The organism is Enterobacter vonholyi (genome assembly GCF_008364555.1).
Classification (GTDB): Bacteria; Pseudomonadota; Gammaproteobacteria; order Enterobacterales; family Enterobacteriaceae; genus Enterobacter; species Enterobacter vonholyi.
This window is the reverse complement of the sequence record NZ_VTUC01000003.1, coordinates 287,966-403,308: the sequence shown is the minus strand read 5'-3', so window position 1 is coordinate 403,308 and position 115,343 is coordinate 287,966. Positions and strand designations below refer to the sequence as shown.

At 55.9% G+C, this 115,343-nt stretch carries 98 protein-coding genes, 1 tRNA gene, 1 pseudogene and 1 riboswitch (2 of these 101 running past the window's edge); of the genes and pseudogenes, 45 read left to right on the top strand and 55 right to left on the bottom strand.

Annotated elements, in window-relative coordinates; all coding sequences use genetic code 11:
- Both F0319_RS06310 and F0319_RS06305 read left to right on the top strand, forming a co-directional pair.
- Nucleotides 1–716, top strand: partial view of an ADP-ribosylglycohydrolase family protein gene (locus F0319_RS06310; protein ID WP_149366505.1) — the 3' portion only. Its footprint begins 289 nt before the window's first position; the window shows 716 of its 1,005 coding nt (coding positions 290–1,005); its start codon lies beyond the left edge, outside the window; it ends in the stop codon at nt 714–716.
- Nucleotides 713–1,666: a PfkB family carbohydrate kinase gene (locus F0319_RS06305; protein WP_149366504.1), complete on the top strand. Its 954-nt coding sequence runs from the start codon at nt 713–715 to the stop codon at nt 1,664–1,666. Before F0319_RS06310 ends, F0319_RS06305 begins: the two co-directional genes overlap by 4 nt.
- Here the strand turns inward: F0319_RS06305 and F0319_RS06300 are convergent.
- From F0319_RS06300 to thiM, 3 genes are read right to left on the bottom strand one after another with little or no spacing between them, the layout of a single operon-like run.
- Nucleotides 1,640–2,386, bottom strand: coding sequence for a GntR family transcriptional regulator (locus F0319_RS06300; RefSeq protein WP_032646519.1), 747 nt, complete (start codon nt 2,384–2,386; stop codon nt 1,640–1,642). The genes F0319_RS06305 and F0319_RS06300 overlap by 27 nt on opposite strands.
- Nucleotides 2,387–2,428: 42 nt before the next feature.
- Complete coding sequence (gene thiD / locus F0319_RS06295; RefSeq protein WP_149366503.1) at nt 2,429–3,229, bottom strand: bifunctional hydroxymethylpyrimidine kinase/phosphomethylpyrimidine kinase; 801 nt, start codon at nt 3,227–3,229, stop codon at nt 2,429–2,431.
- The gene (gene thiM, locus F0319_RS06290) at nt 3,226–3,996 is read right to left on the bottom strand and encodes a hydroxyethylthiazole kinase (protein WP_149366502.1); all 771 of its coding nucleotides are present in this window, start codon (nt 3,994–3,996) and stop codon (nt 3,226–3,228) included. The genes thiD and thiM overlap by 4 nt, the downstream gene beginning before the upstream one ends.
- Before the next feature lie 35 nt (nt 3,997–4,031).
- Nucleotides 4,032–4,129, bottom strand: a riboswitch (TPP riboswitch).
- 615 nt (nt 4,130–4,744) lie between these two features.
- Here thiM and F0319_RS06285 point away from each other — a divergent pair.
- Together F0319_RS06285 and F0319_RS06280 are read left to right on the top strand one after the other, a co-directional pair.
- The gene (locus tag F0319_RS06285; RefSeq protein WP_149366501.1) at nt 4,745–5,818 is read left to right on the top strand and encodes a YadA C-terminal domain-containing protein; all 1,074 of its coding nucleotides are present in this window, start codon (nt 4,745–4,747) and stop codon (nt 5,816–5,818) included.
- A 213-nt stretch (nt 5,819–6,031) separates the two neighbouring features.
- Nucleotides 6,032–6,493, top strand: a complete 462-nt coding sequence (locus F0319_RS06280) for a hypothetical protein (RefSeq protein ID WP_149366500.1) — start codon at nt 6,032–6,034, stop codon at nt 6,491–6,493.
- Nucleotides 6,494–6,577: 84 nt separating this feature from the next.
- Here F0319_RS06280 and F0319_RS06275 read toward each other — a convergent pair whose 3' ends face one another.
- Complete coding sequence (locus tag F0319_RS06275; protein WP_149366499.1) at nt 6,578–8,011, bottom strand: glycoside hydrolase family 32 protein; 1,434 nt, start codon at nt 8,009–8,011, stop codon at nt 6,578–6,580.
- A 15-nt stretch (nt 8,012–8,026) separates the two neighbouring features.
- Nucleotides 8,027–9,268 carry an MFS transporter gene (locus F0319_RS06270; protein WP_149366498.1) on the bottom strand — a complete coding sequence of 414 codons (1,242 nt, stop codon included), beginning with the start codon at nt 9,266–9,268 and terminating at the stop codon, nt 8,027–8,029.
- Between the two features lie 238 nt (nt 9,269–9,506).
- On the opposite strand from F0319_RS06270, the gene F0319_RS06265 reads away from it, so the two are divergent.
- The 3 genes from F0319_RS06265 to F0319_RS06255 all read left to right on the top strand — a co-directional run bounded on the left by F0319_RS06265 (nt 9,507) and on the right by F0319_RS06255 (nt 13,708).
- Nucleotides 9,507–10,514 (top strand): LacI family DNA-binding transcriptional regulator, encoded by a 1,008-nt coding sequence (locus F0319_RS06265; RefSeq protein WP_149366497.1) that lies wholly within the window; start codon nt 9,507–9,509, stop codon nt 10,512–10,514.
- 332 nt (nt 10,515–10,846) lie between these two features.
- A complete protein-coding gene (locus tag F0319_RS06260) occupies nt 10,847–12,223 on the top strand; it encodes a diaminobutyrate--2-oxoglutarate transaminase (RefSeq protein ID WP_047624397.1) in 1,377 nt (458 codons plus the stop codon).
- A gap of 18 nt (nt 12,224–12,241) precedes the next feature.
- The gene (locus F0319_RS06255) at nt 12,242–13,708 is read left to right on the top strand and encodes a pyridoxal phosphate-dependent decarboxylase family protein (protein WP_149366496.1); all 1,467 of its coding nucleotides are present in this window, start codon (nt 12,242–12,244) and stop codon (nt 13,706–13,708) included.
- Between the two features lie 36 nt (nt 13,709–13,744).
- On the opposite strand, the gene F0319_RS06250 is transcribed toward F0319_RS06255, so the two are convergent.
- Entirely contained in the window at nt 13,745–14,260 is a 516-nt protein-coding gene (locus F0319_RS06250; RefSeq protein WP_149366495.1) for a protein disulfide oxidoreductase, read from the bottom strand.
- Nucleotides 14,261–14,511: 251 nt separating this feature from the next.
- Between F0319_RS06250 and F0319_RS06245 the strand changes: the two genes are divergently transcribed.
- Nucleotides 14,512–14,835, top strand: coding sequence for an RcnB family protein (locus tag F0319_RS06245; RefSeq protein ID WP_149366494.1), 324 nt, complete (start codon nt 14,512–14,514; stop codon nt 14,833–14,835).
- Entirely contained in the window at nt 14,786–15,265 is a 480-nt protein-coding gene (locus F0319_RS06240) for a GNAT family N-acetyltransferase (RefSeq protein WP_149366493.1), read from the top strand. Before F0319_RS06245 ends, F0319_RS06240 begins: the two co-directional genes overlap by 50 nt.
- Before the next feature lie 91 nt (nt 15,266–15,356).
- On the opposite strand, the gene apbC is transcribed toward F0319_RS06240, so the two are convergent.
- Nucleotides 15,357–16,466, bottom strand: a complete 1,110-nt coding sequence (gene apbC / locus F0319_RS06235; RefSeq protein WP_149366492.1) for an iron-sulfur cluster carrier protein ApbC — start codon at nt 16,464–16,466, stop codon at nt 15,357–15,359.
- Between the two features lie 137 nt (nt 16,467–16,603).
- On the opposite strand from apbC, the gene metG reads away from it, so the two are divergent.
- Nucleotides 16,604–18,637: a methionine--tRNA ligase gene (gene metG / locus F0319_RS06230; protein WP_149366491.1), complete on the top strand. Its 2,034-nt coding sequence runs from the start codon at nt 16,604–16,606 to the stop codon at nt 18,635–18,637.
- Nucleotides 18,638–18,742: 105 nt separating this feature from the next.
- Here the strand turns inward: metG and F0319_RS06225 are convergent, their stop codons facing one another.
- The 3 genes from F0319_RS06225 to F0319_RS06215 are packed head-to-tail and all read right to left on the bottom strand — an operon-like array spanning nt 18,743 to nt 21,658.
- Nucleotides 18,743–19,213, bottom strand: a complete 471-nt coding sequence (locus F0319_RS06225) for a YehS family protein (protein ID WP_149366490.1) — start codon at nt 19,211–19,213, stop codon at nt 18,743–18,745.
- A gap of 46 nt (nt 19,214–19,259) precedes the next feature.
- Nucleotides 19,260–19,979 carry a two-component system response regulator BtsR gene (btsR, locus tag F0319_RS06220; protein ID WP_045908659.1) on the bottom strand — a complete coding sequence of 240 codons (720 nt, stop codon included), beginning with the start codon at nt 19,977–19,979 and terminating at the stop codon, nt 19,260–19,262.
- On the bottom strand, nt 19,973–21,658 hold the full coding sequence (locus F0319_RS06215) for a sensor histidine kinase (RefSeq protein WP_063143803.1): 1,686 nt from the start codon (nt 21,656–21,658) through the stop codon (nt 19,973–19,975). The genes btsR and F0319_RS06215 overlap by 7 nt, the downstream gene beginning before the upstream one ends.
- 217 nt (nt 21,659–21,875) lie before the next feature.
- Here F0319_RS06215 and mlrA point away from each other — a divergent pair, with 217 nt between their 5' ends.
- Nucleotides 21,876–22,616, top strand: coding sequence for an HTH-type transcriptional regulator MlrA (gene mlrA, locus F0319_RS06210; protein WP_115875827.1), 741 nt, complete (start codon nt 21,876–21,878; stop codon nt 22,614–22,616).
- 69 nt (nt 22,617–22,685) lie between these two features.
- Entirely contained in the window at nt 22,686–22,799 is a 114-nt protein-coding gene (locus F0319_RS06205) for a protein YohO (protein ID WP_008500895.1), read from the top strand.
- Here F0319_RS06205 and F0319_RS06200 read toward each other — a convergent pair.
- The 5 genes from F0319_RS06200 to bglX form a co-directional block, all read right to left on the bottom strand.
- Nucleotides 22,774–23,511, bottom strand: a complete 738-nt coding sequence (locus F0319_RS06200; RefSeq protein WP_111965984.1) for an ABC transporter permease — start codon at nt 23,509–23,511, stop codon at nt 22,774–22,776. The two genes, F0319_RS06205 and F0319_RS06200, sit on opposite strands and share 26 nt — an antisense overlap.
- On the bottom strand, nt 23,495–24,445 hold the full coding sequence (locus F0319_RS06195; RefSeq protein WP_149366489.1) for an ABC transporter ATP-binding protein: 951 nt from the start codon (nt 24,443–24,445) through the stop codon (nt 23,495–23,497). Before F0319_RS06195 ends, F0319_RS06200 begins: the two co-directional genes overlap by 17 nt.
- Nucleotides 24,438–25,595, bottom strand: coding sequence for an ABC transporter permease (locus F0319_RS06190; protein WP_149366488.1), 1,158 nt, complete (start codon nt 25,593–25,595; stop codon nt 24,438–24,440). Before F0319_RS06190 ends, F0319_RS06195 begins: the two co-directional genes overlap by 8 nt.
- 12 nt (nt 25,596–25,607) lie before the next feature.
- A complete protein-coding gene (gene osmF / locus F0319_RS06185; RefSeq protein ID WP_149366487.1) occupies nt 25,608–26,525 on the bottom strand; it encodes a glycine betaine ABC transporter substrate-binding protein OsmF in 918 nt (305 codons plus the stop codon).
- A 147-nt stretch (nt 26,526–26,672) separates the two neighbouring features.
- On the bottom strand, nt 26,673–28,970 hold the full coding sequence (gene bglX, locus F0319_RS06180; protein WP_149366486.1) for a beta-glucosidase BglX: 2,298 nt from the start codon (nt 28,968–28,970) through the stop codon (nt 26,673–26,675).
- A 189-nt stretch (nt 28,971–29,159) separates the two neighbouring features.
- Between bglX and dld the strand changes: the two genes are divergently transcribed.
- Both dld and F0319_RS06170 read left to right on the top strand, forming a co-directional pair.
- Complete coding sequence (gene dld / locus F0319_RS06175; protein WP_133294803.1) at nt 29,160–30,908, top strand: D-lactate dehydrogenase; 1,749 nt, start codon at nt 29,160–29,162, stop codon at nt 30,906–30,908.
- A 112-nt stretch (nt 30,909–31,020) separates the two neighbouring features.
- Nucleotides 31,021–31,575: a GNAT family N-acetyltransferase gene (locus F0319_RS06170; RefSeq protein ID WP_111965978.1), complete on the top strand. Its 555-nt coding sequence runs from the start codon at nt 31,021–31,023 to the stop codon at nt 31,573–31,575.
- 96 nt (nt 31,576–31,671) lie between these two features.
- On the opposite strand, the gene pbpG is transcribed toward F0319_RS06170, so the two are convergent.
- Nucleotides 31,672–32,595 (bottom strand): D-alanyl-D-alanine endopeptidase, encoded by a 924-nt coding sequence (gene pbpG, locus F0319_RS06165; RefSeq protein WP_111965977.1) that lies wholly within the window; start codon nt 32,593–32,595, stop codon nt 31,672–31,674.
- 167 nt (nt 32,596–32,762) lie between these two features.
- Complete coding sequence (locus F0319_RS06160; protein ID WP_149366485.1) at nt 32,763–33,350, bottom strand: Yip1 family protein; 588 nt, start codon at nt 33,348–33,350, stop codon at nt 32,763–32,765.
- Nucleotides 33,351–33,507: 157 nt separating this feature from the next.
- Here F0319_RS06160 and F0319_RS06155 point away from each other — a divergent pair, with 157 nt between their 5' ends.
- Nucleotides 33,508–34,080, top strand: coding sequence for a DedA family protein (locus F0319_RS06155; RefSeq protein ID WP_133294805.1), 573 nt, complete (start codon nt 33,508–33,510; stop codon nt 34,078–34,080).
- A 479-nt stretch (nt 34,081–34,559) separates the two neighbouring features.
- On the opposite strand, the gene F0319_RS06150 is transcribed toward F0319_RS06155, so the two are convergent.
- Together F0319_RS06150 and mdtQ are read right to left on the bottom strand one after the other, a co-directional pair.
- Nucleotides 34,560–35,324 carry an SDR family oxidoreductase gene (locus F0319_RS06150; protein ID WP_023615867.1) on the bottom strand — a complete coding sequence of 255 codons (765 nt, stop codon included), beginning with the start codon at nt 35,322–35,324 and terminating at the stop codon, nt 34,560–34,562.
- Between the two features lie 50 nt (nt 35,325–35,374).
- The gene (gene mdtQ / locus F0319_RS06145) at nt 35,375–36,793 is read right to left on the bottom strand and encodes a multidrug resistance outer membrane protein MdtQ (protein WP_149366484.1); all 1,419 of its coding nucleotides are present in this window, start codon (nt 36,791–36,793) and stop codon (nt 35,375–35,377) included.
- A 203-nt stretch (nt 36,794–36,996) separates the two neighbouring features.
- On the opposite strand from mdtQ, the gene yohP reads away from it, so the two are divergent.
- Entirely contained in the window at nt 36,997–37,080 is an 84-nt protein-coding gene (gene yohP, locus F0319_RS22610) for a small membrane protein YohP (protein WP_015572324.1), read from the top strand.
- Nucleotides 37,081–37,119: 39 nt separating this feature from the next.
- Here yohP and F0319_RS06135 read toward each other — a convergent pair whose 3' ends face one another.
- The 6 genes and pseudogenes from F0319_RS06135 to F0319_RS06110 form a co-directional block, all read right to left on the bottom strand.
- Complete coding sequence (locus F0319_RS06135) at nt 37,120–38,514, bottom strand: glycoside hydrolase family 1 protein (protein ID WP_149366483.1); 1,395 nt, start codon at nt 38,512–38,514, stop codon at nt 37,120–37,122.
- A gap of 12 nt (nt 38,515–38,526) precedes the next feature.
- A pseudogene (gene bglF, locus F0319_RS06130) lies at nt 38,527–40,492 on the bottom strand (PTS beta-glucoside transporter subunit IIABC).
- 24 nt (nt 40,493–40,516) lie between these two features.
- Nucleotides 40,517–41,350, bottom strand: a complete 834-nt coding sequence (gene licT / locus F0319_RS06125) for a BglG family transcription antiterminator LicT (protein ID WP_149366481.1) — start codon at nt 41,348–41,350, stop codon at nt 40,517–40,519.
- 166 nt (nt 41,351–41,516) lie between these two features.
- A complete protein-coding gene (locus F0319_RS06120) occupies nt 41,517–42,806 on the bottom strand; it encodes a carbohydrate porin (protein ID WP_420889902.1) in 1,290 nt (429 codons plus the stop codon).
- 358 nt (nt 42,807–43,164) lie between these two features.
- Nucleotides 43,165–44,097 carry a tRNA dihydrouridine(16) synthase DusC gene (gene dusC, locus F0319_RS06115; protein WP_133294811.1) on the bottom strand — a complete coding sequence of 311 codons (933 nt, stop codon included), beginning with the start codon at nt 44,095–44,097 and terminating at the stop codon, nt 43,165–43,167.
- 41 nt (nt 44,098–44,138) lie between these two features.
- Complete coding sequence (locus F0319_RS06110; RefSeq protein WP_149366479.1) at nt 44,139–44,936, bottom strand: AraC family transcriptional regulator; 798 nt, start codon at nt 44,934–44,936, stop codon at nt 44,139–44,141.
- Between the two features lie 59 nt (nt 44,937–44,995).
- Here F0319_RS06110 and F0319_RS06105 point away from each other — a divergent pair, with 59 nt between their 5' ends.
- The 6 genes from F0319_RS06105 (at nt 44,996) to F0319_RS06080 (ending at nt 50,349) form a co-directional block, all read left to right on the top strand.
- Nucleotides 44,996–45,700 (top strand): type 1 glutamine amidotransferase, encoded by a 705-nt coding sequence (locus tag F0319_RS06105; protein WP_149366478.1) that lies wholly within the window; start codon nt 44,996–44,998, stop codon nt 45,698–45,700.
- Nucleotides 45,701–45,890: 190 nt separating this feature from the next.
- Nucleotides 45,891–46,286: a CidA/LrgA family protein gene (locus tag F0319_RS06100; RefSeq protein ID WP_111965323.1), complete on the top strand. Its 396-nt coding sequence runs from the start codon at nt 45,891–45,893 to the stop codon at nt 46,284–46,286.
- On the top strand, nt 46,283–46,978 hold the full coding sequence (locus F0319_RS06095; RefSeq protein WP_111965322.1) for a CidB/LrgB family autolysis modulator: 696 nt from the start codon (nt 46,283–46,285) through the stop codon (nt 46,976–46,978). The genes F0319_RS06100 and F0319_RS06095 overlap by 4 nt, the downstream gene beginning before the upstream one ends.
- 129 nt (nt 46,979–47,107) lie before the next feature.
- Nucleotides 47,108–47,992: a cytidine deaminase gene (cdd, locus tag F0319_RS06090; RefSeq protein ID WP_149366477.1), complete on the top strand. Its 885-nt coding sequence runs from the start codon at nt 47,108–47,110 to the stop codon at nt 47,990–47,992.
- 127 nt (nt 47,993–48,119) lie between these two features.
- A complete protein-coding gene (sanA, locus tag F0319_RS06085; protein ID WP_008500918.1) occupies nt 48,120–48,836 on the top strand; it encodes an outer membrane permeability protein SanA in 717 nt (238 codons plus the stop codon).
- 124 nt (nt 48,837–48,960) lie between these two features.
- Nucleotides 48,961–50,349 carry a glutamine synthetase family protein gene (locus F0319_RS06080; protein WP_111965320.1) on the top strand — a complete coding sequence of 463 codons (1,389 nt, stop codon included), beginning with the start codon at nt 48,961–48,963 and terminating at the stop codon, nt 50,347–50,349.
- Nucleotides 50,350–50,399: 50 nt separating this feature from the next.
- Here F0319_RS06080 and mglC read toward each other — a convergent pair whose 3' ends face one another.
- The 7 genes from mglC to F0319_RS06045 all read right to left on the bottom strand — a co-directional run bounded on the left by mglC (nt 50,400) and on the right by F0319_RS06045 (nt 58,593).
- A complete protein-coding gene (gene mglC, locus F0319_RS06075) occupies nt 50,400–51,410 on the bottom strand; it encodes a galactose/methyl galactoside ABC transporter permease MglC (RefSeq protein WP_008500921.1) in 1,011 nt (336 codons plus the stop codon).
- Nucleotides 51,411–51,425: 15 nt separating this feature from the next.
- A complete protein-coding gene (mglA, locus tag F0319_RS06070) occupies nt 51,426–52,946 on the bottom strand; it encodes a galactose/methyl galactoside ABC transporter ATP-binding protein MglA (protein ID WP_047174129.1) in 1,521 nt (506 codons plus the stop codon).
- A 79-nt stretch (nt 52,947–53,025) separates the two neighbouring features.
- Nucleotides 53,026–54,024 (bottom strand): galactose/glucose ABC transporter substrate-binding protein MglB, encoded by a 999-nt coding sequence (gene mglB / locus F0319_RS06065; protein ID WP_008500923.1) that lies wholly within the window; start codon nt 54,022–54,024, stop codon nt 53,026–53,028.
- A 294-nt stretch (nt 54,025–54,318) separates the two neighbouring features.
- Nucleotides 54,319–55,341: an HTH-type transcriptional regulator GalS gene (gene galS / locus F0319_RS06060; protein WP_149366476.1), complete on the bottom strand. Its 1,023-nt coding sequence runs from the start codon at nt 55,339–55,341 to the stop codon at nt 54,319–54,321.
- Between the two features lie 155 nt (nt 55,342–55,496).
- On the bottom strand, nt 55,497–56,654 hold the full coding sequence (gene yeiB / locus F0319_RS06055) for a DUF418 domain-containing protein YeiB (RefSeq protein WP_149366475.1): 1,158 nt from the start codon (nt 56,652–56,654) through the stop codon (nt 55,497–55,499).
- 19 nt (nt 56,655–56,673) lie between these two features.
- Entirely contained in the window at nt 56,674–57,342 is a 669-nt protein-coding gene (gene folE / locus F0319_RS06050) for a GTP cyclohydrolase I FolE (protein ID WP_023312471.1), read from the bottom strand.
- Nucleotides 57,343–57,444: 102 nt separating this feature from the next.
- Entirely contained in the window at nt 57,445–58,593 is a 1,149-nt protein-coding gene (locus F0319_RS06045) for a YbfB/YjiJ family MFS transporter (RefSeq protein ID WP_149366474.1), read from the bottom strand.
- Between the two features lie 138 nt (nt 58,594–58,731).
- Between F0319_RS06045 and fghA the strand changes: the two genes are divergently transcribed.
- Complete coding sequence (fghA, locus tag F0319_RS06040; RefSeq protein ID WP_149366473.1) at nt 58,732–59,559, top strand: S-formylglutathione hydrolase; 828 nt, start codon at nt 58,732–58,734, stop codon at nt 59,557–59,559.
- 99 nt (nt 59,560–59,658) lie between these two features.
- On the opposite strand, the gene cirA is transcribed toward fghA, so the two are convergent.
- From cirA to yieE, 3 genes are all read right to left on the bottom strand, one after another.
- Nucleotides 59,659–61,629 carry a catecholate siderophore receptor CirA gene (gene cirA, locus F0319_RS06035; protein ID WP_149366472.1) on the bottom strand — a complete coding sequence of 657 codons (1,971 nt, stop codon included), beginning with the start codon at nt 61,627–61,629 and terminating at the stop codon, nt 59,659–59,661.
- A 224-nt stretch (nt 61,630–61,853) separates the two neighbouring features.
- Complete coding sequence (locus F0319_RS06030; RefSeq protein WP_111965314.1) at nt 61,854–63,323, bottom strand: amino acid permease; 1,470 nt, start codon at nt 63,321–63,323, stop codon at nt 61,854–61,856.
- A gap of 169 nt (nt 63,324–63,492) precedes the next feature.
- A complete protein-coding gene (yieE, locus tag F0319_RS06025; protein WP_047346566.1) occupies nt 63,493–64,359 on the bottom strand; it encodes a DNA-binding transcriptional regulator YeiE in 867 nt (288 codons plus the stop codon).
- A 97-nt stretch (nt 64,360–64,456) separates the two neighbouring features.
- On the opposite strand from yieE, the gene F0319_RS06020 reads away from it, so the two are divergent.
- Together F0319_RS06020 and nfo are read left to right on the top strand one after the other, a co-directional pair.
- On the top strand, nt 64,457–65,503 hold the full coding sequence (locus F0319_RS06020; RefSeq protein ID WP_143345329.1) for a YeiH family protein: 1,047 nt from the start codon (nt 64,457–64,459) through the stop codon (nt 65,501–65,503).
- Between the two features lie 64 nt (nt 65,504–65,567).
- Nucleotides 65,568–66,425, top strand: coding sequence for a deoxyribonuclease IV (gene nfo / locus F0319_RS06015; protein ID WP_127731690.1), 858 nt, complete (start codon nt 65,568–65,570; stop codon nt 66,423–66,425).
- A gap of 47 nt (nt 66,426–66,472) precedes the next feature.
- Here the strand turns inward: nfo and fruA are convergent, their stop codons facing one another.
- The 3 genes from fruA to fruB are packed head-to-tail and all read right to left on the bottom strand — an operon-like array spanning nt 66,473 to nt 70,243.
- Nucleotides 66,473–68,158: a PTS fructose transporter subunit IIBC gene (fruA, locus tag F0319_RS06010; protein ID WP_127731692.1), complete on the bottom strand. Its 1,686-nt coding sequence runs from the start codon at nt 68,156–68,158 to the stop codon at nt 66,473–66,475.
- A gap of 16 nt (nt 68,159–68,174) precedes the next feature.
- The gene (fruK, locus tag F0319_RS06005; protein ID WP_008500936.1) at nt 68,175–69,113 is read right to left on the bottom strand and encodes a 1-phosphofructokinase; all 939 of its coding nucleotides are present in this window, start codon (nt 69,111–69,113) and stop codon (nt 68,175–68,177) included.
- Nucleotides 69,113–70,243, bottom strand: coding sequence for a fused PTS fructose transporter subunit IIA/HPr protein (gene fruB / locus F0319_RS06000; RefSeq protein ID WP_149366471.1), 1,131 nt, complete (start codon nt 70,241–70,243; stop codon nt 69,113–69,115). The genes fruK and fruB overlap by 1 nt, the downstream gene beginning before the upstream one ends.
- A gap of 361 nt (nt 70,244–70,604) precedes the next feature.
- Between fruB and setB the strand changes: the two genes are divergently transcribed.
- On the top strand, nt 70,605–71,786 hold the full coding sequence (gene setB, locus F0319_RS05995; RefSeq protein WP_149366470.1) for a sugar efflux transporter SetB: 1,182 nt from the start codon (nt 70,605–70,607) through the stop codon (nt 71,784–71,786).
- On the opposite strand, the gene F0319_RS05990 is transcribed toward setB, so the two are convergent.
- Nucleotides 71,783–72,037, bottom strand: coding sequence for a YkgJ family cysteine cluster protein (locus tag F0319_RS05990; RefSeq protein ID WP_111965309.1), 255 nt, complete (start codon nt 72,035–72,037; stop codon nt 71,783–71,785). The two genes, setB and F0319_RS05990, sit on opposite strands and share 4 nt — an antisense overlap.
- Nucleotides 72,038–72,201: 164 nt before the next feature.
- Between F0319_RS05990 and yeiP the strand changes: the two genes are divergently transcribed.
- A complete protein-coding gene (gene yeiP, locus F0319_RS05985) occupies nt 72,202–72,774 on the top strand; it encodes an elongation factor P-like protein YeiP (protein ID WP_008500940.1) in 573 nt (190 codons plus the stop codon).
- Between the two features lie 117 nt (nt 72,775–72,891).
- Here the strand turns inward: yeiP and uxuA are convergent, their stop codons facing one another.
- Nucleotides 72,892–74,082 (bottom strand): mannonate dehydratase, encoded by a 1,191-nt coding sequence (uxuA, locus tag F0319_RS05980; protein WP_149366469.1) that lies wholly within the window; start codon nt 74,080–74,082, stop codon nt 72,892–72,894.
- A 205-nt stretch (nt 74,083–74,287) separates the two neighbouring features.
- Between uxuA and F0319_RS05975 the strand changes: the two genes are divergently transcribed.
- From F0319_RS05975 to yejF, 9 genes are all read left to right on the top strand, one after another.
- Entirely contained in the window at nt 74,288–75,754 is a 1,467-nt protein-coding gene (locus F0319_RS05975; RefSeq protein WP_149366468.1) for a mannitol dehydrogenase family protein, read from the top strand.
- Nucleotides 75,755–75,878: 124 nt separating this feature from the next.
- The gene (locus F0319_RS05970; protein WP_149366467.1) at nt 75,879–76,865 is read left to right on the top strand and encodes a CobW family GTP-binding protein; all 987 of its coding nucleotides are present in this window, start codon (nt 75,879–75,881) and stop codon (nt 76,863–76,865) included.
- 33 nt (nt 76,866–76,898) lie between these two features.
- A complete protein-coding gene (locus tag F0319_RS05965; protein WP_188035085.1) occupies nt 76,899–77,600 on the top strand; it encodes a phosphatase PAP2 family protein in 702 nt (233 codons plus the stop codon).
- Nucleotides 77,601–78,027: 427 nt separating this feature from the next.
- Nucleotides 78,028–78,597, top strand: coding sequence for a bifunctional murein DD-endopeptidase/murein LD-carboxypeptidase (gene mepS / locus F0319_RS05960; protein ID WP_008500946.1), 570 nt, complete (start codon nt 78,028–78,030; stop codon nt 78,595–78,597).
- A gap of 127 nt (nt 78,598–78,724) precedes the next feature.
- Entirely contained in the window at nt 78,725–80,281 is a 1,557-nt protein-coding gene (locus F0319_RS05955; protein WP_149366465.1) for a cyclic di-GMP phosphodiesterase, read from the top strand.
- A gap of 73 nt (nt 80,282–80,354) precedes the next feature.
- Nucleotides 80,355–82,160 (top strand): extracellular solute-binding protein, encoded by a 1,806-nt coding sequence (locus F0319_RS05950; RefSeq protein WP_149366464.1) that lies wholly within the window; start codon nt 80,355–80,357, stop codon nt 82,158–82,160.
- A gap of 9 nt (nt 82,161–82,169) precedes the next feature.
- Nucleotides 82,170–83,264 (top strand): microcin C ABC transporter permease YejB, encoded by a 1,095-nt coding sequence (locus F0319_RS05945; RefSeq protein WP_029740961.1) that lies wholly within the window; start codon nt 82,170–82,172, stop codon nt 83,262–83,264.
- A complete protein-coding gene (locus F0319_RS05940) occupies nt 83,264–84,289 on the top strand; it encodes an ABC transporter permease (protein ID WP_115875865.1) in 1,026 nt (341 codons plus the stop codon). Before F0319_RS05945 ends, F0319_RS05940 begins: the two co-directional genes overlap by 1 nt.
- A 1-nt stretch (nt 84,290) precedes the next feature.
- Nucleotides 84,291–85,880 carry a microcin C ABC transporter ATP-binding protein YejF gene (gene yejF, locus F0319_RS05935; RefSeq protein WP_149366463.1) on the top strand — a complete coding sequence of 530 codons (1,590 nt, stop codon included), beginning with the start codon at nt 84,291–84,293 and terminating at the stop codon, nt 85,878–85,880.
- A 3-nt stretch (nt 85,881–85,883) separates the two neighbouring features.
- On the opposite strand, the gene F0319_RS05930 is transcribed toward yejF, so the two are convergent.
- The 3 genes from F0319_RS05930 to rsuA form a co-directional block, all read right to left on the bottom strand.
- Complete coding sequence (locus F0319_RS05930) at nt 85,884–86,228, bottom strand: YejG family protein (protein WP_008500952.1); 345 nt, start codon at nt 86,226–86,228, stop codon at nt 85,884–85,886.
- 279 nt (nt 86,229–86,507) lie between these two features.
- Nucleotides 86,508–87,704 carry a Bcr/CflA family multidrug efflux MFS transporter gene (locus tag F0319_RS05925; RefSeq protein ID WP_045402783.1) on the bottom strand — a complete coding sequence of 399 codons (1,197 nt, stop codon included), beginning with the start codon at nt 87,702–87,704 and terminating at the stop codon, nt 86,508–86,510.
- Between the two features lie 15 nt (nt 87,705–87,719).
- Entirely contained in the window at nt 87,720–88,427 is a 708-nt protein-coding gene (gene rsuA / locus F0319_RS05920; RefSeq protein ID WP_021241522.1) for a 16S rRNA pseudouridine(516) synthase RsuA, read from the bottom strand.
- A 152-nt stretch (nt 88,428–88,579) separates the two neighbouring features.
- Here rsuA and radD point away from each other — a divergent pair, with 152 nt between their 5' ends.
- Complete coding sequence (gene radD, locus F0319_RS05915) at nt 88,580–90,340, top strand: DNA repair helicase RadD (RefSeq protein WP_149366462.1); 1,761 nt, start codon at nt 88,580–88,582, stop codon at nt 90,338–90,340.
- 125 nt (nt 90,341–90,465) lie between these two features.
- On the top strand, nt 90,466–90,750 hold the full coding sequence (gene rplY / locus F0319_RS05910) for a 50S ribosomal protein L25 (protein ID WP_008500956.1): 285 nt from the start codon (nt 90,466–90,468) through the stop codon (nt 90,748–90,750).
- A gap of 50 nt (nt 90,751–90,800) precedes the next feature.
- Here the strand turns inward: rplY and yejK are convergent, their stop codons facing one another.
- On the bottom strand, nt 90,801–91,808 hold the full coding sequence (gene yejK / locus F0319_RS05905) for a nucleoid-associated protein YejK (RefSeq protein ID WP_109845346.1): 1,008 nt from the start codon (nt 91,806–91,808) through the stop codon (nt 90,801–90,803).
- Between the two features lie 134 nt (nt 91,809–91,942).
- Here yejK and F0319_RS05900 point away from each other — a divergent pair, with 134 nt between their 5' ends.
- From F0319_RS05900 to F0319_RS05890, 3 genes are all read left to right on the top strand, one after another.
- Complete coding sequence (locus tag F0319_RS05900) at nt 91,943–92,170, top strand: YejL family protein (protein WP_008500958.1); 228 nt, start codon at nt 91,943–91,945, stop codon at nt 92,168–92,170.
- A 19-nt stretch (nt 92,171–92,189) separates the two neighbouring features.
- Complete coding sequence (gene yejM, locus F0319_RS05895) at nt 92,190–93,950, top strand: LPS biosynthesis-modulating metalloenzyme YejM (protein ID WP_149366461.1); 1,761 nt, start codon at nt 92,190–92,192, stop codon at nt 93,948–93,950.
- A gap of 72 nt (nt 93,951–94,022) precedes the next feature.
- Nucleotides 94,023–94,099 (top strand) — tRNA-Pro (locus F0319_RS05890).
- A gap of 36 nt (nt 94,100–94,135) precedes the next feature.
- Here the strand turns inward: F0319_RS05890 and F0319_RS05885 are convergent.
- Together F0319_RS05885 and F0319_RS05880 are read right to left on the bottom strand one after the other, a co-directional pair.
- On the bottom strand, nt 94,136–95,323 hold the full coding sequence (locus tag F0319_RS05885) for an MFS transporter (RefSeq protein ID WP_149366460.1): 1,188 nt from the start codon (nt 95,321–95,323) through the stop codon (nt 94,136–94,138).
- A gap of 125 nt (nt 95,324–95,448) precedes the next feature.
- The gene (locus tag F0319_RS05880) at nt 95,449–95,709 is read right to left on the bottom strand and encodes a DUF2534 family protein (RefSeq protein WP_010433451.1); all 261 of its coding nucleotides are present in this window, start codon (nt 95,707–95,709) and stop codon (nt 95,449–95,451) included.
- A 209-nt stretch (nt 95,710–95,918) separates the two neighbouring features.
- Here F0319_RS05880 and eco point away from each other — a divergent pair, with 209 nt between their 5' ends.
- Nucleotides 95,919–96,422: a serine protease inhibitor ecotin gene (gene eco / locus F0319_RS05875; RefSeq protein WP_049006431.1), complete on the top strand. Its 504-nt coding sequence runs from the start codon at nt 95,919–95,921 to the stop codon at nt 96,420–96,422.
- A gap of 103 nt (nt 96,423–96,525) precedes the next feature.
- Here eco and mqo read toward each other — a convergent pair whose 3' ends face one another.
- On the bottom strand, nt 96,526–98,175 hold the full coding sequence (mqo, locus tag F0319_RS05870) for a malate dehydrogenase (quinone) (RefSeq protein WP_047652540.1): 1,650 nt from the start codon (nt 98,173–98,175) through the stop codon (nt 96,526–96,528).
- 187 nt (nt 98,176–98,362) lie between these two features.
- Here mqo and F0319_RS05865 point away from each other — a divergent pair, with 187 nt between their 5' ends.
- Complete coding sequence (locus F0319_RS05865) at nt 98,363–99,652, top strand: SulP family inorganic anion transporter (RefSeq protein WP_149366459.1); 1,290 nt, start codon at nt 98,363–98,365, stop codon at nt 99,650–99,652.
- Here the strand turns inward: F0319_RS05865 and mgtE are convergent.
- The 6 genes from mgtE to F0319_RS05835 form a co-directional block, all read right to left on the bottom strand.
- On the bottom strand, nt 99,615–101,051 hold the full coding sequence (mgtE, locus tag F0319_RS05860; RefSeq protein WP_069303099.1) for a magnesium transporter: 1,437 nt from the start codon (nt 101,049–101,051) through the stop codon (nt 99,615–99,617). The genes F0319_RS05865 and mgtE overlap by 38 nt on opposite strands.
- A 148-nt stretch (nt 101,052–101,199) precedes the next feature.
- Entirely contained in the window at nt 101,200–102,843 is a 1,644-nt protein-coding gene (locus tag F0319_RS05855) for a multidrug ABC transporter permease/ATP-binding protein (RefSeq protein WP_149366458.1), read from the bottom strand.
- Between the two features lie 69 nt (nt 102,844–102,912).
- Nucleotides 102,913–103,569: a DNA oxidative demethylase AlkB gene (gene alkB / locus F0319_RS05850; RefSeq protein WP_111965294.1), complete on the bottom strand. Its 657-nt coding sequence runs from the start codon at nt 103,567–103,569 to the stop codon at nt 102,913–102,915.
- On the bottom strand, nt 103,569–104,627 hold the full coding sequence (ada, locus tag F0319_RS05845) for a bifunctional DNA-binding transcriptional regulator/O6-methylguanine-DNA methyltransferase Ada (protein ID WP_149366457.1): 1,059 nt from the start codon (nt 104,625–104,627) through the stop codon (nt 103,569–103,571). The genes alkB and ada overlap by 1 nt, the downstream gene beginning before the upstream one ends.
- Before the next feature lie 72 nt (nt 104,628–104,699).
- Nucleotides 104,700–105,755, bottom strand: coding sequence for an FAD:protein FMN transferase ApbE (apbE, locus tag F0319_RS05840; RefSeq protein ID WP_133294839.1), 1,056 nt, complete (start codon nt 105,753–105,755; stop codon nt 104,700–104,702).
- 114 nt (nt 105,756–105,869) lie between these two features.
- Nucleotides 105,870–106,982, bottom strand: a complete 1,113-nt coding sequence (locus tag F0319_RS05835) for a porin OmpC (RefSeq protein WP_033146057.1) — start codon at nt 106,980–106,982, stop codon at nt 105,870–105,872.
- 743 nt (nt 106,983–107,725) lie between these two features.
- Between F0319_RS05835 and rcsD the strand changes: the two genes are divergently transcribed.
- Nucleotides 107,726–110,398, top strand: a complete 2,673-nt coding sequence (rcsD, locus tag F0319_RS05830; RefSeq protein ID WP_149366456.1) for a phosphotransferase RcsD — start codon at nt 107,726–107,728, stop codon at nt 110,396–110,398.
- Between the two features lie 16 nt (nt 110,399–110,414).
- Nucleotides 110,415–111,065 carry a response regulator transcription factor RcsB gene (gene rcsB / locus F0319_RS05825; protein WP_003859405.1) on the top strand — a complete coding sequence of 217 codons (651 nt, stop codon included), beginning with the start codon at nt 110,415–110,417 and terminating at the stop codon, nt 111,063–111,065.
- Between the two features lie 95 nt (nt 111,066–111,160).
- Here the strand turns inward: rcsB and rcsC are convergent, their stop codons facing one another.
- Together rcsC and gyrA are read right to left on the bottom strand one after the other, a co-directional pair.
- Nucleotides 111,161–114,007, bottom strand: a complete 2,847-nt coding sequence (gene rcsC / locus F0319_RS05820) for a two-component system sensor histidine kinase RcsC (protein ID WP_149366455.1) — start codon at nt 114,005–114,007, stop codon at nt 111,161–111,163.
- Nucleotides 114,008–114,142: 135 nt separating this feature from the next.
- On the bottom strand, nt 114,143–115,343 hold the 3' portion of the coding sequence (gyrA, locus tag F0319_RS05815) for a DNA topoisomerase (ATP-hydrolyzing) subunit A (protein ID WP_111965289.1). It continues 1,436 nt past the right edge of the window; the window shows 1,201 of its 2,637 coding nt (coding positions 1,437–2,637); its start codon lies beyond the right edge, outside the window; the stop codon is at nt 114,143–114,145.

Sequence of the window (115,343 nt, the reverse complement as noted above, 5' to 3'; positions counted from 1 at the left end):
ATGCGTTTAATAAGAACGTGCTCGGCCCGACCTCCAAAATCGCGCTTAACGCAATTCGTGACGGCAAGCCGGTCAGCGAGCTGGAAAACAACGGCGTGACCAACGGGGCGGCGATGCGCGCCTCCCCGCTGGGCTGCCTGCTTCCGGCGACGCGTCTGGAACACTTTGTTGAGCAGGTGGCGCTGGCCTCCAGCCCGACCCATAAATCGGACCTCGCCATTGCCGGCGCGGTGGTGATTGCGTGGGCGGTTTCCCGTGCCGTCGACGGCGAAAGCTGGCAGAACATCGTCGATGCCCTGCCGGGTATCGCCCGCTATGCGCAGGAGGCGAAAACCACCACCTTCAGCGCGTCGCTGGCGGCGCGTATTGAGCTGGCGCTTAAGACCGTACGGGAAGCCAACGGCATCGACTCCGCCAGCGAGCAGATTTATCAGCTTGTCGGCGCAGGAACCAGCACCATTGAGTCCGTCCCGGCGGCCATTGCGATGGTCGAACTGGCGGAAACCGATCCGAACCGCTGCGCCATTTTATGCGCCAACCTGGGCGGCGATACGGACACCATTGGCGCCATGGCGACAGCCATCTGCGGCGCGCTCCACGGCGTTCAGGCGATTGACCCGGCGCTGAAGGCCGAGCTCGACGCCGTTAACCGGCTCGATTTCGGTCACTATTGCGAGAAACTGCTGCACTATCGGGAGCAAAGGGAGGGCGTATGAATGCATTTGCCCAACGTCTCGACACCCTGCACGCCACGCGCCCGGTGACGGTGCTGGGCGCAGCGGTGATAGACGTCATCGCCGACGCCTACGCCCTGCCCTGGCGCGGGTGCGATATCGAGCTTAAACAGCAGGGCGTGAATATCGGCGGCTGCGCGCTGAATATCGCCATCGCCCTGAAGCGGCTCGGCATTATGGCGCAAAACGCTCTGCCCGTCGGTCACGGCGTCTGGGCGGATATTATCCGCAACGCCATGGCGAAGCAGGATCTGCACAGCGCCGTGGAGGCCGATACGGGCGACAACGGCTGGTGCCTGGCGCTGGTTGAGCCTGACGGCGAACGTACCTTTATGTCCTTTAGCGGCGTGGAGAACCAGTGGCAGCAGCGCTGGCTGGATGCGCTTTACGTTCCGCAAAACAGTCTGGTTTATTTGTCCGGCTACCAGCTGGCATCGCCGTGCGGCGAGCTGCTGACACGCTGGCTGGAGGGATTACAGGACGTGACGGCATTGATCGATTTCGGCCCCCGCATCGCGGATATTCCCGACGCGCTGATGGAGCGGATTATGGCCTGCAGGCCAATCGTGTCGCTCAATCGTCAGGAAGCGGAACTTGCAGCTGAAAGATTAGGTGTGGAGTCTGAAAACCTGGGTGAAGTGTGGCAGCAACGCTTCGGCGCCGCGCTAATTGTGCGCCATGATAAAGACGGTGCTATGTGGTATGAGGGTGACGCCTCGGGCGTTGTTCCGGCGTTCCCGGCGACGGTTGTGGACACCATTGGTGCTGGCGACAGCCACGCGGGCGGCACGCTGGCAGGGCTGGCAGCGGGATGGTCACTGGCAGACGCCGTTTTGCTGGGGAATGCCGTGGCGTCCTGGGTGGTCAGCCACCGCGGCGGCGATTGCGCCCCGACTCGTGAGGAATTACTCCTCGCACACAAAGACGTATAGATCGCTGCGACAGTAGCTGATGCTGTACTCAATCGGACGGTGCTGCTGGTCAAGCGCAACCTGCTTGATCACCAGCACCGGTATTTTTTCATCCATCTTAATGTGCGCCTGAAACTCGCTGTCCGGCATGCGGGCGCTCACCCTTGAGCGGGTGCGCTGCGGGAAGATGTTCTGACTGCGGAAGTAGTCGTACAGCGAAATGCCAATTGCATCCGGATCGGGAATTAACCCGACCGGGACCCAGGACTCTTCAATCGACACCGCATCGTCATCCACATAGCGAATGCGCTTAAGTAAAAAAACCTCGCTGTCCGGGGAGATCGACAGGTGATTAGCCACCTCTTCCGGGCATTTCACCACCCGCTTGTTGACCCACAGCGTATTGGGCTTTTGGCCGCGCAGCACCACCTGCTGCGAGAACCCGCGCGCCTCTTTCAGCGAATATTCAAAGATGTTGTTGATTTGCGTGCCATATCCACGGGAACGCGTCACCACGCCCTCTTCCTCCAGCGCCTGCATTGCCTTTCGCACGGTGATGCGCGACACGCCGGTTAACTGGCTCAGATCGCGCTCGCCGGGCAAAATATTCCCGTGCTCCAGCACCCCGCTGCGCACCGCATTTTTTACCGTTTCGGCAAATTTCAGGTACAGCGGCGTGTTGTCCGGCGCGGCGATCCGTTCATTCAGTTGAGCGATTAACCGGGTATGCGCTTGTTCCATCTCTGTTTTCTCAGGCGTGGTGTTTCCTGCCAGTATACTGGGTTACCACCATGCATGAAAATGATGAACCGGCCCAATACCGTGACCGACTTCCAGAGTATCGGCTTTTGCCAGCGCCGCCGAGAGCCAGGCTTTCGCTTCGCTAACCGTATCGGCCCAGCCTTCATGCCGGGGACGCAGCGCCGCCAGCGCGGCGGAGAGCGTGCAGCCCGTGCCGTGGGTGTTTTTGGTCTGCACGCGCGGCGCGGTAAAACGTACTTCGCCATCGCGGGTAAAGAGCCAGTCCGGGCTTTCAGCATCGTCAAGATGACCGCCCTTCATCAGCACCGCGCCGCAGCCCATCGCCAGCAGCGCGTTTCCCTGCGCTTTCATCTCGCGTTCAGTTTGCGCATGCGATGTGCCTAACAGCGCGGCGGCTTCCGGCAGATTGGGCGTGATAAGCGCCACCTGCGGCAGCAGTTTTGTACGCAGCGTCTCCACGGCGGAGGCCGAAAGCAGCGGGTCGCCGCTTTTTGCCAGCATGACGGTATCCAGCACCACGTTTTGCACCTGATAGCGTTTAAGCCGCTCGGCCACCGCTTCCACAATATCCGTCTCGGCCAGCATGCCGATCTTGGTGGTATCGATGCGCACGTCGCTGAACACAGAATCCAGCTGCGCGGCAACAAAATCCGGCTCGATACGGTAGACCGACTGCACGCCGCGCGTGTTTTGCGCCACCAGCGCGGTAACGACCGAGCAGCCGTACGCGCCAAGGGCCGAGAATGTTTTCAGGTCAGCCTGGATACCCGCGCCGCCGCTGGGATCGGTGCCGGCAATGGTCAGGGCGTTAATCCGCTTCATGCCTGCTCCTCCAGCGTATAGAGCGCATCCAGGAACGCGCTGGCAAAACTGCCCGGGCCACGCGACTGCGCAACCGCGACCGTTCCGGCTCGTTTCATCCATCCGCAGGCGGCAGCGACGTTATCCAGCCGGTCACCCGGCAGCGAGCAGCTCGCCGCCACAACGGCAGAGAGCGCGCACCCGGTGCCCACCACGCGCGTCATCATCGGATCGCCGCCGGTAACCGTTCGGGTGCGTTGCCCGTCCGTGATGTAATCCACCTCGCCGGTGACGACCACAACGGCATTGGTCTGGCGAGCCAGCGCCTGTGCAGCGGGCACCGCGCTGGCTGCGGTATCGGTCGTATCAACGCCGCGCCCGCCCGGGCTCATCCCGGCAAGAGCAAGGATTTCAGAGGCATTGCCGCGAATGGCCGCCGGTTTCAGGGCAAGGATTTGATGGCAAAACCGGGTGCGGAACGTCAGGGCGCCCACGGCAACCGGGTCCAGCGTCCAGGGCTTGCCTGCCGCCACCGCGCTCTCAATCGCCCGGCGCATCGACTGGGCGCGCGGCGCGGTCAGCGTGCCAACGTTGACCAGCAGCGCATCGGCGATCGCGGCAAACTGCTCGGCCTCTTCGGCCTCAATCACCATCGCCGGGGATGCGCCAAGCGCCAGCAGAACGTTGGCCGTAAAGGTCTGTACGACATCATTGGTCATACAATGGGTCAGCGGAGAACGGGTGCGGAAGTGATGTAAAACGTGTAAATCGAGCAGGTCAGGCTGCATGGGTTCGCTCCTGCCTTGCGTGAAGAAGCGATGACCGGGAAGGCATCTGACTTCCCTACGCTGGCATTATCCAGATCAGGTAATACGGGTATTTCTCAGCCTTCAACGAAGAAGGGCACCCCGAGTCAAAATACTTTTAAAACAATGATTTATTGAAATCAATGTTCTCATTCAGTGTAACCGTGGCCACAGGCCAGGCGCAAGGGGTTTTGATTTATCACGGCAGCGATCGCGTTATGAATCTCCCTAAACACTTTTTCGCTAGCATCTTCAACATAAATATTTTTTCCTGGTATATCCCGGAACAAAAATGAGCTGAATTTATTTTCATTCGAAGCTGACGAAAGGTTCGATAATAAATAATCGGCAAAAAACCATAAATTTACATAAACTGTTATGTGTATTATTAACCCATTCAAATCAAAACACTTAAATATATTTAATGTATTAGTGTTTTATATCTAATTTGACTCTCATCCATTATGAATCGCTATCTTATTGTATTATAAGATTATTAAGCCGAGCTTTTATGGAACGGTTCGTTTTGCTATTCCTGCTATTTATGATTTAGATCAATAATCAAAATTACACATTCATAGATAGTTACTGCACGTTACGAAATAAGTTATCAAACCAAAATTTTCAACGTTAATAGTGAATTATTTCAGATATAACAAGGCGTTGTATCTTCCCGCCAGGATAGCGCCCTTACTTTATTTTTTCTTGTAGTGATGATGAGAGCTTTAAAATGAACTATTTAAATACAACAGCTATCGCTGTTTTTGGTTTTGTGTTTGCTGGTTCAATGAATACTGCAAATGCTGCGGAAGCAAACATAAACCTTGACGATAACGTCAACAATCCAGGTGCTCACATTCAAATTCAGGGTACCGATAAAACCGCCTATAACCTTGATAACATTGAGGGGAGTAACATTAAGCAAGACGGGCAAATCTATAACCTTCAGGGCGATATTGACAGAGCAAATACAGCTATTAATAAAGCACAAGATACAGCTAACACCGCTAAAGATGGCGTAAATGCTAACACTCAAGCTAACGCTATCCTTAACCAGAAAGTCGACGATTACAAAGCAGATCAGACAATCACTGATAACAAACAGAATATATTGATTGATAACACTAATAATAAAGCAGACGCGGCTTTACAAGGCGTTATTACTAACGGTCAAGCAATTATTGATACAAACACGAGAATAGATAAAACTGACATCACCGCGACCAATGCGAACAACAAAGCAGACGCCAACACTCAAGCGCTAGCAAGTAAGGTAGATAAAAGCATTTTCAACGCCGATCAGGATAGACAAGATCAAGCACTTCAGGATGCCTCTGGCAAAGCGACTCAGGCATTTAATACGGGCGCTTATGCGCAATCTTTAGCTGTCGATGCACAAACGGTAGCCGCAGCGAATAAAGCTGCTGTTGCTACCGTTCAGTCACGCCAGCAAACACAGGAAGCGACGATTCAGAATCACAGCGCACAATTAGCGAATCATGAATCACGTATTATTGCGTTAGAGAGTCAAAATAACGCTAAGTTCTCTTCTCTGGAGAATCAGCAGAATGAGGATCGCAAGGAATATCGTGCTGGTATCGCTGGCGCTGCTTCTCTTGCTGGTTTGCATTACGTTGATACAGATAACGCGGTTGCCGTCGGTGCTGCCAACTTCAAAGATGCGCAAGGTTATGCAATCGGCTACCGTCATAAGTTCGCTGAGAATGTAGCTGCTACCCTCTCTACATCAGGTACATCTAACGGCAATGAAATTGTTGCGGCGTCCGCATCTTACGGATGGTGATGTTACAGTATTAAAACAAAATGCCAGTGAGCTAAAAAAATCGCCCATGAGTTTTAATCAGCTGGCTATAACTCAATACATTGCTGCCCGCAAAGAAAATGACAAAGTACATTTTTATCTCCGCTGTTTTGTATCTCATTTTTATTTTATTAGGGATATGGATCGGCTTGATGTTAGGCACCTATATTTATAATTGTAATTACTGAGGCAATAATGAAAAAGTTAATGATGATAGCGGCAGTATTATCTCTTGCTGCGTGTTCCTCACCAGCGCAACGGATGGCGGATTGTCAAAGCAAGGGGGTGAGTAAAGACGCTTGTTATATTGCAGAGCAAAACCGCACATCAGCCATTAACGCTGCTGCAGAAAAACAGGCTTTGGAGAATGCTGCTCAACTTGCACAATCAGCACATAAGCCTTTTCCTGAAGGCTGCACTCAGGTTATGGATGCTGCGGGTCGTTGTGACAGCAGGCCTGCCAAAGCAAGCGGCGATGTTAAACAGTTTTCAGGTGAAGCGGATCACGTTATGAATAAGCCAATATCTGATGCTGCTGAATATCTGCTTTCGAAAGGCTGGAAGCCAAATAAGGGTTTATGGCACAAGGGTAACTATATTATGCAGCTGGTTGTCGAGAAAGAGAGAGTTGTAAACGCACAATTATCAAAAATGTGATCTTAGCACTACGCTCCCTCCTGATAAGATTTACATAGCCCCATTTGTATGGGGCTTTATTTTAGCACATGACTAAATACACATTTACTCTAACTGCCACGCCCCGCCATGAATAAGCGATGCTCCTCCCGTCCAGGCAAATAACGCCAGCTCGCGGCATTCGGCATCAGGATAAATACGGCTGCTGAGGCACGCCTCACCTTCGTTAACAAACACTTCCACCGAAGAGCAGTCAAAAAACAGGCGCAGGCTGAGCGCGTCGTTCAGGTTAAGCGCGACGCTTCGGGTACCGCACAGGCCATACTGTGGATAGTGTCGCTCCAGCACCAGGCGCTGCATCTGGGCATCAACATAGAGGCGTAAGCCGTCGCCGAGACGAATGCCGTATTGCTCCGCGCTGCTATTCGTGCAATCCCATTGCAGAATGACCTCCATCGCATCGCAGTGTTCCACCAGCGTCATCTGCTGGTTATTAAGTGTACTTATCGGCCAGGGGAACCACGCCCCGCGCAGGGCTTCAACTTCTCTGGCTGGCCGCATTTGCAGATGGTTATCCGCACTCAGCGTCAGCTCGCGCGGTAAAGAAAGCATACCCGCCCAGCCATCCTGCTGTTCCGGCAGGGGCGATTCCCACATGTCCAGCCAGCCGATAACAATGCGGCGGCCGTCAGGAGTCAGGAAACTTTGCGGCGCATAGAAATCATGCCCGCGATCCATCTCCACAAATTCCCCTTCACGCACAAAAGGTTGGCCGGGCTGCCACTCGCCTAACAGGTAGCCGCTCTGGAAAAGATTACGATTTTTGAATCCCTCTGCCGCCAGCCCCTGAGGCGAAAACATCAGCACGCGTTTACCGTTGAGGGTAAAAAAGTCCGGGCATTCCCACATATAGCCCATCTCTTTTTCAGCCACCGCAAGCACGCCCGTATCCAGCCACTCGCGCAGATCGGCAGAACGGTATACGCGCACCTGGCCCGTCTCACCGTCGCGCGCGCCGACAACCATGTACCAGCTCTCCCCTTCACGCCACACTTTCGGGTCGCGGAAGTGATGCAGCCCGGGCGGTGTATTAATGACTGTCCCGTGCCGCACAAACTGGATGCCGTCACGGCTGGTTGCCAGGCACTGAACCTGGTAGAGATTAGCCTCATCGCCAGGATCGCCGTGGAATTTATGTCCGGTATAAATCAGCGCCAGCGTATCGCCATCGACTACCGCCGAGCCGGAAAAACAGCCGTCCTTGTCGTCTGGTCCTTCCGGTGCCAGCGCAACAGGGAGGTGCTCCCAGTGAACTAAATCCTTGCTGCGCGCATGGCCCCAGTGCATCGGCCCCCACTGGGTCGAATACGGATGGTGCTGATAAAAGGCGTGATACCAGCCGTCAAACCAGACCAGGCCGTTCGGGTCGTTCATCCAGCCAGCACGCGCGGCGAGGTGGTAACGGGGGTACCAGCGCAGGTTAAGCCCTTCGCGCCTGGACTGCAGTTCCTGTTCTGCTTTCGTAATGGAATACGTCATTTCTCTACTCTTTGATCAGATGGTGGAAGGTTGCGGCATGAGCGGGTCAGAAGAGGACTTACCCGAGCGCAACAGGAAGATGGAGATAAACGTGGTGCTGAAGACCAGTAGCCCCATGATGAGATAGGACTGGGCAAAGCCGTATTTCTCGTAGCTGTAACCTGCCAGCGGTGACAGGACCGAGGCAATCACCGAGCTTGTACAGGCAAAGCCCACCAGATAGAGGGTGGAAGAGAGCCGCTTATCAAAATGCAGGCTGTTGTATTTAAAGATGGAGACCAGCAAAACGGGCAGTTCAACCGCGTGCAATAGCTTGGTAATGGAGATCAATACCGGTCCCTCAACCAGACCCGATGCCACCATACGCATCGCCATCACCATTCCGGCGAAAATCAGGCCGTTTTTCGCACCGAGGCGATTCACCAGCCACGGGGCGCAGAACATGCCCGCCGCTTCCAGGAAAACCTGGAAGGAGTTGAGATAGCCGTACATGGCGTTTCCTTCCTGCAGCGTCGGGAACTGTGAGGAGAAATAGACCGGGAACTGCTGGTCGTAGACGCCATAAATACAGGTGCCAATAACGAAAAACACCAGCGCCCAGAAGCGCGGCAGCGTCAACAGACGTAAGGCATCCTCCAGCGTGACCTTACCGCCGGATACCGCCTCCTGCATGGCGTGCGGCGCGGAAGAGACTCTTAGGCGCGCCAGCAACACAAAAAACACCAGCCCGGCGCAGCTCGCCACCGCGAAGTTCAGCTTCGGGTTAATGTTAAACAGGAGCCCGGCAAAAAAGGTTGCTGCCGCCCAGCCCAGCGATCCCCACATCCTCGCCTTGCCAAACTCAAACTGACTCTGGCGGGCCACGCGCTCGGTATAGGACTCCAGTACCCCTATCCCGCCGTTAAACGTCAGGCCGATATAAATCCCGCCGAAAATGCTGCCAAGTAACACGTGAATCTGCAGCAGATAACCAAACATCAGGAAGGCCGGGCCAGAAAGAATGAGCAGGCTGGTCAGAAACCAGAGCAGGTTTTTGCGCAGGCCAAGTTTGTCCTGAATGAAGCCGTAGCAGATTTGCGCGCACAGCGCGGAGACGGACAGCACGGCATAGATGACTCCCGTATCCCCTGCCTTTAACCCCACCTCCTGATGGAGCCAGATAGAGAGCAACGAGCCGGAAGATGACCATGTGACAAAAAAGAAAAACAGTAATGCGCTTAATAAAGGGTAGCTGTGAGAGTGATGCGTTTTCATCATGACATTCTCATGTTGGAGTAATGACATTATGGTAACGTTAACATTTATGCTTTCTCATACAGTTTGGCGGAAATTTAAGATGTTAATCACGAAAGTTAACGTTAACATTGATAGAGTGAGATCGCGATCAAATATTCATCACTGAATTAAATATGGCCTGGCCTGTGCATCAGCCTTCCTTTTACATCAGCGACTTAGTTGTATACCCTTTCCCACAGAGCATTAACGGAGTAAGAAAATGGCTTCCCTGAAGGACGTCGCAAAGCTGGCTAACGTATCGCTGATGACGGTCTCCCGCGCGCTGAATAGCCCGGAGCGCCTTAAACCTGAAACGCTGGCGCGCGTTCAGCTGGCTATCGAGCAGACCAGCTACGTTCCTGACCTGTCCGCCAAGAAAATACGCCGCGCGCATGCCTCGCCTAAAACCATAGGCGTACTGGCGCTCGATACGGTGACGACACCTTTTTCGGTGGAGATCACGCTGTCGATTGAAGAGACGGCCAGAATGCACGGCTGGAACAGCTTCGTGATGAATATGTTTACCGATGACAACCCGGACGCCATTGTCGACCTTCTTCTCTCTCATCGGCCTGACGGAATTATCTACACCACCATGGGGCTACGTCAGGTTCCTCTCCCGGCTAAACTCCTCACCCTTCCCTGCGTGCTGGCCAACTGCGAAAGTGACGGCGAAAAGGTTGCCAGCTATATTCCCGATGATGAACAGGGGCAATATACCGCCGTGCGGGCGTTACTCGCGGAGGGTTATCGACGACCTCTCTGCCTGCATTTGCCTGAGGGGCATCTGGCCACAACCCGTCGTCGTCAGGGGCTGGAGCGTGCATGCCGTGAAGCGGGGCTCGATCCGGACGGCCTGGCGCACAGCTATATGGCACCCGGCGATGAGCACTACCGCGACATTCCGTCAGTGTTGCTGGCTCACATCCAGAATGGCATTCCCCGGTTTGACGCGGTTATCTGCGGCAACGATCGTATCGCGTTTATGGTGTATCAGACGCTGCTGGGGCAAGGGCTTCGCATACCGGAAGATGTCGCCGTTATCGGCTATGACAATATGGTGGGTATTGGAGAGTTGTTCCTGCCGCCACTCACGACGGTTCAACTGCCGCACTATGAAATTGGTCGCCTGAGCGCCTTGCATATTATTAACGGTGAAGAGCATCTGGAAACCACGCGCGTAGAAAGTCCATTTTTACTGCGTGATTCCGTTGCGCATGTAACGTAAGCCTGCTTTTTTGCCCATGACGCAAAAACAGGGAGCGTTCCCCTCTTTTTTGCCGTTCGATGGCACGTTTTGTCACACTCTTTTCCGTGTGTTTACACACCGGGTAAACGGGCCATAACCCGCTGTTTTTATTTGGCATAAAATGCAATTTTCTTTTTAAAAATGGGGATATTTCCTCGCTACAGCCGCGTGTCACAAAACAGTAAACAAATTAACCATTGAGCCCCGTGGCAAAAGGCTCTATATTGGCGGCGTTTTTTTCAGGCCCCCATCTGTTTTTTAACTTTTTATTCAATCGTGGCTCATAACGAAGCGGCGGTTGTAGGAGTGATATGATGACGGATAAAGTCCGTATTGACACCGTAGATGCCCACAAAAGCAACGAAACCTATCTGGCCCGTCAGGCCGAGTTTGAATCTAACGTCAGGAGTTATCCGCGCAAACTGCCTTTAGCCATCACTAAAGCAGAAGGCGTGTGGATCACCGATGCAGATAATAAAGAATACCTTGACTGTTTAGCAGGCGCGGGGACCCTTGCGCTTGGCCATAACCATCCTGATGTGCTGAAAAGCATCCAAAATGTCATTACCAGCGGCTTGCCGTTACATACCCTGGATCTGACTACGCCTCTGAAAGACGCGTTTTCTGAATACCTGCTCTCTCTGCTGCCTGGTCAGGGCAAAGAGTACTGCCTGCAGTTCACCGGTCCCTCCGGTGCTGACGCCGTTGAAGCGGCGCTTAAGCTGGCGAAAAAAGTGACCGGTCGTAGCGGTATCATCAGCTTCTCTGGTGGTTACCACGGCATGACTCACGGCGCACTGTCCGTGACCGGCAACCTGTCTCCGAAAGAAGCGGTTGACGGTATGATGCCAGAAGTCCAGTTCATGCCTTACCCGCACGAATACCGTTGCCCGCTGGGTATCGGTGGTGAAGCGGGCGTGAAAGCGCTGACTTACTACTTCGATAACCTGATCAACGACGTTGAAAGCGGCGTGCGTAAGCCTGCAGCTGTGATCCTGGAAGCGGTTCAGGGCGAAGGCGGCGTGAACCCGGCTCCGGCTGAGTGGCTGCAGCGCATCCGTAAAGTGACTCAGGAACACGGAATTCTGCTGATCCTCGACGAAGTTCAGGCTGGCTTTGCCCGTACCGGTAAATTCTTCGCCTTCGAACACGCGGGCATCGAGCCAGACATCATCGTGATGTCTAAAGCAGTCGGTGGCGGTCTGCCGCTGGCCGTGCTCGGCATCAAAAAGCAGTTCGACGCATGGGCCCCAGGTCACCACACCGGTACCTTCCGCGGCAACCAGCTGGCGATGGCAACCGGTCTGACGACGCTGAAAATCCTGAAAGACCAGAACATCGCAGGCAAAGTGGCTGCGCAAGGCGAATGGCTGAAAAGCCAGCTGAAAGAGATGGCGAAACGTTACCCGGTTATCGGCCACGTTCGCGGTCTGGGCATGATGATCGGTATCGAGATCGTTAAGCCACACGAAGCCGCAGACCACATGGGCTGCTTCCCGGGCGACGGCGAGCTGTCTGCACTGATTCAGAAGAAGTGCTTCGAAGCCGGTCTGATTCTGGAGCGCGGTGGTCGTAACGGTATCGTTCTGCGTCTGCTGCCGTCTCTGCTGATCAGCGATGAAGAGCTGAAGATCTTCCTGGATAAATTTGAGCAGGCACTGCTTGCTGCGGGCGTTCGCCCGGCGTAACCGGAGTTGTTGATTACGATGTCTGATTCAAACCCAATTTTGTTCTCCTCTGCGCAGAGCATTGAAGCTTACCAGCAGGCGATTGAACAAAGCACTCAGGCTGTGATGCAGTGGCTGAAACAGCCTGAGATGTACCAGGGCAAAACGGTCGCGGAACTGCGCGACCGTATTAAGCTGGATTTCAACCCGAAAGGGCTGGGCAACGAAGCGGCGATTGAACGCGCCGTGGAGTTCTTCCTGAAAGACAGCCTGTCCGTTCATCACCCGCAGTGTGTGGCGCACCTGCACTGCCCAAGCCTGGTCGTAAGCCAGGCGGCGGAAGTGCTGATCAACGCCACTAACCAGAGTATGGACTCCTGGGATCAAAGCCCGTCCGCAACCATCATTGAGATCAAACTGATCGAGTGGCTGCGTACCCGCGTGGGTTATCAGGCTGGCGACGCGGGTGTCTTCACCAGCGGCGGTACCCAGAGCAACCTGATGGGCCTGATGCTGGCGCGCGATGCGTTCTTTGCGCGTCAGGGTCATTCCGTTCAGCAGGACGGCCTGGTAGGCGATCTGCGTAAGATCCGCGTACTGTGCTCCGAGAACGCGCACTTCTCCGTGCAGAAAAACATGGCGCTGATGGGCCTGGGCTACCAGTCCGTGGTGCAGGTGAAAACGGACGAATTCTCCCGCATGGATCTGACCGATCTGGCGGCGAAAATTGAACAGTGCAATGCGAACGGCGAGCAGATTCTGGCGATCGTCGCGACGGCAGGTACCACCGATGCCGGTGCTATCGACCCGCTGCGCGCGATTGCAGAACTGGCCGCGAAGCAGAACATCTGGGTACACGTTGATGCAGCCTGGGGCGGCGCGCTGCTGATGTCTGAGCAGTATCGTCAGTACCTTGACGGCATTGAGCTGGTGGATTCTGTGACCCTGGACTTCCACAAACAGTTCTTCCAGACCATCAGCTGCGGCGCGTTCCTGCTGAAAGAAGCGCGTCACTATGAGCTGATGCGCTATCAGGCGGCTTACCTGAACTCTGAGTTCGATGAAGAAGCGGGCGTGCCTAACCTGGTGTCCAAATCTCTGCAGACCACCCGTCGTTTTGACGCGCTGAAGCTGTGGATGAGCCTGGAAGCGCTGGGTCAGGAGCAATACGCGGCGATCATCGATCACGGCGTGACCCTGGCGCAGCAGGTTGCGGCCTACGTGAAAGCGCAGCCTGCTCTGGAACTGGTTATGCAGCCGCAGCTGGCAAGCGTTCTGTTCCGCTTCCGCGGTCAGGTGCAGACGGATGACGCGGGCATCGCCCTGCTGAACCAGAAAATTGGTGACGCGCTGCTGGAATCCGGCCGTGCGAACGTCGGTGTGACCGAGCATAACGGCGTGACCTGCCTGAAGCTGACGCTGCTGAACCCAACCGTGACGCTGGAAGATATCAAAATCCTGCTGTCTCTGGTTGAGCGCACCGCACAGGAAGTTCTGGCTAAGTAACACAAAACCCCTCTTCCGCCGGGAGAGGGGTTATTTTTACAGCCCTGCCCACCACATCCTAAATTTCAATCCCCAGTAGCTCGTCCAGCCCGTTGTGGTACTCACCACGTTCCCCTTCGACACAACCACCAGAGTTGGCGTGACGCTCACTTGCCATTGCTGCGACAAAGCACCGTTTGCATCGTTAATCACCGGCATTTTCAGCTGTTTCTTTTCAACCCAGCGCGCAAGCTTTGCATTGTCACCAGAACGCATGGCGATACTCACCACGTTCCCTCCCTCTTCTGCCAGTTGATTAACCGAGGGCGTCGTATAACGGCATATGCTGCACCAGGTCGCCCAGACGTAAATCAGCAGCGGACGCTCCTGGCTGAGCGCAGCGATATCGTGAATGTTGCCGTCGATGCTCTGCATCGGTGTTGCGCTAAAACTGGCGGGGAGCATCGGTTTTCGGTATTGATCCACACCCCACACTACGGCCAGCGTCAGCAGAACGAGTATTATCCCTTCCCGCGCCCAGCGGCGCAGTCGATTGATTTTGCGGTTGTCCATTGTGACCTCGTGTTTTAACGGAGGTCATCTTAGCGGGCATTACACCACTATGCTGTAAAGAAGTGTCGCGTCTGTTTGCTGGTGAAGATCATTTCATCGATGAGGCTTACCAAACGGAAAACGGTTATCAGGTAGGTTCATTTTTGTTACATTTTTTTTCGAACAAGCCATAGTCTGATATTTAAAATAGGCAGGTTGCCGTATTGTTGACAGGCAAAATCAAACTTAAAAACCGTTCAACTGGAGAAAAAATGGCTAAGTGTAAATGGCTGCTTCTGGGTGTCGTGATGTCTCTGGCAAGCGCGGCGAATGCAGCACCACAAGCGGCATCCGGCATCAAGGCCTATGAAGAAAAAGAGTTCATCGCTGACTTCACGAAATTCAAAATTGGCGACACGGCGCCGGCGCAGTATCAAACGCCGGAGTACACCATCAAACAGTACCAGCTGCGTAACCTGCCGGCTCCGGATGCCGGAACCCACTGGACCTACATGGGCGAGAACTATGTGCTGATCGGCGATGCGGATGGCAAAATCTACAAAGCCTACAATGGAGATATTTTCTATCACCGCTAATACCATCCTGATTCGCCCCTGGCAGGAAAGCGATCGCCCTTTCCTGCGCACGCTTTTCCTCCACGCCCGGCGTGAAGCCTGGCCATGGCTGGACGGTTCAGACTGGCAGCTTGAAGACTTTGACGCGGTAACGCGTGACGAAGTGATTTGGGTTGCCACGCAGAACGGCCATCGCCTGGGTTTTGCTTCCGTCTGGACGAACGATAATTTCCTGCACAACCTGTTTGTAGATCCGCAGTATCAGAGCATGGGCGTCGGGCATGAGTTGCTTGAACACGTGCAGAAAACGTTTACCAGTACGGGTTCGCTTAAGTGTCTGGTGAAGAATGCGCGGGCTATTGCGTTTTACCAGCGGCACGGCTGGCACATTGAGGCGACGGGTGATTCTCCGGACGGAGAGTACTATCTGATGCATTATCGGCTAGAGTAAGTCAGGTGGCGCTTCGCTTACCTGACCTACAAAACCGTATTTCGTAGGCCGGGTAAGGCGAAGCCGCCACCCGGCACTAAGCGAAGAGGTATTACACCGCGCGGAACGCGATTTCGCCCGGGATCACTTCGCCCTGCCAGTAGAGCTGCGCCGCAACGCGTCCCGCCAGCTGGCGATACATATCTGCAAATTCGCTGTCCGGACGGCTGACGACCGTCGGTTTTCCGCTGTCCAAATCTTCACGCAGGGTAATGTGCAGCGGCATCTGCCCAAGCAGTTGGGTGTGATACTTCGCGGCCAGTTTTTCTGCGCCACCGGTACCGAAGATAGGTTCGTGGTGACCGCAGTTGCTGCAGATGTGCATGCTCATGTTCTCAACGATACCGAGCACCGGCACTTCCACCTTCTCGAACATTACGATGCCTTTTTTGGCGTCGATCAGCGCGATATCCTGCGGCGTCGTCACCACAACGGCCCCCGTGACCGGAATGTTTTGCGCCAGCGTCAGCTGAATGTCACCGGTGCCCGGCGGCATATCCAGTACCAGATAATCCAGATCCGGCCACATCGTCTCCTGCAGCATCTGCAGCAGCGCTTTGCTGGCCATCGGGCCGCGCCAGACCATGGCGTTATCGTCAGTCACCAGATAACCGATGGAGTTGGTCGCCAGACCGTGCGCCATGATTGGCGCCATGTGGGTGCCGTCCGGTGAGGTTGGACGCTGGTTTTCCGCGCCCAGCATGTTCGGAATAGACGGGCCGTAGATATCGGCATCAAGAATACCGACCTTTGCCCCTTCCGCCGCCAGCGCCAGCGCCAGGTTGACGGCCGTGGAGGATTTACCTACCCCACCCTTGCCCGAACTGACGGCGATAATGTTTTTCACGCCGTTAATGCCCGGCTGGTTTTTCACACGCTTCAGCGTGGCAATGCTGTGGCTCAGCTTCCAGTCAATCGCCTTCGCGCCGGTAATGCGCAGCAGCTCAGAGCTGGTCTGCTCTTTCAGTGCGTCAAAGGCGCTGGTCCAGACGAACGGCATCTGCAGTTCAATGTGCAGGGTATCGTCCAGCCAGGCAACGTGGTGTAACGCTTTCAGCGTAGTGAGATTGTGCTTCAGGGTTGGATGCTGAAAGTTAGCCAGCGTCCCGGCGACCATTGCTCGTAAGGCTTCCGGTGATTTGGCCTGGGATTGAGAACTCATCCCGACTCCTTTGTTCTTGTGAATAAGACCTTAGATGAACAAGTTTACCTGAAAGGCCGTGGTTTGTGCTTACTTAATAATGCCCCTTTTGGTAAGATCGAAAACCCTTTTCACAGTTAAAAGAAGTAATGCCTACTATGACTCAAGTCGCGAAGAAAATTCTGGTAACGTGCGCACTGCCGTACGCCAACGGCTCAATCCACCTCGGCCACATGCTGGAGCATATCCAGGCTGATGTCTGGGTCCGTTACCAGCGAATGCGCGGCCACGAGGTTAATTTCATCTGTGCGGACGATGCCCACGGCACGCCGATCATGCTGAAAGCGCAGCAGCTGGGGATCTCCCCGGAGCAGATGATTGCCGAAATGAGTCAGGAGCATCAGACTGATTTTGCTGGCTTTGACATCAGCTATGACAACTATCACTCCACGCACAGCGACGAAAACCGCGAGCTGTCGGAGCTGATCTACACCCGTCTGAAAGAGAATGGTTTTATCAAAAACCGCACCATCTCTCAGCTGTACGATCCGGAAAAAGGCATGTTCCTGCCGGACCGTTTCGTCAAAGGCACCTGTCCGAAATGTAAATCCCCGGACCAGTACGGCGATAACTGCGAAGTGTGCGGCGCAACCTACAGCCCGACCGAGCTTATCGAGCCGAAATCCGTGGTTTCAGGCACCACGCCTGTCATGCGTGACTCCGAGCATTTCTTCTTCGACCTGCCGTCCTTCAGCGAAATGCTGCAGGCGTGGACCCGCAGCGGCGCGCTGCAGGAGCAGGTGGCGAACAAAATGCAGGAGTGGTTCGAATCCGGCCTGCAGCAGTGGGATATCTCCCGCGATGCGCCGTACTTCGGCTTTGAAATCCCGAACGCGCCGGGCAAATACTTCTACGTCTGGCTGGACGCGCCAATCGGCTACATGGGCTCCTTCAAGAACCTGTGCGACAAGCGTGGCGACACCGTGAGCTTCGACGAATACTGGAAGAAAGATTCCACGGCAGAGCTATACCACTTCATCGGTAAAGACATCGTTTACTTCCACAGCCTGTTCTGGCCGGCCATGCTGGAAGGCAGCAACTTCCGCAAGCCAACCAACCTGTTTGTTCACGGCTACGTGACGGTGAACGGCGCCAAGATGTCCAAGTCCCGCGGGACGTTCATCAAGGCCAGCACCTGGCTGAACCACTTCGATGCGGACAGCCTGCGCTACTACTACACCGCGAAGCTCTCTTCCCGCATCGACGATATCGACCTGAACCTGGAAGATTTCGTGCAGCGCGTGAACGCGGACATCGTCAACAAGGTGGTGAACCTGGCCTCCCGTAACGCGGGCTTTATCGCCAAACGCTTTGACGGCGTGATGGCCGCTGAACTGGCTGACCCTGCCCTGTACAAAACCTTTACCGACGCGGCAGCTACCATTGGCGACGCGTGGGAAACTCGTGAGTTCGGTAAAGCCGTGCGCGAAATCATGGCGCTGGCCGACCTGGCAAACCGCTACGTGGACGAGCAGGCACCGTGGGTTGTCGCTAAACAGGAAGGTCGCGATGCCGATCTGCAGGCGATCTGCTCTATGGGCATCAACCTGTTCCGCGTGCTGATGACGTACCTGAAGCCGGTTCTGCCACAGCTGGCGGCCCGTGCCGAAGCGTTCCTGAACACCGAACTGACCTGGGATGCCATCCAGCAGCCGCTGCTCGGCCACAAGGTGAACACCTTTAAAGCGCTGTACAACCGCATCGAGATGAAGCAGGTTGAAGCCCTGGTAGAAGCGTCTAAAGAAGAGGTTAAAGCGGCTGCGGCACCGGTCACCGGCCCGCTGGCAGACGATCCGATTCAGGAAACCATTACCTTCGACGATTTCGCTAAAGTCGACCTGCGCGTGGCGCTGATCGAAAACGCGGAATTCGTGGAAGGTTCTGACAAACTGCTGCGCCTGACGCTGGATCTGGGCGGCGAGAAGCGTAACGTCTTCTCCGGCATCCGTTCAGCCTACCCGGACCCGCAGGTGCTGATCGGTCGTCAGACCGTGATGGTGGCGAACCTGGCGCCGCGTAAAATGCGCTTCGGCATCTCTGAAGGGATGGTGATGGCCGCAGGCCCTGGCGGGAAAGATATCTTCCTGTTAAGCCCTGACGAAGGCGCGAAGCCGGGTCAGCAGGTGAAATAACAAAAAAGCCGGAGATTCTCTCCGGCTTTTTTTATGGCATTTTGTTTTCTCCCTCTCCCCGAGGGAGAGGGTCGGGGTGAGGTCATCAGGCCGCCCCTACCGCCTTTACGCCTTCGGGTGATGCACCCGATGGGTCAGCCCGCGCAGGAAATTACGCAGGAACTGGTCGCCGCACTCGCGGTAGTTTTTATGATCCGGCGCGCGCATCATGGCGGTGACTTCCGGCACGGATACGCGGAATTTTTGCTCGGTCATGATCGCCACGATATCGTCCGTTTTCAGCGAGAACGCGATACGCAGCTTTTTCAGCACCGTGTTATTGTTCACGCGACGCTCCAGCGCCAGCTCTGGCGCGGCAGGATCTTTGCCACGCTTATCGTAAATCAGGCCGTTCAGGAAACCCGACAGAATGATATCAGGGCAGCGGACAAAGCCCTCTTCGTCTTCTTTGGTCATCCACGTGTCAAAACCCGCAGACGTGGATTCCATGTCGGACAGCGCAAGAATGCGCACCATGTCGTTATTGTTCGCTTTCAGGGTGTAGCGCAGGCTACGAAGAATATCGTTACTTAGCATAGAGCCTTCGAATGTCGATGATGCAATGGCGCGCAGTGTACCAGCTTTACAGCCCAATCGCCTCTTTCAAACTCTTCAGGTAGCGGCGGCTGACGGGTACCGTTTGCCCGGCACGCAGCACCAGTTCGGCCTGGCCGTTATCTTCCAGGCGGATCTCCTTCAGGTGCGCCATGTTCACCAGATACTGGCGGTGGCAGCGGATCAGCGGCGTGCGGCTCTCGAGCGTGCGCAGTGTCAGCTCGGTAAATCCTTCGTTCCCTTCCGCGCTGGTGACAAACACCCCGCTCAGGCGGCTGCTGACGAACGCCACATCATCCATCTGCAGAAGATAGATCCGGCTGTGCCCGGTGCAGGGGATAAACTTCAGCGGCTGCTGGTTCTCCGGCAGCAGCGTGACGTCCTGTGCGGTCCTCTCCTGGCGTAAACGGGTGAGCGTTTTTTCAAGGCGCTTCTCTTCGATCGGCTTGAGCAGATAGTCAAACGCGTGCTCCTCAAAGGCCTTAACGGCATATTCGTCGAACGCCGTCAGAAACACGATGTAGGGACGATGTTCCGGGTCGAGCATGCCGACCATCTCCAGCCCGCTGATGCGGGGCATCTGAATATCAAGGAACAGCACGTCCGGGCGCAGCTTGTGCACCGCGCCGATGGCCTCAATGGCGTTGGCGCACTCCCCCACAATCTCAATATCCGGCTGCTCCTGCAGCAGAACGCGCAGGTTTTCCCGTGCCAGCGGCTCGTCATCCACAATCAGCACTCTTAACATGCGTTTTCCTCCAGCGGCAGTCGTACGGTAATACGGGTAAATCGGTCGGGCTCGCAGGCGACGGTAATGCCACAGTCATCGCCAAAATGGGCGCGCAGGCGTTTATCCACCAGGCTCATCCCTAAACCGCCGGAGGCGGAAGGCTGGTAAAGCCCGGCATTATCTTCAATATCCAGCACCAGATGGTGGTTAAAACGGCTGGCGGCAATGGTTATCTCCCCTGTACCCAGGAGCTGTGACGTGCCGTGCTTAATGGCGTTTTCGACAATAGGCTGCAGGGTAAAAGCCGGGAGGTGCTGATACGCCAGCTCGTCCGGCACGGAGAGCGTCACCTGCAGGCGCGACTGGAAACGCGCCTGCTCAATCTGCAGATAGGCGTTCACGTGCTCAATCTCGTCGGCGAGGGTCACGATCTCAGACGGCCGCTTCAGGTTCTTGCGGAAAAAGGTCGACAGAAACTGCACCAGCTGCGCGGCCTGATCGCTGTCGCGGCGGATCACCGCTTTGAGCGTGTTGAGGGCATTAAACAGGAAATGCGGGTTGACCTGGGCATGCAGCAGCTTAATTTCAGACTGCGTCAGCAGGGCTTTCTGCCGCTCATACTGTCCGGCGAGGATTTGTGCGGACAGCAGCTGGGCGATCCCCTCCCCCAGCGTGCGGTTGATCGAGCTGAAAAGACGGTTTTTTGCCTCATACAGCTTGATAGTCCCCATCACCCGCTGATTTTCCCCGCGCAGCGGAATCACCAGCGTGGAGCCCAGCTTGCACTGCGGATGCAGCGAACAGCGATAAGGCACTTCGTTACCGTCGGCATACACCACTTCGCCGGTTTCGATGGCGCGCAGCGTATAGGCTGAGGAGATCGGTTTACCCGGCAGATGGTGATCGTCCCCGGTGCCGGTAAAAGCCAGCAGCCGCTCGCGGTCGGTTATGGCCACCGCGCCGATATCCAGCTCCTTGTAGAGCACCTGCGCGACCTTCATGCTGTTTTCTTCGTTAAACCCCTGGCGCAGGATCCCTTCGGTCGAGGCGGCGACCTTCAGCGCCGTGGCGGAAAACGCCGAGGTGTACTTCTCAAACATAGCGCGCTTGTCGAGCAGAATGCGCATAAACAGCGCCGCACCCACGGTGTTAGTCACCATCATCGGGGCGGCAATGCTGCTGACCAGGTGAAGCGCATCTTCAAACGGACGGGCAATGAGCAGAATGATCGCCATCTGCGCCATTTCGGCCACAAAGGTAATGGCTCCGGCGGTGAGCGGGCTGAAGACTTTATCCGGACGGCCGCGCTTAATCATATAGCTGTGCACCAGGCCGCCGAGCAGCCCTTCCACGATCGTGGAGATCATGCAGCTCAGCGCCGTCATCCCGCCCATGGAATAGCGATGCAGCCCCCCGGTTAAACCGACAAGGCCACCGACGACGGGACCGCCCAGCAGCCCCCCCATCACCGCGCCAATCGCGCGCGTGTTGGCAATAGAGTCTTCGATATGGAGACCAAAATAAGTCCCCATGATGCAGAAAATAGAGAAGGTGACGTAGCAGAGCAACTTATGCGGCAGACGAACGGTGACCTGCATCAGCGGGATAAACAGGCGCGTTTTGCTCATCAGCCAGGCAATGACAAGAAACACGCACATCTGCTGAAGCAACAGCAGCACCAGATTAAACTCGTACATACTCAAAACCGCACACGCTAAAAACGCGTAACATACACTGATGCGGGGTTACTTTCTTTGAAGCATTCCAAAAAAGCACAAAATCGTGTCCGTTATCACACCTTTTTCTGAATATCGTGCATGCTTCGCATTGTTTGTTCAAAAATCAATCAACCCTTCCTGGTTCGCAAAAGTGGGTCTACAGTTAAGCTGGGAACGCGTAAGCCAGGGGGCGAATATGGCGTTTTACACGATAGGTGAAGTGGCACTCCTTTGTGATATCAATCCCGTTACCCTACGGGCGTGGCAGCGACGGTATGGATTGCTCAAACCGCAAAGGACCGACGGCGGGCATCGCCTTTTCAATGAGGCCGATATTGACCGCATCCGCGAGATTAAGAGCTGGATCGACAACGGGGTGCAGGTCGGCAAAGTGAAGTCTCTGCTGAGCCACGACGACCCGGACACGCAGCACCTCTGGCGCGAACAACAGGAAACCCTGCTGCGGCTCCTGCAGGCAGGCAATCTTCAGCGCCTGCGCGCATGGATAAAAGAGCAGGGCCGCGACTATCCGGCACAGACGCTGATCTCCCATCTTTTCATTCCGCTCCGTCGACGCCTGCAGTGCCAGCAGTCCACCCTGCAGGCGCTGCTCAGCATGCTCGACGGGGTGCTGATCAACTATATTGCCGTCTGCCTTGCCTCAGCGAAGAACAAAGCCGGAAAAGATGCGCTGGTAGTCGGCTGGAACGTGCACGATACCACCCGCCTGTGGCTGGAAGCGTGGATTGCCACCCAGAAGGGCTGGCGCGTGGATGTTCTGGCGCACTCGCTGGCTCAGCTTAAGCCTGAGTTTTTCGACGGCCAGACCCTGCTGGTCTGGTGTGGCGAAGTGCCGTCCGCCACGCAGCAGCAGCTTCTGATGGAATGGCGAGAAAATGGTTACCCGGTTTATTCCCTTGGGCCGGATGAGCCATAACGGCATTTAATGGTTCATTAACAGCTGCGCTTCACCGTATAATTGTTCCGTTAACAACAGGAGCACATGATGAAGGCAACCAAACTGGCCATTATTACCCTTTTTGTCCTGATGGCCGTGAGCGGTATCGGCGGCGTGATGCTGGCAGGGTACTCGTTTATTGTTCGCGGCGGTGTCGGCTGAGGTACAGCGTCAGCCGCTCAAAAAGGCGATCGACGACGATGGCCGCCAGCGCGACCAGCACCGCCCCCTGCACAATATAAGCCGTATTAAACCCGCTTAAGCCGATAATGATCGGCGTCCCCAGCGTATTGGCACCGACCGTCGACGCAATGGTCGCCGTCCCGATGTTAATGATGACCGACGTGCGGATCCCGGCAATAATAACCGGCGCCGCAAGCGGCAGTTCAACCTTGCGCAGCCGCTGGCCGCGACTCATCCCCATCCCTTCTGCCACGCTCAGCACTGACGCCGGTACCGCCGCGAGGCCCGCCAGCGTGCCCTGCAGCACCGGCAATACGCCGTATAGAATCAGCGCAATGATCGCCGGCTGCTGACCAAAGCCCATCACCGGAACCGCTATCGCCAGCACCGCCACCGGGGGGAACGTCTGACCAATGGCCGCAATCGTCTCCACCAGCGGGCGAAACTCCCGGCCCGCAGGCCGCGTGACCGCGATGCCCGCCCCCACGCCCAGCACGACCGCGATAGCGCTTGAGAGTGCCACCAGCCAGAGATGCGCCAGGGCGAGATTAATAAAGCTCTCCTGCTGATACACCGGCCGCGGCAGCCCGGGAAAAAGGCTGTTAAACAGCGCCGCGCTGTGGGGCATCAGAAACAGCAAGGCGACAAAGAGCGCTACCAGCCAGAGGAGCGGATCACGCAGTGCCTTCACGCGTCACCTCCCCGGCCAGCAGATCGCGAAAATGTAAGGTTCCGCACGGAGCCCCCCGGTCATCCGAGACGGGCAATACCTCGCACTGTCGCGCGACAAACGCGGAGAGGGCATCCCGCAGGCTCATCTGCGCCTGCAGCGGTTCGCCGCTCACCGGCACCTCTTCCCGGCGCATATAGTCGCTGACCGTCCGCAGGGAGAGAAGCCTGACGCCCAGCTCGCTGCGGCCAAAAAACTCGCGCACAAAGTCGTTCTTCGGCCAGGTTAACAGCTCAAGCGGCGAGCCCTGCTGCACCACTTCGCCATGATCCATCAGCACCAGATGGTCGGCCAGGCGCAGGGCTTCATCAATATCGTGCGTCACGAGAACGATCGTGCGTCCGAGAATGCGGTGAATGCGGGTCATCTCCGCCTGCAGCACCCCGCGCGTGACCGGGTCCAGCGCGCCGAAGGGTTCATCCATTAGCAGTACCTGCGGGTTGGCCGCCAGCGCGCGCGCCACGCCCACGCGCTGCTGCTGCCCGCCGGAAAGCTGGTGCGGATAGCGATCGCGCAGCGCGGGCTCTAAACCCAGCAGGGACATTAGTTCATCCACCCGGTCAGCGATTTTCGCCCGCGACCACTTCTCCAGCTGCAGCACGGTGGCGATGTTCTGCGCCACCGTCCAGTGGGGAAACAGGCCGATAGACTGAATGGCATAGCCCATCCGACGGCGCAGCTCCAGCACCGGCAGGCTGCGGATCTCTTCTCCGGCAAAGCGAATCAGCCCGCTGTCATGCTCAACCAGACGGTTGATCATCTTCAGCGTGGTGGATTTTCCCGAGCCCGAGGTGCCAATCAGCACGGAGAACGCCCCCTCGGCAAAGTTCAGGTTCAGATGGCTCGCCGCCGGGCGACCGGCAAAGGTTTTACTGACATCATGAAATTCAATCATTGGCTCTTCTCCCGAGCAGCGCGAGCCATAAGGCAAACAATGCGTCGACGACCACCGCCAGCGCAATCGTGGGCACCACGCCCAATAGCACCAGATCCAGAGCGCTGCTCAGCAGCCCCTGGAACACCAGCGCGCCAAAGCCACCCGCGCCAATCAGCGCCGCAATCACCGCCATGCCGACGGTTTGAACCGCCACCACACGCAGGCTGCGCAGCAGCAAGGGCAGCGCCAGCGGGAGCTGAATCTTCCAGAAACACTGACGCGCGCTCATTCCCATCGCATGGGCGCTTTCCAGCACGTCAGGTGCGACCTGACCTAAGCCCGCGACCACGCCGCGCACCAGCGGAAGCAGCGCATACAGCACCAGCGCGATAAGCGCGGGCGTTAACCCCGTCCCGGCGACACCGAGCGTTCCGAGCACCGGGAATGACTTCACCAGCCCGGCCAACGGCGCAATCAGCAGGCCAAACAGCGCAACGGAAGGAATGGTCTGGATAACGTTGAGTACGGCAAATACCCCACCCTGGCGTGAAGGATGGCGATAGCACCACATGCCAAGGGGGATCCCAACCAGAAGCGCCGGAAAGAGCGTACCGAAGAGGATCGTCAGGTGCTGCGCGAGGGCATCATCAAACACCTCCTGACGGTTGGCGTACTCTTTTAGCAGCGAGAGGTTGTTCAGCTCACCGCTGAACAGCAGGAACAATGGAATACACCATATCTGCGCATTGAGCACCCAGCGCCAGACCGCGCTGGCGATGAGTCGACGAATGGCATCGCTGCAGGCCAGCAGACACAGCGCCAGCCACAGCCACAGGCCGCTGCCGATAGTGGTTCTCGCGAGCGGACTTTCCGCCGATGCCATATGCGTCGCCGCCAGCCCGGCGCTCCAGAACAGCACGATGAAGAGCCCTTCAGAGAGGAGCAGCGTCAGCCACTGCGCCGGGCGTCCCTGCCAAAGCGACAGGATCACCCACGCGCTCAGCGACACCACAAGCCACCCCGGCGTAAACGACCAGACCTGCCAGAGCGCTTTGCCCTCCCCCGACATCAGGCGGTTTGGGGCAACGTTGACAAACGGTAACGCGACCGCCGTGATGGCCACGCAGGCCAGCAGCAGCAGGACGCGGTTATGACATTTTATTGGCACAGCCCTTTCCCGTTACTTCACAAGCCCTTGTTGTTTCAGGAAGTCGGCGGCCACTTTTTTGGCATCCAGCCCCTCGACGGCAATGCTGGCATTCAGCTGCTGCAGCGTTTTTTCATCCAGCTTTTCGAAAACCGGTTTGAGCCATTCGGCAATCTCCGGATAGGCTTTCAGTACCGTCTCACGCACGACCGGGGTCGGAGCGTAAATCGGCTGTACGCCTTTAGGATCGGTCAGGGTTTGCAGGCCGAGCGCCGCCACCGGGCCGTCGGTGCCGTAGGCCATTGCCGCGTTAACGCCGGAGGTTTGCTGCGCCGCCGCTTTGATGGTTACCGCCGTATCCCCGCCCGCCAGCGAGAGCAGCTGAGCCTGGTCGAGCTTGAAGTCGTAGGCTTTTTCGAACGCCGGAAGCGCGTCAGGACGCTCGATAAACTCCGCGGACGCAGCCAGCTTAAAGTCGCCCTTCTCTTTCAGGTAGCGGCTGAGATCCGCCAGAGAAGTCAGCTTCCCTTTCTCCGCCACGTCCTTGCGCACGGCGATAGTCCAGGTGTTGTTGGCCGGTGCCGGGGTCAGCCAGACCAGTTTGTTCTGTTCCGCGTCGAGTTTTTTGACTTTCTCATACCCGGCTTTGGCGTTTTTCCATGCCGGATCGTTTTCATCTTTGAAGAAGAATGCGCCGTTGCCGGTGTATTCCGGGTAGATATCCAGCTCGCCGGATGTAATCGCGCCGCGCACGACGGGCGTGGTGCCGAGCTGGACTTTATTGACCGTTTTCACGCCGTGACTTTCCAGTACCTGCAAAATAATATTACCGAGCAGCGCGCCTTCGGTATCGATCTTTGAGCCCACTTTTACCGGCTCCGCCGCCTGTAACGGCAGGCTCAGCGCCGCCAGTAACACCGCAGATCCCAACATCCCCTTTGCAATCGTCATTCCGCTATCCTCATTTTTTTGCTGCCTTTTTCAGAGGCTTGAGAGAAAAGCGTAGCTTAAAACGGCGGAATTAACCGTCAAAATGCCTTTTTAGCATAAGGTAAGACGCCTCCCCCGCAGGACGGGGGGAGGCAAAGGAGGGAAAGGTTACAGCAGCTCGAACTCGCCTCTATTCACGCGGGCGGAGTCCACGCCGATAAAGACGTTAAATTTGCCCGGTTCCGCATCATATTTCATCTGCTGGTTCCAGAACTTCAGCGCATCCACGTCGATCGGGAAGCTGATGGTTTTGGTTTCCCCAGGCTTGAGGTTGACCTTCTCGAAGCCGCGCAGCTGCTTCACCGGACGGCTCATCGACGCGGTAACATCCTGAACGTACATCTGAATCACCGTAGCCCCTTCGCGCTTGCCGGTGTTGGTTACCTCGACGCTGGCGGTAACGTTGCCGTCACGCTTCAGGGTCGGCGCCGACATTTTCACGTCAGAGACCTTAAAGGTGGTGTAGCTCAGGCCGTAACCAAACGGATACAGCGGGCCGTTAGCTTCGTCGAAGTAACGAGACGTGTACTTGTTCGGCTTGTCAGCATTGTACGGACGACCGGTGTTCAGGTGGCTGTAGTAAACCGGGATCTGCCCGACGGAGCGCGGGAAGGACATCGGCAGCTTGCCCGACGGGTTGTAATCCCCAAACAGCACGTCGGCGATGGCGTTACCGCCTTCGGTACCGGCGAACCACGTTTCCAGAATGGCGTCAGCCTGCTGGTCTTCTTTCACCAGCGCCAGCGGGCGACCGTTCATCAGCACCAGCACCAGCGGCTTGCCGGTCGCTTTCAGGGCTGCGATCAGATCGCGCTGGCTCTGTGGAATCGTGATATCGGTACGGCTGGAGGCTTCGTGCGCCATACCCTGCGCTTCCCCCACGACCGCGACCACGACGTCAGACTGCTTAGCGGCGTTCACCGCCTCGTCAATCATCTCCTTCGGCGTGCGCGGATCGACCTTCACCGCTTCCTCGTACTGGTTGAGGAAGGTCACGATGTCTTTATCGTTGGTAACGTTCGCCCCTTTGGCATAGACCACTTTGGCGTTTTCACCGACGGCACTCTTGATACCGGTCAGCACGGTCACGGACTGGTCAGCCACGCCCGCGGCAGACCAGCTGCCCATCACGTCGCGCTTGCTGTCGGCCAGCGGCCCCACAACGGCAATGGTGCCGGATTTTTTCAACGGCAACGTGTCGAGGCGGTTTTTCAGCAGCACCAGGCTTTCGCGCGCCACGTCACGCGCTTCTTTGCGATGCAGGCGGCTTTCAGCGTTGGTATCTGCCGGGTCAGAGTCTTTCGGGCCCAGGTGGCTGTACGGATCGTTAAACAGCCCCATGTCGTATTTCACGTTCAGCACGTGGCGCGCGGCATCGTCCAGCTCCGCCATCGTTACCTTGCCGCTCTTCACAAGCCCAGGCAGGTATTTGCTGTAGTACTCGTCGCTCATGCTCATGTTGATGCCGGACTTGAGCGCGACGCGCACCGCGTCTTCCGGATCGGAGGCGGTACCGTGTTTGATCAGCTCTTTAATCGCGCCGTGGTCGGAAACGGTGATGCCCTTAAAGCCCCACTGGTCGCGCAGCACGTCTTTCAGCAGCCAGGAATCGGACGTCGCAGGCGTGCCGTTCAGCGAGTTCAACGCTACCATCACCGCGCCGCTGCCCGCATCAAGCCCTGCCTTGTACGGCGGCATGTAGTCGTTGAACAGGCGCTGCGGGCTCATGTCGACGGTGTTGTACTCTTTCCCGCCTTCAACCGCGCCATAGGCCGCAAAGTGTTTGACACTGGTCATCACCGAGTAGCGGTCCGCCGGGCTTTTACCCTGCATCGCTTCCACCATGGTTTTACCCATCGTGGAGGTTAAGTACGTATCTTCACCAAAGCCTTCCGAGCCGCGGCCCCAGCGCGGATCGCGCGAGACGTCCACCATGGGCGCCCAGGTCATGTTCAGGCCGTCGTCCGCCGCTTCATACGCCGACACGCGCCCGACGGTTTTCACCGCGTCGAGGTTAAAGGAAGACGCTAAGCCGAGGCTAATCGGGAAGACGGTACGCTGGCCGTGCACCACGTCATAGGCGAAGAACAGCGGAATCTTCAGGCGGCTGAGATCCATCACCTGGTCCTGCATCTTGCGGATATCCTGGCGGGTGACGGTATTAAAGATGGCCCCTACCTGCCCGTCTTTGATCATCTCTCGGATGGCCTCTTTCGGGTTATCCGGGCCGACGCTGATCAGACGCAGCTGGCCGATTTTCTCATCGACCGTCATTTTCTTGAGCAATTCCGTGACAAACGCATCCCGCGCTTCAGGCGTGAGCGGGTGATTGCCAAACAAATCCTCTGCCAGCGCAGGTTGCAGCGCCAGGCTGACGGCGACACCTACAGAACATAGCCATTTCATGTCGTTTTACTCTCTCATCAATAACCGCCGGACGATCTCGGCCATACCGTGCGAAAAGCGCAGTGTGCCACAAACCCTCTGAACGTTGCAGGGTTATTCTCTGATTTTTCTCGTGAATACTCGACCGCTTAACAGTTAATCGCGCTATGCTTTACAGCGAGAAATTTGCCCCACCACAAGGAGTGGAAGATGTCTTCTGTTCGAACTGACGATAACAAAGCATTTATTAACGAACTGTCGCGCCTGGTTGGCTCCTCTCACCTGCTTACCGACCCGGCTAAAACCGCCCGCTACCGCAAGGGCTTCCGCTCCGGTCAGGGCGAGGCGCTGGCGGTGGTTTTCCCCGGCACGCTGCTGGAACTGTGGCGCGTGCTGAGCGCCTGCGTCGCGGCCGACAAGATTATTTTAATGCAGGCGGCCAACACCGGCCTGACCGAAGGCTCCACGCCGAACGGCAACGATTACGATCGTGACATCGTGATTATCAGTACCCTGCGTCTCGACAAGCTGCACCTGCTGGACAAGGGCGAGCAGGTGCTCGCGTTCCCCGGCACCACGCTTTACTCCCTCGAAAAAGCGCTCAAGCCGCTGGGCCGCGAACCGCACTCGGTGATTGGCTCCTCCTGCATTGGCGCCTCGGTGGTCGGCGGGATCTGCAATAACTCCGGCGGCTCGCTGGTGCAGCGCGGCCCGGCGTATACCGAGATGTCGCTGTTTGCCCGTATTGACGAAAACGGCAAGCTGACGCTGGTGAACCATCTGGGAATCGATCTCGGCGTGACGCCAGAACAGATCCTCAGCAAGCTTGACGACGATCGCGTGAAGGACGAAGACGTGCAGCACGACGGTCGTCATGCGCACGATCACGACTACGTGACCCGCGTACGGGATATCGACGCCGATACGCCGGCGCGCTACAACGCCGACCCGGACCGCCTGTTTGAATCCTCCGGTTGCGCCGGGAAGCTTGCCGTTTTTGCTGTGCGTCTGGATACCTTCCCGGCAGAGAAAAAGCAGCAGGTATTTTACATCGGTACCAATCAGCCTGAGGTTCTGACGGAAATCCGCCGTCATATTCTGGGCGAATTCAGCAATCTTCCGGTGGCGGGCGAGTACATGCACCGGGACATTTACGACATCGCCGAACGTTACGGCAAAGATACCTTCCTGATGATCGACAAGCTCGGCACCGACAAAATGCCGTTCTTCTTCACCATGAAGGGCCGCACCGATGCGATGCTGGAGAAAGTGTCGCTGTTTAAACCCCACTTCACCGACCGCTTTATGCAGAAGCTGGGCAACGTTTTCCCGGCGCATTTACCGGAGAGAATGAAAACCTGGCGCGACAAGTACGAACATCACCTGCTGCTGAAAATGGCCGGGGACGGGATTGCCGAAGCGCAGTCCTGGCTGACCGAATACTTCAAAACCGCCGAAGGGGATTTCTTTGCCTGTACGCCTGAAGAGGGCAGCAAAGCCTTCCTGCACCGTTTTGCCGCCGCAGGCGCAGCCATCCGTTATCAGGCGGTGCATTCCGAAGAAGTGGAAGATATTCTGGCGCTGGATATCGCCCTGCGGCGTAACGACACCGACTGGTTCGAGCATCTCCCGCCGGAAATCGACAGCAAGCTGGTGCACAAGCTCTATTACGGCCATTTTATGTGTTATGTCTTCCATCAGGATTACATTGTCAAAAAAGGGGTCGACGCACACGAACTGAAGGAGCAGATGCTCGCCCTTCTGCGTGAACGCGGCGCACAATATCCTGCGGAACATAACGTCGGACATCTTTATGAAGCCCCTGACGCACTTAAGCAGTTTTATCGCGAGAATGACCCTACAAACAGCATGAATCCCGGCATTGGTAAAACAACGCGGAAGAAATACTGGAAAGAGAGCGCAGACGCGGAGCAGCGCATAACGCAAACGTCTGATTAATTCCTACAGCCAAATTTGAGAGATTGTTAAGCGCTCCTTAATCGTAATAGAGTAACTGCTTATCGCCGGAGAAACGTTTCTCCGGCTTTCTATAACGAGGAGCAGGCACATCATGTCGGCTGTTGATGTTTTATCCGAGACCGAACTGGAAGTGCGCGACGCCCTTCCCGATGATGTGCATGCTATTGCCGCGATCTATGCATGGCATGTGCTTCACGGGCGCGCGTCGTTTGAAGAAGTCCCCCCCACCATCGACGAAATGCGACATCGCATGAAAAGCGTGGCTGAGAACGGTTTACCGTGGCTTATCGCGCTGTATCGCGGCATCGTGGTGGGCTACTGCTACGCGACGCCTTACCGTCCACGGCACGCCTACCGCTATACCCTGGAAGAGTCGATTTACGTTGATGCCAGCATCACCGGGCGCGGTTTTGGCTCGGCACTGATGGATGCGCTGATTGAACGCTGCGAGCAAGGGCCGTGGCGGCAAATGATTGCCGTGGTGGGAGATGGCAATAATAATGCCGGCTCGTTGCGGCTGCATAAAAAGCACGGCTTCGAGATTGTCGGTCAGCTGCGCAGCGTAGGCTATAAGAAAGGTGACTGGCGGGATACGGTGATTATGCAGCGTCCGCTCAACGATGGTGACTGGACGCTGCCGGAATAAACGCAGAGCGGTCTGGTGCCCTCACCCCGGCCCTCTCCCACAGGGAGAGGGAGAAAACATAAAAAACGGTAACATGCGTTACCGTTTTGCTTTTACCTAATCGTTCTGCGCCGTCGCCATCTGCTCGGCTTTCTGCTTTTTATACGTCAGTGCCGCGGCCGGTACAGGCTGCACTTTTCCGGTTTCAATCCAGGTACGCAGGCGGCTCGCGTCCGCGAAGTGGGTATATTTGCCGAAGGCATCCATCACCACCAGCGCCACTGGCTTACCGTTAAACACGGTGCGCATCACCAGACAGTGTCCTGCCGCGTTGGTAAAGCCGGTTTTCGTTAGCTGAATATTCCAGTTATCCCGGTAAACCAGATGGTTAGTATTGCGGAACGGCAGCGTATAGGCCGGGTTCGCAAAGGTCGCCATCTCTTCACGGGTGGTACTGAGCTGACCAATCAGCGGATACTGTTTGCTGGCAATCAGCAGTTTCGTCAGATCGCGCGCCGTGGAGACGTTGTTGATCGACAGCCCCGTCGGTTCAACGTAGTGCGTATTGTTCATCCCCAGCGCTTTGGCTTTTGCGTTCATCGCGCGGATAAAGGCGTCGTAGCCGCCCGGATAGTGGTGCGCCAGGCTCGCCGCCGCGCGGTTTTCAGACGACATTAGCGCCAGCAGCAGCATATTTTTACGGCTGATTTCACTGTTCAGCCGCACGCGAGAGTAGATCCCCTTCATCTCCGGCGTGTGGCTGATATCCACTTTCAGCTTTTCGTCCAGCGGCAGATGTGCATCAAGCACCACCATCGCGGTCATTAATTTGGTAATTGAGGCGATCGGGCGCACCAGGTCAGGATGGCTGGCATAGATCACCTTATTGGTGTTGAGATCGACAATCATCGCGCTGCCGGACGCAATTTGCGGTTGAGCAGCGGCGGCGCTCACCGCGGGCGTTTTGGCGACGGCCGGCACGGCAGCGGACGCGCCCAGCAGCAGCGCCAGGCTAAGTAAAGAGACTCGGAATTTCTGCATGGTGAGACTTCTGATAATTATTCACGCACGTCATGACGTACACCGCCTGTATCAACGGATAAACACAGGCTGGCTTCGGCATCATAGCGGTCACCGGGCGTTGTCGCCAGCGGATAATCGTGAACAGATGCTGCATTGCTGGCATTTACGCCAGCAATGCAGTGAACTCAGAAGAGACGGTATCCGTAACCCCAAAGAATAACCGTCAGCGCCAGTAGCGCCTCCAGCACCAGCACCCCAATGGCGAGTGTTGAACTGGAAAAACTCAGGCCTTCTTCTTTATTGATATTCAGGAAGGTTGGAACCCCCAGATACAGCAGATACCCGGTGTAAAAGAGGGCAATGGTACCGATCAGCGCGCACAGCCAGACCAGTGGATAGAGCGCAACAATACCGCTTAAGAACAGCGGGGTCGCGACATATCCGGCAAAGACCATACAGTGCGCCAGCGATGGACGCTGCGGATAGTTACGCGCCATCCAGTGTATGACGCGCCCCATAACCGCCACACCCGCCAGCATCAGGCCATAAAAAACGATGGCCAGATAAAGCCCGGTAAACCAGGAAAGCTGAACTACGGTGCCGTCACCGAAGTTCCAGCCGATTTGTGTTGTTCCGATAAAGGTGCATATTACCGGCACCGCAGCCATCAGCAGCACATGGTGCGTGTAATGATGCGAGACCGTTTCGTTCTCACTTTTAATGACATGCATTTCACGATCGGGATGGGAGAAAAGTCCCCAGACATGGTTCATAGCGCCCCCTTGTTGTCGGCCCGTCAGCGATACCTTAAGTATAATGCAGGCTTTAGATTATTTTATGTACAGTGGGAAATTTCCGTTGATTTCCCCGCTGTTGATTCATGGGGTATATGATTAAACGAGGTACGCTGAGGGAGATAACATTTACGTAATGGATATTAACGCACTCATTGAACAATATGGATATGCCGCGCTGGTCATCGGCAGCGTAGCAGAAGGTGAAACCATCACGCTGTTAGGGGGCGTCGCCGCACATCAGGGATTACTGAAGTTCCCGCTGGTCGTTGCCGCGGTCGCGCTGGGTGGAATGATTGGCGATCAGCTGCTCTACTTTCTGGGGCTGCGCTTTGGGCCAACGCTGCTTAAACGCTTCGCAAAGCATCAAAAGAAAATCCGCCGCGCTCAGCGGCTCATTCAACGTCATCCATATCTGTTCGTCATTGGCACGCGCTTTATGTATGGCTTTCGCATTATCGGGCCGATACTGATTGGTGCCAGTCATCTGCCGCCAAAAATTTTTCTGCCGCTCAATATTGTGGGCGCGGTTGCCTGGGCGCTGATCTTTACGACGCTCGGTTACGCAGGGGGCGAAGTGATTGCGCCATGGCTGCATAATCTCGACCAGCACCTGAAGCACTGGGCGTGGTTGATTCTTGTGGTTGTGGCGGTGATTGGGGTTCGACTGTGGCTGAAGCACCGGGAAAAGACGCGGGATGAGGAGTGAGTGCGGCCTGATGCCCTCACCCTCATGGCTGAGGGTTCCCCACAAAATAATGCCTGCACGGACGACCCCCTCTCCCTTGAGGGAGAGGGTTGGGGTGAGGGGGAACATACGGCTGTGGAGGTCATTCCGTTCACTTTATGTTCCTTGCTACTCTGAAACGACATGACCGGTGAACGTGCCAGGGTGGCTCAATCGCCACCACCCTGGCGACCCGGGCTCCCGGCGGTAAATCGCCGCTTCGCGGTGCCCTCAGCTTATTCCTTCAGGCTATCGGGTCGGGCATGAGCCTGCATCCCTGCAGGCCACGCCCTCTCGGCGCATCCCTGCGCCTCGCCCCGGCCTTACGGAAACGCTTCGGCGATTTACAGCCGGACCAGGGCGTCGCTGTAAGCTATTAATTTTGCTGAAGCAACGTTCATCGCTTCAGGTAAAAAAATTACTGGGGATTCCTCAACCCTGTGGGAGAGGGAGAAAGGTTACTACCCCTCCGGCTTAAACTGCGGGTTCGCCAACATAAAGCCCCCGTCGACGATAAACGATTGCCCTGTAGTATAGCTGGCGTCGCTGTCGCAAAGCCACGCCACCAGGCTGGCAATCTCTTTAGTGTGGCCCGGCCTTGCCAGCGGTATTTCCGGCATTGAGCCTTCCTTCACTTCGCTGTCGTCCATGTCATTCATCGGCGTGGCAATGGCACCCGGCGCGACGGCATTCACCAGAATATTGTGCTTAACCAGCTCCATCGCCATGGATTTGGTTAACCCGCCGAGCGCATGTTTTGCCGCCGTGTAGGCGCTCGCCTCCGGCAGCGGCGTGTGCTCATGCACCGAGGTAATGTTCACAATTCGCCCCCCTTCCCCCTGCTTCACCATCTGCCGGGCGGCAATTTGTGAACAGAGAAACGCGCCGTCCACGTCGACGGTGAAAATATTCCGCCAGTCGTCAAACGGCATTTCAAGGAATGGCGCTTTGGTCATCGCACCCGCATTATTGACCAGCACGTCCAGCCGGCCAAAACGCGCAATCAGCGTTTCAATAGCCTCTGCGCCTTCCGGCAGTGTGCTTAAGTCAAGATGGATAGCCTCTGCGCGCTGCCCCTGCGCTTCAACTTCTCGGCAGGTTTCCAGCGCCCCTTTTTCATCCGAATGCCAGGTGACGCCAATATCAAACCCGCGCTCTGCAAGCATCAGCGCCGTGGTTTTACCGATCCCGGAATCCGATGCGGTCACAATCGCTACTCTGGTCATACTCACCTCCTGAAAAACTGCAAAGAGGTAAGTATAGATAATGACCTTTTTTAGCCATGATGATAGCCACCGCCCAGCGCCGAGGTCAGCTGCAGCGTGGCGTCGACATACTGCCCCTTTAACAGTAATCCTTCGAGATGTTCTTTGAGGGCCGGTATTCTGGCTTCACTGACCCGAGAGCCCGCAACGATCCCCGCGCTGAAACGCGCCTGGGCAAGCGCCACAACGCGTGCCGCATCTTTTTCAACCTGCTGCTGGTGGCTGTTCTTCGCCGTCAGCGTTTCGACTTCACTGGCCGTGCGTGCCACCTGATTGACGGCTTCGACCACCGCTTTGTTGTAGTTCGCCACCGAGAGATTATTCTGCGCCTGAGCGATATCCAGGCTGGCGTTCAGCCTGCCGCTGTCGAAAATCGGCAGCGTCAGCCCGGCGGTCATGCCCATCTGCTGCGCGGAAGAGCGGAACAGATCGCTCAGGTGCAGGGCATCCTGCTGTAAGAATGCCATCAGGTTCACGTCAGGGTAGAAAGCCGCTCGGGCAGCCTCCACTTCGCTCATAGAGGCTTCGATATACCAGTGCGCCTCCTGAAGATCCGGACGACGTGCCAGCAGTTCATAGCCGAGCGTCGACGGTAACGAGGCTTCCACCGTCGGCAAGGCGTGCCGCGTCAGCGTCACGGAAGAGGCGTTCGTCAGCGCGACCAGGCGCGCCTCAACGGCTTTCATCTTCCCGTTTACTTCTGCCAGCTGCGCTTCGGTTTTGTTGGCGTTGATATCCGTTTCGACGCCCTCAACGGAGGAGGTGATGCCGTGTTGATACAGCTCGCGATCGGCACCGATAATATTGTCCTGCTCATGTTTGATCTGCGCGAGGACCTCCCCCACGGCGGCCTGCGTTTGCCACTCCCAGTAGAGCCGCGCCACGCTGCTGGCCAGCAGCTGACGCGTCTGCTCCAGCTCCGCTTTTTGCGCATTCACTTTGCCAATCCGGGCCTCGACCCGGGCGCGATTTTTTCCCCAAAGATCGAGATCCCAGCCTGCGGTCAGGCCAAAGGTGCCGTTGGTGTACCACGGCCCGGTGGTGCCTGCAGCCGGGTCGGTAAAGGCAAACGGCCCCATCAGCCCTTCGGCGGACATTTTCTGGCGTTCCGCATCGGCGGAAAAATTAATCTGCGGACCGTCGGCTGCCATTACGGCTTTGGCCTGGGCTTCGGCAAGCGTAATGCGCTGACGGGCAATCTGCATATCAGGCGCATCGCTCAATGCTTTAGCAATAAGGCCGTTAAGTTCGGGATTGTTATACTCTTTCCACCACTCATTTTTCGGCCAGTCGGTATGACGAAGCTGCGTATTCACCGACGCCGCAGCGGTTTGCGTTTTAATGGGAGATACCGTGGCATGTTCAGGCGCACAGGCTGCCAGAATAAAAACGAAGGGAGCACTCAGAGAAAAAATAAGAGAACGTTTCATGACGCCATAAACTCAAAAAATAAAGGCGCACGTTACGCTCAGTGTCGTTCATTTTTTTAGTAACGCGTGGCAATCCGCAAATTGTCATACATCTTAATACACGGAAATTTATTCCTAAAAATAATGATTAAATTTAATACATTCATGCCAACCATAAATACGCTGCTACACTTATTCAGGACATACATGAGCGGGAGAAGGGAATGAAAATATTACTGTGGGTTATTTTGATTATATTTCTGATAGGTCTCTTAGTGGTTACCGGTGTATTCAAGATGATTTTCTGATTCCTTTGCCCGGCGCATCGCCGGGCAACGTCCTCGATATCAGGCTTTCAGCGAAGCACCTTTCGTAGCAATAACCTCTTTATACCAGTAGAAGCTCTTTTTGCGGCTGCGCGCCAGCGTGCCTTTTCCGCTGTCATCGCGATCGACGTAAATAAAGCCGTAGCGCTTAGAGAGTTCAGCTTTAGACGCGCTCACCAGATCGATTGGCCCCCAGCTGGTATATCCCATCACCTCAACGCCGTCATCAATTGCCTCACGCACCTGTACCAGATGGTCGTTAAGGTAGCTGATGCGATAGTCATCCTGCACCACACCGTCCGCATCCGGTTTATCCTTCGCCCCGAGGCCATTTTCCACGATAAACAACGGCTTCTGATAGCGATCCCAGAGCACGTTTAACAGGGTACGCAGGCCGATGGGGTCAATCTGCCAGCCCCATTCGGAACTTGCCAGATACGGGTTTGGCACCATGCTCAGGATGTTGCCGCGCGCCTGCTGGTTGAGAGCTTCATCCGCGGTAACGCAGCCCGTCATGTAGTAGCTGAAGGAGATAAAATCGACGGTCGATTTCAGCGCTTCGCGGTCGGCGTCCGTGACCTCAAGCTGAATACCGCTGTCGCGGAAGAAGCGCTGCATATACCCCGGGTAGGCGCCGCGGCACTGCACGTCGCCAAAGAACTGCCAGGTGCGGTTTTCCTGCAGCGTCTTCAGAACATCTTCCGGCTTGCAGGTCAGCGGATACATCAGGCCGCCCAGCAGCATGTTGCCAATTCTGGCATCAGGAACGATCTCGTGGCAGGCCTTCACCGCCAGCGCGCTGGCCACCAGCTGGTGGTGGATTGCCTGATACACTTCACCTTTGCTGCTGGTTTCCGGCAGGCCCACGCCGGTCATCGGCGCGTGTAGAGACATATTGATCTCGTTGAAGGTCAGCCAAAGCTTCACCTTCTCTTTGTAGCGCACGAACACGGTACGGGCATAGCGTTCAAAGAAGCCGATAGTCTGGCGACTGCCCCACCCGCCGTACTGCTTCACCAGCCCCCACGGCATTTCGTAATGCGACAGCGTCACCAGCGGGGTAATGTTGTGCGCAGCAAGCTCGTCAAACAGCCGGTCGTAAAACGCCAGCCCCGCCTCGTTAGGCTGCTGCTCATCGCCGTTCGGAAAAATGCGGGTCCAGGCAATGGAGACGCGCAGGCAGCTAAAGCCCATCTCAGCGAACAGTTTGATGTCTTCCGGATAGCGATGATAGAAGTCGATGGCAACATCCTTGATGCCGCTGTCACCCGCCACGCGCTCAACCACCGGGCCAAAGACACCGCGCGGCTGAACGTCTGAGGTGGACAGCCCTTTTCCCTCTTCCAGATACGCGCCCTCTACCTGATTCGCGGCAACCGCGCCGCCCCATAAAAAATCGTCCGGGAAAGTATTCATCACGTTCTCCTGTTATTGATGGCTTACGCTGAGTAACGGCGCACCGGCACTGACGGACGTTGCCGCCACGGTCACCACGTCGCGATACTCATCGCTGTTACTGATAATAATCGGGGTCGCCAGGTCGTATCCGGCATCGATAATCGCCTGTCGGTCAAACTCCAGCAGCAGATCGCCGGGCTGCACCTTGTCACCGACCTTTACATGGGCGGTAAACGGCCTGCCGTCGAGCTTCACGGTGTCGATACCCACGTGGATCAACACTTCAATCCCGCTGTTGCTAAGCAGCCCAATTGCGTGTTTGGTCTGGAACAGCGAGGCCACAACGCCGGCAAACGGGGCAACCACTTTGTTATCGGAGGGAATAATCGCGGCACCGCTGCCCAGCAGGCCGCTGGCAAAGGTGGTATCCGGCACCTGGTCGAGCGCCAGCACGGTGCCGGTCATCGGTGCCAGCACATCGTTTTCACCCGCTGGCGCAACAGCCTTGGGCGCTGAGCGTGCTGGCATACCCGCCACCAGCGTCAGGCCGCAGCTCAGCACCAGCGCCACCGCGGTGCCGATCACGCCTCCCCACAGCGTGGCGTTTACCCCACCAGGCGGAATCATCTGGGCGATGGTAAAGATATTGGCGAAGCCGAAGGAGTACACGTGAGTGTCGCTGAAGCCGACAATCGCCCCGCCGATAGCCCCCGCCACGCAGCCGAAAATAAACGGACGGCGCAGCGGCAGGTTTACGCCATACACTGCGGGTTCGGTGATACCGAAAATACCTGCCGTCACGGATGAACCGGCCAGCATTTTCTGACGCGCATCGCGGGTGCGCAGGAAAATACCCAGCGCCGCCCCCACCTGACCAAACACAGCGGGCAAGAGCATGGGCAGCATGGAGTCATGCCCCAGCACCGCCAGGTTGTTAATCATCAGCGGCACCAGCCCCCAGTGCAGGCCAAAAATAACGCAGACCTGCCATAGCGCGCCCATCGCCGCACCCGCCAGCCACGGCGCCAGAACGTAAATACTCTGATAGCCGTTCGCCAGCAGCTGGCTCAGCCAGGTCGCCAGCGGCCCGATAACGAGGAAAGTCAGCGGCACGGTCACGCCCAGACAGATCAGCGGCGCGAAGAAGTTTTTCATCGAGGAAGGCAGCAGCCTGGTGCTTTGTTTTTCAAGCCAGCAGCTCACCCACGCGGCGAGAATAATCGGGATCACCGACGAGCTATAGTTGAACCAGGTGACAGGGATGCCCAAAAAGGCGTCCGACACCGCGCCCGGCTGCTGGCTGGCGTTAAACGCGGCAATCATTACCGGATGGGTGAGCGCCCCACCGATCACCATGGTAATAAACGGGTTGCCGCCGAATTTTTTCCCGGCGGTATAGCCCAGCACCATCGGGAAGAAGAAGAACAGCGCGTCGCTGGCGGCAAACCAGATTTTATACGTGCCGCTCCCGGTCGTGAGCCAGCCGCATACCACGGCCAGCGCCAGCAGCCCTTTCAGAATACCGGACGCGGCCAGAATGCCGATAAACGGGGTGAAGATCCCGGAGACGATGTCAATCAGGCGGCCCAGCAGGTTCCCCTTTTCGCCCTTCTCTTCCGCGACGGGCGCGTCGTCGGTAAGGCCTGCTTCATTGCGCACCGCCTGCCAGACGTCGTGAACGTGGTTGCCAATCACCACCTGAAACTGGCCGCCGCTTTCGACTACCATGATCACGCCCGGGTTTTTCTTGAGCCCTTCCGCATCGGCGCGTTGATTATCTTTAAGTTTGAAGCGAAGCCGGGTCGCGCAGTGCACAAGACTGACGATGTTCTCTTTTCCGCCAACGTGGCCGAGAATATCCTTCGCTAAAGCCTGGTATTCCATCTCGATTTCCTTACATCCGATGCCCGCAGGCACCTGTTGACTGAGTACAAAAATAAAAAAACCCGAGAACGGCCTTCTGACGAAGGCCGCGCTCAGGTTTTGCCTGCGTGATGCAGTAACAATCCTGTTTTGAGGCTTAACGCCCCTCTTTTCTCACCCGCTCGATATGAATGGCGAGGAACATAATTTCTTCGGTCGTCAGCTCACGCTGATAGCTTTTGTTCAGGTGCTGGGCGATTTTCTCGGCGCATTTCCACGCTTTCGCGTAGTTGTCTTTTACTGCCGTATGCAGCGAGACATCGTCATCTTCCACCACGGTGCGGGAGAGCATCCGCTGGGCAAAAAACTTCAGGTGGGTGACAAAACGCTGATAGCTGAGCGACTCTTCGTCATACTCAAGCTGCAGCTGATACTTCACCAGCTGGAGGATCTCCTGCATTACCCGCGTCACGTGCATCACCTCCGGCATTTCGCTGTTCAGCTGCGCGGTGACCAGATGCAGCGCGATAAAACCGGCCTCATCCTCCTCCAGTTCGACGTTCAGGCGTCTGGCGATAATGGCCCGCGCCTCCTGCCCTAACTCGAACTCCTTGGGATACAGCCGTTTAATATCCCACAGCAGCACGTTTTTGATGGCCAGCCCGTTCTTCTGCCGCTCAATCGCAAAGTAGCAGTGATCGGTGAGGGTGATATACAAGCTCTCCTGCAGCTTGCCCAGCCGCTGCGTCGCCAGCCCGATGATGCGGTCGCAGGTGGTCATCACCTCCAGCGGAATTTGACTCAGCAGCTCCCCAAGCCGACGCACCAGTTCATCGCTTTGTAACGCAAACACCTTTTCAACCAACGCGGTATCCAGCGCTTCACCGACGCGCTTCTGAAAGGCCAGCCCACGGCCCATCACCACCTGTTCACGCCCGCGCTCATCCTGAACAACCACCACGTTATTATTGAGTATCTTGGCGATTTTCATCGGAACCCCAGAAACAAAAAAACCTGACCTCCGGCAGATGCCAGAAAATCAGGTTTTGCCTGCCTAAGCAGTAACAATCCAGTTCTGGCACTCTATCAGTTTCATTCGTAGCCTCAATGTGTCACGCGTCAGAAACGTGACGCGGATCGAACTTGCTACGGTGATATCAGAAGGTCACCACCGTTTTCAGCTCGGTGACCCAGGCATCCTGGGTGCGGCTGACCCCGCCGGGATGATGCCAGTACTGAATGCCCGGCTGCAGCTCGAGCCATGACGCCGGACGAAAACGGTAGTAAAACTCACCGTTCAGGGAATGGCCCGGCACCGGGTGATATGCAGGATTGTTGTAATCGCTAACGCCGCTCAGGCTGTTCAGATAACGCTGGTTGCGGGCGTACTGGCTGCTCATATCAATCCAGGTTAAGCCAAAGCCAATCCAGTCTTCCGGTCGCGCATCAAACAGCCCGCGGTAGCGCAGCGAGGCGGCGTAAACCTGGTGCATGTAGTTACTGCTCTGATCCGCAAGGCTCATGCTGAACGAGGTGCTCAACCCGCGATTCGGATCGTCCTGATGCTGCGTTAGCTGCTGGTTCAGTCCGGCGTACATAAACCAGGTCCGGCTGTGGGTAGCGAATCCGTCCGGGTCCGTCGCCCCCGCCCCACCCGATTTGCCGCGATAGAGATCGGTTTGCGGCGCGTTGGTAAATACCACGCCCAGGTTGTACGCGCCCGGCAGGCCGTCAATCAGCGGACGCGCTTCGATTTCAACCGGCAGTAAGATCCCTTTGCTGCCCTTCGTCGACCAGCTCCACGCATGGCTGCGGCTGGCGGCCTGCGGATTCTGCTCCATCACGCCGCCTTTTAAGGTCAGCGTCGGCGTGAGTTTATAGGCAAGCGTGGTGCCCCAGGTGTGCACGTTCCAGTTGTTCCAGGTCAGCGAGTTGGCGGACTTTCCGCCGCACTGGGACAGCAGCTGGAAATCACAGGGGATAATTTGATCGAAGGTCTGTACCTTGTTCATCATCCCTATGCGCCAGGTCAGACGCCGGTCGTCAAAGCTGCGGGCAAAGGTCAGCCAGCCCAGACGGGTAATCGACTGCCCGCCCCAGCTCTCCTGGGTCAGATCGTTGAAGTTGACGCGCGGGTCCTGCACGCGTTTGGTGGTGAGATCGTCATTGTGGTTGCGGTTAACGATGTTTCCCTCGATACGCGCGTCCGGGATACCGGTCCAGCGCTCCAGGTCCTGGTTGAAGGTCAGCGCGAACTGGTCAATATAGGCCACGTGGGAGTCGTGGTTATAGCCACCGCCGCCGTTCCAGCCGAACTCATTCAAATAGCCGAGATTGTACGTAAAGCCGTTATCGTTGAGAATTTTACGCACACCGAGCATATTGCCGAGAAGCGGCGCCGGTGGAGCCTCAAAACCTAGTACCGTACCGTTCCAGTCTTGCGCCATCGACAGCGGGGATATCGCCAATAAGGCGAACGCATAGAGTTTATTTTTATATGCCATGATAACAACCTGTGATTGAGTATTGAGTGCGTAACCGGCCGCAGGAAGTTTTTCTATTTCCTGTCGATAATTCATTTTTTAAAATCATTAAAAAGCGCTAAGCCAAATGTCTCTCCTGCGTAAACGACAGGCAAAAAAAAACCTAAGCGCTCCACAGCGAAAATGCTGTGAAACGCTTAGGTTTTGCCTGTTAACCAGTAACAATCCTGCGTTGAAAACAGTGGCACCTTAACACCGTCGCGCCACGTTGAAAACCTGAACTGTTTTCTGTTTTAAAAAAGTGTGAGCAATTTAACGCTTATTATTTCGACTGAATTACCCGGGCAATATCAGCCGACGTCTGTAAAGTACGAATCTCCTGAAATAACCCCAGCGCTTCATCGTACTCTTTGCGTAAATAACTCAGCCACTGCTTAATTCGCGCGACGTGATACAAACCGGTATCGCCCTGCTTTTCCAGACGGCTGTATTTTTGCAGCAGCGTGACGACGTCTGCCCACGGCATTCGCGGTTCGTTATATTTCACCACCCGGCTGAGGTTAGGGACGTTCAGGGCGCCGCGACCGATCATTACCGCATCGCAGCCGGTGGCCTGCAGACAGGCCTGCGCGCTCTCGTAGTCCCAGATTTCGCCGTTAGCGATCACCGGAATAGAGAGGCGTTTGCGGATCTCGCCGATCGCATGCCAGTTTATGCGCTCGGCTTTGTAGCCGTCTTCTTTGGTGCGGCCATGCACCACCAGCTCGGTGGCTCCGGCCTGCTGCACCGCATCGGCGATTTCAAACTGCCGCGCGTCGCTGTCCCATCCCAGGCGCACCTTAACCGTCACCGGCAAATGCGCGGGCACGGCCTCACGCATGGCTTTCGCGCCGCGATAAATCAGCTCAGGATCTTTCAGCAAGGTCGCCCCGCCGCCGCTGCCGTTCACCAGCTTCGACGGACAGCCGCAGTTGAGATCCACCCCGTAAGAGCCCAGCTCAACCGCGCGGGCGGCGTTTTCCGCCAGCCATTCAGGATACTGGCCGAGCAGTTGAATACGCACCAGCGTGCCGGAAGAGGTCCGGCTCTGGTTGTGCAGCTCGGGGCATAGACGGTAGAAGGATTTTACCGGCAACAGCATATCGACCACGCGCAGAAATTCCGTCACGCAGAGATCGTAGTCGTTCACCTCGGTCAGAAGCTCGCGCACGAGGGAGTCGAGCACGCCTTCCATTGGGGCCAGTAAAACACGCATAGCAGTACCTGTGAAAAAAGACGCGCTATAGTAGCCGCTCTCTATATCGCTGGGAAGCGCTTCTGTTCAGGGAGAAAGTCAGCCGGAGTTGCCCCGACAACGGCGCGAAACGCCGCCGCAAATGCCGCCTGCCCTGAAAACCCCAGCATCCAGGCCACCTGCTTAACCGGGTATCCGTTGGCGAGCAGGTCCAGCGAGGCACAGATCCTTGCGCGCTGTCGCCAGGCCCGGAAGCTAAAGCCGGTATCTTTGATAAACGCGCGTGAGAATGTGCGTTCAGACATAGCGGCCTGTTCCGCCAGCCTTTCCATAGAAACATCCCAGAGATTGCTGGCAATGATGTCACAGGCAACGCGATGTAAGCGCTCATCCACGGGCATCGGTAATTCGGCCGAGATTTGCTGAGCTTCACTGAGAATGTCGAGCAGCAAAACGGCCATGCTGCGCTGACTGGCTGGCCGGTATTCCGCGCTGAACAGCCCGGCAATCAGCTCTTTGAACAACGCTGTTGCCATAATGACGTGAACCTCTTCTTTCCGTTTAAAAGATCCGCATTGCGATATCAGCGTGGGGCTAAACCAGACCGCGCGGAGCTCCGTTGCGGATAACACGCTATAGGTGTGTTCCTGAAAGGGAGGGATCCACAGCGCGCGCTGCGGCGGTATGACCCAACGCTTATTGCCGGTTTCGACCAGCATCACCCCTTTGATGGCAAACAAAAGTTGCCCCTGTGAATGCTGGTGAGGCGGATCCACTTCGCCGCGCGTATAGCTAATAGCCCCTCTGGACCATCCGATGTCATCGTCATGAATTGGCGTTTTATCGATAACGGTTGGCATTTCACATTCCTCCCTTCCACTTATGATGCTGCTTGTACATGTAACCGAAGAGAGACGCAATGCACATTCAATTTATCATTCATGAACATTTCGAAGCGCCGGGCGCCTATGAAATCTGGGGGAAAAGCCGCGGCCATACTCTGAGCTACACCAGAGTTTATCAGGGCGATCCTTTACCCGAGGAGCCGGGGACCACGGACCTGCTTATCATCATGGGAGGCCCGCAGTCCCCCGCTACCACGCCTGAGGAATGCCCCTGGTTCGATGCACAGGCGGAGAAGGCACTCATCAGCCGCGCGATAGAGGCAGGTAAAACGGTGATAGGCGTTTGTCTTGGCTCGCAGCTTATCGGCGAAGCGCTGGGGGCAGCGTTTAGCCATAGCCCGGAAAAAGAGATCGGCAAATTTCCCGTCAGGCTCACCGATGCAGGCAAGGCGAACCCGCTGTTTGCGGATTTTGGCCACGAATTGAACGTCGGTCACTGGCATAACGACATGCCAGGGTTGACGCCGCAGGCTAAAGTGCTGGCTTACAGCGAGGGCTGCCCCCGTCAGATCGTGGAATATGGCGAACGGGTTTACGGTTTTCAGTGCCATATGGAGCTGACGGCGGAGGTGGTAGAGTTGCTGATTGAGCATTCGCAGAATGACCTCAGCCGCGCGGATGAATTCCGTTTTGTCGAAACGGCGGAAAAACTCCGCTCGCATGATTATCGCGAAATGAACCAGGTGCTGTTTTCTTTTCTCGATAAACTGACCGCCTGACGCTGATGCCTTCTCTGGCGCGTTACTTCGCCAGTGCAATTCCTTTCCTCTAAACTATTGCCTGCACCAGTAAGATGATACCGGACGTTCCATTCCGGAATGTCTGGTATGCTCAAAATTCATGATGTGATCCGTGGCACATTTTTGGGTTTAATTGTATGATGAATGCGTTTCAGCAAGGACTATCACCATGAGCAAAACATTGAACATTATCTGGCAATATCTGCGCGCATTCGTCCTGATTTACGCCTGCCTGTATGCCGGGATTTTCATCGCGTCGCTGCTGCCCATCACCATTCCCGGCAGCATTATCGGCATGCTGATCCTCTTTGTTTTGCTGGCGCTGCAAATCCTGCCTGCAAAGTGGGTCAATCCCGGCTGCTTCGTCCTCATTCGCTATATGGCGCTGCTTTTCGTGCCTATCGGCGTCGGGGTCATGCAGTATTTTGATTTGCTCAAGGCCCAGTTCGGCCCGATTGTGGTCTCCTGCGCGGTCAGTACGCTGGTGGTTTTCCTGGTGGTGAGCTGGAGTTCGCATCTGGTGCATGGCGAACGTAACGTGATTGGGGAGAAAACAAAAAAATGATGGCCAATATCTGGTGGTCGCTGCCGCTCACCCTCGCAGTATTCTTCGCCGCACGTAAGCTTGCCGCGCGTTTCAAAATGCCGTTGCTGAACCCGCTGCTGGTGGCAATGGTGGTGATTATTCCGTTCCTGCTGCTCACCGGCATTCCTTACGAACGCTACTTTGCCGGCAGCAAAATTTTAAACGACCTGCTGCAGCCCGCCGTTGTGGCGCTCGCCTTTCCTTTATATGAGCAGCTGCACCAGATCCGCGCCCGCTGGAAATCCATCATTACCATCTGCTTTGTCGGCAGCCTGGTGGCGATGATCACCGGTACGTCGGTGGCGCTGTTGATGGGGGCCTCGCCGCAGATTGCCGCCTCTATTCTGCCTAAATCTGTGACCACGCCTATTGCGATGGCGGTTGGGGGTAGCCTCGGCGGTATTCCAGCAATTAGCGCGATGTGCGTTATTTTCGTCGGTATTCTCGGCGCGGTGTTTGGCCACAGCCTGCTGAACGGTATGCGCATTCATACTAAAGCGGCACGAGGACTGTCGATGGGGACAGCTTCCCACGCCCTGGGCACTGCCCGCTGCGCGGAGCTGGATTATCAGGAAGGGGCGTTTAGCTCGCTGGCGCTGGTGATCTGCGGGATTATCACGTCCCTGCTGGCCCCGTTCATTTTCCCGCTTATTCTGGCGGTGATGGGCTAAAATTTGCGATGCGTCGCGCAAATTTCATTTTGCTTTCATAAGTTGCATACATAATGAGAAGTGGATCACATATAAAGCCCTGGCGGCTCCGTAAACTACCGATCCATTAACCTTTATGAGGCAAACGCCATGCACCCACGTTTTCAAGCTGCTTTCGCCCAGCTTGCAGAGAATTTGCAGTCAGCCCTGGCTCCCGTTCTGGCAGATGCACACTTCCCCGCCCTGCTGAACGCGGAGCAGGTCACGATGCTGAAACAGGCAACGGGACTTGACGAAGACGCGCTGGCTTTCGCACTGCTTCCTCTGGCTGCCGCCTGCGCGCGGGCCGATCTCTCCCATTTTAACGTCGGGGCCATTGCGCGCGGCGTCAGCGGTACCTGGTACTTCGGTGGCAATATGGAGTTCCTGGGCGCGACCATGCAGCAAACGGTTCACGCCGAGCAGAGCGCCATCAGCCACGCCTGGCTGCGCGGTGAAAAAGCCCTGAGCGCCATTACCGTTAACTACACTCCGTGCGGCCACTGCCGTCAGTTTATGAACGAGCTGAACAGCGGGCTGCAGCTGCGCATCAACCTGCCGGGTCGCGCGCCGCACACGCTGGGCGATTATCTGCCTGACGCATTTGGTCCGAAAGATCTGGATATCAAAACGCTGCTGATGGACGATCAGGACCACGGTTTCGCCCTGTCCGGCGATGACCTGAGCCAGGCGGCGATTACCGCCGCCAACAAGAGCCACACGCCGTACAGCAAGTCCCCGAGCGGCGTGGCGCTGCAGTGCCGCGATGGCCGAATCTTCACCGGCAGCTATGCGGAAAACGCCGCGTTTAACCCAACGCTGCCGCCGCTGCAGGGCGCACTCAACCTGCTGAACCTGAACGGCTATGATTATCCGGACATTCAGCGCGCCATTCTGGCTGAGATTGCCGATGCGCCGCTGATCCAGTGGGATGCCACCGCCGCAACGCTCAAAGCGCTGGGCTGTACGACGATTGACCGCGTACTGCTGGCGTAATCCTTCCGGCGGGCAGAAATGCCCGCCAGTTTGCTGAAAAACCCCTCAGTTGAGTCGCTGTTTCTTGCGCTAACCAGGCGGGTAAAGTAGCCTGAGTTAAATTTCACCTTCGGTACGAGCCATCTGCATGTTAAAGCGCGTTTTTTACAGCCTGTCTGTCCTGGTCGGCATACTGCTGTTGATCGTGCTGGGTCTCGACCGCTGGATGAGCTGGAAAACCGCCCCCTACATCTTTGATGACCTGCAGGACCTGCCGTATCGTCAGGTTGGCGTGGTGCTTGGCACCGCCAAGTATTACCGCACCGGCGTAATCAATCAGTATTACCGTTACCGCATTCAGGGCGCGCTGAACGCCTACAACAGCGGCAAGGTGAACTACCTGCTGCTGAGCGGCGATAACGCCCTGCAAAGCTACAATGAACCGGTGACGATGCGTAAGGACCTGATTGCTGCGGGCGTGGATCCGGCCGATATCGTGCTCGACTACGCCGGGTTCCGCACCCTGGACTCCATCGTGCGCACGCGCAAAGTCTTCGACACCAACGACTTCATCATCATCACCCAGCGCTTCCACTGCGAGCGCGCGCTGTTTATCGCCCTGCATATGGGCATTCAGGCGCAGTGCTACGCGGTGCCGTCGCCAAAAGATATGCTGAGCGTGCGCGTGCGCGAGTTCGGCGCCCGCTTTGGTGCCCTGGCCGATCTGTATATCTTCAAACGCGAACCGCGCTTTTTAGGCCCTCTGGTGCCGATTCCGGCGATGCACGAAGTGCCGGAAGACGCGCAGGGTTACCCGGCCGTCACGCCCGAGCAGCTGCTCGATATGCAAAAAAAAGAGAAATAACGGGACCGCCTTTATACTTTCTTTACGGCCGGCCTGACGCTTTTTATCTCCCCTTTACGTCTGCTCTTTTAAGCTGAGTTCACTGCCGCTACGGCTTCATTGAAGAATGACTATGAACTCGATAATGAATGCGTTTTTCCTCAAAAGTCTCCGCCCGTACTTTAACTTTCCCGGTTTATCACTCCCTGGCGCACTTACTTCTGGTCTCTGGCTGGATGAAAAAATAGACGCCCTGCAGCACAACGTTGCCGTGGAAGTGGCCGATTATCTGGAACGTTACCCGCAAACGAAACATGTTGACGTTTATCTGAACGATATCAACGGCACGGTGCGCGGCAAGCGCCTCTCGGTAGAGAGCATGCTGAATCTGGAAAAAGGCTGTTATTTTCCGCTTTCCGTCTACTCAATGGACCAGAAGGGAAAAATCGCCGCCCCGCTTTATGATGAACCCGACCGGCTGTGCGTCCCGGTCGCCGGCTCTTTGCGCCCCTGTCCGCAGGATCCAGAGCACACGGCGCAGATCCTGCTGACGATGAAGGACAGCGACGGTAACCCCTGCCCGCTTGAGCCGCGCGCGATACTGCAGAACGTCGTGGCCCGCTTCCACCAGCACGGCCTTTTCCCGGTCATTGCCCCGGAAATCGAGTTCTATCTGACGGGACAGGGCGAACGCGATCCGCAAAATCAGGGCTGTTTTCACATGGATACCTCGTCGGCGCATGCGGCGCTGTTTGACGAGCTGGAACAGCTGGCCCACCTGCAGCGCATCCCGCTGTCAGGGGTCGTGGCGGAAGCCGAGTCCGGACAGTACGAATTAAACCTGAAGCACAGCCATCGCGTCGTTGAGGTCTGCGATAACGTGCTGGCGCTTCGTCGCCTGACCCGTTACGTTGCTGAAAAGCACGGTCTGCAGGCCAACTTTATGGCTAAGCCTTTCAGCCAGCTTGCCGGCAGCGGTTTGCACTTCCATTTCAGCCTGAACAATCGTCACGGCGAAAACGTCTTTGCTTCCCCGGTGAACGCGCTTAACAGCATGATACGTTTGTGCGTCGCGGGCCAGCTGGCGCTGATGCCCGCCTCCGTCGCCATTCTTGCGCCAGGCGTCAACGCGTTTCGTCGCCTGCGTAAAAGCCTGACGGAACCCGTCTTTAACTCCTGGGGCTATAACACCCGCTCCGCCGCCCTGCGTATTCCCTGCTCGGATGAGAGTAACCGTCGTATCGAGTACCGGCTGGCCGGGGCCGATGCGAATCCGTATCTGGTGGCGGCCACTATCCTGACCGGCATGCTGTACGGGCTGGAACATATCGACGAGGGGGATCTCCCTGAACCGCAGCACGACCAACCGGAACTGCCGCTGTTCCAGCAGGAGGCGATTGAGGCCTTTGCCCGCTGTCAGTATCTCACCGACAGCCTGGGCGATGCCTTTTCCGAACAGTGGGTCGCCTGCAAGCTCTCTGAACTCGACTGGTTTGAGCGCATTGTGACCCGAGAGGAGTCCCATCTGGCATAGAGCATAAAAAAAGCCCGCTCGGTGAGCGGGCCGGGTATGGAGAGAGACGATTACTTCTTACGGGCGTACTTCAGTGAATCCAGCGCAACCGCGAAGATAATGATGGCGCCCTTGATGATGTACTGCCAGTACGGGTTCACGCCGATATAGGTCAACCCGTAGTTGATGACGGTGAAAATGATCACACCGGTCACCACGCCCAGTACCGTACCCACACCGCCGCTGAAGGAGACGCCGCCCACCACGCAGGCTGCGATCGCATCCAGCTCATACATGAAGCCGAGGTTGTTGGTAGCAGAGCCGATACGGCCCGCTTCCAGCATCCCGCCGAAGGCGTAGAACACGCCGGACAGGGCATAGATGATGAGCAGGTTCAGGGCTACGTTAACGCCGGAGACTTTCGCCGCTTCCGGGTTACCGCCGATGGCGAAGATGTTTTTGCCGAAGCGCGTTTTGTTCCACAGGATCCAGACGAAGGCCACCGCAATCAGCGCATAGAAGGTGATGTACGACAGGCGGAAGCTGCCAAGCGCAATAAACCCTTGCGTAAAGGTCGAGAAGCCGCTGTCAAAGCCCGAGATTGGCGAAGCGCCGACGAAGTCGTAGTACAGGGAGTTGATACCGTAAACGATGATCATCGTACCCAGGGTGGTGATAAACGGCGTCACGTTCAGGTAGGCGATGATAATTCCGTTGATCAGACCAATCACCGCACCGATGGCGCAGACAATCAGGATCACCACGAAAATCGGCATGGTGGCCATTTCCGGGAAGACCTTGTTAGCGTTTTCCATCGACTGCAGCAGGGTTGCCGCGATAACCGCCGCCAGACCCACCTGGCGACCGGCAGAAAGGTCCGTCCCCTGGGTCACGATCAGGCCCGCCACGCCCAGCGCAATGATAATACGCACGGAGGACTGGGTCAGAATGTTACTCAGGTTCAGCAGGCTTAAGAACGTAGGGTCCTGGAAAATGATGATTGCCAGCAAGACTAAAAGAACAACGTAAATACCGCCTTCTTTCAGGTAAGTGAGAAAACTTTTTTTATTTAACGCACTCATGAGGAGCCCCTGATCTTAAAGGTGCAAAGACGCAAGACGCAAAATTTCGTTTTGCGTTGTCGTTTTGGTGTCAACAATACCGGCGACGAGACCATTGCTCATAACCAGAATACGATCCGTGATCCCTAACAATTCCGGCATTTCGGAAGAAATAATAATGATCCCTTTATTCTTTTTCGCCAGCTCGGCAATCAGCTGATAAATTTCAAACTTCGCGCCGACGTCAATACCGCGGGTAGGTTCATCCAGCATCAGAATTTCTGGCTGGGTTAATAACCAACGGCCGATAATCACTTTCTGCTGGTTACCGCCTGACAGCGAACCAATTTGGGTGCGATGGCCTGGCGTTTTCACACGCATGGAGTCAATCACCCATTGGGTATCGCTTTTCATGCGGGAGTTATCCAGCAGCCCGACTTTGTTTTTGTAATTGCGAATGTTAGAAATTAACGAGTTAAAGTTAATATCCAGATACGCATAAATACCGGTCGAACGACGCTCTTCCGTCACCAGCGCGAAACCATTATTAATAGCTTCGTTGGCGTTGTGGTTGTTAATTTTCTTACCGTGCAGCGTAATGGTGCCTTGAGCCTTCTCACGGATACCAAACAGGGTTTCGACGATATCGGTACGTTTTGCCCCGACCAGGCCGGCAATCCCCAGGATTTCACCTTTATGCAGGTCGAAGGAGACATCGCGGATAGACGGCTGACGTAACGAGGTCAGGTTGCGCACTTCCAGAATCACTTCACCCGGCTTGTTTTCTTTGTCAGGGAAGCGCTGGTTCAGGGAACGGCCGACCATCATGGCGATGATCTTGTCCATGTCCAGCCCTTCCAGCGGCTGCGTGGCAATCCACTGACCGTCGCGCAGGATGGTGATCTCATCGCACAGCTGGAAGATCTCTTCCATTTTGTGGGAGATGTAAACAATGCCGCAGCCGCGATCTTTTAGCTTACGAATAATGGTAAAAAGGTGGTTAACCTCTTTTTCCGTTAATGACGATGTCGGTTCATCCATGATAACGATTTTCGCATCATAGGAGAACGCTTTGGCGATTTCGATCATCTGCATCTGGGAGACGGATAATGTTCCCACGCGGGCACGCGGATCGATATCAATATCCAGCTCGTCGAAAATTGCTTTGGTGTCGCGATACATTTTGTCCTGATCGACAAAGACACCTTTGGTTGGATAACGTCCCAACCACATGTTATCCATAACTGAACGCTGCAGCACCAGGTTTAATTCCTGGTGAACCATCGAGATACCGTTTTCCAGTGCTTCTTTCGCTGAATGGAAATCGATCTCTTTCCCCTGAAAAAGAATGCTGCCAGAATCTTTTTGATAGATCCCAAAAAGACATTTTAATAATGTTGATTTACCCGCACCGTTCTCCCCCATTAAGGCATGAATAGAGTGAGGACGAACTTTTAAATTAACATTATCGAGTGCCTTAACGCCGGGAAATGACTTGTTGATACCGCTCATTTCCAACAGGTATTCACCGGATGACTGAGTTGTTGTGCTGACCATAATTATACCTTGTTGGCCTCGCATATCGCGTTATAAAAGGGCGCAACGAATTGCGCCCAGTGGAGACAGTACCGCTAACTTATTTACCGATAAACTCAGCCAGGTTGGACTGGTCTACGCCCACGTAAGGTACGCGAACAATTTTGTTGTCAATTTTCCAGTTGGTGCCATCTGCCGCGCCTTTGCCATCGGCGAGGTTTTTCGCCAGATCGAAGGTGGCTTTCGCCTGGTTGTTGGCATCGTTCAGCACGGTACCGGCCATCGCACCGGATTTAACCAGCGCCAGCGCTTCTGGCAGTGCATCCACGCCGAATACCGGGATTGAGGATTTGTTGTGTGCTTTCAGCGCTTCTACCGCACCCATTGCCATCGCATCGTTGTTGGCGATAACGACTTCGATTTTGTTGGCATTAGGGCCGGACAGCCACGCGTCCATCTTATCTTTCGCCTGAGCGGTATCCCACATCGCGGTATCTAACGCCAGCTGCTGGGTTTTCAGGCCTTTGTCGTTCAGCTCTTTGATAACGTAGGTAGTACGCGCTTCAGCATCCGGGTGGCCTGGCTCGCCTTTCAGCAGCACGAACTGAATCTGACCGTCTTTATTCAGGTCCCAGTTCGGGTTCGCCGCCCAGTGTTTCGCGATCAAATCGCCCTGAATAATACCGGACTCTTTGGAGTCAGTACCGACGTAATACGCTTTGTCGTAGCTATCCAGCGCCTTACGGGAAGGTTCTTTGTTGAAGAAGACGATCGGCACGTTCTGACCGCGCGCTTTTTCAATGACCGTGCCTGCTGCAGCCGGGTCAACCAGGTTGATGGCCAGGGCTTTCACGCCTTTCGCCAGCAGAACGTCGATCTGGTCGTTCTGTTTGGACTGGTCATTCTGGGAGTCGTTCATCAGCAGCTGAACGTCTGGCGCTGCTTTCGCATCTTTCTCAATCGCTTTACGCACAACAGACATGAAGTTGTCGTCGTATTTATAGATGGTCACACCAATACGGGTATCCGCAGCGTGCGCTGCTGCACCAAAAAGCATGCTTGCCATTACAGCAGACAGGGTCAACACCTTCTTATTCATGGTATCTCCGGTTTTTTTATGCAGGGTAGTTCTTGTGAATAACGATCGGCGGGCAGGTGTTAATAAAACGTTACTGACAGCCGAAGTTCACTTATAAAATTTCTTTCTTCCGTGTTCGGTAACGCTCCAGAAATGCGTTTTATTCGTTGTTTGCGGCACATTGGCTATAGTGAAAGTGAATAATCACTGTTACATAGCGTTTCAGCCCCTAAAACGCTGACATCATAGTCAGCGCCTTGTTAAGATACTGTGAATTTACTCACAGATTGAAAACGGTTACATCACCTGATCTAATCAGTTAGTGATCGGAACCACAATTTGCCGGGCCGCGACGGAGTGGCGACGTACTAAAGTCGGCATGAAACAGTGCGTTGCGCCCGGATCCAGCAGCCCTGCCGCTCCCTGTAATGCCAGCTCAGTTGCCAGTTTCGCCATAGAGGCAATGGGGTAGCGCACCGTTGTCAGCTGCGGGTCGGTGTAACGGGCAATCGGGATATCATCAAAACCAATGAGTGATAAATGCTGTGGCACCGCAATGCCGTTATCCTTCAGTGCCGTCAAGGCGCCAGCCGCCATGCTGTCGTTATAGGCAAACACCGCAGACAGCTGCAGGTTGCGGCCCAGCAGCTCCACCATCGCCGCTTCACCGCCCTGCATGTCCGGCGTGCCGGTCCCCACCCAGCTTTCGGATGGCGTAATGCCGTGCTCTTTCAGGGCATTTTGCCAGCCTTCGTGCCGCAGTTCGTCATCTTCAATCTGATGGCTGGAGGCCAGATAACCGATCCGCTGATGCCCGTTGTTGATGAGCATTTTCGTGGCCATCATGGCGCCGCTGACGTTATCCAGCCCGACGCAGCGGTGGGCATAGCCGGGGACAATGCGGTTGATCAGCACCATGCCCGGGATCTGCTCCATCAATCCGGTTAGCTCTTCATCGCTCAAGGCTTTTGAATGGACAATCAGGGCGTTACAGCGCTGGCGGATCAGCACTTCAATGGCATGACGCTCTTTTTCCGCTTCATGATAGCTATTACCGATCAGGACATATTTCTGATGCTGCTGTGCCACCATGTCGACCGCTTTCACCAGCGCGCCGAAAAAGGCATCCGAGACATCCATCACCACCACGCCGATGGTGTCGCTGACCTGCGTCGCAAGCGCCTGGGCATTGGCATTTGGCCGGTACCCGAGCTGGGTCACGGCTTTCATTACGGTTTCTCGGGTTTCAGGGCTGACCAGCGCGCTATTGTTGAGCACGCGTGAGACGGTAGCCACAGAAACGCCCGCCTGACGGGCGACGTCACGAATGGTGATCATATTCACCATCCTTCAAAGGATTGCAGCAACTCACAGACACCCCCTGTGTTTAGCAAGGTGGCTATTTTGGCAGCGAGAGAAAGGGGACTACGTGAAGAAGCTCACAGTCATGAAAACGCTTACATCCGTTTTGTTAATGATTGTGATCCAGATCGTTATCTGGATGTGTTTTTCAATGATACCCCTGAAGCATATGCGGTTAACTGACGCCACACCCACTCCAGCGGTCCCTGGCGGAAATAGCGTAGCCAGAGAACAGAAAACGCCAGGTTTACCACCCAGACCGGAATAACAAACGCCAGCAACGTAAGGCGGTCGAATTTCATAAACAGGCCAAAGCGATAGAAAAGCGTGGTGCATATGAGCGTTTGCAGGAGGTAATTGCTCAACGCCATTCGGCCCACGCAGGCGATAGCGCTGACAATCCACAGGCGGGAAAGCGTTGGCCAGAAGCCATAGATCAGCGCCGCGTAGCCGATGGTCTGGAACGGCGCGCTCAGTTCACGCGGCACCTGGAGCAGGAACGCGCACCAGCGGTAATCCCAGTGGATATGCCACTGCGCAATCACCGCCGGGAGGTTAATCAGCACGCCGAGCAGCACCAGACCGGCGCCGGTACGACGATAGTGACGCAGGCTGAATTCTCCTTTCAGCCACCCGGTGCGCATCAATGACGCGCCCATCAGCATCATGCCCGCCAGCTGCCAGCCGTATTGCGCGCCCAGCGCAAGGAGGTTGTCCCCCAGCATATCCGCGCGGTTGCTTATCGCTTCCGTACCACCTTTCAGCTTCCAGAACTGTTCGTACTGCAGGTTAGCGGCATCCGGGATCCATGAACGGTTTGTCGCCTCGCCGGAGATCATCCCCAGCAATAGCAGGACGCCAAGCCCCATCACATACAGCATCACGCCGGTGTTAAACAGGCTTTTTACGCTGTGCGCATCGCGAATGAGGCGCCAGCAGATGAGCCCGACTAACCCATACGCGAGAAGAATATCGCCGTCCCAGAAGAACAGGCCGTGGATAAAGCCGAGGAGAACCAGCAGCGTCAGGCGCGACTGGATCCAGCGCGTACCGCGTTTGAGGAGAAGCTGCAGGCCTGCGCCAAACAGCAGGGCAAAGAGCGTGAGGAATTTGACCTGCGCAAAGAGATCGAGGATCGCCCACGTCCAGGCATCACTGCGCGTGATGTCGCCATACCACGCAGGATTGAGATAAGCCGCCTTCGGCAAACCGAAGGCGGCGATATTAAGCAGCAGGATACCGAGAATGGCGACGCCGCGAACAAAATCGAGCGTGACGTTTCGCTCCATGGTCCCTGCCCTGTAAGACTTAATTGTGGTGACGTACGGCGCGCAGGAACTCCTGGCGGGTATTCTGGCTTGACTTAAACAGGCCGCCCAGCGAGGTGGTGGTCGTTGCACTGGTCGCATCACGCACGCCGCGCGCCTTCACGCAGTAGTGAACCGCGTCGATAGAGACGGCCACGTTATTGGTGCCCAGCAGCGTTTGCAGCGCGGTCAGGATCTGCTGCGTCAGACGCTCCTGCACCTGCGGACGCTGGGCAAAGAACTGCACGATGCGGTTGATCTTCGACAGGCCAATCACCGTATCTTTGGGGATATACGCCACGGTCGCTTTACCGTCGATGGTCACGAAATGGTGTTCGCAGGTGCTGGTCAGCGTGATATCGCGCACCGTCACCATCTCATCCACTTTCATCTTGTTTTCAATGACGGTGATTTTCGGGAAGTTGGCGTAATCCAGGCCGGAGAAAATTTCGTCGACGTACATTTTCGCGATGCGGTGCGGCGTCTCCATCAGACTGTCGTCACTCAGATCGAGATTCAGCAGCTCCATGATTTCGGTCATATGACCGGCAATCAGACGCTTGCGGGTTTCATTGTCCAAATCCTGTACGGGCGGACGCAGTGGCGTTTCAAGACCGCGCGCAACCAGGGCTTCGTGGACCAGGGCAGCTTCTTTACTGAGTGATGACATTTTGTTCTCCTGCAGGTGTGGCGTCTTTTGCCCTCGTTGTGGCAAAAGTATGCGCTCATTGTGCGTGAGGCGACGCACATAATCCAGTATTCACGACGATAATTATTGCAATTGCTGTTGCCTTTCAGCGTGACGATTCCAGACCAGGGCTCCTCCAACGAACAACGCCAAGCCCGCCAGCCCCAGCGCCGGCTCCAGCCGGTGGGTAAGCCAGGTTGATAACGCCGAGGTGACCGGCCCAATCAACTGACCAATTGCATACCCGGTGGTGAGCAGGCCTGCCATATAGCGCGTGTGGTTTGGTGCCAGCTCGCGACCATATAAAAGAGAGAGCTGCACGGCACACAAAAAGCCGCCGCCCACCAGCAGCCCCCCCGTCAGCAACCCGCCAATCCCCGGCAGCCGCCAGGCCGCCAGCACGCCCGCCCCCTGTAACCACAGGACTATAGCCAGCCTGCGGTTAGCCGTTGAGGTATGGCGTAAAAGAATACTGAGCGCTATCCCCACCACGGCGGCGATACCAAAAATCGGCCAGACGAACTGCGCAAACAAGCTGCCGGGAAAACGCACCGCCGCCATTTGCGAAAGGAAGGTCGCGGGGAGGATATATCCAAAGCCAGCCAGACTGTAGCTCCAGACCAGACGTTTTAAATCCGCCGTCAGCACCAGCGGCTCTGGTGCTGTGCCCGGTCGATGGAGCTGACCGGATCGCGGCAGGTAGCGCGCTACCAGCGCAATCAGCACCAGCGCCAGCACGCCGTAGATTTGCCATGCCGCCCCGGCCGACAGGGACTTCGCCTGGATATAGACGGCGAGCAGCCCGCTCAGGGCAATGCCCGCCCCCGGTCCGGCAAATACGGCAGCGCTCAGGCCCGGTTTACCCAACTGCCCAAGCCGTTCGTTAGTCCAGGCGGCAATCAGTACCATCGACCAGCCGCTCATGCAGCCAATCACGAAGCGCAGCAGGCCGTGTACGACGGCGTTATCCGCCGCCGCGGAGAGCAGCGTCAGCGCCACCGCGCCGGTGATGCCAAGCCAGAGGCGCGTTTCCACAAAGCGGTGCGCACGCATAGCATCCCATGCGCCCACCAGATAGCCCAGATAGTTCATCGCCGCGACCAAACCCGCGCTGGTCAGCGTAAGCTGCCCGGCAGCAATCATCAGCGGCACCTGAGGCGTAAAGGCAAAGCGCCCAATTCCCATCGCCACCACCAGAACGACAAACCCACTGAGCGCAATACGCAGCGCCATGACCGCTCCAATTGTTAAAGAAAAGTAAATTTATGATGCAGCATCTGGCCGTCAGGCGAAAGTGAAAGTTGCTCACAGGTCAATGAAAAGGCTGTATTATGGTTTTTATGAATACGCATTCTCATTAAGGAGCCCTGCATGGAACTGCTCGAAGAGCACCGTTGTTTTGAAGGTCGACAGCAGCGCTGGCGGCATGACTCCACCGTCCTGAACTGTGCGATGACGTTCAGCATTTTCCTGCCGCCGACGGAAAATCCGCCGGTTCTGTTCTGGCTTTCAGGCCTGACCTGCAACGACGAAAACTTCACCACCAAAGCGGGCGCGCAGCGTATTGCCGCCGAGCTGGGTATTGCGCTGGTGATGCCTGATACCAGCCCGCGCGGCGATGATGTGGCCGACGATGCGGGATACGATCTGGGCAGAGGCGCCGGGTTTTATGTCAATGCGACCGAGCAGCCCTGGGCGCGCCACTACCGCATGTATGATTACATTCGCGATGAACTTCCTGCGCTGGTGCAGTCGCAGTTTGCGGTTGGCGAGCGCTGCGCGATCAGCGGCCACTCGATGGGCGGACACGGGGCGCTTATCATGGCGCTGAAAAATCCGGGAAAATACGTCAGCGCGTCGGCATTTGCGCCAATTGTGAACCCAACGCAGGTGCCGTGGGGGCAGAAAGCCTTCACGAACTATCTGGGTGAAGATGAAGCGAAATGGCTGGAATGGGATAGCAGTGCGCTGATGCTGGCCAGCAGCTCAGCAAATGCGATCCCGATGCTTATCGATCAGGGCGATGCGGATCAGTTCCTCGCCGGACAGCTGCAGCCTGCGGTGCTGGCAGAAGCGGCACGCCAGAAAGACTGGCCGCTGACGCTGCGCATCCAGCCGGGATACGACCACAGCTATTATTTTATCGCGTCCTTTATTGAGGATCATCTCCGCTTCCATGCGGAGCATTTATTCGGCTAAGTGCAGCCGATTGCCGGGTGGCGGCCTCGCCTTACCCGGACTACATTCGTGGATTTTGTAGGCCCGGTAAGCGAGGCGCCACCGGGCATCCAGGCTACATCAGAACTTATAATCCACGCCGACAAAGTAGCGACGGCCATCTTCCGTGTAGCTGTAATCGTCGCGGCTCAGATCTTTGTCCAGCAGGTTCTGCACGCCTGCACGCAGCTTCACGCTTTTCGTCGCCTGCCACGCGGCGCCGGTATTCCAGATGACATAGCCACCCGGCGTTGGAGCGCTGCTGGTCAGCGCGCGTTTCTCACCTGTGTAGTTGCCCTGAACATAGAACGACCAGTCCTGCGTCGCCTTCCAGTCAACGGTACCGTTAGCCGTGTGGAACGGCAGATCGGACAGCGGCTTGTTGCCTCCGTTGCTGATATCGCGACCGTCGTTATAGGTGTAGTTCAGCGTCAGTTTCCAGTCGTCCGCCAGCGGGAGTTTCAGCTCGGTCTCCACCCCGCGGATGCGCGCCTTGTTAACGTTGTAGTAGCGGAAAATCGGTTCACCGTCCGCATTCAGGCCAACGTAGTTAGTGTAGCCCTGGGCCTGTTTCGCATTGGCCGTACGGCTGATGCTGATACGGTCATCCACATTATTCTGGAAGGTGGTGACGCTGGCCTGCACGCCCTCTAACCAGCCCTCTTCTCCACTGTAGTACAGACCGAATTCAAAGCTCTCGCTGGTTTCCGGCTTCAGGTCCGGGTTACCAACAATCTCACAGGCACCGCGGCACGAGCCGGTAACCCAGTCTGGGCTCAGCTGCAGCAGAGACGGCGCTTTAAACGCGGTAGCCCAGCCCCCTTTCACCGTTACGGTATCGGTCGCGTTGTAGACCAGATAGGCGCGCGGGCTCCAGTGGTCGCCGTAGGTATCATGGTCGTCCATACGGATGCCGGTGGTCAGTGCCAGAGGTTCAAAGAGACGCCACTCATCTTCCAGGAACAGGGCATACTGGCTTGTCGACGTACTGCTGCTCGAACCGCCCATCAGGTTGACCGGATCCTTCAGCTTATCGTGACGCCATTCGCCGCCGAAGGTCAGTAGCTGGTTGATTTCGCCCAGCGGCAGCACGTATTTCCCGTCCACCGCGTTGCTTTCGGACGTGATCGGATTGCTGTTGCCCGGGTTTTTGTTATCCACCTTTTCGCCGTAAACCTTCAGCTCGCTATTGCCGACGTCCCAACGGCCGTTGTGGCTAAGCGAGTAGTTCTGTCGCTCAAGGCGGTTTTTGTCGAGGGAATCCGAGTCACGATCCTGACGATCGAAACCGTAGCCCGCCGTAAAGTCGTGATTTTCAGACGGCGTCCAGGCGAATTCCACATTCGCATCGCGGCTGGTGAAGCCCTCAATGCGCGGTGTTTCACCGCTCGCCGTGGTAGAAGATTTCTGCTGACCGTCTTTCTCGCGCTTCGCGAGGCTACCGTAGGCTTTCAGCCCCAGCAGGCCGTCCACCAGCGGACCGCTGGTATAGAACTGACCGTTGTAGGTGTCTCCACGGTCGCGGTGTTCCTGAACCGTGGAGTCGGCGCTCAGGGTGCCCGTCCATTTCTGGCCGATTTTTTTGGTGATAATGTTCACCACGCCGCCCAGGGCATCGGAACCGTACAGAGAAGACATCGGTCCGCGCACCACTTCGATTCGTTCGATGGCGTCAACCGGCACCCAGTTGAGGTCGAAATCATTATGGCGGAACACCGCGTTACGCGAGTTGACGCGCTTGCCGTCGATCAGGATCAGCGTGTAGCTGCTGTCCAGTCCACGGATACTTACCCCTTTACGGTTGTCCCCTTCGCTCGTGAGCTGAACGCCCGGCACCTCCCGTAACACATCTTTCAGGTTCTGAACGGGTTTGCGCTGCAAATCTTCCTGGGTAATCACGCTGATGCTTGCCGGTGCGTCTTTCAGGTTTTGCTCGGTCGCGGAGGCCGTGACAACCATTGTGTCGCCGGATTCCGCTGCGATAACAGGCAGGGCCAAGGACATTGCGGACGCACAAAGTCCTCCCCTGACGAAGGGATTCAACCTAAACATTCCATATCTCCATGAGGTAAATACAACTAAATCAAATCATCATTGCTCACAGCGTCTTCCCTGCCGCCCACATCTGCGGTGGGTCGGTGACACGCTTATTTTTGATAACGATAAAGCAAACGATAATTATTATCAATTAAATTGTTAAGAAATATATCTTTGTTTCAGGATACGGGAATAAAAAAACCCGCTCGAATGAGCGGGTTAAAAGAGAGGAAGTGCGGTTATTGTTTAAATCGTTCCGGGAATTCCATTTCACTGTAGCGAACGAATTTTGTTCCTTTCGTCAGCTTGTAGCCAAACCAGATGACGAGGAACAGCGGAATACCAATGTAGGTCGCCGTGACGGCGCCCCAGTCAATGGTGTCCGCCAGGAACGCTTCATAGTTCTGTCCCAGCGTAATGATCAGGCACAGAATGAAGGCGAAAATGGGACCCAGCGGGAAGAACCCTGAGCGATACGGCAGCTGGTTAACGTCATAACCCTGTTTGACGTAGCCACGGCGGAAACGATAGTGGCTAATGGCAATCCCCAGCCAGGCAATAAAGCCCGTCATCCCGGAGGTGTTAAGCAGCCACAGGTACACCGTCTGGTTGCCAAACATAGAGGTCAGGAAGCACAGACCGGCGATCACCGTAGTGGCGTACAGCGCGTTACGCGGTACGCCGCCACGGGACAGCTTCGCGAAAATACGCGGTGCTTTACCGTCGCATGCCAGCGTGTAGAGCATACGGGTGGACGCGTACATCCCGGAGTTACCGGCTGAAAGCACAGCGGTCAGGATAACGGCGTTCATCACTGCCGCGGCTGAAAGCAGACCGGCGTGCTGGAAGACCAGCGTGAACGGACTGACGCTAATGTCTTTAACGTCATTACGCAGCAGGCTTGGATCGGTGTACGGAATGATCAGGCTGATAATCAGGATCGCGAACACATAGAACAGCAGGATACGCCAGAAGACCTGACGAACCGCGCGCGGAATATTCTTCTCCGGGTTTTCTGACTCACCGGCCGCGATGCCAATCAGCTCGGTCCCCTGGAAGGAGAAGCCGACAATCATTGCCACGCCAATCATTGCCGACAGTCCACCGGCAAACGGCGCATCGCCTATCGTCCAGTTACTCCAGCCCGCAGGTTCTGCGCCTTTGAAAATACCAACGATCATCGCCACACCGACGACGATAAAGATGATGACGGTTGCCACTTTGATCAAAGAGAACCAGTATTCCGCTTCGCCGAAACCGCGCACGGAAATGTAGTTCAGCAGGAAGATAACGGCGAGGAACAGGGCGCTCCAGATCCAGCCCGGCGTATCCGGGAACCACCAGTTCATCACCAGCTGTGCGGCAACGAGGTCAACGGCGATAGTGACCGCCCAGTTGTACCAGTAGTTCCAGCCCAGCGCGAAGCCAAAGCCTTCTTCAACGTATTTTTGACCGTAGGTCGAGAACGAACCGGATACCGGCATGTACGCGGCCAGTTCGCCAAGACTGGTCATCAGGAAGTACACCATCAGGCCAATCAGGATATAAGAGAAAAGTGCCCCACCCGGGCCTGCTGCCGAAATCGTTGCGCCAGAGGCAACGAAAAGACCTGTACCGATTGAGCCGCCAATGGCGATCATCGTCAGGTGACGCGCCTTAAGTTCACGACGTAGCGTGGGCGCTTCTGTGGTTTTAATTTCTGAAACCATATGAAAATGCTGTCCATTTAATAAATGAGGCGCGATTGTAGCAGACGATCCGCGTTCCTTCCGGCAGAAATACTCAGTTATAAGAGAGCTTCATGACTGGGCCAGGATTATAAGTAAAGCATAATTTTTCCCTCTCCTCTTTGGGGAGAGGGCCAGGTAATGGGCGATTTCACATCTCGCAATAGCGCAGAAAACGCTGCAGCGAGCTGGAAAGGTGTTTCTGACGATGATGAATGCACCACAGCGTGCGCACCAGTTTCGGGAGCGGGATGGGGATTTCAACCAGCGATCCGGTTTCCAGCTGTTCGGCAATAACGCGCCGGGAAAGACAGCTGATGCCGAGCCCGTGGCGCACCGCGTGCTTGATGGCCTCAGAGTTCCCCAGCTCCATCCCTAACTGGAAATGCGGCAAATGAGAAAGCAGCAGATAATCGACAATTTCACGCGTGCCGGAGCCCTGCTCGCGCAGGATCCACTGCGCCTGCGCCAGGCGTTCCAGCGTCACCTCGCCCTGCAATAACGACGAGGCCGGGGAGGCAAACACCACCAGCTCATCTTCCAGCCAGGGCTCGGCAATAATATCGACGTTATGGCAGGGTCCTTCGATGAGGCCGATATCCACCCGGAAGTCGATCACCGCGTTGATGACGTCCTGGCTGTTCCCCACGCTCATCTCCAGCGGCAGGGTCGGGAAATCCCGGCGGTAGCGGGCAATCACTTCCGGCAGGATGTAGTTCCCGATGGTGCTGCTGGCGTAGACGCGGATCGCGCCATTGTCTTCGCGGAACAGCTGCTCGATTTCGATAGCCTGCTCCAGCAGCGCCAGCGCGCGTGGATAAAGAAGACGACCGTGCTCGTTGACCACCAGACGCTTCCCTACCCTGTCAAAAAGCTGAACGCCAAGCTGTCCTTCAAGATCGGTTAACGCCGCGCTGACCGCAGACTGCGAGAGCGCCAGCATTTGTGACGCCTGGGTCGTCGAGCCGCTTTTCAGCACCTCGGCAAACACTTCCAGCTGACGCAGAGTAATGTGCATGGTTGCTTACCACTTATATAGATTGATTATAAGTATATAATCAATTTTATTTTTAAGCCAGAGCGCCGTAACCTTTAGCCAGACAAAGGAGAAGGTTATGTCAGAAATCACCTTACAACATCATCGTACAGTGTGGCACTTCGTGCCGGGTCTTGCGCTCAGCGCCGCAGTGACCGCCGTCGCGCTATGGGGCGGCAGCATCCCGGCCATCGCAGGCGCAGGTTTCAGCGCGCTGACGCTGGCCATTTTGCTGGGCATGGTCGTGGGTAACACCGTTTATCCACATATCTGGAAATCCTGCGACGGCGGCGTGATTTTTGCCAAACAGCACCTGCTGCGTCTTGGGATCATTCTTTACGGCTTCCGTCTCACCTTCTCGCAAATTGCGGATGTGGGCGTGAGCGGGATCGCCATAGACGTCCTGACCCTGACCAGCACCTTTTTACTGGCCTGCTTTATCGGTCAGAAAGTGTTTGGCCTGGACAGGCAAACCAGCTGGCTGATCGGTGCCGGGAGCAGTATCTGTGGGGCCGCGGCGGTGCTGGCAACGGAACCCGTCGTTAAAGCCGAAGCCAGCAAGGTGACGGTGGCGGTAGCGACGGTGGTGATCTTCGGTACGCTGGCGATTTTCCTCTACCCGGCCATGTATCCGCTGGTTGCCCACTGGTTTAGCCCGGAAACCTACGGCATCTATATCGGTTCGACCATGCACGAAGTGGCCCAGGTGGTGGCGGCAGGACATGCTATTAACCCTGAAGCCGAAAACGCAGCGGTGATTGCCAAAATGCTGCGCGTGATGATGCTGGCGCCGTTCCTGATTTTCCTTGCTGCACGGGTTAAACAGCTGGCACCGGCGGACAGTAATCAGAAAAGTAAAATCACCATTCCATGGTTTGCGATCCTGTTTATCGTGGTCGCTATCTTTAACTCCTTCCACCTGCTGCCCAAATCGGTAGTGGATATGCTGGTGACGCTGGATACCGTACTGCTGGCGATGGCCATGGCGGCCCTGGGGGTGACCACACACGTCAGCGCGCTGAAAAAAGCCGGTGCGAAACCGCTGCTGATGGCGCTGGTACTCTTCATCTGGCTGATTGTCGGCGGCGGCGCGATTAACCTCGCGGTCCATAGCCTGATGGCATAAACCACTACATCCTTCTCCTGTTAACCCGCTATCATAGGCATTTCGGGTTAACAGGAGTCCCTTTATGAAATATGTTGGAGCGCACGTCAGCGCTGCAGGTGGCCTTGCGAATGCCGCCATTCGTGCCGCCGAAATTGAGGCGACCGCTTTCGCCCTGTTCACCAAAAATCAGCGCCAGTGGCGCGCCGCCCCGCTCACCGCCGAGGTGATTGACGATTTCAAAGCTGCCTGTGAGAAGTACCACTACGGGCCAGGCCAGATCCTTCCCCACGACAGCTATCTTATTAACCTCGGGCACCCGGTTGAAGAGGCGCTGGAAAAATCCCGCGAGGCGTTTCTTGATGAAGTTCAGCGCTGTGAGCAGCTTGGGCTGACGCTGCTGAACTTCCATCCAGGCAGCCATCTGATGCAGATCGATGAAGATGCCTGCCTCGCGCGCATTGCCGAATCCATCAACATCACGCTGGACAAGACCAAAGGCGTCACCGCGGTGATTGAGAATACCGCCGGTCAGGGCAGCAACCTCGGCTTTAAGTTCGAACATCTGGCGGCGATTATCGACGGCGTGGAGGATAAATCCCGCGTCGGCGTGTGCATTGATACCTGCCACGCGTTTGCCGCCGGTTATGACCTTCGCACCACCGAGGCAACGAAAAACACGTTTGATGAGTTCGAGCGCGTTGTTGGCTTTAAGTACCTGCGCGGAATGCACTTAAACGATGCGAAAAGCGCCTTTGGCAGCCGCGTTGACCGCCACCACAGCCTGGGCGAAGGCAACATTGGCCACGATGCGTTTCGCTTTATCATGCAGGACGCCCGCTTCGACGGTATTCCGATGGTGCTTGAAACCATTAATCCGGATATCTGGGCAGAAGAGATTGCCTGGCTGAAGGCTCAGCAAACTGCTGAACAGGCGGCATAAAAAAAGCCGGGTGCATAATGCGACCCGGCTTTTTTATTATTTATCGCTTACGCTGCTTTTGCCACAACTTCCGCTTCCGGACGTTTCAGCACCGCGTAAGAGAGACCCGCCACCAGCGTACCGGCGACGATGGCCAGCAGGTAGCCCAGTACCGGCGTGATGGCGCCAGGGATCAGCAGAACAAACAGACCGCCGTGTGGTGCCATCAGCTTCGCGCCAATCGCCATGGAGATCGCCCCGGTCACTGCACCACCCGCGATACAGCACGGCAGTACACGCATTGGGTCACGGGCCGCGAACGGAATCGCGCCTTCGGTGATGAAGCACAGACCCAGCACCAGCGCGGCTTTACCGCCTTCCTGCTGCGCTTTATCGAACTTACGACGGGCAATAATCGTCGCCAGGCCGAGCGCCAGTGGTGGAACCATACCTGCCGCCATGATCGCTGCCATTGGCGCGTAGGTCTGGGTACTCAGCAGGCCAACACCAAAGGCGTATGCCGCTTTGTTTACCGGACCACCCATGTCGGTACACATCATGCCGCCGAGAATTGCCCCCAGCAGAACCGCGTTCGCGGTACCCATAGTTTGCAGCCAGTGGGTCAGACCCGCCAGGATGCCTGCAACCGGCTTACCAATCAGGTAAATCATCGCCAGACCGACCACCAGGCTGGAAATCAGCGGAATGATCAGGATCGGCTTCAGCGCTTCCATACTCTGCGGCAGCTTGAGCTTCGAGCTGATGAGCTTCGCGACGTAACCGGCCAGGAAGCCCGCGATAATACCGCCGATAAAGCCGGAACCGGTGCTTACGGCCAGCATACCGCCGATAAGACCCGGCGTGAGGCCAGGACGATCGGCGATGGAGAAAGCAATAAAGCCTGCCAGGACGGGTACCATCAGTGCGAATGCGGAACCGCCACCAATCTGCATTAACGCAGCGGCCAGCGTGCCTTGCTCTTTAAACGCGGTAATACCAAATGCGAACGAGAGCGCGATACACAGACCACCCGCAACCACCATCGGCAGCATGTAAGACACGCCGGTCAGCAGGTGACGATAGGCGCCTGCGGACTCTTTCTTACCTTCCGTCGCGGTCTGGCGCGCGCCAGTTGCCTGATACGGCTTCGCTTCCACCAGCGCTTTATCAAACTCCTGCGCGGTCTTTTTCAGCGCCAGGCCGGTAGACGTGCGGTACATTGGCTTACCGGCAAATTTCGCCAGGTCCACTTCGATATCCGCCGCCACAATCACCAGATCGGCCTCAGCCACTTCTTCAGGGGTGATAGCGTTGCCGGCACCGACGGAGCCGCGCGTTTCAACTTTAACCCACCAGCCGCGTTTTTTCGCTTCGGTTTCAATGGCTTCAGCCGCCATAAAGGTGTGAGCCACGCCCGTCGGACAGGCCGTCACCGCAACAATGCGTTTCGGGCCCGTGGCCGCAGCCGGTGCCGTCGCGACGGGCGCGCTGTAAACAGACGCGTGACCTTTCGCTTCGCTCAGGAACAGTTCCGGATGAGCCACCGCGCGATTAATATCGCCCAGCCACACTTTTTTGCCGTTCAGCGCACTGTCAGCCGGGATTTTGTCGCCCAGTACAATGGCCAGTTCGGCATCGCCAGGGTTATCAGTCATCTCGAGATGTGCTTTGTTCGCCGCCGCTCCCAGCAAGGTCTTCGCCATATAGGCGCGAGCCTGTCCGAGACCGGAGTCAATGATCAGCAGCGTTTTCATTATTCCTCTCCTGCTGTTAGTTAAAAGGTTTTAAGTCAACGCGCGCCATCATCGCGGCTAACTGGGTACGATCGGTAATACCGACATTGCTCTGGCTTACGGCCAGGGCAGCAACGGCAGTGGCAAGACGTAAAGTATGTTCACTGGATTCACGCATCAGCAGGCCGTAAATCAGGCCGCCAACCATTGAATCCCCTGCGCCAACGGTACTCACAACTTCCATTGACGGCGGTTTGGCGATCCATTCGCCAGACGCGTTAACCCACAACGCGCCTTCTGCACCAAGCGAGATAACCACGTGAGCGATACCCTGCTCGCGCAGCGCATGGGCAGCGTCAATCACATCTTTTAGTTCTGGCAGCTTACGACCCGCCCAGATTTCCAGCTCGCGGCGATTCGGCTTCACCAGCCACGGAGAGGCTTTGAGACCCGCGACCAGCGCGTCGCGGCTGCTGTCAAAAATAATGCACGGACACTGGCTGCGCAGGCGCGTCATCCAGTCGGTAAACGCTTCCGGGCTCACGCCGGACGGCAGGCTGCCGCTGACGCACACCATGTCAAACTGACCCAGCCAGGTCAGAGAATCGTTAACAAAACGCTCCCAGTCTGACGGCGTCACTTCGAAGCCAGAGAAGTTCAGATCGGTCACTTCACCGTCTTTCTCCGTCAGCTTAACGTTGATTCGGGTACGGCCCTGAACAACCTGAAAACGGTTGGCAATGCCCAGCTCGCTGAACAGCTGCTGGAAACCATCCTGGTTATCTTTCCCGAGAAATCCACCCACGGTGACATCGATACCGAGATCCTTGAGCACTTTCGCGACGTTAATCCCTTTGCCCGCAGCATGCAGGCCAGTGGTACGCACGAGGTTGACTTCGCCGCGCTCAATTTCCGGGCAAAATCCTACCAGGTCATAAGCCGGGTTCAGCGTAATAGTCGCAACACGTCTGCTCATTATGCGCCCTCCCCCAGACCCGCCGCGATGGCGTCGCCAATCGCTTTCAGCGCCTGTTCAGCATCAGCACCCTGCGCGGTGAAACGCAGACGGTGACCTTTCTTCACGCCCAGCGCGACAACTTTCATCAGACTACGGCCGTTGGCCGGTTTGCCCGTGCCGTCAAGATTCGCCACGGTGATCTCACTCTCGAATTGTTTAATGGTATTCACCAGCATGGTACCCGGACGGGCATGCAGGCCGTGTTCGTTACGCACCACGAACTCCGCAGTTTGCACGTCATCCGTCAGCACATCATCACTGGTCAGCAGTGCCAGCACGGTGGAGGCATCAGCGTTCAGCAGTTTTTCAGCTTTGTTGTTCAGCAACAGGTCGCCCAGACGCTTCAGCACGGAAACCGGCTGTTCATCAGCCATCGCTACGGTCACCAGCATGGCCGCGCGTTCGCCTTCTACGTCAAATGCATTGGCCGCGCGGCTCACGGCGATAGCGCTGCGCAGGTTGCCTTCAGCACTGTCGTTCAGCCAGATACCCTGACCCAGATTCAACGGCTTATCGTTAATCACGCGCGTCACAAAGGTGGTATCCGCCGCGCCGGCTTCTTTCAGACGACCGGCGTTCAGCGCCTGCAGCGTCACCAGATCGGAAGCAATCACATCCAGCGTCAGCGTTTCATTATCCAGTTTCAGCGCTTCGCTCTGTTTTTCTCCCATCAGCAAGGCGCGCAGCTCTTCCGCTGTGGTGGCGGACTTAAGCTGTTCAGCCACCGCATCATCACTCAGGACATGCGTCAGCTGACGCAGCAGACCTAAGTGTTCATCGCTGCTGGCCGCGATACCGATAGCCACATAGGCCACCTGACCGTCGCCCCAAAGCACGCCCTGCGGGAACTGATAAACCTTAACGCCGGTTTTCAACACCTGATCGCGGGTGTCGGTTGTGCCGTGCGGAATGGCAATACCATTGCCGAGGAAGGTTGAGGTCTGCTGCTCGCGGGCCAGCATGCCGTTGACATAGCCGTCCGCGACGTTACCCGCCTGCACAAGCGCAGCGGCAACCTGGCGAATAGCCTCTTCTTTATCCCCGGCCTGAGCGCCCGGGTGGATATCCTGAACAGATAACTGGAACATGGTTCTCCACTCCTGCTGAAATTGAATCGTTTCAGCTTTAATGAGAAAAAATGCGCTAGCCTGCTCCGTTTGTTTAAACAAGATAGCGCTGAAACGTTTCAAAAAGTCTTGCGCTTTCTGCAATGCCTTGCAAGTAAACTCGTCTTTCTGATGTCAGAATTTAGAGATACAGCACATTTCTTCTTCGTTCAGCTGAATTTTGCTGAAGTTCAGCAAGTCAGTTTCAGCTAAGGTCAGCCGATGTGGTTGTAAGATGAAATGCCATTTTGATTTTTCGTGGCATCATTGACCGCACCCACTGTTTATTTTTTAGCTGACGGCGTACACTCCGCCCCTCTCTGCTACTCGCTAATTATAAAACATGCATAACACCCCTGCGGCTGCCTCGCCGAAGCCCTTTGATTTAACCTCAGCGGCCTTCCTGATTGTTGCCTTCTTCACGGGCATTGCCGGTGCGTTACAGACGCCGACGCTGAGCTTATTTCTGACAAATGAGGTTCATGTTCGTCCGGCGCTGGTCGGCTTCTTTTTTACCGGAAGCGCCATCATCGGCATCCTGGTCAGCCAGTTTCTGGCGGGACGCTCCGACAGAAAAGGCGATCGTAAAAGCCTGATCGTTTTCTGCTGCCTGCTGGGGGTCATGGCCTGCGTTCTGTTTGCCTGGAACCGCAACTATTTCATTCTGCTCTTCGTCGGGGTATTCCTGAGCAGCTTTGGCTCAACGGCGAACCCCCAGCTGTTCGCCCTTGCTCGTGAACACGCGGACCATACCGGACGTGAAGCGGTGATGTTCAGCTCTGTCCTGCGTGCGCAGGTGTCGCTGGCATGGGTGATTGGCCCGCCGCTGGCCTACGCGCTGGCGATGGGTTTTGGCTTTACGGTGATGTACCTGAGCGCCGCTGTCGCGTTTGTGGTATGCGGCGCGCTGGTGTGGTTCTTCCTGCCGTCCATGCGCAAAGAGCCGAAAGTGACAACGGGCGTGCTGGAAGCACCGCGCCGCAACCGCCGCGATGCCCTGCTCCTGTTTGTTGTCTGCACGCTGATGTGGGGCACCAATAGCCTGTATATCATCAATATGCCGCTGTTTATTATTGATGAACTGCACCTGTCGGAGAAGCTGGCGGGAATCATGATGGGCACCGCGGCCGGGCTTGAGATCCCGACGATGCTCATTGCGGGCTATTACGCAAAGCGCTTCGGAAAGCGTTTTTTAATGCGCATTGCCGCCACCGCCGGTCTGCTGTTCTATTTCGGTATGCTGACGGTACATACGCCGGGGCTGTTGCTGGCGTTACAGCTGCTGAACGCCATCTATATTGGCATTCTCGCGGGGATAGGCATGCTCTATTTCCAGGATTTGATGCCGGGCCAGGCAGGCTCTGCCACCACCCTTTATACTAATACCACCCGCGTGGGGTGGATTATCGCGGGCTCAATGGCCGGTGTCGTGGCAGAAATCTGGAACTATCACACGGTATTCTGGATTGCGCTGGTGATGTGTACGCTGACGATTGGCTGTCTGGCGAGGATTAAAGACGTTTAAGGTGCGGTGAGCGCCTCAAGCTCAAGAAGGTACGTCATCGCCTGCTCGCGCGTGCTGCCGCACATTTCGGCCGTGGGCTGAAGCCCGGAGCAGACCTTCGGACGCAGCGGTGAGCCAAAGATCTTGCAAAGATTATTTTCAGAGAGCTGAACGCAGCGAGTATTGGCAGGCTTGCCCTCGGGCATTCCAGGAATGGGGCTTGAAATGGACGGTGCAGTACAGCACGCGCCACAATCGGGACGGCAATCCATAAATGCTCTCTTTCGCTGACGATGGCCCGCGTAGTCGGGCATCGCGCGCACAGTAACACCTTTTGCGTATTGATAGCAAAAGCCACGAATTCCACTTGCCTGAAAGGCCGCGCGCGAGTAATTTGGCGCGATATTTTTTACCTCCCGTAAACAGGATTACTGCAATGCCAAGAGCGAACGAAATTAAGAAAGGTATGGTGCTGAATTACAACGGCAAACTGCTGATTGTGAAAGATATCGACATTCAGGCACCAAGCGCCCGTGGTGCAGCAACGCTGTATAAAATGCGTTTCGCTGATGTGCGTACCGGCCTCAAAGTGGAAGAACGCTTCAAAGGTGACGATATTGTCGATACCGTGACCCTGACCCGTCGCTATGTTGATTTCTCCTACATCGACGGCAACGAATACGTGTTCATGGACAAAGAAGATTACACCCCGTACATCTTCACCAAAGATCAGATTGAAGAAGAGCTGCTGTTCATTCCTGAAGGCGGTATGCCTGACATGCAGGTTCTGACCTGGGACGGCGTGCTGCTGGCGCTGGAACTGCCTCAGACCGTCGATCTGGAAATCGTTGAAACGGCACCCGGCATCAAAGGCGCATCCGCAAGTGCCCGTAACAAACCTGCTACCCTGACGACCGGCCTGGTTGTGCAGGTGCCGGAATACCTCTCCGCTGGCGAGAAGATCCGCATCCATATCGAAGAAAAACGCTATATGGGTCGCGCCGACTGATTGCGGCGTTTGTCGGGTGGCGGCTTCGCCTTACCCGACCAACAAAAACAAAAAAACCGGCTCTCAGGCCGGTTTTTTTGTAGGCCCGGTAAGCGTAGCGCCACCGGGCAACGGGTCTTAAAGCAATTCCGGATACTTCGTCATCTTCAGCGCCAGCTCAACGCCGCGCACTTCCGCCATCCCTTTAAGACGGCCAATCGCAGAATAGCCTGGGTTGGTTTTCTTACGCAGATCGTCCAGCATCTGATGGCCGTGGTCTGGACGGAACGGAATAGGACGCACATCGCCAATCTGCTTGCGACGCGCCTCTTCGGCCAGAATGGCGTCTACCACCGCCACCATATTCACATCGCCGCCCAGGTGAGCCGCCTCGTGGAAGGTTTTTGGGTTCTCTTCACGGCAGGTCGCGCGCAGATGCGTAAAATGAATGCGGTCGCCGAAGGTTTCAATCATCCGCACCAGATCGTTATCTGCCCGCACGCCGTAGGAGCCGGTACACATGGTGAAGCCGTTATAGATGCTGTCGACCGTCTCTTTCAGCCACTGCATATCTTCAATTGTGGAAACAATGCGCGGCAGGCCAAGAATGGGACGCGGTGGATCGTCCGGGTGCACGGCCAGGCGAACCCCGACCTCTTCCGCAACCGGCACGATAGCGCGCAGGAAATACGCCATGTTTTCACGCAGCTGGTGCTTATCAATATTGCCGTATTCCGCCAGGCGGGCGCGGAACTGATCCAGCGTATACCCCTCTTCGGCACCCGGCAGGCCCGCAATAATATTACGGGTCAGCTTTTCGATGTCCGCGTCGCTGGCTGCATTGAACCATTCGAGTGCCTGCTGCTGCTCTTCCACGGTGTAATCCGCTTCGGCGCCAGGCCGTTTCAGGATGTGCAGCTCGAACGCTGCAAAGGCAATCTGATCGAAACGCAGCGCTTTTGAACCGTCCGGCATCTGATATTCGAGGTCGGTTCGCGTCCAGTCGAGGATGGGCATAAAGTTATAGCAAACCGTATCAATACCGCAGGCCGCGAGGTTACGAATGCTCTGCTGATAGTTAGCAATCCAGGTCTGATACTCCCCGGAATGGGTTTTGATATCTTCATGAACAGGAATGCTTTCCACCACAGACCAGGTTAATCCCTTCTCCGCCAGCAGCGCCTGACGCGTCTGTATTTCCTCTACCGGCCAGACCTGACCGTTAGGAATATGATGCAGCGCCGTGACGACACCCGTTGCGCCAGCCTGACGCACATCATCAAGAGAAACCGGATCGTTCGGCCCGTACCAACGCCAGGTTTGTTCCATTGCCTCACCCTCTCAAGTTGTTATACCAATATACGTTACCGCAATGACGACTACCATACATGTTTGCCGTGAAGGGTCAATATGCCGCCACAAATTGATTGATCAAACTCACATAACGGGGATATTTACGGCTCACCAATTTTATTTGCTGTCATATAACTTTACACTGGGATTGTTAATTAATGGTTAATCAGGTGTGTATCTCATGAAGACAATTGCCTCTACCGTCCTTCCTGCCGGGGTTCAGCAACCTCGCTACGATCGCCAGTCATTACGCTCCCGCATCGTTCACTTTGGCTTTGGCGCGTTTCACCGTGCGCACCAGGCTTTGTTAACAAATAGGGTGCTGAATGAAAAAGGCGGCGACTGGGGGATTTGTGAGATTAGCCTGTTCAGCGGCGACGTGCTGATGAGCCAGCTGCGCGCGCAGGAGCATCTGTTCACCGTGCTGGAGAAAGGGGCTGAAGGAAATGAGGCGATTATCGTCGGCGCCGTCCATGAGTGCCTGAACGCAAAGCTGGACTCCCTGCCCGCCATTATTGAGAAATTTTGCGAGCCTCAGGTCGCGATTGTATCGCTCACCATCACGGAAAAAGGCTATTGCATCGATCCCGCGACCGGAAAACTCGATCTGAATAACCCCCGGATCGTCCACGACCTTGAAAACCCCTCAGAGCCACATTCTGCCCCAGGGATCCTGGTCGAAGCGCTCCACCGCCGCCGCGAGCGCGGTTTGCCTGCGTTTACCGTGCTCTCCTGCGACAACATCCCGGATAACGGGCACGTGGTCAAAAACGCGGTGCTGGGCATGGCGCAAAAGCGTTCCGCGGCGCTGTCTGAATGGATTGATAGCCACGTGAGCTTCCCGGGAACGATGGTTGACAGAATTGTTCCCGCCGCGACGGAAGCATCGCTTGCGGAAATCACCGACGCGCTCGGCGTTGAAGATCCGTGCGCCATCAGCTGCGAACCGTTTATTCAGTGGGTGGTGGAAGATAATTTTGTCGCAGGCCGTCCCGAGTGGGAAGTGGCGGGTGTCCAGATGGTGCAGGATGTTCTGCCGTGGGAGCAGATGAAATTACGCATGCTCAACGGCAGCCACTCTTTCCTGGCGTATCTCGGGTATCTTGCCGGCTACGCGCATATTAATGAATGCATGGAGGACGCGGCGTTCCGTGAAGCCGCCCGTCGGCTGATGCTGAACGAGCAGGCCCCCACGTTACGGATTAAGGATGTCGATCTCACCGCCTACGCCGATAGCCTAATTGAACGCTTTGCCAACCCGGCCCTCCAGCATCGGACCTGGCAAATCGCGATGGACGGTAGCCAGAAGCTGCCCCAGAGAATGCTTGACGGGATCCGCGTTCATCTTGAGCGAAATACGCCGTGGCCGCTGCTGGCTCTGGGCGTGGCCGGCTGGATACGCTACGTCAGCGGTATCGACGACTGTGGCAATGCGATTGACGTTCGCGATCCCCTCAGCGATAAAATCCGCGCCATCGTCAACGCCAGCAGCGACGCCGACCGCGTTAACGCGCTGCTGGGGCTGAGTGAGGTCTTTGGTCACGATCTCGCACAAAACAGCGTCTTTGTGGAGACTGTCCGCCAGGCATACCAGCGCATTATCCGCAACGGCGCACGTCAGGCTGTTATCGAAACGTTAAATATTTAACGATTATTGCGCTTAACGCGAACGGATGAGGCCTCCGTTCGCCCTTCCCCTTCTCACAGGTCACGTTTTTCGCCAGGATAGAGAGAATAGTGTTATAGCATCACAATTCTGATCTGGAGCGCACGTGACCAAAACCAACCTCATCACCGGTTTTCTCGGCAGCGGTAAAACCACCTCAATTCTCCACCTGCTGGCGAATAAAGATCCGGCCGAGAAGTGGGCCGTGCTGGTCAATGAATTTGGCGAGGTGGGCATTGACGGCGCGTTGCTGTCATCCAGCGGCGCGATGATTAAAGAGATCCCCGGCGGATGCATGTGCTGCGTCAATGGCCTGCCTATGCAGGTCGGCCTCAATACCCTGCTGCGTCAGGGCAAACCTGACCGCCTGCTGATTGAACCTACCGGGCTGGGTCACCCTAAGCAAATCCTCGATTTACTGACCGCCCCGGTTTACGAGCCGTGGATCGATTTGCGCGCCACCCTGTGCCTGCTCGATCCGCGTCAGCTTCTGGATGACAAGGCGGTGGCTAATGAGAACTTCCGCGATCAGCTCGCCTCCGCTGACGTTATTGTTGCGAATAAAGCAGATCGCGCCACGGCTGAAAGCCAGGCCGCGCTGGATGCGTGGTGGCAACATTTTGGCGGCAATCGCACACGGGTGGAAACTACCCAAGGGAATATTGATAGCACCCTGCTTGACCTTCCACGTCTGAACCTCACCGCCTTGCCTGCCAGCGCGGAGCATTCGCACAGTCATCCGGTTAAGCAGGGTCTGGCAGCCCTGAATCTGCCGGAACACCAGCGCTGGCGTCGTAATCTGAATAGCGGCCAGGGATATCAGGCCTGCGGATGGATTTTTGATGCTGAAACCGTTTTTGACACCATCGGGATCCTAGAGTGGGCCCGCCTTGCGCCCGTCGATCGCGTGAAAGGGATCATGCGCACCCCGGACGGACTGGTGCGGATCAACCGCCAGGGCGACGATTTCTTTATTGAAACGCAAAACGTGGCACCGCCTGACAGCCGTATAGAGTTAATTAGTGCGGTTAACGCCGACTGGAATGCCCTCCAGTCCAGTCTGTTGAGGATTCGTTTAAGTTCGGGCGGCTAACGTTGCCCCAGTTTTCACTCTATGCAGAACGTTATGACAACTCGATTTCCCCTGATATTACTGCTTAATGTCGCCGGTCTGGCGCTTTTCTTCTCCTGGTATATCCCGGCAGATCATGGTTTCTGGTTCCCGCTGGATTCTGCCATTTTTCACTTCTTCAATCAGGAGCTGGTGAAGAGCAACGCGTTCCTGTGGCTGGTGGCAATTACCAACAACCGCGCCTTTGACGGCTTCTCGCTGCTGGCGATGGGCTGCCTGATGCTCTCTTTCTGGCTGAAAGAGGACAAAGCCGGGCGTCGGCGTATTCTGATTATCGGTCTGGTGATGCTGCTGTTTGCTGTCGTCATTAACCAGCTGGCCACCGCAATTATTCCGGTTAAGCGTTCCAGCCCAACGCTCTTTTTCACCGATATTTATCGCGTCAGTGAGCTGCTGCATATTCCAACAAAAGATGCGTCGAAGGACAGTTTCCCTGGCGATCACGGCATGATGTTGCTTATTTTTTCCGCAATTATGCTTCGCTATTTCGGCAGAAAAGCGTTTGCCATAGCCCTGATTATTTTTGTGGTTTTTGCCTTCCCGCGCGTAATGATTGGCGCTCACTGGTTCACCGATATTGCCGTCGGTTCGCTCTCCGTTGCGCTGATTGCGCTGCCGTGGTGTTTGATGACCCCACTGAGCGACAGGATAATAGCGCTGTTCGATCGCTACCTTCCCGATAAAACGCAACAATAATTGAACAAATAACTAACCTAAATTAACGTGAGCTATCAGGGATCGACATGATCCCTGATAGCGTTCTCGCCACGATCTTTTCCCAGCGTCATATTCTTGTCATCACATTCATGATAAAAATGAAGCAATTGCGCGATAAAGCCTCGGATCTGTCCGCATTTTAAGCAATTACGGATTTTTACTTTCTGTATCACATTTTCTTATAAAAAAAAGGCTTTTTTTACTCGCAATACCCCAGGCAATCGGTTAATCTCGAACTCGTTTTGCCCCATAGAGATAATTATTTCGCTGGCGAATAATTTTGTGCGCTGTACCACAAATGTGACCAGAAAGAATTGTCTCAATGTGAACAGATAATTAGTCTCGTCACGTTTGGCATTTTTATAACGATATTTGTCGTTAAGGACTTCAAGGGAAAATAAACAAAATGGTCAAATCTCAACCGTTTCTGAGATATATCTTACGGGGGATCCCGGCGATAGCAGTCGCGGTACTGTTGTCTGCATGTAGTACATCGAACACCGCAAAGAATATGCATCCTGAGACGCGTGTTGTGGGAATGGAAGATTCCTCGTCACTGCAAGCCTCTCAGGATGAATTTGAAAATATGGTACGTAATCTGGACGTGAAGTCCCGCATTATGGACCAGTATGCTGACTGGAAAGGCGTGCGCTATCGTCTTGGCGGCAGCACAAAAACAGGTATTGATTGTTCCGGTTTTGTACAGCGTACATTCCGCGAGCAATTTGGGTTAGATCTTCCGCGTTCAACCTATGAACAGCAGGAGATGGGCAAGTCGATTTCACGTACCAAACTGCGCACCGGTGATCTAGTCCTGTTCCGTGCCGGTTCTACAGGTCGACATGTTGGCATCTACATTGGTAATGACCAGTTCGTACATGCCTCAACCAGCAGCGGTGTCACCATTTCCAGCATGAATGAACCGTACTGGAAAAAGCGCTACAACGAAGCACGCCGCGTACTGACCCGCAGTTAATATGACTATCGTATCGTTGGTTATCCCTTGGCTGGCGATATGATGAAAAAAAGCACTGCTTCGGCAGTGTTTTTTTTTGCCCGTTACACTGAATACATCCAGCGGCATTTCAGGAATTACGACGTCTATGTTCACCCGCTATTTCTCCAGCAATCGCAAGATACTGATCCTCAGCATCATCACAGGCCTAATCGCCGCCCTGCTCCTGGGTTCGTTGCAATTTTTCTGGAGCTACCACAAGCGGGAAGTCAAATTCGACACCCTGATCCACGATGTGAGCATCTATATGGAGAGCTATTTCGATGAGTTAAAAAATTCTATCGATGTACTCCAGCCGCTCACGTTAAACAATTGCCACGACGTAAATCAGGAACTCACCTCGCGCGCTGCCTTTAGCGTTAACGTTCGCGCATTCCTGCTGGTCAGAGACAAAATGGCGTTCTGCTCTTCTGCTACGGGTCCGATGAATTCCCCGATGGAGGAGCTGATACCTGAGCTGCACATCGACAAACAGATTGATATGGCGTTGCTTCCCGGCACTCCGATGTTGCCCAACAAGCCCGCCATTGCCATCTGGTACCGTAACCCGCTAGTGAAGGACGGCGGCGTATTTACCTCAGTGAATCTCAACCTGACGCCTTACCTGCTCTACACGGCTCGCCAGGACGAATTTGCCGGCATCGCCATCATCATTGGCGATCATGCGCTGTCAACGCGGTCCAGCATGCTGGTCAACGCGCACGATCTTCATGAAACGCCGGCCCGTACCGCAACGCTGAAAGACGTTCCCCTGATCATAAATCTGTATGCGGACGCCTGGACCAGCGATGAAATTCTTTACGCCCTGTTCTTCGGGCTGGTATGCGGCATTTGTGCCGGCTCGCTCAACTACTATATCCTCAGCATTCGCCTCAACCCGGGTAAAGAGATTTTAAGCGCGATTAAGCGCGGCCAGTTTTATGTAGTCTATCAGCCCGTCGTCGATGCTAAATCGCTCCAGATGACCGGGCTGGAAGTACTGATGCGCTGGAAACACCCAACAATGGGGGAAATTCCGCCCGACGCGTTTATCAATTTTGCCGAAGCGCAGAAGCTCATTGTCCCGCTGACGCTGCATCTTTTTGACCTTATCATTCACGATGCTCCCGTATTACAAACGCTGTTACCTCCGGGCGCAAAGGTGGGCATCAACATCGCGCCGGGGCATCTGCATGCGGAAAGCTTCAAGGACGATATGCGCACCTTCAAAGCCCTACTGCCGCCTGATTACTTCCAGATCGTGCTGGAAATTACCGAGCGCGATATGCTTAACCATCGGGAAGCTAATAGCCTCTTCGAATGGCTCCATAACGAAGGGTTTGAAATCGCCATTGATGATTTTGGTACCGGCCACAGCGCACTGATTTACCTTGAGCATTTCACCATGGACTACCTCAAGATAGACCGCGGATTTGTTAACGCAATAGGGACTGAGACGGTGACGTCGCCGGTGCTGGATGCCGTTCTGACGCTGGCAAGACGACTGAATATGTCGACCGTCGCCGAAGGGGTAGAGACACCGGAACAGGCCGCCTGGCTGCGCGAACACGGCGTTAATTTCCTGCAGGGATACTGGATTAGCCGCCCGATGCCGCTGGCACAGTTCCGCGAATGGCGGCCTGATATTTCGGCCGAGGGTGATTAATTTCACATTGTCCGTGACGTCACTTATTATTCAGCTTAACCGAGCCGGTCTGTAAAGAGGGAGCTGCCGCGAGATGCTTATGCGCTTTATGTTGCTGATGTTGGCATTCACGAGCCTGTCCAGCCAGGCGCAAGCCATCAAAGAAAATATCGCCTTCGCGGTGATTGGCGAGCCGAAATACGCGGTCAATTTTACGCACTTCGATTACGTCAACCCTGCCGCGCCGAAGGGCGGAAAGGTCACGCTTTCCGCCACGGGAACCTTCGACAACTTCAACCGCTTCGCCCTGCGCGGCGTGGCGGCCGCGCGGACGGAATCGCTTTACGATACGCTCTTTGTCACCTCCGATGACGAGCCCGGCAGCTACTATCCGCTTATTGCCGAGAACGTGCGTTACGCCGATAACTTCGCCTGGGCGGAGATCTCCCTTAACCCTCGAGCTCGTTTTCATGATGGTACGCCGGTTAAGGCCAGCGACGTTGCGTTCACCTTTCATAAATTTATGACCGAAGGCGTTCCCCAGTTCCGCATCGTGTATAAAGGCGCGTCGGTCAGAGCCATTGCGCCGCTTACCGTGCGCATCGAGTTGAGCGAACCAAATAAAGAGAACATGCTCAGCCTGTTCTCGCTGCCGGTGATGCCGGAATCGTTCTGGAAAAGCCACAAGCTGAGCGACCCGCTTTCCACGCCTCCTCTGGCTGGCGGCCCCTACCGCATCACCGACTGGCGCATGGGGCAATATGTCGTCTATTCCCGCGTCAAAGACTACTGGGCAGCCAATCTGCCGGTAAACCGCGGACGCTGGAACTTCGACACCCTTCGCTATGATTACTACCTTGACGATAACGTGGCGTTTGAAGCGTTCAAAGCGGGGGCTTTCGATTTGCGGGTCGAGAGCAGCGCCAAAAACTGGGCGACCCGCTATATCGGCAAAAATTTCGCCAAAGGCTATATCGTCAAAGACGAGCATAAAAATGAGTCTGCGCAAGACACGCGATGGCTGGCGTTTAATATTCAGCGTCCGGTATTTAATGACCGCCGGGTGCGGGAAGCCATCTCCCTGGCCTTTGATTTTGAGTGGATGAACAAAGCGCTGTTTTACGGGGCTTACAGCCGCGCCAACAGCTATTTCCAGAACACGGAATATGCCGCGCGTGATTATCCGAAAGCCGACGAACTGGTTCTGCTGGCACCCCTTAAAGCAGAGGTACCGCCAGAGGTGTTTACAACGGTGTTTCAGCCGCCGGCTTCAAACGGTGACGGTTACGACCGCGACAACCTGCTCAAAGCCAGCAAGCTGCTGGATGACGCGGGCTGGCATCTGAAGAATCAAAAACGTGTTGATGCCAAAACGGGAAAGCCTCTCAGCTTTGAGCTGCTGCTCTCGTCCGGGGGCAACGACCAGTGGGTGCTGCCGTTTAAGCACAATCTTGAGCGGCTGGGCGTGACCATGAACATTCGCCAGGTGGATAACGCGCAGATCACCAGCCGCATGCGCAGCCGCGATTACGACATGATGCAGCGCCTGTGGCCCGCCCAACCGTGGCCCAGCACGGACCTGCAAATCTCCTGGGCCTCCAGCTACATCGACTCCTCGTACAATGCGCCGGGGGTAAAAAGCCCGGCGATTGACGCGCTGATTGCGAAAATCGTGGCGGCGCAGGGGGATAAAGAAAAGCTCCTGCCGCTCGGGCGCGCCCTCGACAGGTTCTTAACCTGGAACTACTACATGTTGCCGATGTGGTATATGGGCGAAGATCGCCTTGCGCGCTGGGACAAGTTCTCCGTGCCTGCCGTGCGCCCTGTCTACTCCCTGGGCTTTGATACCTGGTGGTATGACGTTAACAAAGCCGCCAGACTTCCCGCTGAGCGGCGATAAGGAATCATCATGGGTGCCTATCTTATCCGTCGTCTCCTGCTGGTCATCCCCACCCTGTGGGCCATCATCACGATTAACTTTTTTATCGTGCAAATTGCTCCCGGCGGCCCGGTCGATCAGGCGATTGCCGCCATTGAATTTGGCAACAGCGGCGGCATGCCCGGCGGCGGAGGTGAAGGCATGGGTGCAAGCCATGCGCGAACCGGCGTTGGAAATATCAGCGAAAGCCATTATCGCGGCGGACGCGGGCTGGATCCGGAAGTGATCGCCGAGATCACCCACCGCTACGGCTTTGACAAACCGATTCACGAGCGCTATTTCAAAATGCTCTGGGATTACATCCGCTTTGATTTTGGCGATAGCCTGTTTCGCAGTGCGTCAGTGTTAACGCTGATCAAGCAAAGCCTGCCGGTTTCGATCACGCTGGGGCTGTGGGGAACGCTGATTATCTATCTGGTCTCTATACCGCTTGGGATCCGCAAAGCGGTGTATAACGGTAGCCGTTTCGATATCTGGAGTAGCACGTTCATTATCATCGGCTATGCCATCCCGGCGTTTCTGTTTGCCGTCCTGCTGATCGTCTTTTTTGCCGGGGGAAGTTATTTTGACCTCTTCCCGCTGCGAGGGCTGGTCTCCGCCGATTTCAGTTCCCTGCCGTGGTATCAGAAAATCACGGACTACCTCTGGCATATCACACTGCCGGTTCTGGCCACGGTCATTGGCGGGTTTGCGGCCCTGACCATGTTGACCAAAAACGCCTTTCTCGATGAAATTCGTAAGCAGTACGTTGTTACTGCCCGCGCCAAGGGCGTGAGCGAGAAGCAGATCATGTGGAAACACGTGTTCCGCAACGCCATGCTGCTGGTAATCGCCGGGTTTCCGGCCACGTTCATCGGCATGTTTTTTACCGGCTCGCTGTTGATAGAGGTCATGTTCTCGCTCAACGGACTGGGGCTGCTGGGCTATGAGGCTACCGTATCGCGCGATTATCCGGTGATGTTTGGCACACTCTATATTTTCACCCTGATTGGCCTGCTGCTGAATATCATCAGTGATATCAGCTATACGCTGGTCGATCCCCGAATCGATTTTGAGGGCCGCTGATGCCGCGTTTAAGCCCCGTCAATCAGGCCCGCTGGGCCCGTTTTCGCCACAACCGCCGCGGCTACTGGTCGCTGTGGATTTTTGCCGTGCTGTTTGCCTTAAGCATGTGTTCGGAGCTGATCGCCAACGACAAGCCGCTGCTGGTGCATTTTAACGATCGCTGGTACGTGCCGGTCATCGCCAGCTACAGCGAAAGCGACTTTGGCGGCCCGTTTGCGACACGGGCGGAATATCAGGATCCGTGGCTTCGCCAGCAGATTGAGCAGCACGGCTGGGCGCTCTGGGCGCCGGTGCGCTTTGGCGCAAACAGTATAAACTTCGCTACCACGACCCCCTTCCCTTCCCCGCCCTCCGCGCAAAACTGGCTGGGAACGGATGCTAACGGCGGCGACGTGCTGGCACGCATCCTGTACGGCACGCGAATATCGCTTCTCTTTGGGCTGATGCTGACGCTCTTCTCCAGCGTGATGGGCGTTGTGGCGGGCGCCGTTCAGGGTTACTACGGCGGGAAAATTGACCTGTGGGGCCAGCGTATCATCGAAGTCTGGTCTGGTATGCCAACGCTGTTTCTGATCATCCTGCTTTCCAGCGTCGTACAGCCCAACTTCTGGTGGTTATTAGGCATCACCGTCCTGTTCGGCTGGATGGCGCTGGTCGGCGTGGTGCGGGCGGAGTTTCTGCGCACCCGCAATTTCGACTATATCCGCGCGGCGCAGGCGCTTGGCGTTAGCGACCGGAGTATCATCTTCCGCCATATGCTGCCCAACGCCGTGGTGGCAACGCTCACCTTCCTGCCGTTTATTCTGTGCAGCTCCATCACCACGCTCACCTCGCTGGATTTTCTCGGTTTCGGGCTACCGCTGGGTTCCCCGTCGCTTGGCGAACTGCTGCTGCAGGGTAAGAACAACCTCCAGGCGCCGTGGTTAGGCATCGCCGCCTTTCTTTCCGTGGCCGTGCTGCTGTCGCTGCTGATTTTTATTGGCGAAGCCGTGCGCGATGCCTTTGATCCGAACAAGGCGGTATAAGATGACCCAGCCTCTTCTGAGTATTGATAACCTGTCGATTGCTTTTTCAAAGCAGGGTGAGACGCGCACCGTGGTCAACGATTTATCGCTGCAGATCCAGCCCGGGGCAACGCTGGCTCTGGTCGGCGAATCGGGTTCAGGCAAAAGCGTTTCGGCGCTCTCCATCCTGCGGCTGCTGCCTTCTCCGCCGGTGAGCTATCCGCAAGGGGACATTCTTTTTCACGGCCGTTCGCTGCTGCATGCCGACGAACATACCCTGCGCGGCATTCGCGGCAACAAAATCGCGATGATCTTCCAGGAGCCGATGGTTTCACTTAACCCTCTGCACAGCCTCGAAAAACAGCTTTATGAAGTGCTCTCCCTGCACCGAGGGATGCGCAAAGAGGCCGCGCGGGGAGAAATTCTGGATTGTCTTGAACGCACAGGCATACGCAATGCGGCCAAACGGCTGAATGATTTTCCGCATCAGCTCTCCGGCGGCGAACGCCAGCGCGTGATGATCGCCATGGCCCTGCTGACGCGCCCCGAACTGTTGATTGCCGACGAGCCTACAACGGCGCTGGACGTGACGGTACAGGCGCAAATACTGACGCTGCTGCGGGATCTGCGTGACGAGCTGAACATGAGCCTGCTGTTTATCACGCACAACCTGAGCATTGTGAGAAAGCTGGCCGACAGCGTCGCGGTGATGCAAAACGGACGCTGTATTGAACAGGATACGGCGTCCGCGCTGCTGAGCGCACCGCAGCACCCCTATACGCAGCGCCTGCTCGACAGCGAACCCTCCGGCGACCCGGTTCCTCTCGATGCGGACAGCACGCCGCTGCTGCGCGTTGAGGATCTGTCCGTCTCGTTCCCGATCCGCAAAGGTATTCTGCGCCGCATTGTCGATCGCAATCCGGTGCTGAAAAATATCCGCTTCTCGCTGCGCCCGGGGGAATCCCTGGGGCTGGTGGGCGAATCCGGCTCGGGCAAAAGCACCACCGGTCTGGCGCTGCTGCGCTTAATTGCCTCCCAGGGCGAGATCCTCTTTGACGACATGCCGCTGCACCGCTGGAACCGCCGCCAGATGCTGCCCGTGCGTCCCCGCATGCAGGTGGTGTTTCAGGATCCCAACTCCTCGCTTAACCCACGGCTCAGCGTGTTACAGATTATCGAAGAGGGTCTGCGCGTCCATCAGCCCGGCCTGAGCGCGCAGCAACGCGAGCAGGAGGTCATGCGGGTCATGACCGAAGTGGGTCTAGATCCCGAGACGCGCCACCGCTACCCTGCGGAATATTCCGGTGGGCAGCGCCAGCGTATCGCCATTGCCCGCGCGCTGATCCTGAAACCGGAGCTGATTATTCTGGATGAACCGACGTCATCGCTGGACAGGACCGTACAGGCGCAGATCCTGGCGCTGCTGAAAGGGTTACAGGAAAAGCACCGGCTGGCCTATATCTTTATCAGCCATGATTTACAGGTGGTGCGGGCGCTATGCCATCAGGTGATTGTGTTGCGTCAGGGAGAGGTGGTCGAGCAGGGTGATTGCCAGCGCGTATTTAGCGCGCCAACGCAGCGCTACACGCGCCAGCTGTTGTCGTCAGACTAGCGCTCAGAATGGATACTGGCCGGAGAAAGGCTCTGCAATAGCAACGCCAAAATTTTTCAGGCGGCAGGTAGCAGCAAACTCGTCCTGGCTTTTCACAAACAGGCACGGCTCACCTTCGCACTCCAGTACGGAGCTGTCCACTTCGATATCCGTCAGGGCCTGACTGAGACGCTCCATCACCCGCCAGGCATTTTCGTCGCTCGGGCTCAGCAGCTTGAGCGCCACCAGGCAGTTTTCACAGCCCGCGACGTTTTGCGGAATCGGTTCAACTTTCGAACCAGCAAAACCCGCCGACCAGCGATAGCTCTGGGGCAAGCGATGGACAATAGAAAGTTGTAATGTATTCACGTTCGTTCCCCGGAAGCAAAATTTACTTCACAATTTATTTACATTTATAGTAACACATCATCGTCAGCCTGCACTATTCAGCACTTTTTTATCGGTATTCAGGCTCGCGTCGGCGCTATATGTACCCGTTTCTGCGATCTAACTCAACCTTTTTGAATACAATGATGTGACTTTTTACACAAATAGATTTTACATAAAATAAACAAACACGGAATAAACGAACGGGGGTTTGGTTGATATGCATCAACAAAAAAGGCCCTTCCGGGCCTTCTCTGCGTTTTAGTGGGCCGCTTTTCGCGGTCGACTGGCGTAAAGATAGAAGAGTATCGAGCTGGTTGCGCAAAAAGCCATCGCCCACAGCATGGGCCATGCCGTCGTAAAGGTGGCCATCGAAAGCAACGCCCCGACGATAGCGCCGATGCCGAAGCGGAACGTCCCTGCCAGAGATGATGCGGTTCCTGCCATGTGCGGAAACTCATCCAGGATCACCGCCATCGCATTGGACGACACCATCGACACGCAGCCAACAAAGGCCGCCACGCCGACCACCAGCGCCCAGAAGCCCACGCCCAGAAACGCGCTCACCACCAGCCAGATCGCCATCACAAACTGGATCCACAGCCCGGCGCGGAACATGTTCAGCGCCCCCACCCGCCGGACAAAGCGGCTGTTGATGATGGTCATGATGAACAGGAAGACGATGTTAAGCGCAAAGTAATAGCCGAAGTGCTGCGGCGAAACGTGGTTCAGCTCGATATAGACAAACGGCCCGGCGCTCAGGAAGGAGAACATTCCGGCGAAGCTGAACCCGCTCGCCAGCATATAGCTGAGCACGCGCTTGTGGCGAAACAGCGAGGCAAAGTTGCCGATGGTGGTACGGATGTGAAACTTCTGGCGGCGCTCGACGGGAAGCGTTTCATCAATAAAGAAGAAGATCATCGCGGAGGCCAGCAGCGCGGCCAGGGCCAGGATCCAGAAAATCACATGCCAGCTGAACCACACCAGCACCGCACCACCGGCCATTGGGGCCACCAGCGGCGCAATCGTCGTCACCAGCATGACAAACGACATCATGCGGGAAAACTCTTCTTTCGGGTAGATATCGCGCATCAGGGCGTTAATCACCACGCTTGCCGCTGCCGCCGCCAGACCGTGGAAGAAACGCATGACAATCAGATGATCGATAGTCTGCGCCAGCGCGCAGGCAACCGCAGCGGCCGCAAACACCAGCGTCCCGCCCAGAATGACCGGCTTGCGTCCAAGGCTGTCGGCCATCGGGCCATAAAACAGCTGGCCGAGGGCAAAGCCGAGAATATAGGTGCTGAGCGTCATCTGCGCGCTGCCCGCCGGAACGCCAAACTGCGCGGAAATGACCGGCAGCGCGGGCAGGTACATATCGATAGACAGCGGCATCAGCATGGCCAGCAGGCCAAGAATGAAGACGATTTTGAACGACGAGTGTGGCCTGGTGGTCACAGAGTTCTCCTGAAATTAGTGCGAAGGCAGACCGACGCTGGCGATCTCTTCTTCCGTTAACGGGCGATATTCGCCAGGCGCCAGGTCGGGATCGAGTTCAATCGCACCAATCCGTTCGCGATGCAGGCCAACAACGTGGTTCCCCACCGCGGCAAACATACGTTTCACCTGATGATAGCGCCCTTCGCTGATGGTCAGGCGGACCTCCGTCGGAGTGATGACTTCGAGCACCGCCGGTTTGGTCAGATCTTTTTCATTATGCAGCTGAACGCCTTTCGCGAAGTGCTCTGCCGTGTCATCCGACACCGGTGACTCCAGCGTCACGAGATAGGTTTTCTCGCAGTGGTGGCGTGGAGAGGTGATGCGGTGCGACCACTGACCGTCGTCGGTCATCAGCACCAGCCCGGTGGTGTCGATATCGAGTCGACCTGCGGCGTGCAGCTTGTGCGCCACCGGCTCGTCGAGGAAATAGAGCACCGTCGGGTGATCCGGATCGTCCGTTGAGCAGACGTAGCCTTCCGGCTTATTGAGCATGAAGTAGCGCGGACCGTGCTGCTGGGTCAGCGGATTGCCGTCATACTCCACCTGATGGTCAGGTTGCAGTTTGAACGCGCTGTCTCTCACAATGTCGCCATCCACGGTAACGCGGCTGGCGCGAATTTCGCGCCCGGCAATAGCGCGGCTTACGCCGAGTTGCTGAGCGATAAACTTATCAAGTCGCATGAAATCTTTTTAGCCTTAATGGTGCAGGAAGTCGGACAACAGGTCCGAAAAAAGAAGCAGTCTGGAACGGTTCAGTATAATGGTCTGGTTGCGCCACTCAAGGGAAAAAGTTTCGTGGCATACTATGTGCGGAATAACGAAACCGAGACCCCATGACTTTTACACTTCGTCCCTATCAGCAGGAAGCCGTTGACGCCACCCTCGCCTGGTTCCGTAAACATCGCGAGCCGGCGGCGATTGTGCTCCCGACCGGCGCAGGCAAAAGCCTGGTCATCGCCGAACTGGCGCGTCTGGCCCGCGGCCGCGTGCTGGTGCTGGCGCACGTTAAAGAGCTCGTCGCGCAAAACCATGCCAAGTATTGTGCGCTTGGGCTGGAAGCCGATATTTTCGCCGCCGGGCTAAAGCGTAAAGAGAGCCACGGCAAAGTGGTGTTTGGCAGCGTGCAGTCGGTGGCGCGCAATCTGAACCTGTTTCGCAGCGAATTTTCGCTGCTGATTGTCGACGAGTGTCACCGCATCAGCGACGACGACGACAGCCAGTATCAGCAAATCCTGTCGCACCTGAAAGAGGTGAACCCTCACCTGCGCCTGCTGGGCCTGACGGCGACCCCGTTTCGCCTGGGGAAAGGCTGGATCTATCGTTACCATTATCACGGCATGGTGCGCGGCGATGACAAGGCCCTGTTTAGCGACTGCATCTACGAGCTTCCTCTGCGCTACATGATTAAACATGGCTACCTGACGCCACCTGAGCGGTTGGATATGCCGGTGGTGCAGTACGATTTCAGCCGCCTGCAGGCGCAGAGCAACGGGTTATTCAGCGAAGCGGATCTTAACCAGGAGCTGAAAAAGCAAAAGCGCATTACGCCGCATATCATCAGCCAGATAGAGGAGTTCGCCGCGACGCGCAAAGGGGTGATGATCTTTGCCGCCACCGTTGAGCACGCGCGAGAAATCACCGGACTACTGCCCGCTGGCGACGCGGCGCTCATCACCGGCGAGACGCCCGGCCCCGAGCGCGACCGCCTGATTGAGGCCTTTAAAGCCCAGCAGTTCCGCTATCTGGTTAATGTATCGGTATTGACCACCGGCTTTGACGCCCCGCACGTCGACCTGATCGCTATTTTGCGTCCGACCGAATCGGTCAGTCTGTATCAGCAAATTGTTGGCCGCGGCCTGCGTCTGGCGCCGGAGAAAACCAACTGCCTGATTCTGGATTATGCCGGTAACCCGCACGATCTCTATACGCCTGAGGTCGGCGCGCCAAAAGGGAAAAACGACAACGTGCCCGTGCAGGTCTTTTGCCCTGCCTGCGGGTTTGCCAACACCTTCTGGGGAAAAACCACCGCCGACGGCACGCTGATCGAGCATTTTGGCCGCCGCTGTCAGGGCTGGTTTGAAGATGATGACGGGCATCGCGAGCAGTGCGATTTCCGCTTCCGGTTTAAAAACTGCCCGCAGTGCAACGCCGAAAACGACATTGCCGCTCGCCGCTGTCGGGAATGCGACACGGTGCTGGTTGACCCGGACGACATGCTGAAAGCGGCATTAAAGCTGAAAGATGCGCTGGTGCTGCGCTGTTCCGGCATGGCGTTGCAGCCCGGCGCCGATGAAAAAGGCGAATGGCTGAAAATCACCTATTACGATGAAGACGGGGCGGACGTCAGCGAGCGCTTCCGGCTCCAGACGCCTGCCCAGCGAACGGCCTTCGAACAGCTGTTTATTCGCCCGCACACCCGCACCCCGGGGGTGCCCCTGCGCTGGATCACCGTGGCGGATATCGTGCGCCAGCAGGTGCTATTGCGCCATCCGGATTTTGTCGTCGCCCGCAAAAAAGGCCAGTTCTGGCAGGTGCGCGAGAAACTCTTTGACTACGAAGGTCGCTTCCGTCGCGCCAACGAATTGCGCGGTTAGCGGGACTTTTCATTGATGTGGGGGGCATTTGAGTATAAAATGCCGCCCGCTTCACATCCGTGAGGCAGAACACTCACCTGCTGCTGGGTCGCCTGTAGTAGGGTTTTAAATACAGAGAGAAATCAATGTTTACTATCGAAGCAGAAGTACGTAACGTGCAGGGTAAGGGTGCGAGCCGCCGCCTGCGTACCGCTAACAAGTTCCCGGCTATCGTTTACGGTGGCGAAGCTGCTCCAGTTGCCATCGAACTGGATCACGACAAACTGTGGAACCTGCAGACCAAAGCTGAATTCTACAGCGAAGTTCTGACCATCGTTGTTGGCGGTAAAGAAGAAAAAGTGAAAGTTCAGGCTGTTCAGCGTCACGCGTTCAAGCCAAAACTGACTCACATCGACTTCGTTCGCGCGTAATCGCAAACCTGTCGAAAAAAACCCCGCTTCTGCGGGGTTTTTTGTGCCTGCTATTTACCGCCCGAGGTGCGGCGCTGAAGCTGATCGCGCAGATTCGGCGGCGTACCCTTAATGGTCAGCGTATCGGTGGCCGGATCCCAGAAGATACGTTCACCCAGCAGCATCGCATCAAAGTTGATGGTTAACCCACCGCCGCTGCCGGCAAACTTGGTTAACTGACGCAGCGTGCTTCGATCCGCCGGGAAGCTCTCTTCAAGCTCATAGCCCTTCTCTGCGGTAAACTCCTGGAAGCTGACTTCGCTGACGCCCGCTAGCTCTTTTGACAGCGACTCCAGCTCAATCTCTTCCCCTGCCTGCAGCTGTTCGTTGCAGTAGCTGTAAACCTGCTGACGCACCGTCTGGCGCTCAGATTTATCGAGCTGCGCTTCGGCTGTGAAATCGTCAACCGCCTGGAGCAGCCCTTTGTTCTGCGCTTTGGCGTTAAGCCCTTCACTGGCACCGAGGAAGTCCATAAAGAAATCCGCCACTTTGCGGCCCACGCGTCCCTTCAGGAAAGTCAGGTAGCGGGTCGACTCCGGGTTGGTTTCCCACTCGGTCAAATCAATACGCGCCACGATATCCGCATGGTTAATGTCCAGATAATGCGTCGAGCTGATATCCAGCTGCTCGTTCACGCGCATGCTGCTTAAGTTATTCAGCACGGTAACCAGCAGATACTCGACCGCCAGATAGCGGTAGTGGCAGAACAAGACAATCCCGCCGTCGGCGAACGGATATTTAGCCAGCTCGTCGCGCAGACGCCCGGTTGCCGCACGGCTAAACGCCAGGAAATCCTCTTCACCCTGGCGCTGCAGGCGCAGGCTATCGGCCAGTTCGCTGTCTTCGCTGAAAAGACCATAGGCTTTATTTTTGGCGCTGTAGACGCGATGCAGCTCTGCCATCATCTCCACCACGGTCGCCGTGGGTTCCAGTAACGAATCGCGCAGCACCACTTCAAGGGTTTGCTCATCACGCTTGATAAGCTGGTGCAAGGCAATCTGGTTGATTTCCAGACTCATGATAAACTCTCCTTTTAGACCGGGCGGTATTCAACCACCACCAGGACATGTGTGCAACAACAGATAAAAAAGGGGAAAAAAAGCTGTTGCTACGGTAATATGTTGCCCTTTCATCAACAAACTGATTTTGATTTATGCCACAACATTCCCGCTACAGTGATGAACACGTTGAACAACTGCTCAGTGAGCTGGTCAACGTACTGGAAAAACATAAAACGCCGACCGATCTCTCCCTGATGGTTTTGGGAAATATGGTCACCAACCTGATTAACACCAGCGTTGCTCCGGCTCAGCGTCAGGCGATCGCAAAATCTTTCGCCCAGGCTTTACAGTCGTCCGTCAGCAACGACCCGGCCCATTAAGGGATACGAACAACAGTTTATGGTGACGAATCGTCAGCGCTACCGTGAAAAAGTCTCCCAGATGGTCAGCTGGGGGCACTGGTTTGCCCTGTTCAACATTCTGTTGGCGACGGTCATTGGCTGTCGTTATCTGTTTGTCGCAGACTGGCCAACAACGCTAACCGGGCGTGTCTACTCCTGGATAAGCGTTGTCGGTCACTTTAGCTTTTTGGTTTTCGCCACCTATCTGCTGATCCTGTTCCCCCTGACGTTTATCGTCATGTCGCAGCGTCTGATGCGGTTCTTATCCGCCATCCTCGCGACGGTGGGGATGACGCTGCTGCTTATCGACAGTGAAGTGTTCACCCGCTTCCACCTGCATCTTAACCCCATCGTCTGGGAACTGGTGATTAACCCCGACCAGAACGAAACGGCCCGTGACTGGCAGCTGATGTTTATCAGCGTCCCGGTGATCCTGTTGATTGAGATGCTGTTTGCGACGTGGAGCTGGCAAAAGCTCCGCAGCCTGACCCGGCGACGCCATTACGCGAAGCCCGTCGCCGCGCTCTTTTTCGTCTCCTTTATCAGTTCGCACATCATGTATATCTGGGCGGATGCGAACTTCTATCGCCCTATTACCATGCAGCGCGCGAACCTGCCGCTCTCGTACCCGATGACGGCCCGTCGTTTCCTCGAGAAACACGGCCTGCTTGACGCTCAGGAGTACCAGCGCCGTCTTATCGAGCAGGGTAATCCGGAAGCCGTCAGCGTGCAGTATCCTCTGAGCGATCTACGCTATCGCGATATGGGGCGCGGGCAAAACGTCCTGCTGATCACCGTTGATGGCCTGAACTATTCCCGTTACGAGAAGCAGATGCCTGTGCTGGCCGATTTTGCGAGGCAAAACGTCTCGTTTACTCAGCATATGAGCTCCGGTAACACAACCGACGCGGGCATCTTTGGCCTCTTCTATGGCATTTCAGCCGGATACATGGACGGCGTACTCTCTACCCGCACGCCTGCGGCGCTGATCACCGGGCTGAATCAGCAGGGCTATCAGTTAGGGTTGTTCTCATCCGATGGCTTTAACAGCCCGCTCTACCGCCAGGCGCTGCTGTCCGATTTCTCACTGCCAGCGGCACAAAATCAGTCCGATGCGCAGACCGCCGGCCAATGGATAAACTGGCTTCAGCGTTACGCGCAGGAAGATAACCGCTGGTTCTCATGGGTTGCCTTTAACGGCACAACGCTTGCTAACAGCAATAAGAGTGATTTCGTGCGCCGCTACGGCCGCGCGGCGGGTGATGTTGATGCGCAGATTGGCCGCGTGCTTGACGCGCTACGTGAGTCCGGCAAGCTGGATAACACCGTGGTGATCGTGACCGCAGGCCATGGCGTCCCGTTAGGTGACGAGACGAAGAGCATGAGCTGGTCACGCCCGAACCTGCAGGTTCCGCTGGTGATCCACTGGCCTGGCACCCCGGCGCAGCGCATCAATATGCTTACCGAGCATAAAGATGTGATGACTACCCTGATGCAACGCCTGCTGCATGTCAGCACGCCAGCGAACGAGTATTCGCAGGGACAGGATCTCTTCAGCGCTGCGCGCCGCCATAACTGGGTCACGGCTGCCGGGAATGACACGCTGGTGGTGACCACACCGAAGCTGACGCTGGTGCTGAACAGTAACGGGAATTATCAGACGTATAATCTGCAGGGTGAACGGTTGAAGGACCAGAAACCGCAGCTGAGCCTGCTGCTGCAGGTCCTGACGGATGAGAAGCGCTTCATCGCTAACTGATTAATAATAAACCAGTTAGCGACAGATTCCCTTGCATTCAAAACGGAATCGAGTAGTATTCTTTTTATGCGTCGGCACGTAGCGCAGCCTGGTAGCGCACCGTCATGGGGTGTCGGGGGTCGGAGGTTCAAATCCTCTCGTGCCGACCAAAAACATACTGAAAACCAGCCTGATGGCTGGTTTTTTTATTTCGCCTCGTCCGGGGTTTTGCGCAGATACACCAGCGTAGCCAGACAAATCACCGCTCCGGCATAAAACGTATATTCCGCGCCAAACGTTTCCCATATCGCGCCGGCTCCCACGCTGGCGATTAATAATCCCACGCCGCTGACCAGACTAAAAATACCGAAAGCAGTGCCGCGCAGATCGGGCGGTGCGGTTTTAGCGATCATTGCCGCCAGTAATCCCTGGGTCATACCCATATGTACTCCCCAAAACGCGACGCCCAGAAGCATTCCAGCCAAGTGGGTGCTCAGCGCCAGCACAACATCTGCCCCAATCAGCATCACCAGGCCCCACTGCAGTAATCGGGTGTGGCTCATCCCGTCCGATAACTTGCCAAACGGATAGGCAGAGAGGAAATAGAGCAGATTCATGGCCACCATCACCAGCGGGATCAGCGCCAGCGGCACCCCCGACTGCTGTGCGCGCAGCACAAGAAATGCTTCACTGAAACGTGCGAGCGTGAAGATGGCTCCCAGGCCAATGACCCACCAGCAGCCTTTCCCGAGACGCCTGAGGTTCTCTTTTTTGATGGGGTTCGTGCGTTTATGTTCGACGGGCGTTTTCGGCTCATGCAGGCCGAAGAAAAGCAGCGCCACGGCGAGCACGCCGGGGATCACCGCGATCCAGAAAATCGTGCGGAAGTCATCGTTCCACAGCAGCATTAATCCTACGGCCAGCAGCGGCCCGAGAAATGCGCCGACGGTGTCCATAGACTGACGCAGCCCAAAGGCCGCGCCGCGAAGTTCCGGCGGCGTAACATCAGCAACCAGCGCATCGCGCGGCGCTCCCCGTATCCCCTTCCCGACCCGGTCGATTAAGCGCGCCCCAAGGATCATGCCGGAAGAAGAGGCGATAGCGAACAACGGTTTACTCAATGCGCCAAGACCGTAGCCCAGAACCGCCAGTCCTTTACGCTTGCCCAGATAGTCACTGATGGCGCCGGAAAACACCTTGATAAACAGCGCCGTAGCTTCAGCCAGACCTTCAATCAAACCAATGAAAATAACGCTGGCGCCCAGCGTCGTCACCATAAACAGCGGCAGCAGGCTGTGGATAATCTCCGAGGAGATATCCATTAACATACTGACGCCGCCCACCACCCAGACTCCTTTCGGGATCCGGCTGAGCGTTGCAAACCGGGATAACATTGCGCATCTCCTGCTTCATGTTGAAATGTCTTGTTCGAAACAGAATATCCTGGAAATGCGAATAAAAATTATTAGACATAAAAAAAGCCACCCCGCAGGATGGCTTCGATATCGCAAATCGGCGTCTAGTGTTTATCACGTCCGCCCAGGAAGAAAATGCCCAGCGGGATGGCCAGCAGAACGGTGAACACCAGGCTGTAGACAAAGATCATCGCCGACTGCAGGACATACATGCTGGTTGTCCAGGCAGAGAGAGGAATGTTGTACTGTTCGATAACGCCTACAATGGTGGCACGCCCCACGCACGCGGCAGCAATCATAAACACAACCAGCAGCGCCAGGAGGAACTTGCGGCCTTCAGGCGTTTTCAGTTTTGCACGAACCATCTCTCTTCCCTTTTACAGATGAATAACATTATAGAGGGTCTAAAATAACACAAACGCCTGCCGGACTCCACGCCAGTACAAATCTCTACTTAAATGGCAAATATGTGGTTTATTGCGCTATTAATATTGAAAATGTAAGTAAATAACACCAATCATTCATAATTGATATGTTAACCTGTGCAGGATCGTTTTGACATAAAGGAATGACAATGAAAAACGCACCTAAATTTGCCATCGCACTCATCGCCGCCGCATGTGTCAGCACCAGTGCTTTCGCCAGCGAAACACCTAAAGAGCAGCCGCTGGAAAAAGTCGCCCCGTACCCGAAAGCGGATAAAGGGATGAAGCGTCAGGTGATCCAGCTACCGGCACAGCAGGATGAAGCGAATTTCAAAGTGGAGCTGTTGATTGGCAAGACGCTGGAAGTGGATTGCAACCAGCATCGTCTGGGCGGTCAGCTGGAAAGCAAAACGCTGGAAGGCTGGGGTTATGACTACTACGTCTTTGATAAAGTCACCTCTCCGGTCTCCACCATGATGGCCTGTCCGGACGGCAAGAAAGAGAAGAAATTTGTGACAGCGTATCTGGGCGACAATAGCCTGCTGCGCTACAACAGCAAGTTGCCGATCGTGGTTTATACGCCTGAAAACGTGGAAGTGAAGTATCGCGTGTGGAAGGCCGATGAGAATGTCGGACAAGCGGTAGTACGTTAAAACCAGGTCGAGTGCGCTCTGGTGCCCTCACCCCAGCCCTCTCCCACCGGGAGAGGGGGAAAACAGCAAAAACGGCAACCTATGTTGCCGTTTTGCTTTTACCTTACAGCGCGATATCCGCAACCGGTTTGTTTTCCGGCTGGGGCTTCAGCTCCGCTTTCGGCGCAGCATCCGCAGCCTGCGGTTTGATGTACTGCAGCTGCAGTACGCGGCTGGTGTATTCCAGCTCCTGCTCCGTCGCGTCCACGTTACCGTTCAGCTTCGTGCCGTAGGATGGAATAATGGTTTTCAGCTTCGCCTGCCATTCCGGACTGGCGACTTTATCTTTAAACACTTTTTCCATCAGGTGCAGCATGATTGGCGCAGCGGTAGACGCACCCGGTGACGCGCCCAGCAGCGCGGCGATTGTGCCATCCTTATCGCTCACCACTTCGGTACCCAGACGCAACACGCCACCCTCTTTCGGATCGCGCTTGATGATCTGAACGCGCTGACCCGCCTGCCACAGACGCCAGTCTTCTTTCTTCGCCTGAGGATAGTACTCTTTCAGCGCTTCGAAACGGTCGTCGTCAGAGAGCATCACCTGGCTAATCAGGTATTTCACCAGATCGAAGTTATCCAGACCCACGTCCATCATCGGCTTGACGTTAGAGGTGGTGGTTGCGCTCAGCAGATCCCACAGGGAGCCGTTTTTCAGGAATTTAGTGGAGAAGGTCGCGAACGGTCCAAACAGCACCACGCGTTTGCCGTCAAGCATACGGGTGTCAATGTGCGGAACGGACATTGGCGGCGCGCCCACGGAAGCCTGACCGTACACTTTTGCCAGATGACGATTCACCACTTCCGGGTTATCGGACACCAGGAACTGACCGCCGACCGGGAAGCCCGCGTAGTCGTCAGCTTCCGGAATACCGGACTCCTGCAGCAGCTTCAGCGCCGCGCCGCCCGCACCGATGAAGACAAACTTCGCCTTGATGACGTGTTCAGCTTCATTGTTTTTCAGATCGGCAACGGTCACGCTCCAGCTATTATCCGCGTTGCGCTTGAAACCGCGCACTTCGGTGCTGAGCTGCAGATTGAAGTTCTCTTTTTTCTTCAGAGACGTCACCAGCTGACGGGTAATTTCACCGTAGTTAACGTCAGTACCAATTTCGGTTCGGGTCGCCGCCACTTTCTGGTTCGGGTCACGGCCTTCCATGACCAGCGGAGCCCACTCTTTAATCTGCGCGTGGTCTTCAGAGTATTTCATCCCGCGGAACAGCGTGCTCTGCTGCAGAGCGGCGTAGCGCGCGCGCAGGAAGTTGACGTTCTGCTCGCCCCACACAAAGCTCATGTGCGGCACGGTGTTGATGAAGGAGTGCGGGTCGTGCAGCACGCCGCTGTTGACCTGATGAGACCAGAACTGGCGAGAAACCTGGAATGCTTCGTTGATTTCTACTGCCTTCTCGATACTAATGGAACCGTCCTTTTTCTGCGGCGTATAGTTCAGTTCCATGAGTGCCGAATGGCCGGTACCGGCGTTATTCCAGCCGTTCGAACTCTCCTGCGCCACGCCATCAAGGCGCTCGACCATGGTCATAGACCAGTCCGGCTGCAGTTCTTGCAGATAGGTTCCCAGCGTGGCGCTCATGATCCCGCCACCGATTAAAAGGACGTCCGTTTCCTGCTCTTTTGGTGCGTCAGCTTTCGCCGCCATGGAGACGGTGTTAAGCCCCACGGCCAGAGAAAAGAGCATGGCAGTCATTTTTTTCATAATTTATGCCTTAGTGTAAAAGTGCTTGATGCGTGGAAATTGCAGGTGAAAAAAGCTGCGGGGGCACGGTAACAACTTTTAAATATTGTTTAAAGGTTACGAAATTATTGTAATTGTGAAATTTAATGATGGATTGTTTGTGAGGAATTAGCGATGCGTCTGGTAAAGCGCGGTTTTACTGGCTAGTATGTTGCGTTTTGTGATCGCGCGCACGGAAGCCTGCCCTAACCAGCGAACTGTTATGTCCTTACCCCATTCTGCTGTATCCCCCGAAAACCGCGTAGCTAACATACTGCGTTCCCCTAAGCAGCTGACGCGCGAAACGCTGGCAGGCGTGATTACCGCCCTGGCTCTGATCCCCGAAGTCATCTCATTTTCGGTGGTGGCGGGCGTTGACCCGAAGGTCAGCCTGATCGCCTCCGTGGTGCTGTGTCTTGCCCTGTCCGTGCTGGGCGGTCGTCCGGCGATGGTCACGGCAGCGGCCGGTTCCGTGGCGCTGGTCATTGGCCCGATGGTGCATGAGCACGGCGCGCAGTACATTCTTCCCGCCGTGCTCATGGCTGGCGTGATTCAGATTCTGTTTGGCGTGCTGGGCATGGCAAGGCTGATGCGCTTTATTCCCCAGTCGGTCATGACCGGGTTTGTTAACGCCCTGGGCATTTTGATCTTCTTAGCTCAGGTGCCGCATTTCTGGAGCCGAAGCCCGCTGATTGTGGGCCTGTTCGTGCTGACGCTGCTGATCGTGCTCTGGGTGCCGCGATATATCAAAAGCATCCCTTCCCCGCTGATGGCGATTGTGCTGTTAACCTTGTTTACCGTTTCAACCGGGCAAAGCCTGCCGACCGTGGGCGATGAAGGCTCAATGAGCGGCAGTTTGCCGGGACTTAGTGAACTTCTGGTCCCCCTCAATTTACAGACGCTGAGCATTATCTGGCCGTGCGCGTTGAGCATCGCCTTTGTCGGCCTGCTGGAGTCCCTGCTCACGGCAAAGCTGGTGGATGAACTGACCGCGACACCGTCAAGTAAACGCCGCGAAAGCATTGGATTAGGCGTCGGCAATATTCTGGCCGGATTTTACGGTGGTATTGCAGGCTGCGCGATGATAGGACAAACCATCGTTAACGTGGAGATGGGGAAAGGCCGAAGCCGCATTTCAACCTTCTCTGCGGGCATCGTGCTGCTGATCCTGGTGACGGCGCTCAGCGAGGTGATGGCCAACATCCCGATGGCGGTGCTGGCGGGCATTATGGCGATCGTCGCCGTCAAAACCTTCAGCTGGCACAGCCTTCAGCCCACCACGCTGAAAACGGCCCCGATAGCGGAAACGGTCGTCATGCTGGTCACCGTTGCCGCCACGGTATCAACCGGCAATCTGGCAATTGGCGTGCTGGGCGGGATTATCGTCATGGCACTCCTCCCCGCCCGCATTAAGCGTCGGCTTAAAGAAGAAAAATCGTCGCCAGTCCAAGAAAAATAAAGAAACCGCCGGTATCGGTGATGGCGGTGATCATCACGCTCGACCCCACCGCGGGGTCGCGCCCCAGTTTGGTCATGGTCAACGGGATAATGACGCCCATCATCGATGCCACCAGCAAATTCAGCACCATCGCCAGCATCATCACTCCGCCTAACGCCATATCGTCATACAGCCACCAGGTGATGCCGCCCATAATGCCGCCCCATACCAGGCCGTTGATCAACGCCACACCCATCTCTCTGAAGATCAGAAAGGCGAAGTTGCCGGGCTGAATATTTTCCAGCGCCAGCGCGCGGACAATCATGGTAATGGTCTGGTTTCCGGTGTTGCCGCCAATCCCGGCCACAATCGGCATCAGCGAGGCCAGCGCCACCAGCTGCGAAATAGTGTGTTCAAAGCCGTCAATCACGCGGGAGGCGATAAACGCGGTACACAAGTTAATGGCCAGCCACGCCCAGCGCGTTTTCACCGCCTTGCCGACGGAGGCATGGACGTCATCTTCTGCGCTGATCCCTCCGAGCGCACGCAGATCGTTATCGGTTTCTTCGTAGACCACGTCAACGATCTCGTCGATGGTCAGACGCCCCATCAGTTTGCCGACGGAATCCACGACGGCAGCACTCACGAGGTCGTCACGTTCGAAGGTTCGCGCCGCTTTCTCCGCATCGTCTTCCGGGGAGAAGACCATCGGCTCGTTTTCCATCACCTCGCTCACCTTCCGCTGGGTGCTGTTGAGCAGGATGGTTTTGAGCTCCAGCTCGCCGAGCAGGGTTTTGTCCCGGGAGGTGACAAACAGCTTATCGGTGTTATCCGGCATTTTGCCCAGGCGACGCAGATAGCGCTGTACGGTACCGAGCGTCACGTCCGGTCGCACCGTGATAACGCCGAACTCCATGATCGCGCCGACGCTGTTTTTCTCATAGTGCATCACCTGACGCACGCGCGCCCGTTCCTCCGCAGGCAGTGACGCCAGCAGGCGACCGGTCAGGTTTCGCGGCAGGTGCTGAACGAGGTAAATCTGCTCGTCGATATCCAGCGTTTGCAGAGCGTCGAGAATATCCCGGTCGCTCATCTCGTCGATCAGGTCGTCCCAGACGTTTTCGGAGGCCTCAAGCAGCACCTGTCCGCGCTCGTGATCCTGTACCAGACGCCAGAGGGCGTGACGTTCTTCCGAGGGAAGCGCTTCAAGGGTGTCCGCCAGATCCGGCGGGGGTAAGTGAGCAACCAGCGCACCTACCTCAGCAATATCGTCGGCCAGAGTGCCGACATCATATTGCTCAGCCAGGGTGAGTTTGCCTAATAGCGTAGAAGTGACCGCTTTATCGGTCGTGAGGAGCCAGATGAGTCGCGCGCGCTCCTGGTCACGCTGTCTGGCGCTGTTTTTCTTTAATACCGACATCAATCATAAATCCATTAAATGAGTTGGGGTTAAGCATAGCGCGGGGATATGTAAATAAGAATAAACAACGGGCCGGGATGGAGAAAAAAGCGGCATTACGGCCACGATCTCTCCCCTCTCCCTGTGGGAGAGGGTTTGGGTGAGGGCATCAGGCCGTACGCGCCACCGCGTCACGCGATGCCGCATCGCGCTCTTCACCGGTCAGCTCGCTCAGCCTGCCGTCGCGCATCTCCAGCAGGCGGTCAGCATGCATGAAGTAGTGATCGTCGTGGCTGATGGCGAAAATGGTTTTGCCCATCTCCTGCATCAGCGGCAGCAGCACCTGATAAAATTCGCGGCGGAAATGCGGGTCCTGATCCGCTGCCCACTCGTCGAGCAGGATGATGTCACGCTCTTCCGCCAGCGCCAGCAGCAGCGCCACGCGCTTTTTCTGCCCTTTGGAAAGCTTCAGGTTGAGGATCTTCCCGTCCTGTAACTCCAGCTTGTGCGACATCTGCAGCTGCGCCAGCCATTTTTCCACCAGCGCCGGATTAGCCTGCTGCCCATCCGGCCCCAGCAGCCGATCGAACAGCCAGACGTCGGTGAATACCGCCGAGAAAAGCTTGCGGTAATCTTCGGGTTTCTCCGCGCTCAGCGCCCTGCCATCCAGTAAAATCTCGCCCGACTGCGGCTGATAAAGCCCGGTGAGCAGCATAGCCAGCGTCGATTTACCACTGCCGTTGCCGCCAATCAGGAACAACAGCTCGCCGCGGCGGATCGTCAGGTTGATCGGCCCTACGGAGAAGGCGCTGTCCTGATAGCGGAACGTGACGTTACGTAGCTCGAGCGTCTGCCAGTTCGGGAAGGCCTGCGGGCGCGGAAATTCTGCCTGGAACGGCGCGAGATCGAATTTTTTGAGCTTATTAAAGGCCACCTGCGCACTCAGCAAGGTGGGCAACGCGCCGACCGCCGAGAGCAGCGGCGTGCGCAAAAACAGCAGCGTCAGTGAGTATGTTGCCGCTACGTTGGTGTCCGCCCAGCCCAGGCTGTTCGCCATCCAGAATACCAGGCCAATGGCACCCAGCATCATAATGTTTGACCAGTTCACAGCGCTCAGGTGGAAGGTATCGGCGCGAATGATGTGGTGCCGGTATTCGCGCGCGTCCGGAATATAGAGATTGTTAAAGATATACTCGGCGCGCTCGCGGTTCAGGGTGAGTTCTTTACGCCCTTCCAGTACCGTCTGGTAATCGTTATAGAGCTTATCTTCGGTTTCGCGCAGCACCGCCATATGTTTATAGACGCGCGACACCAGCATAAAACCGCCCCAGATGGTGATGGCGATCCACAGTGCAGTCACCGCCAGCATTTTGGTGGAGAGCCAGGCGAGATAGGCCGCCGAGCCAAAGGTCAGAATGATCCCCTGCACCAGCTCCGGCAGACGAACGAACGCGATGGTAATGGCGCGCACGTCGCTGGTCAGCCCCGCCAGCAGGGAGGCGCTGCCGAGCTGCTCAACGCGCTCTATTTGGGTGTCCAGGATCCGCTTGATAAACTCACTGCGCAAACGAAAAACGAAATGGTGGCCAAGCGCGGTCAGCGCCAGCTGTGAGCCGAGCGTAACCGCCATCAACAGCAGCAAAAGGCCAAGAAACTCCGGCAATACGGAGAGCGAGGTGTCGACCATTTCTATCAACCGCACGTTAATAAATGCGATCAGGCCAATACCCAGCGCGGCGCTGGCAAGGCTTAACGCCATAACGGCGATGAAGGGCCAGCGATACTGACGCCAGACGAGGAGAAGTAGTTGCATGCAGGCAATCCGGACAATAAAAATCAGCCAGCAGTGTAAACTGCCCTGCGCGGACATCAAGAATAATTCTTATTTTAGTTTATTCATCCCCGCCTGACGGAAGGTCAGATTAAAGCGGTACTCACCCGTGAGGGGGTGGACGCCGGGTTTCAACGGCTGAATGCCGTGATAATAAAGCCGCGATTCCCTGCCCCACACCACCACATCGCCATGTTCCAGCATGATGCGTTTGAGCGGATCGTTGCGGCGTAATCCCCCAAACTGGAAGACGGCGGGCAGACCTAACGATACCGAGACGATAGGCGCGCGCAGATCGGGTTCATCCTTATCCTGATGCAGCGAGAGCTTTGCGCCAACGGCATAGCGGTTAATCAGGCAGGCATCCGGCCGAAAGTCAGGATACTCGGCTGCCACGGCGGCCTCATGGCAAAGCGCCTGAAAAACCGCAGGCATCGGAGGCCAGGGCTGGCCGGTCGCAGGATCGTTCGGGGCATACAGATAGCCCCGCTCGTTCGTCGCCCAGCCCAGTTCGCCGCAGTTGGCCATGGCCACCGACATGGTGTAGCCGCCCGGCGTCACCATATGGCGAAACGGTGAAACCGCTGTGACCTCTTCAATTCCGGCAAGCAACGCCTCCGCACGGGAGAGAGCAAAGCGACGCAGGATAACCGCCCCCGGCGCAAGCGGCTCCTGCCAGGGTTCAGCATCCGCAAAAAGATCGAGCATTATCCCTCCCGGCGTTTCGCCTCACGTTTCAGTAATAGCGCTTTTCGCGCCGTTCCCCAGCGGTAGCCCGACAGCACGCCGTCGTTGCGAACCACGCGATGACAGGGGATCACAATTGCCAGCGTGTTTGCCGCACAGGCTCCGGCAACGGCGCGTACCGCCCTGGGCTGGCCAATCGCCTGCGCCACCTGCTGGTAACTTGCCGTTTCGCCGCAGGGAATGTTGCGAAGTGCCTGCCAGACGCGCTGCTGGAAAGCGGTTCCACGAATATCCAGCGGCAGCGCAAGCGGTACATCGCGGTGATCGATACTGGCAATCACCTGCTTGACCCGCTGTGCGAAATCCTCTTCCAGCGGCGCATGCGCTGCTTTTGGAAAATGCGCGGCAAGCTCTTCGGCTAATTCTTCATCACTGTCACCCAGCAGGATCGCGCAGATCCCCCGCTCGCTTTCCGCAACCAGACAGCGTCCTAACGAGCAGTCGCTGATGGCATAACGCACTGCCGCATCCCCTTTGCGGTACTGCTTCGCCGTCATGCCCAGCGCATCGTTGGCTTTACGATAATAGCTGCTGCTGTCGGGAAATCCCGCCGCCAGCACGGCGTCGGTAATTTTGTCTCCCTGCGCAAGCGCGGTGCGCAGACGCTGACCCCGCGCAGCCTGCTGCCAGGCTTTTGGCGTCATGCCGGTCACGGCTTTAAACAGACGGTGAAAATGGAAAGGACTCATGGCGACCTGCTCCGCCAGCTTCTCCAGGGTTAACGCAGGATCCTGCTCCAGAAGCCGGCAGGCATGTTCCACTTTTGCCAGCTTCTGCGCCTGCGGATCGCGTTTGTCCGGCATGCAGCGCTTGCACGGGCGAAACCCTGCCTGAGCGGCATGCCGGGCATCAGGATAAAAACGGACATTTTTACGCAGCGCGTGGCGGGCGCGACATGACGGACGGCAGAAAATACCCGTTGTCTGCACGGCGAAGACAAACTGATCGTCAGCGAGCGGATCGCGGGCCAGTACGGCCTGCCAGCGATCCTCATCGGTAATTAAGGTTGGGTTTTTCATGATCGGCTCCTCGTATAAGCATACATAGAGCGTGCCTGAGCGCCACCGATAAAAAACCCGCAACCTTGCTTTTTAATTTTTGTCGCTGACCAGGAAACTATTGAACTGCGGCGAGCTCCAGGTTTTAAACCCGTCGCCCTCTTTAACAATCATATAAACCGCCAGCCCTTCCTGACGGACCACCTCTTTAGCTTTTTCCGGGCCGAGAACCATTAACCCGGTATCCCAGGCATCCGCTTCCAGCGCGGTGGGGGCAATGACCGTCACTGAGACCAGATTATGCGTGATGGGGCGCCCGGTCTGCGGATCGATAACATGTGAAATACGCTTCCCGTCAAGCTCGTAATAGTTACGATAGCTTCCGGATGTACTGATGCCATGTCCGTTGATATCCACTATCGCCTGCACGGCATTTTGCCGATCGGTTGGTTTTTGAATCGCTACGCGCCACGGCTTATCGCTGGCGTTCATGCCCCGGCTGACCAACGCGCCGCCAACCGAGACCAGATAACGGGAAATGCCTTCCTGCGCCATCAGTGCAGCAAGATGATCCGCCGCATAGCCTTCCCCGACCGTTGACAGATCGACAAACAGATCGGGAATATCTTTTTGCAGGTACTGCTGCCCGTACTGGTTGATCACCGTCAGATGCTGCAGCCCCGTTCGGGCGCGGGCGTCATCAATGGCCGCCTGTTCAGGCGTCTTCACCGGCTGTTTATTTGGGCCAAATCCCCAGAGGTTCACCAGAGGGCCGACGGTCACATCCATCGCCCCGTTAGTTTTGTAACCCACGCGTATGGATTCAGTCACGATATCGGCCATCGCCTCGCTCACCGGCCACAGAGAGGTACTGGTGGAGAGATTAAAGCGCATCAGCGCCGAGTCATTTTTATAGGTTGAGAGCAGCTGATCGTCGGCGTCCAGCTGCGCCTGAATTTTGCCACGAAGCTCATCCGTGCGAGTTTTATCGAGGTTCATCACGCTGACGCGCCAGAAGGTTCCCATCGTTTTGCCTTCGAGCACCGTCGCGGCGGGTGCGTCGGTTTTCGCCACGGGCGCGGGATCGTCACACGCGGTCAGGAAAAAAAGCATAGCCAGAAAGCTGGCGCGTAAAAAAGTCATGTCCATTCATTATTATCCTCATGCCAGGGCGGCAAGAGTACACCAAAACGGGTGAGTAGTGAGCATCGGGGAAGCACAAAAAAGGGGCCATCAGGCCCCTTACGTCACACGATAAAACGATTAGAACTGGTAAACCAGGCCCAGCGCTACGATATCGTCAGTACCGATACCCGCCTGACGGGTGAATTCATTTTCATCAACCAGGTTGATTTTGTAATCCACATAGGTGGACATGTTTTTGTTGAAGTAGTAAGTCGCACCAACGTCAACATATTTCAGCAGATCCTGATCGCCGTAACCTTCGATGTCTTTGCCTTTAGACTGCAGGTAGGCCACGGATGGACGCAGACCGAAGTCGAACTGGTACTGAGCAACCACTTCGAAGTTCTGCGCTTTGTTAGCAAAACCGTAAGCGGTAGTCGGGCTGTCGCCATTAGAGGTACCGAAACGGGTTGCGTTGTAGGTCTGGGAGTACTGCGCTGCCAGATAGATGTTGTTGGCATCGTATTTCAGGCCGCCAGAATAGACTTCTGCGTTATCGCCATGACCGTAAACGCTTGCACCGTTCTGATCGGCGGTACGTTTGGAGGAGGACATTGCGCCACCTACGCTGAAGCCTTCGCCCAGGTTATAGGTCACGGAAGCACCGTAGCCGTCGCCGTTCTGTTTCAGCAGGCTGCGTCCACCCACGTTTTCACCGCTTACGCTGCCGTTTTTACCCTGATACTGCAGAGCAAAGTTCAGACCATCCACCAGACCAAAGAAGTCCTGGTTACGGTAGGTCGCAACGCCGTTAGCACGGGACTGCAGGAAGTTGTCTGCGCCGTAGGTATCGCCACCAAATTCTGGCAGAACGTCAGTCCAGGAGGTTACGTCGTAGATTACGCCGTAGTTACGACCGTAATCGAAAGAACCCGCGTCACCGAATTTCAGACCCGCAAACGCCACACGCGTCCATGCATCATTTTCGCTTTCGGAGGTGTTGCCCTGGATCTGGTATTCCCACTGGCCGTAGCCGGTCAGCTGATCGTTAACCTGAGTTTCGCCCTTGAAGCCGAGACGCATGTAGGTCTGGTCGCCGTCGGCACCCTTGTCGTCAGAGAAATAGTGCAGACCATCAACTTTACCGTACAGATCTAATTTGTTGCCATCTTTGTTATAAATTTCGGCCGCATTTGCTGCGCCTGCCACCAGGAGTGCTGGTACCAGGAGGGACAGTACTTTAACTTTCATTTTATTAACCCTCTGTTATATGCCTTATAATTGCCACTGCTTACTGGTTAACCCTCATTAACCAGTCGGCAATTTCATTCTCCGCAAAATTACAGAATAATCCAATGCGAATATGATACGAAAACTTTGAAGATGTTTCATTTATCTATCAACATGTTTCAAAATGTAAATATCAAGGAACTTTTACAAAGCACAAATAGCTTAGAAAATTAGCACTTATAATCAAACGTAAAATAGACCACATATAAATCAATAGGTTACAATAAAATCCGTTACAGCACTGAATGACAAAACAAGATCGCACCTAATCTCTAAAATAACTCTCGCTATCATCATTAACTTTATTTATTACCGTCATTCAATTTTGAATGTCTGTTTATCCCTAATTGAGCCGAATGCTTCGCATTCGGTTTTTTTTTACCTTTCTTTACGTAACTTCTCATTTTTTGTGCTACCGATCCGAAATTGTAACGACTATTAACTAATTTCTCACCGGCTATCCTTCTCTGGCACGCAAATGATATAGCGCTTAATTTCTTGTTAATTCGTGCTATTTGCTGGCTTAGCGCACTTATTATTTGTACGCGCACGTCGAGTTTGTACACGTTTATTGCTCCATCCACCGCCGATATTGTCCAGTGAAAAAGTCGCCTCTTCCCGGACTGTGGCGCTGGAAATTCAGTTATTACCCTTTATACTGCCCTATCGCCACAGAGCACGACCACAACGGGTTAAAGATATCAATGAGTCAGACTGAAACCACCGCCCCGAGCAAATTCTCCCTCCTTCCCGGGAGCATCACCCGTTTCTTTCTTCTTTTGATCGTTGTGCTGTTAGTGACCATGGGGGTGATGGTACAAAGCGCGGTTAATGCATGGCTGAAGGATAAGAGCTATCAGGTCGTCGATATCACCCACGCCGTCCATAAGCGCATAGATACCTGGCGCTACGCCACATGGCAGATTTACGACAATATCGCGGCCGCGCCTGCCTCCTCGTCCGGAGATGGACTTCAGGAGACGCGGCTTAAGCAGGATGTCTATTACCTCGAAAAACCGCAGCGTAAAACCGAGGCGCTTATTTTTGGCTCTCACGACAGCGCGACGCTTGAGATGACGCAGCGTATTTCGACCTATCTGGATACCCTCTGGGGTGCCGAAACGGTGCCATGGTCGATGTATTATCTGAACGGTCAGGACAACAGCATGATCCTGATCTCTACGCTGCCGTTAAAAGATCTCTCTTCCGGTTTTAAAGAGACCACCGTGGGCAGCATCGTCGATTCCCGCCGGGCAGAGATGCTGCAACAGGCGAATGCGCTTGATGAACGTGAGAGCTTCTCTTCTCTGCGCCGTCTGGCATGGCAAAACGGTCATTATTTTACTCTGCGCACCACGTTCAACCAGCCAGGACATCTGGCGACGGTGGTCGCCTTCGATTTACCGATAAATGATTTAATCCCACCGGACATGCCGCTCGATAGTTTCCGTCTGGAGCCCGACAGCAGCACTCAGAACATGCGTGCGGCATCTGACAAAGAGGCCGCAGAGAGCGTATCGATCTCCTTTAACGGCTCGAAAATCGAAATTGCCTCATCCCTGAACTCGACCGGTATGCGTCTGGTGTGGCAGGTGCCGTTTGGCACGCTGCTGCTGGATACCCTGCAAAATATCCTGCTGCCTCTGCTGCTGAATATCGGTCTGCTGGCGCTGGCCCTGTTTGGGTACAGCACCTTCCGTTTCCAGTCGGGGCGTCAAAGCGACGCCTCTGCGGTTCCTGCCGGCACCAGCAATGAGCTGCGCGTATTACGCGCGCTGAATGAAGAGATTGTTTCCGTGCTGCCGCTTGGGGTCTTAGTTCACGACCAGGAAGCGAATCGTACGGTGATGAGCAACAAAATTGCCGACCATCTGCTGCCGCATCTTAACCTGCAGAATATCACCACCATGGCGGATCAGCACCAGGGGGTGATTCAGGCCACCATCAACAATGAACTGTACGAGATCCGCCAGTTCCGCAGCCAGGTGGCTCCACGCACGCAAATCTTCATCATCCGCGATCAGGATCGCGAAGTGCTGGTGAATAAAAAGCTCAAGCAGGCGCAAAGGCTGTATGAGAAAAACCAGCAGGGGCGCGCCGCATTTATGCAGAACATTGGCGATGCCTTCAAGCAGCCGTTAAAAACGCTGGCGACCCAGGCGGCGGCGTTAAATACGTCAGAAAGCCACCAGCTTGCTTGTCAGGCCGACTCGCTGGTCAGAATGGTTGATGAGATCCAGCTGGCGAACATGCTGGAGAATGATTTCTGGAAGGGAACGCCAAGCCTCTTCTCTATTCAGGCTCTGATTGATGAAGTGGTTCCGGAAGTCCTGCCCGTGATTAAGCGCAAAGGTCTGCAGCTGCTGATCAATAACAATCTCCCGGCAAATGACGAACGCCACGGCGATCGTGAAGCGCTGCGCCGCATACTGTTGATGATTATTCAGTACGCGGTGACCACCACGCAGATTGGCAAGATCACCCTTGAAGTCAGTACGGAAGAGTCGGCAGAAGACCGCCTGACGTTCCGCATCCTGGACACCGGGGAAGGCGTCACCACGAGTGAAATTGATAATCTGCACTTCCCCTTCCTGAATGACACACAAAGCGATCGCTACGGCAAGGCAAATGCCCTTACCTTCTGGCTATGCGATCAGCTGGCGCGTAAGCTCGGCGGCCATCTCAATATCAAGGCCCGTGAATCCCTCGGCACCCGCTATTCTCTGCACGTCAAAATGGCCGCCAATCCGCAGGAAGAAGATGAAGAACGTCTGCTCGATGATGTCGTGGTGATGGTCGACGTTACGTCGAACGAGATCCGCAATATTGTCGTTCGCCAGCTAGAAAACTGGGGTGCGGCCTGCATCACGCCGGATGAAAGACTTGCAAGTCAAGAATTTGATCTGTTTTTAACTGATAATCCGTCTAATCTTACTGCCTCCGGCTTGCTTTTAAGCGATGATGAGTCAGGCGTGCGGAAAATCGGCCCTGGCCAGCTGCGCGTCAACTTTAATATAAGCAATGCGATGCAGGAAGCTGTACTACAACTAATAGAAGAGCAGCTGGCGCAGGAAGAGCTAGCGGAATCCCCGCTTGGCGGTAATGAAAATGCCGAGCTTCACGCCAGCGGATACTATTCACTCTTTGTTGATACAGTACCAGATGATGTTAAGCGGTTGTATACTGAGTCCGCTGCGAATGATTTTGCAGCGCTGGCACAGACAGCACACCGGCTTAAAGGGGTGTTTGCCATGCTTAATCTGGTTCCCGGCAAGCAGTTATGTGAAACGCTGGAACATCTAATTCGTGAGAAAGATGCCTCTGGCATTGAAAAATACATCAGCGACATTGACGCCTACGTCAAAAGCTTGCTGTAGCAAGGTAGCCTTATACATGAACAATATGAACGTAATTATTGCCGATGACCATCCGATTGTACTGTTCGGTATTCGCAAATCACTTGAACAGATCGAGTGGGTGAATGTAGTCGGTGAATTTGAAGACTCTACAGCACTGATCAATAACCTCCCAAAGCTTGATGCGCACGTGCTCATTACCGACCTCTCCATGCCTGGAGACAAATACGGTGATGGGATCACGCTCATCAAATATATTAAACGCCACTTCCCGGATATCTCGATCATTGTTCTGACCATGAACAACAACCCGGCGATCCTGAGCGCGGTCCTGGATCTGGACATCGAAGGGATTGTGCTGAAACAGGGCGCTCCGACCGATCTGCCAAAAGCGCTCGCAGCGCTGCAGAAAGGCAAGAAGTTCACGCCTGAAAGCGTTTCTCGTCTGCTGGAAAAAATCAGCGCGGGTGGATACGGTGACAAACGTCTGTCTCCGAAAGAGAGTGAAGTTCTGCGCCTGTTCGCAGAAGGTTTCCTGGTGACCGAGATTGCCAAGAAGCTGAACCGCAGTATTAAAACCATCAGCAGCCAGAAGAAATCAGCGATGATGAAGCTGGGCGTGGACAACGATATTGCACTGCTGAACTATCTCTCCTCCGTCACGCTGAGCGCAACGGACAAGGATTGATCCCGACGGGTGTGCGGCCTGATGCCCTCACCCCATCCCACTCCCACTCCCACCGGGAGAGGGTGAAAAACATAAAAGGCCCTTGCGGGCCTTTTTTATATTCTGGTTTTTCTCACGCGCTCCGCGTAAATCGACAAGGTCTGCTTCAGCACGTCCAGCGTCACCGGTTTCGACAGACAGCTGTCCATGCCTGACTCCAGACAACGCTGCTTCTCTTCCGCCAGCGCGTTCGCCGTTACGCCCACCACCGGCAACGTCAGGCCAAGCTGCCGGATGCGCTGCGTCAGACGGTAGCCGTCCATGTTAGGCATGTTGACGTCACTCAGCACGATATCAATATGATTCTTACTCAGCACGTTCAGCGCATCCACGCCGTCATTGGCGGTTTTGCACTGATAGCCCAGCGATCCAAGCTGGTCAGCCAGCAGGCGACGGTTAATTGGATGGTCATCCACCACCAGAATCATCATATCGTCATTCACCGACGCCAGAGACTCCGGTGACGGCAATCCGCCCGCGCCCTCGCTCTCTTCCAGTTCCACTTTGTAGATACGCGCCAGCAGGCTCAACAGCTCGTGCGGGGTTGCGACACTGTGTACCCATTCTCCTGGCGCACGCTCAACCGGGATACCGATGTGGCGACGGCAGAAGAGCACTGACCCTCTCCCCTGCCACGGCAGCTCCAGCATCTCGTCGGCGATCAGCACATCGTCCACGTCCGGCGTTTGACCTTCATAACGGCACACCCTCACGCCGCTGTGGGTAAGCAGCGCCGTCAGATAGTCATTCAGCGAGGCGTTATGCACCGCCAGCCAGCAGCGCTTGTCGCTCAGCCCGTCTACCGTCGCTTTAGCCGGATATTGCGCCGAATAAAGCGGAATGCGAATGGTGAACTGGCTGCCCATGCCGGGCTCGGTATCCACGGAGATATCGCCGTCCATCATGCTGACGAGCTTCTCACAAATCGCCAGCCCCAGTCCGGTTCCCTGGAAGTTACGCTGCACGCCGGTACCGACCTGGAAGAACGGGTCGAACAGACGAACCACCTCCTTCGCCGGGATGCCGACCCCCGTGTCGCGCACGCGAATGCTCAGGTAATCTCCTGCCCGGCAGACGTGCAACACAATACAGCCGGTATCGGTGAATTTGATGGCGTTGCTGAGCAGGTTAGAGATGACCTGCTGCAGGCGCATCGGATCGCCGTGCAGCGTCAGCGGCACGTCCGGTTCGATAAAGCAGTAGAGCCCCAGCTGTTTACGCACGACCAGCGGCAGATAGTTGGCGCTGATGTGGTTCATCACCTCGCGCGGTGAGAATTCCCGCGGCTCAATTTTCAGCTGCTCAGACTCAATTTTAGAGAAGTCGAGAATATCGCTAATGATTTTCAGCAGCAGGCTGGAGGAGTTGTTCATCGCCGTCACCAGTCTGTCGACTCCTTTCGGCAATTCCTTCGTCTGCAGCAGATCGAGGTTACCGATAATCCCGTACAGCGGCGTACGCAGCTCGTGGCTTACGGTCGCAAGGAACATGGATTTCGACTGACTTGCCTGCTCTGCGGCCTGCGCCATCTCCTGTAACGATTCTTCCATTTTCACGCGCGCGGAAACATCTACCAGCACGCAAATCGCCACGTTTTCATTGCGATAGCGGGAGTGCACGAAGCTGATCTGCAGATTGGTGTGCGTACTGGTCAACACGTCGACGAAGTTAACCTGCTGGCCGCAGATAATTTGCGTCAGCCTCTGCCGGTCTTCATGCGTCAGCATGTTCAGGTAGTTATGCGCCAGTTCATTACTCAGGATATTGGTTCCGTCCTGGGTACGCAGAATACAGATCCCCACCGGCGCCGAGGCGACAATCTTGCGGTTAAACTGCTCGTGTTCCTCGAGCCGCTGGGCGTCGCTTTCTGCGGGAATAAAGATTTTCCGCTCATACATGCGCGCCAGCGTGAACAGCGCGCCCCCCGCCAGCAGGTTCAGCAGAATCGCATTCATGATAAGAATGCGTATCCGCTCAAGCACCATATCCACCGGCAGCGAATAGACGATACTCAGCGACGAAGGCGGCAGGCTCTTCTTCAGGACCAGCTCGCGGAAACCCGAGGTATAGCCAAACCACGACCGCTCCTGCATCCAGTGTGGTTCGACGTTTAGACGGTTATCGGGCCCGGCAAGCGAGATCAGTTGATGACCATTTTCATCCAGAATGGTCACCCCCATTGGCAGGCTCCCCGGGGTGAAGAAGTTCTCTATGCGAATGGTCTGCTCAATCCCCATCAGCGCCTGCAGGCGATTGCCCAGATAGACCGGCGTCAGGGCGTAAAAATAGCCCACGCCCGGGCGCGGACCCTGGCTCACCCAGAAGATGTTATTCCCGCGCTCGTCCTGCGGCGCATTGCGGTATTTCACAATACGTTCATGCAGGCTTTTCAGCGCATCATCACGCTCAACGGGCACATCGCGCAGGCCAAAGTCAGCCATGCAAAGATTCTCGCTGCCAATCAGGAAGACGCGGTTCAGGTCATAGGCGGCGGAGAAATTGTCGCGCCAGTAGCGCATAAACCAGGCAAGGGATTCCAGCGACCCGCGCCAGGTATTGCTCATGGTGGAGCAATCGGAATCCGGGAACAGCGGCTGGAAGTCCGGGACCTCGGTTTTGTCATCACGCCCGCGAAGCGCAAGGATGCCGTTTTCCGCCGTCAGACGATTTTCGGCAATATACTTCAGCTCCTTCATGACGTCAGACGTTCGCTGAATGTAGCGCTGAGCCTGGTCGGAGCTTAAGTTAAACTCCTGGCGGATCTCCGCTTCTTTCTGGTGCAGGGCGTTAACGATGTAAAACACCGAGAACAGGGCCACCAGCAGCCAAAGCAGGAGCGCCAGCGCCCGAAACAGATAGCGAGAGACTTTCAGCGTAGTACGAAAGGAGACGAGGTATTTCAAGGGGGCGAGGCTCCGCCGTCGGGGTCAAAAGAATGTGGTTAAGGTAGCGGTAAACGCGCCAGGTCGCAACGTTGACTTATCTGCTAATGCAAAAGAAAAGGGCCGGAATCCGGCCCTTTTTTGCATCAGGAGACATTACTCGTCAGCGTCATCCGCTACGTCATCGTCGGTGTCGGCTTCCGGCGCGATATCATCATCGCCTTCCGCAACGCTGCCGTCGATGGAGTCGAGCTCTTCGTCATCCACCGGCTCGGCAACGCGCTGCAGACCCACCACGTTTTCATCTTCCGCTGTACGGATGAGGATCACGCCCTGGGTGTTACGACCCACCACGCTGATCTCAGACACGCGGGTACGCACCAGCGTACCCGCATCGGTGATCATCATGATCTGATCCGCATCGTCCACCTGCACCGCGCCGACAACGGAACCGTTGCGCTCGGTCACCTTGATGGAGATAACGCCCTGGGTGCCGCGAGACTTGGTTGGGTATTCCCCTTCCGCCGTACGTTTACCGTAACCATTCTGCGTCACGGTCAGGATAGCCCCTTCACCGCGCGGAATAATCAGAGAAACAACGCTGTCTTCGCCAGCCAGCTTGATACCACGCACGCCCGTCGCGGTACGGCCCATTGCACGGACGGCGTCTTCTTTGAAGCGCACCACTTTACCGGCCGCAGAGAACAGCATGACTTCATCAGATCCCGAGGTCAGATCCACGCCAATCAGCTCGTCGCCTTCGTTCAGGTTCACGGCGATAATACCGGCAGAACGCGGACGGCTGAATTCGGTCAGCGCGGTTTTCTTCACGGTACCGCTGGCGGTCGCCATAAAGACGTTCACGCCCTCTTCGTACTCGCGTACCGGCAGAATAGCGGTGATACGTTCGTTCGCTTCCAGCGGCAGCAGGTTAACGATTGGACGACCACGCGCGCCGCGGCTTGCTTCCGGCAGCTGATAGACTTTCATCCAGTACAGACGACCGCGGCTGGAGAAGCAGAGGATCGTGTCGTGGGTGTTCGCCACCAGCAGGCGGTCAATAAAGTCTTCTTCTTTAATACGTGCTGCAGATTTCCCTTTACCGCCACGACGCTGTGCTTCGTAGTCCGTTAACGGCTGATACTTCACGTAGCCCTGGTGAGACAGGGTCACAACAACGTCTTCCTGGTTGATCAGGTCTTCGATGTTGATGTCCGCGCTGTTGGCGGTGATTTCGGTGCGGCGCTCGTCGCCGAACTGATCGCGGACCAGCTCCAGCTCTTCGCGGATCACTTCCATCAGGCGCTCTGCGCTGCCCAGAATGTGCAGCAGTTCAGCAATCTGTTCCAGCAGCTCT

What these genes read in the sequence shown, in the direction of transcription:
- F0319_RS05940 (WP_115875865.1), top strand. Translation starts at nt 83,264, where the DNA reads ATGCCGCGTTTAAGCCCCGTCAATCAGGCCCGCTGGGCCCGTTTTCGC.
- F0319_RS06110 (WP_149366479.1), bottom strand. Translation starts at nt 44,936, where the DNA reads ATGCCAACCGTTATCGATAAAACGCCAATTCATGACGATGACATCGGA.
- F0319_RS05950 (WP_149366464.1), top strand. Translation starts at nt 80,355, where the DNA reads ATGCTTATGCGCTTTATGTTGCTGATGTTGGCATTCACGAGCCTGTCC.
- F0319_RS06160 (WP_149366485.1), bottom strand. Translation starts at nt 33,350, where the DNA reads ATGAACCATGTCTGGGGACTTTTCTCCCATCCCGATCGTGAAATGCAT.
- mlrA (WP_115875827.1), top strand. Translation starts at nt 21,876, where the DNA reads ATGGCGTTTTACACGATAGGTGAAGTGGCACTCCTTTGTGATATCAAT.
- rcsD (WP_149366456.1), top strand. Translation starts at nt 107,726, where the DNA reads ATGAGTCAGACTGAAACCACCGCCCCGAGCAAATTCTCCCTCCTTCCC.
- F0319_RS05900 (WP_008500958.1), top strand. Translation starts at nt 91,943, where the DNA reads ATGCCACAACATTCCCGCTACAGTGATGAACACGTTGAACAACTGCTC.
- yeiP (WP_008500940.1), top strand. Translation starts at nt 72,202, where the DNA reads ATGCCAAGAGCGAACGAAATTAAGAAAGGTATGGTGCTGAATTACAAC.
- mgtE (WP_069303099.1), bottom strand. Translation starts at nt 101,051, where the DNA reads ATGTCGGTATTAAAGAAAAACAGCGCCAGACAGCGTGACCAGGAGCGC.
- yieE (WP_047346566.1), bottom strand. Translation starts at nt 64,359, where the DNA reads ATGCACATTACTCTGCGTCAGCTGGAAGTGTTTGCCGAGGTGCTGAAA.
- F0319_RS05880 (WP_010433451.1), bottom strand. Translation starts at nt 95,709, where the DNA reads ATGGTTCGTGCAAAACTGAAAACGCCTGAAGGCCGCAAGTTCCTCCTG.
- osmF (WP_149366487.1), bottom strand. Translation starts at nt 26,525, where the DNA reads ATGACGATTGCAAAGGGGATGTTGGGATCTGCGGTGTTACTGGCGGCG.
- apbC (WP_149366492.1), bottom strand. Translation starts at nt 16,466, where the DNA reads ATGAGTTCTCAATCCCAGGCCAAATCACCGGAAGCCTTACGAGCAATG.
- rplY (WP_008500956.1), top strand. Translation starts at nt 90,466, where the DNA reads ATGTTTACTATCGAAGCAGAAGTACGTAACGTGCAGGGTAAGGGTGCG.
- fruB (WP_149366471.1), bottom strand. Translation starts at nt 70,243, where the DNA reads ATGTTCCAGTTATCTGTTCAGGATATCCACCCGGGCGCTCAGGCCGGG.
- F0319_RS06305 (WP_149366504.1), top strand. Translation starts at nt 713, where the DNA reads ATGAATGCATTTGCCCAACGTCTCGACACCCTGCACGCCACGCGCCCG.
- F0319_RS06260 (WP_047624397.1), top strand. Translation starts at nt 10,847, where the DNA reads ATGATGACGGATAAAGTCCGTATTGACACCGTAGATGCCCACAAAAGC.
- bglX (WP_149366486.1), bottom strand. Translation starts at nt 28,970, where the DNA reads ATGAAATGGCTATGTTCTGTAGGTGTCGCCGTCAGCCTGGCGCTGCAA.
- btsR (WP_045908659.1), bottom strand. Translation starts at nt 19,979, where the DNA reads ATGTTAAGAGTGCTGATTGTGGATGACGAGCCGCTGGCACGGGAAAAC.
- F0319_RS06155 (WP_133294805.1), top strand. Translation starts at nt 33,508, where the DNA reads ATGGATATTAACGCACTCATTGAACAATATGGATATGCCGCGCTGGTC.
- folE (WP_023312471.1), bottom strand. Translation starts at nt 57,342, where the DNA reads ATGTCATCACTCAGTAAAGAAGCTGCCCTGGTCCACGAAGCCCTGGTT.
- F0319_RS06280 (WP_149366500.1), top strand. Translation starts at nt 6,032, where the DNA reads ATGAAAAAGTTAATGATGATAGCGGCAGTATTATCTCTTGCTGCGTGT.
- F0319_RS06105 (WP_149366478.1), top strand. Translation starts at nt 44,996, where the DNA reads ATGCACATTCAATTTATCATTCATGAACATTTCGAAGCGCCGGGCGCC.
- mglB (WP_008500923.1), bottom strand. Translation starts at nt 54,024, where the DNA reads ATGAATAAGAAGGTGTTGACCCTGTCTGCTGTAATGGCAAGCATGCTT.
- uxuA (WP_149366469.1), bottom strand. Translation starts at nt 74,082, where the DNA reads ATGGAACAAACCTGGCGTTGGTACGGGCCGAACGATCCGGTTTCTCTT.
- F0319_RS06300 (WP_032646519.1), bottom strand. Translation starts at nt 2,386, where the DNA reads ATGGAACAAGCGCATACCCGGTTAATCGCTCAACTGAATGAACGGATC.
- fruK (WP_008500936.1), bottom strand. Translation starts at nt 69,113, where the DNA reads ATGAGCAGACGTGTTGCGACTATTACGCTGAACCCGGCTTATGACCTG.
- F0319_RS05955 (WP_149366465.1), top strand. Translation starts at nt 78,725, where the DNA reads ATGTTCACCCGCTATTTCTCCAGCAATCGCAAGATACTGATCCTCAGC.
- sanA (WP_008500918.1), top strand. Translation starts at nt 48,120, where the DNA reads ATGTTAAAGCGCGTTTTTTACAGCCTGTCTGTCCTGGTCGGCATACTG.
- F0319_RS06285 (WP_149366501.1), top strand. Translation starts at nt 4,745, where the DNA reads ATGAACTATTTAAATACAACAGCTATCGCTGTTTTTGGTTTTGTGTTT.
- F0319_RS06135 (WP_149366483.1), bottom strand. Translation starts at nt 38,514, where the DNA reads ATGAATACTTTCCCGGACGATTTTTTATGGGGCGGCGCGGTTGCCGCG.
- galS (WP_149366476.1), bottom strand. Translation starts at nt 55,341, where the DNA reads ATGATCACCATTCGTGACGTCGCCCGTCAGGCGGGCGTTTCTGTGGCT.
- F0319_RS06095 (WP_111965322.1), top strand. Translation starts at nt 46,283, where the DNA reads ATGATGGCCAATATCTGGTGGTCGCTGCCGCTCACCCTCGCAGTATTC.
- mdtQ (WP_149366484.1), bottom strand. Translation starts at nt 36,793, where the DNA reads ATGAAACGTTCTCTTATTTTTTCTCTGAGTGCTCCCTTCGTTTTTATT.
- F0319_RS06170 (WP_111965978.1), top strand. Translation starts at nt 31,021, where the DNA reads ATGTCGGCTGTTGATGTTTTATCCGAGACCGAACTGGAAGTGCGCGAC.
- F0319_RS06195 (WP_149366489.1), bottom strand. Translation starts at nt 24,445, where the DNA reads ATGATTGAATTTCATGATGTCAGTAAAACCTTTGCCGGTCGCCCGGCG.
- rcsB (WP_003859405.1), top strand. Translation starts at nt 110,415, where the DNA reads ATGAACAATATGAACGTAATTATTGCCGATGACCATCCGATTGTACTG.
- F0319_RS05835 (WP_033146057.1), bottom strand. Translation starts at nt 106,982, where the DNA reads ATGAAAGTTAAAGTACTGTCCCTCCTGGTACCAGCACTCCTGGTGGCA.
- yohP (WP_015572324.1), top strand. Translation starts at nt 36,997, where the DNA reads ATGAAAATATTACTGTGGGTTATTTTGATTATATTTCTGATAGGTCTC.
- F0319_RS05990 (WP_111965309.1), bottom strand. Translation starts at nt 72,037, where the DNA reads ATGGATTGCCGTCCCGATTGTGGCGCGTGCTGTACTGCACCGTCCATT.
- thiM (WP_149366502.1), bottom strand. Translation starts at nt 3,996, where the DNA reads ATGCAGCCTGACCTGCTCGATTTACACGTTTTACATCACTTCCGCACC.
- yeiB (WP_149366475.1), bottom strand. Translation starts at nt 56,654, where the DNA reads ATGGAGCGAAACGTCACGCTCGATTTTGTTCGCGGCGTCGCCATTCTC.
- setB (WP_149366470.1), top strand. Translation starts at nt 70,605, where the DNA reads ATGCATAACACCCCTGCGGCTGCCTCGCCGAAGCCCTTTGATTTAACC.
- F0319_RS06255 (WP_149366496.1), top strand. Translation starts at nt 12,242, where the DNA reads ATGTCTGATTCAAACCCAATTTTGTTCTCCTCTGCGCAGAGCATTGAA.
- pbpG (WP_111965977.1), bottom strand. Translation starts at nt 32,595, where the DNA reads ATGCAGAAATTCCGAGTCTCTTTACTTAGCCTGGCGCTGCTGCTGGGC.
- F0319_RS06120 (WP_420889902.1), bottom strand. Translation starts at nt 42,806, where the DNA reads ATGGCGCAAGACTGGAACGGTACGGTACTAGGTTTTGAGGCTCCACCG.
- yejM (WP_149366461.1), top strand. Translation starts at nt 92,190, where the DNA reads ATGGTGACGAATCGTCAGCGCTACCGTGAAAAAGTCTCCCAGATGGTC.
- dusC (WP_133294811.1), bottom strand. Translation starts at nt 44,097, where the DNA reads ATGCGTGTTTTACTGGCCCCAATGGAAGGCGTGCTCGACTCCCTCGTG.
- ada (WP_149366457.1), bottom strand. Translation starts at nt 104,627, where the DNA reads ATGAAAAACCCAACCTTAATTACCGATGAGGATCGCTGGCAGGCCGTA.
- licT (WP_149366481.1), bottom strand. Translation starts at nt 41,350, where the DNA reads ATGAAAATCGCCAAGATACTCAATAATAACGTGGTGGTTGTTCAGGAT.
- radD (WP_149366462.1), top strand. Translation starts at nt 88,580, where the DNA reads ATGACTTTTACACTTCGTCCCTATCAGCAGGAAGCCGTTGACGCCACC.
- F0319_RS05865 (WP_149366459.1), top strand. Translation starts at nt 98,363, where the DNA reads ATGTTGCGTTTTGTGATCGCGCGCACGGAAGCCTGCCCTAACCAGCGA.
- F0319_RS05945 (WP_029740961.1), top strand. Translation starts at nt 82,170, where the DNA reads ATGGGTGCCTATCTTATCCGTCGTCTCCTGCTGGTCATCCCCACCCTG.
- F0319_RS05885 (WP_149366460.1), bottom strand. Translation starts at nt 95,323, where the DNA reads ATGTTATCCCGGTTTGCAACGCTCAGCCGGATCCCGAAAGGAGTCTGG.
- alkB (WP_111965294.1), bottom strand. Translation starts at nt 103,569, where the DNA reads ATGCTCGATCTTTTTGCGGATGCTGAACCCTGGCAGGAGCCGCTTGCG.
- thiD (WP_149366503.1), bottom strand. Translation starts at nt 3,229, where the DNA reads ATGAAGCGGATTAACGCCCTGACCATTGCCGGCACCGATCCCAGCGGC.
- metG (WP_149366491.1), top strand. Translation starts at nt 16,604, where the DNA reads ATGACTCAAGTCGCGAAGAAAATTCTGGTAACGTGCGCACTGCCGTAC.
- eco (WP_049006431.1), top strand. Translation starts at nt 95,919, where the DNA reads ATGAAAAACGCACCTAAATTTGCCATCGCACTCATCGCCGCCGCATGT.
- F0319_RS05975 (WP_149366468.1), top strand. Translation starts at nt 74,288, where the DNA reads ATGAAGACAATTGCCTCTACCGTCCTTCCTGCCGGGGTTCAGCAACCT.
- F0319_RS06245 (WP_149366494.1), top strand. Translation starts at nt 14,512, where the DNA reads ATGGCTAAGTGTAAATGGCTGCTTCTGGGTGTCGTGATGTCTCTGGCA.
- yejK (WP_109845346.1), bottom strand. Translation starts at nt 91,808, where the DNA reads ATGAGTCTGGAAATCAACCAGATTGCCTTGCACCAGCTTATCAAGCGT.
- cirA (WP_149366472.1), bottom strand. Translation starts at nt 61,629, where the DNA reads ATGTTTAGGTTGAATCCCTTCGTCAGGGGAGGACTTTGTGCGTCCGCA.
- F0319_RS06225 (WP_149366490.1), bottom strand. Translation starts at nt 19,213, where the DNA reads ATGCTAAGTAACGATATTCTTCGTAGCCTGCGCTACACCCTGAAAGCG.
- fruA (WP_127731692.1), bottom strand. Translation starts at nt 68,158, where the DNA reads ATGAAAACGCTGCTGATCATTGACTCCGGTCTCGGACAGGCTCGCGCC.
- F0319_RS06020 (WP_143345329.1), top strand. Translation starts at nt 64,457, where the DNA reads ATGTCAGAAATCACCTTACAACATCATCGTACAGTGTGGCACTTCGTG.
- cdd (WP_149366477.1), top strand. Translation starts at nt 47,108, where the DNA reads ATGCACCCACGTTTTCAAGCTGCTTTCGCCCAGCTTGCAGAGAATTTG.
- F0319_RS06240 (WP_149366493.1), top strand. Translation starts at nt 14,786, where the DNA reads ATGGCAAAATCTACAAAGCCTACAATGGAGATATTTTCTATCACCGCT.
- fghA (WP_149366473.1), top strand. Translation starts at nt 58,732, where the DNA reads ATGGAACTGCTCGAAGAGCACCGTTGTTTTGAAGGTCGACAGCAGCGC.
- F0319_RS06080 (WP_111965320.1), top strand. Translation starts at nt 48,961, where the DNA reads ATGAATGCGTTTTTCCTCAAAAGTCTCCGCCCGTACTTTAACTTTCCC.
- mglC (WP_008500921.1), bottom strand. Translation starts at nt 51,410, where the DNA reads ATGAGTGCGTTAAATAAAAAAAGTTTTCTCACTTACCTGAAAGAAGGC.
- F0319_RS06100 (WP_111965323.1), top strand. Translation starts at nt 45,891, where the DNA reads ATGAGCAAAACATTGAACATTATCTGGCAATATCTGCGCGCATTCGTC.
- F0319_RS05855 (WP_149366458.1), bottom strand. Translation starts at nt 102,843, where the DNA reads ATGCAACTACTTCTCCTCGTCTGGCGTCAGTATCGCTGGCCCTTCATC.
- F0319_RS06045 (WP_149366474.1), bottom strand. Translation starts at nt 58,593, where the DNA reads ATGGCGCTGCGTATTGCGCTCAGTGGGTTTGTCGTTCTGGTGGTGGCG.
- F0319_RS06250 (WP_149366495.1), bottom strand. Translation starts at nt 14,260, where the DNA reads ATGGACAACCGCAAAATCAATCGACTGCGCCGCTGGGCGCGGGAAGGG.
- F0319_RS06270 (WP_149366498.1), bottom strand. Translation starts at nt 9,268, where the DNA reads ATGATGAAAACGCATCACTCTCACAGCTACCCTTTATTAAGCGCATTA.
- F0319_RS06265 (WP_149366497.1), top strand. Translation starts at nt 9,507, where the DNA reads ATGGCTTCCCTGAAGGACGTCGCAAAGCTGGCTAACGTATCGCTGATG.
- mepS (WP_008500946.1), top strand. Translation starts at nt 78,028, where the DNA reads ATGGTCAAATCTCAACCGTTTCTGAGATATATCTTACGGGGGATCCCG.
- F0319_RS05965 (WP_188035085.1), top strand. Translation starts at nt 76,899, where the DNA reads ATGACAACTCGATTTCCCCTGATATTACTGCTTAATGTCGCCGGTCTG.
- F0319_RS06030 (WP_111965314.1), bottom strand. Translation starts at nt 63,323, where the DNA reads ATGGTTTCAGAAATTAAAACCACAGAAGCGCCCACGCTACGTCGTGAA.
- F0319_RS06215 (WP_063143803.1), bottom strand. Translation starts at nt 21,658, where the DNA reads ATGTACGAGTTTAATCTGGTGCTGCTGTTGCTTCAGCAGATGTGCGTG.
- rsuA (WP_021241522.1), bottom strand. Translation starts at nt 88,427, where the DNA reads ATGCGACTTGATAAGTTTATCGCTCAGCAACTCGGCGTAAGCCGCGCT.
- mqo (WP_047652540.1), bottom strand. Translation starts at nt 98,175, where the DNA reads ATGAAAAAAATGACTGCCATGCTCTTTTCTCTGGCCGTGGGGCTTAAC.
- F0319_RS06205 (WP_008500895.1), top strand. Translation starts at nt 22,686, where the DNA reads ATGAAGGCAACCAAACTGGCCATTATTACCCTTTTTGTCCTGATGGCC.
- dld (WP_133294803.1), top strand. Translation starts at nt 29,160, where the DNA reads ATGTCTTCTGTTCGAACTGACGATAACAAAGCATTTATTAACGAACTG.
- mglA (WP_047174129.1), bottom strand. Translation starts at nt 52,946, where the DNA reads ATGGTCAGCACAACAACTCAGTCATCCGGTGAATACCTGTTGGAAATG.
- F0319_RS06150 (WP_023615867.1), bottom strand. Translation starts at nt 35,324, where the DNA reads ATGACCAGAGTAGCGATTGTGACCGCATCGGATTCCGGGATCGGTAAA.
- F0319_RS06275 (WP_149366499.1), bottom strand. Translation starts at nt 8,011, where the DNA reads ATGACGTATTCCATTACGAAAGCAGAACAGGAACTGCAGTCCAGGCGC.
- nfo (WP_127731690.1), top strand. Translation starts at nt 65,568, where the DNA reads ATGAAATATGTTGGAGCGCACGTCAGCGCTGCAGGTGGCCTTGCGAAT.
- yejF (WP_149366463.1), top strand. Translation starts at nt 84,291, where the DNA reads ATGACCCAGCCTCTTCTGAGTATTGATAACCTGTCGATTGCTTTTTCA.
- apbE (WP_133294839.1), bottom strand. Translation starts at nt 105,755, where the DNA reads ATGGACATGACTTTTTTACGCGCCAGCTTTCTGGCTATGCTTTTTTTC.